We start from the raw sequence: 96,490 nt of genomic DNA, 5'->3' as shown, positions 1-96,490 counted from the left end.
TTTTACATCGGTAGCGACACAACAGCGTACGCGGTGGCCGCGCCTGGTTGTTGCCTTGTACCGCGCCAGTATGGCAAAGCCAAAATAAGCCGCCGTTAAACCAGAATTCTATTTTCCAAGAGCGTAAAGCCTTCTCTGCCATGGCGAGAGACGCGGTATGGCAGTTGAAGCAGTACCTGCGCAGTCTTAACCCACAAGATCGAAATACCGAGATCCGCCAGCAAAGAGCGGCCTTCGTTGATGAAATTATCGATACTTTATTCAGCTATGTGGCTGGCGTACAAAATCGGGAAGATTGGCAAGGCTGGAGCATGAAAGAAGAGTGCCAACTCTCGCGTGCTCAGCAGTTGTGGCTTGACCCATGGCGGATGAAAGATGACAAAGACTTCCAGTTTGAGCGTGAAGGCGGCGATTGGAAAAAGGAAATCGCTCTGGATTTTGGCGTATGGCTCAATCACCAGCTAAAAACCGAAGAGATGAAGTTTAGCGAAGTTGAGCGACGTGAATGGTCGACCGCGTCTTTGTTCAAGCGACGCCTGCGTGAGTTTGAGCAAGAGTTTAAGGAGGACTTCGCATGAGTACGTTGATCGTATTACGTCATGTTCGGGTGGAGAACGCTAATGCCATTGCAGGGCTGACCTATGGTTTCCCCGCTATGACTCATTTTCTTGGTTACACTCATGCGCTGTCCCGCAAACTGCAGCAGACTCACGGCTTAACCCTGCAAAACTGTGGTGTCGTCTGCCATCAGCAGCAACTCCATGCTTACTCTTCTGGGCGCGATTATGCTTTTGCCTTAACGCGCAATCCATTGACCAAAGAGGCCAAAACAGCGGCGTTCAATGAAGAAGGGCGAATGCATCTCACTGTTTCGCTACTGATTGAATGCCACGGCACCTTAGTTAATGGCGATCAGGGTGCCAAAGAGCTGGAGATGCACCTTGCCGAACTATGCCCAACTCAGCGTTTGGCTGGTGGTGTGATCACCGATATTGGCGCGGTCAAGGTAATGGGGACTCCTGAAAAGCCAGAGGATCTGCGCAAACTGATGCGCCGCTTGCTACCTGGTTTTGCGTTGCTCGATCGCTCCGAATTGCTGACCAGCCATTATCAAACGTTGTGTGAAAGTAACCCACAGGCAGAGCTGATAGATGCTTGGTTGGACTTTGCCGCGCTCAAATATCAAGCGCTGAGTGAACAAAATCCGCAGTGGGGTTACCGACCAAAGCCAGCGGCAGGTTACTTGGTTCCTATCCAGACCGGCTATCGTGCGATTTCCCCGTTATACGCGCCGGGGGAAGTCGAGAAATCCCGTGATCCAACAACGCCTTTCCGATTTGCCGAACCCGTTTATGGCATTGGCGAGTGGCGTAGCTTGCACCGCGTCACCGACCTGAATCAGTTGTTATGGCAATACCATCATCAAAGTGATGATTACCTCTGCCGCAGCGCGGTACCCGTTATTACTGAAGACTATCAATATAACGAAGAAGATTAACTTAAAGGACTATTCATATGGCTACTGTAAAAACTGCATCCGTATTGGCTTTCGAGCGTAAATTGGCAAACTCCGATGCCATTATGTTTGCTGGTAACTGGCAACAACCTGAATGGACGCCGATTGCGATCCAGGAAAAAGCGGTACGCGGTACGATTTCCAATCGTTTGAAAAATGCGATTGCCAGCGATCCGGCAAAGCTGGATGCCGAGATCCAAAAACCTAACTTACAGCGTGTAGATGTCGCGGCATTGCCATTTGACGCTGATACTTTAAAGGTCAGCTTTACTCTACGTGTGTTGGGTAACCTGGCACAGCCCTCAGTATGCAACGATCAGGATTATCAGGCTGAACTGGCGAAAGTGATCCAAGGCTATATCAAAGAGCATGGCTTCAAAGAACTGGCTGGGCGTTATGCTGAGAACCTGGCGAATGGGCGTTTCTTGTGGCGCAATCGCGTAGGTGCAGATGAGATCGCCGTTACCGTAAAAGGTAAAGAAAAAACCTGGCAGTTTAATGCCTGTGATCACAGCTTGCGTATGTTTAGCCAACCAAAAGGTGATTTAGCTGAACTGGCTAAGGAAATAGAACAAGGGTTGGCCGGGGATAGTTTTGCTTTCTTTAGCGTTGAAGCCTGTGTGCGATTGGGCAAAGGACAAGAGATTTTCCCGTCACAGGAGTTGGTGTTGGATAGCAACAGCAAGAAAAGTAAGGTGCTGTATCAGGTGGACGATATTGCTGCCATGCACTCGCAGAAAATCGGCAATGCGTTACGTACCGTCGATAGTTGGTATCCAGAGGCCGATGAATTGGGGTTGGGGCCCATTGCGGTGGAACCCTATGGCTCAGTGACTAGCCGTGGGCAAGCCTATCGCCAACCGAAACAAAAAATGGATTTTTACACTCTGCTGGATAACTGGGTGACCAAAGGGAAGGTGCCAGAAGTGGAGCAACAACATTACGTCATGGCCATTCTGATCCGTGGCGGCGTATTTGGTGAGAAAGGTGAATAAAGGGGCAGCGTATGGATCATTACCTTGATATTCGAGTGCTGCCAGATCCCGAGTTCACTACGACGATGTTATTGGAAGCGCTGTTTGCCAAGCTGCATCGGGCATTGGGTGGTGTCGGACAGGGAAGAATAGGCGTCAGCTTTCCCTCTGCCGGTAAAACACTGGGTGATAGGTTACGGCTACATGGTCCTCTGGCAGAGCTTACCGCATTTGAGACCTTACCATGGCGTAAAGGGCTGCGGGATTACACAGAATGCAGCGAGATTCAGCCAGTACCCTCTCATGTGAAATATCGTACTGTGCGGCGTGTGCAGTTTAAAAGCAGTGCTGAGAGATTACGCCGTCGCTCTGTTAGCAAGGGTTGGCTCACAGAGGAGGAGGCCAGAATGCGTATTCCTGATTCTGTTGAGGAACGTTCGGCGCTGCCATTTATCCGTTTGAAAAGCCTATCCAGCGCGCAGACCTTTTTGTTGTTTATCGAACAGGGCAAGATTTGCGATAACGCGACAGAGGGGGTATTTAGTGCTTATGGCCTAAGTGCAACGGCAACCATCCCGTGGTTTTAACCCTAATTTAGTGGCTGATTCTAACCTATTGATTTTAAAGGTTGGGATCAGTATTCTTTAGAAAAGGGTTTTTGAGTGGGATGGCCGGATTCTATTTTATTAATAGTAGGTTGCTGTTGGTTTGTAACAGTTCACTGCCGTGCAGGCAGCTTAGAAATATCACTTTAAAAGCGACCTGGCCAGACTGCTGTTCACTGCCGTGCAGGCAGCTTAGAAAAGTAGCAATCAGAATGCGCGGTTGATAGCCGGGTGCACTGCCGTATAGGCAGCTTAGAAAAATCTGGACCCTGCTGTAGTGTTTGGGGCATTGTTAACTGTCGTATCGGCAGCTTAGAAAGGTCTAGCTTTCTCAGGGGTAAACCGGCTAGAGTTCACTGCCGTACAGGCAGCTTAGAAAGTCGAGCTGCGGGAGGGCCGGGTATGAGCGGAGTTCACTGCCGTGCAGGCAGCTCAAAAGCCGAGGGGGGTATAGATAACCCATTGATCATCCTGACGGGCGCAGCATGCAGCGCCCCTACGTTTGAGTCTGGTGGTTTTTTATATGGTTTCGTAATTCAAATCCTTTGGTTTCTACCAATGCTCATAGCAATACCGGCAGCACAGAAATCAACTTCAAATGTTTCCGCGAGGGCCTCTTCTGTTACATTCAACGAACAACGCCAAAAGGGAATTTAGACATGAAAAAACTCACCTCTGTGTGTCTGGGCTGCCTGCTGTTTGTCTCTGCCTGTAGCCCCCATAAAAGCACCCGCACCCAGCCTATCGAGCTACAGCCACAAGAAATGGCACCATTTGTAGATAAAACAACCTATTACCTTCGTGCAATTCAGACCGCCATCCAGCGAAAGTTTTTTATTGGAGATAACTATCGGGGTAAGACTTGCGATGTTACGATCAAGATGTCCAAAGATGGGCTGATATATGACGCGCAAGGCAGCGGTTACCCGCCGCTATGTGAAGCTGCGCTGAAAGCCATCAAAAATGCTGACATACCCGCGCCTCCTGACGATGAAACCTACCAAAGAATCAAAAAAACAATCATTACCTTCCAACCGGATTGAGTGTCAGATACCAAGAGTTGTTGGGCTGATGGGAGTAAAGAGGAAGAATTCCGGGGTAAAATCCTAAATCAAAGCTCTGAGTATTAACCATTGTAATCGCATGGGTATAATGAACGCGTCTACCATATCCATTAGAAGTCCCGAGTGGTCTTTGCCGCTATCAAGCCCATTGATATTGATAGCGGTTTTTTCCCTGGGATCCTCGCTCTATCTCAACCAGTCTGGCACGCTCAATCTTCGCGTTTACGGAAATAATGTCCACAGTGGGGGCAGATAAGCGTGACGTTTTTCTTTACCTTACTGCGATTTTGCGGCGAACTTTTTCCACATTCAGGGCAGGTGACGTCCACTGGGGCATCACCAAAGAGCTTAAAGGCATCAAAGAAAGACATCTTTATCACCGGGTAGAGGTAGGAGGAGTTCAGTGTACCTTTATCGCTCGGTGATAGCTCCACATAGATTGGTAAACCACTGCCAAGTGTGCGGAAGGTGGTTAAGCGTCAGGGATGGAAGGGGGAGGAAAAAAGCCCCGCAAAAGAGAGGGGCAAACACAACAACACCAGGGAAATCGTTGATTACTAGTCTGTCATTACTATATGTTTTTTGAGACGAGAGTTCATCAATAAATTGCTGCGCCATTGCAACAATATAGTTAATTAATTTGTATGTATTTTACTTAATTCATATCCCTTGTGAATTTATCGGTGATTTGTGGTTAATAAGTAATCATGGTGGTTATTTTTTGTTGAATTGATGGCGGGAAGGATGATTTCTTGCTCCATCACCGCCTCCAGACAGAATGTGACTTGTATCACATCGGGCAGATCCCCTATATTCCCCCCCATAAAGATGTTGTCGTATTGCGATGCAGTGAGTTTTACATTTATCCGGAGTTGTTGATGGAGTTAACTACGCTTTTGCTTTATGTGATCGCCGTTAGTGCGGTGATGGTGACGCCTGGCCCTTCGATGCTGTTGGCGCTAAACAATGGTGCAATCCACGGTATGCGCATTGCCAGTTACGGTTTTCTGGGCGCGGTATTGGCCGATCTGCTGTTGATCGGTGCCGTAGGCTGCGGGTTGGGGGCGTTGTTACAGGCCTCTGAGCAGCTGTTTGCCGTGGTGAAGTGGGGCGGTGCGTTATATCTGGTGTATCTGGCATGGGTGCTGTGGCGGGCGCCGGTGAAGGCTCTAGCGGTAAACGCCAGCGCTGCCGCAGCGACCGGAAAAACGGCATTCCTGCGTTCCCTGATGGTTGGGTTGTCCAATCCCAAGGGGCTGTTGTTTTTCTCCGCTTTTCTGCCGCAGTTCATTCAGCCCGAAAAGCCGATTGCCATGCAGTACCTGATCCTGGCACTGGTCAGCGCGATCATCGACTGCGTGATGATGACTATCTATGCCTACGGCGGCCGTCATGCGATGCGTAAGTTCTCGGCGAACGTGATGCGCTGGGTAAACCGTAGCTGTGCTGGCATGCTCGGTGTGCTGGCCATCGGGGTGGCGCTCTATCGTCGCAGTGATGTGAGCTAGCGGTGATTTAAGCGGGGGCAGCATATAGCGCCCCATGGCAACAATATCTACAGTTTTAGGGGAGCTATTAAGCTCCCTTTTTAATACGCGGCAGCCGGTGTTAACAACGAGGCAAACTTAGGAATATTACCTACCGAAGGCGTTGCCGCTACCTCACAGACGGCTTCATTCGCTAGCATTGCGGTAAAGTTTGCATCTGATTTATAGAAGTGCTGATAGATATGAAATATATGCACACCAGTAGTTACCGCCAAGATAATCACCAGTGCAATTAAAACGTAGGTGATATTAACCTTTTTAAAATAATTCTTTTTCGCATTCTGCGATAATTCAGGTTCATCCTGCTTAATTGAGATCTCTTCAATCGTCACATCACTGGCAATTATTAACCCTACTTTTGGTATGGTTTCTATGATGTTTTTATCAATGCCCATACTCTTGATGATGCGCCGCAGCGTACTCAGACATTGGTTGAGATTATTGTTGCTGGCCTGTAGACCATAATCATCCCACACTCTTTGCAGAAGTATCTCTCTCTCAACAGTTTCTCCTTTATTTTTAATAAGAAAGGAGAAAAGTCAAGCCGCAGAAGAGGAGATAGTGACGATTTCTTCCTGGAGGTCCTGATGATAAAAACCGACGCTATTGGGGCAAAAAAGGACATCTCCTTCGATGCGATATTGGGGCTTAGTCATGTTGATTCACTCCATGTAAGTCAATTTACTCTACTTAAATAACGTTAATCCTAAGCCTTATAATATTATTTTTTTGGCGGTAGGGCAACAAAGAAGCAGTATAAAATAGAGCGTAATCAACAAACTTCGGATTAAAATCTGCCATGAATAGCGTTGGCAGTTATTAATATTAGGTAAATGGGCTGTAAATTATTAAAGGGCGATTAATAAAAATTAATGTCGCTAAATGGTTGATAGTTTTGCCAAACCCGGATTTTAACAAGATAGATAACTGAGAATCATCTTAGTTAGAGAAATGTATCAATTTAAGGGGCAAGTTGGTGTCTTGCCCCGAGAAATTTATACGCCAATACGGTCTCGTAAGGTGTAATAAGCGGCGCCGATGGCAGTGAAGGGGATTTGCAGGTTTCGGCCACCAAAGAACGGCAGGTGTGGCAGTTTAGCGAAGGCATCAAAGCGCTCTGCATCGCCGCGCATCAGTTCTGCGATCAACTTACCCGCCAGATGGGTACAGGTCACTCCGTGGCCGCTGTAACCTTGCATGTAGTAGACATTGTTTTCCAAGCGGCCAAATTGCGGCATGCGCGACAGCGTCAGCAAGAAGTTTCCGGTCCAGCGGTAATCAATACGTACGCCTTTCAGCTGTGGGAAGGTTTTCAGCAGCTTGGGACGGATCAGGTTATCGATATCATCAGGATCGCGGGCGCCATAGACCACGCCACCGCCGTACAGCAGCCGGTTATCACCGGTTAAGCGGTAATAATCCAGCAGGTAATTACAATCCTCCACGCAATAGTTTTGCGGGATCAATGAGGCTGCCACTTCAGGGGCTAACGGTTCGGTGGTGACTACTTGAGTCCCGCACGGCATGCTGCGTTTGGCCAGCCTGGGTTCCAGTTTATCGCCCAAATAAGCATTCCCGGCCACGATCACGTAGCGAGCGGTGACCTGGCCGTTGGCGGTGCTGACCAGCGCCGGTTCACCGTGGCGGATATGGGTGACTGCGGATTGTTCAAAGATCCGTCCACCCTGCAAGCGAATGGCCTCTGCCTCGCCCAATGCCAGATTGAGCGGGTGGATATGGCCGCCACTGTGGTCCAGCAGTGCGCCAACATAGCGATCGCTACTCACTTCCTGGCGGATACGTTCGCTATCAAGCAGTTCCAATTGGGTATTGCCGTAACGCTCCCAGTGCTGCTTTTGTTCGATTAGCGCGTGGTACTGTTTATTGTTAAGCGCAGCGAAGATCCCGCCGGGGCGATAGTCGCAGTCAATGGCGTAACGCTTGATACGGCTGCGGATAATCTCAGCGCCTTCAAACATCATGCTGCCAAGTACCTTGGCGCTTTCGGCACCGTAACGGCTTTCAATCACATCGATATCGCGGCTGTAAGAGTTGACCAGTTGGCCACCGTTGCGGCCGCTGGCACCAAAGCCGATGCGGGCAGACTCCAAAACCACCACGTTGTAACCGGCTTCAACCAGAAACAGCGCCGATGACAGTCCGGTGTAGCCGCCGCCAACGATACACACGTCACAATCGATCGATTCATTCAACTGCGGATAAGGCTGATGGTCATTGGCCGTTGCCGCATAGTAGCTTTTTACGTGTTCAGTCATCATCAATTCCTTATTCCAGAGAAATCCAGGTGGTTTTCAGTTCGGTAAATTTATCCAGCGCATGCAGGGATTTATCTCGCCCGTTACCACTCTGTTTGTAGCCACCGAAGGGCACGGTCATATCGCCGTCGTTGTAGTTATTGACGAACACGGTGCCTGCTTTTAGCTGGCGAGCCATGCGGTGTGCCCGTGATAGATCTCGCGTCCAAACAGCGGCACCTAGCCCATATTCGCTGTCATTGGCCAACGCCAGTGCCTGTTGTTCACCGTTAAAGGTTGTGACGGCTAGGACCGGGCCGAAAATCTCATCCCGTGCGAGGCTCATCGCATTGTCTACCTGGGTGAGGATGGTGGGGCCGAGATAGCCGTGATGACCGCCTTGCGGATGGGTTCGTCCATCAAGGAACAGCGAAGCTCCCTGGCTCAACCCCTGTTCGATATAGCTGGTGACTTTTTCGCAGTGCTGTTGGTCGATCAGCGTGCCCATCAGCGTTTGTGGGTCGAGTGGGTTGCCCGGCACGAAATCCGCAGCGTGTTTGCGCAACGCCTGTAAAAACGCTTGCTGAATACTTTCCTCTACCAGCAGGCGAGTACCGGCAATGCACACCTGGCCCTGGTTATAGAAGATCCCCGCCGCCGCGCCCTGTGCCGCCTTATCCAAATCCGGGCAGTCGGCAAAGATAATGTTGGCACTTTTGCCGCCGGCCTCCAGCCACACGCGTTTCATGTTGGATTCGCCGGCATACATCATCAATTGCTTGGCGACTTGCGTGGAGCCGGTAAAGGCGAGGGCGTCAACATCGTCATGCAGAGCCAGCGCCTTACCCGCATCGTGGCCGAAGCCAGGGATAATGTTCAGGACGCCATCGGGGAGTCCTGCCTGCTGTGCCAAAGCACCAAGATAGACCGCCGTGAGCGGTGACTTTTCGGAAGGTTTCAGCACCACGCTATTGCCAGCCGCCAACGCCGGGCCTAATTTCCAGCAGGCCAGCAGCAGAGGGAAATTCCAGGGTACGATGGCACCAACCACGCCGATCGGTTCCCGTTGGATCAGGGCGAGCGCATCATGGCCGGTTGGGGCAATTTCGCCATAGATCTTGTCGATGGCTTCGGCGTACCAGCGGATACAGCGGATCGCCCCGGGAATATCATCACGCAGGCTGTGGCGGATGGGTTTGCCGGTATCTAGCGTTTCCAGCAGCGCTAACTGCTCGCTGTGCTCTTCCATCAGGCTGGCAAGTTTGAACAGCGTCGCCTTGCGTTTACTGGGGGAGGCTTGTGACCAGTTGCCGCGTTCAAACACCTCGCGCGCCGCTTTGACGGCCAGATCGATGTCGATGTGACTGCCTCGGGCCATGGGTACCAGTTCCTCAACCGTGGCCGGGTTCTGTACGCTAAAGGTTTCGCCTTCGGCCGCTGGCAGGTAGCGGCCATTGATAAACAGCCGGTTCTCAATCTTCAGGGCCTGTGCCCGTTGTTGCCAATATTCTAGCTGGTGGAAGTCCATACCTTGCTCCGTTAATCAGAATGTCGTCGGCGTATGTGCGCTGATAATTCGGCAAATGCGCGCCGAGGTGTTACTGAAACTGTGGGGAATTGCGGTGTTGATGGCGTAGCTCTGGCCTGCCTGTAAGTGATAGCTTTGCCCGTTGACCTGCAACATCACTTCACCTTCCAGCAGGGTGCCGATCTCTTCCCCCTGATGTTTGAGCCGTTCACCGGTGGTGGTGCCCGGATCGTAGGTTTCGATCATCATTGCCAGGGTGCGCTCGGGGTTGCCGTTGTGGATCAGCTTCATCGAAACCCCCTGGCTGCCGATTTCGATCAGATCGTCGTGGTTGATGACGATCTGCGGTTCATGCGGCTGTTCCGGCTCGGTAAAGAAAGCCGATAGCGACAGCCCATACACCGTCAGCAGTTTTTGCAGCGTGCTGATGGCCGGGCTGACCTTGTCCTGTTCAATGGTGCTGATGGCGCTGTGCGTCAAGCCAGACAGTTCGGCGACCCGGCGCTGTGATAACCCCAACTGCTGGCGGATCTGCGACAAGCGTTTTCCCGGTGCCAAGCTGACGTCGCTCATAGGCGTTTTTCCTTTTGATAGTGCTGGCAGGCGTTGATAAAGCCTTCGAACAACAGGCGGGACAGGGCATATTCATCGCTGTTCCACTCAGGATGCCACTGCACTCCTAAAGCAAAAGGCTGATCGCGAATGCTGAGGGCTTCCACCAGGCCGTCGGCGGCATAGGCTTCAACCCGTACGCTGGGGCCGAGGGTTTTAGCGCCCTGGCCGTGCAGCGAGTTCACCCAGAATCGGTTGCAATCCGGCAGCAACTGCGTCAGCAATCCTCCGTCCTGCACGGTGACTTCGTGGGCAGGGGCATATTGTTGTTCCAGCGGCAGTTCGTGATCTTCCCGGTGCTCAAGCAGCTCGGGTTGTTCATATAAACGGCGGTGCAGCGTGCCTTGGGTTGCCACCACCAGCTCCTGCATACCGCGGCAAATGGCGAAAAGGGGGATGCGCCTGCTCAGTGCCTGGCCGATCAGCGCCAGGCTCAATTCATCGCGCCCAGGATCGGCGTCAGGCTCATCGCCGTTTTCACCATAAAGGTGCGGCTGCACATTACTGGGGCTACCCGGCAGCAAGATGCCGTCGAGGTGGGGCAGCAGTTCTGCCAGTAATTCCGACTCTGCCAGCGCGTGTGGCAGGGCGATGGGTAATCCTCCGGCGGTTAACACCGCATTCAGGTACTTTTCTTGCAAGGTCTGGGTGAGGTGCTGGTTTAACCTATACCTGCACATCACGACGCCGACGAGTGGTCTGTTAAATATATTGCCCATGCTATCCCCTCAGGTTGTTCGAAATTATGACCGATAAGCCGCTGAATCGCCTTTTTTGTTCAATATTCACTAAATCTAGCAGCGGGATGGCCATTATTCAAACCAAAATTAACACTTGCAAAACATTTTTGTTGCAACTATGTTTCATTGGTGGGCATTATATTGAGCAAGATGGTCAATAAACATCGAAGCCAGTAAGTGTGAGAACCACAGACCAAACACAACGGCGGGTGAATCATGCAAACCAACATCGTAGAAGTTGAAAACTTTGTGCAACATAATGAAGAAAGGCGAAGTAGCACGTTCCAGCGCGAAGTGAAGAAGTATCTGGAACGTTATCCGTTAACCCAGCATATCGACGTGCTGCTGACCGATCTCAACGGCAGCTTCCGCGGCAAGCGCATCCCGGTGAGCGGGTTGGGTAAACTGGAGAAAGGCTGTTACTTCCCGGCCTCAGTGTTCGCGATGGATATTCTTGGCAACGTGGTGGAAGAGGCGGGGTTGGGGCAGGAACTGGGTGAGCCTGATCATATCTGCGTGCCGGTAGCCGGCACCCTGACGCCATCGGCGGCCGATCCGCAATATCTGGGCCAGGTACTGCTCACCATGCTGGATGAAGATGGTACTCCCTTTGACGTTGAACCGCGCAATGTGCTGAACCGAGTGTGGCAGCGTTTGCGTCAGCGCGGGTTATTCCCCGTAGTAGCGGTAGAGTTGGAGTTCTATCTCATCGATCGCCAGCGCGATGCGGAAGGTTATCTGCAACCGCCTTGCGCTCCCGGCACCCAGGAACGCAACACCCAGAGCCAGGTTTATTCGGTGGATAACCTCAATCACTTTGCTGATGTGTTGAGCGAGATTGACGAACTGGCCAACCTGCAAGGGATCCCGGCCGACGGTGCGGTAGCGGAAGCGTCCCCGGGCCAGTTTGAAGTTAACCTGCATCACACCAACGATGTGTTGCAGGCCTGCGATCATGCTCTGGCGTTAAAACGGCTGATACGCATGGTAGCTGAAAAGCACCATATGCATGCCACCTTTATGGCCAAGCCTTATGAGGAACATGCGGGCAGCGGCATGCATGTGCACATCAGTATGCTGGATAAGCAAGGCAACAACGTGTTTGCCGATGCGGATGGGGAAGACTCCGCGCTGTTGAAGCAGGTGCTGGCTGGCATGATCGCGTTGATGCCTTCCTCTATGGCCCTGTTGGCACCCAACGTCAATGCTTACCGCCGTTTCCAGGCGGGAATGTATGTACCTACCCAAGCCTCCTGGGGCCATAACAACCGCACCGTAGCGCTGCGTATTCCCTGTGGCGATCGCGACAGCCACCGCGTGGAGTATCGCGTAGCGGGGGCCGATGCCAACCCTTATCTGGTGATGGCGACCATTCTGGCCGGGATTGTCTATGGCCTCGATACTCAATTACCGCTGCTGGAACCCGTGACCGGCAACGGGTTGGAGCAGGAGGGGCTGCCGTTCCCAATTCGCCAGAGCGATGCGCTGTATGAGTTCGAACACCAGCCAGTGCTGAATGCGCTGCTGGGCGAACGCTTCAGCCATGTCTACCTGGCCTGTAAAACCGATGAGTTGCAGCAGTTTGAAAAGCTGATCACCGAAACCGAAATCGAGTGGATGCTGAAAAACGCCTGACGACCTCAGACCGATCCTACCGCGCGCCGGCGCATTCCCGCGGGTTCCCTGTGGCCTGGCGAAGCCGTGCGCGACGGTGATGACTTCTTCCAACTTGGCGTACAGGACGCCGGTGAGGAATAACCCATGACGATAAGTGCCATCGACGATAATGGCGCGGGCAAACCGCAACTGCGCAAGACATTGAAACTGTGGCAAGTGGTGATGATGGGCCTGGCCTATCTGACACCCATGACGGTGTTTGACACCTTCGGTATCGTTTCTGGCGTGACGGACGGTCACGTTCCGGCGTCTTACCTGTTGGCGTTGGCAGGGGTGTTGTTTACCGCCATCAGCTACGGCAAGCTGGTGCGCCAGTTCCCGACGTCGGGGTCGGCTTACACCTATGCGCAAAAGGCCATCAACCCGCACGTGGGTTTCCTGGTTGGCTGGTCATCGTTGCTGGATTATCTGTTTTTGCCGATGATCAATACGCTATTGGCGAAAATTTATCTCACGGCGCTGTTCCCTGAGGTTCCACCCTGGATTTGGGTGGTAGGGTTTGTGATCCTGATCACCGCTATCAATCTGAAAAGCGTCAGCCTGGTGGCGAACTTCAATACCCTGTTTGTAGTGGCACAGATAGCAATTATCGTGGTGTTTATCTTCCTGGTGGTACGTGGACTGCACAATGGCGAAGGCATTGGCCACGTGTGGAGCCTGCAACCCTTTATCAGTGAAAACGCTCATCTCTTACCGATTATTACCGGCGCCACCATTCTGTGCTTTTCGTTTCTGGGTTTTGACGCCGTCACTACGCTGTGCGAAGAAACGCCGGATGCCGCCCGTGTGATACCGCGTGCTATTTTCCTTACCGCGCTCTATGGTGGAGTGATCTTCATCAGCGTGTCGTTCTTTATTCAACTGTTCTTCCCGACGTTGGAGCGTTTCAAACAGCCGGATGCGGTCTTGCCAGAAATTGCCCTGTACGTCGGAGGCAAATTGTTCCAGTCGATCTTCCTGTGTATCACTTTTATCAACACCCTCGCGTCGGGTCTGGCTTCCCATGCCAGTGTTTCCAGACTGCTGTATGTGATGGGGCGCGACAATGTGTTCCCGGAAAAATTCTTTGGCTATGTGCATCCCAAGTGGCGTACGCCAGCGCTTAACGTACTGTTGGTCGGTTTGGTGGCGTTATCGGCATTGTCTTTCGATCTGGTGACGGCGACTGCGCTGATCAACTTTGGCGCGCTGGTAGCCTTTACCTTCGTTAATCTTTCGGTGATCAGTCATTTCTATATTCGCCAAGGACGTAACAAGAGCTGGAAAGATCGCTTCCACTACCTGATTTTGCCGATGGTCGGGGCGTTGACAGTTGGGATCTTGTGGCTGAATCTGGAGAAAAGTTCCCTGACCATGGGGTTGCTGTGGGCGGCGCTTGGATTTGGTTATCTGGCTTATCTCACCCGTCGTTTCCGCCAGCCTCCGCCGCAGTTGGAGCGCCAACCTCAACAGTGATCGGTATAGGCAAGGGCGCAGCGATGCGCCCTTTCTTTTTCCTGCGCTGGGCAGTAGAGTAAAAAATCGTATAAAAATAACCGATTGGATCTCACGCCGATGTCACCGTTGTCCGTTTCTCATAAAGCTACCTTGCTCGGCCTGCTGGCCATTGTGTTATGGAGCAGCGTGGTTGGTCTGATCCGTAGCGTTAGCGAAGGCCTTGGGCCGGTAGGCGGAGCGGCGATGATCTACAGTGTGGGCACGCTGTTTCTGCTGGGGGTGATGGGTGTCCCCAAGCTGCGTGAGTTCCGCCGTTCTTATCTGATCCTCGGTAGCCTGCTGTTTGTGCTGTATGAGATCTGCCTTTCACTGTCGCTTGGCTATGCCAGTAACCGCATGCAGGCCATTGAGCTGGGGATGATCAACTATCTGTGGCCCTGTTTTACCGTGCTGATGGCTATTCTGTTTAACGGCCAGAAGGCCAAATGGTGGGTGCTGCCTGGCTTGCTGCTCTCCCTGTTCGGCATTGGCTGGATCATGAGTGGCAGCGGTGGCTGGGCCCCGGCGCAAATGTTGGCCAACGTGCGCAGCAATCCGTTGAGTTATACGCTGGCGTTTAGCGGCGCGGTGATTTGGGCCGTTTATTGCAACGTGACCAAGAGGATCGCCCAGGGCAAAAACGCGGTGGTGCTGTTTATCAGCCTGACCGCTCTGGCGCTGTGGCTAATCTATCCCTTCAGCAATGAAAGCGGCATGCATTTTAGCCTGCCGGTTGTGGTGGCGTTGCTATGCGTGGGAACGGCGATGGGAGCGGGTTATGCCGCCTGGAACGTCGGGATCCTGCATGGCAATATGACTCTGCTGGCGACCGTCTCTTACTTTACCCCGGTGTTGTCATCGATCTTTGCCGCCGTGGTGCTCAGCACCGCACTGACTCTCAACTTCTGGCAAGGGGTGATGATGGTGACGCTAGGATCGCTGATTTGCTGGCGGGCCACCCGCGCAAGCTGAGCCAAATTTTACCGGTGCAGGCGGCAGAAAACTGAATTTCGAGCTAATCTCAAGGTAAGTATTCCGCCAGAAGGAACGGGAAAATGAAAAAAGATATTCAATTTATTCAGCAGCCAGCGTTGAATGGCCACAGTTTCAGCACCGGCGATATCGTTCGCCTGACTACCGCTAACCTGCCGCACGAGTACCAGTTGGATGTGATGATCCTGCGCCGCGACGACAAGCTGATCCACGGCTCAGTGGTTGTGGCTTCACCGAAAACCGATATCCCGGTCAGCCAATGGGAGATAGCCACTGGTGATGAAGTGGTGTTCCGGCAAGAGAATATCGCCAAGGCGGTACCTGGAGCCCGCTGACAAAACCACCTGACCGCGCCCCTCTCCCAAAGGGAGAGGGGACTGAATGTGCCACGCATTACTCCCACATCTGACCTTAGCATTGGCGCAGCATGCAGCGCCCATCATCAGCCTTAGCCGACATTTTGTCGGTTTTTTTACGCGCTTTGTTACCGTTGGTTAAAATTTTGTGTCGCACAAAAAGACACCAAAGGTCGTGGTTTGACATCCCTTGACATGATGAAAATCACATCAAAAATGTTTTGCCGTGCAATTTGTTTTAAAAAATGAGAACGCAATCGATTACTCAATGGTAAAATGCCCAACTGGATCACAGATTATTACAGTGAGAGCTTTCTATAATGCGCACGGCAACCCGCAATAGGTAACCATTCGTTTACAGCAGGCATCGCCAGACTCATCATCATTCTAACGGGCAGGGAATGGCCCACTCAGCATGTGGTAATAAAATGAAGAAAATAGTTCTCGCAGCAGGTGTGCTTCTCTCCGCGTCTTTCAGCCCCGTTTCCATGGCGGCAGAAAGCAAAGACAGCCAGTTTGTTTCAGACTGGTGGCATCAGAGTGTCAACGTAGTAGGCAGCTACCACACCCGCTTCGGGCCGCAGCTGAATAATGATCTGTATCTGGAATACGAGGCCTTTGCCAAGAAAGACTGGTTTGATTTCTATGGTTACGTAGACGTGCCGAAGTTCTTCGGCGTTGGTAACACCCCGGACCGTGGTATCTGGGACAAAGGCTCACCGCTGTTTATGGAGATCGAACCGCGCTTCTCCATCGACAAACTGACCGGCACCAACCTGGGCTTCGGGCCGTTCAAAGAGTGGTATTTTGCCAACAACTATATTTACGACATGGGGCGTAACGATGCCTCCCGTCAAAGCACCTGGTATATGGGTCTAGGTACCGATATCGAAACCGGCCTGCCGATGAGTCTGTCGATGAACATTTATGCCAAATACCAGTGGCAGAACTATGGTGCCTCCAACGAGAACAGCTGGGACGGCTATCGCTTCAAGGTGAAATACTTTGTGCCATTGACCGAAATGTGGGGCGGCAATGTGAGCTACATCGGCTTCACCAACTTTGACTTTGACTCCGATCTGGGCAGCGACGACTTTGTGGTGAATGGCCGTCAGGCGCGTACCAGCAACTCCATCGCCTCCAGCCACATTTTGGCGCTGAACTACACTCACTGGCATTACTCCTTCGTCGCACGTTATTTCCATAACGGTGGTCAATGGAATGATGGGGTGGATATCGGTACGCCGCAGGGGCCAATCAAGTCTACTGGCTGGGGTTACTACCTGGTTGCCGGTTATAACTTCTGATTTTCCGTGGTATCAGAAACAGGAAACCCCGCACTGGCGGGGTTTTTTTATCATCATTTCAGGTAGCTTTCCGCCGGTAAATGTTTAACAGGCATAACCAGTTTACCCTTGATAACGTAGTACTCATTGTCGATCCACTTGAGGATTTGCTCACGGCTGACACCTTCAAATTGCGCATAACGATAAATATCGCCATCAAAGTGCAGCTGGATGTACTCCATCAGCGTCATATGCATGGGTATAGCTCCTAAACGCCCAGCGGTAGCTAGTTTGCCAGGTTGAGCGGTCGAGGTTTGCAAGGCCTAAATGTAAATTATTAGTAACGAAATCGCAACAAAAAGCACTGATAAGCGTCGTATTGATCGTGAAAAGTAGCAAAATAGTGCCCGCACAGGACGGCGGAAAATTGGCTATCATCACTTGACGATGACATAAGATGGTATTTGAGGTGCAACGAAAATCAGTAGATTTACTCATTTTTGTGGCCCATTCAAATTATTGGATGGCGTATTTTGCTGCAAGAGAAATTTACGAAGTTTGTTCGAGTATTACGAATAGTTTTTCACGTGAATAATTTCTGGCCTTATAGCGATGAGCGAGTATTGAATAATTGATGTGAGTGATGTATTAAGCAGCAAAGCGGGCGCAGCATACGGCGCCCCACAACGATAACAGTTAGCAATGAGCGCGGATGTTGCGTTTGAACGTGAGCACCCGGCTGCGGCTGGCGATCAGATCAACCTGGTAACCGCGGAAATACAGGCAAAATCGATTCTGGTTGGGGCCATCGTTGCTCTCAACCAACATCCGCCCGTCCCCCAGTGAACTCAGCGTGCCGGTTTGCACCGCCGGACCAACCCCGATGTGGATCTGATTACCGCAAATTTCGAATGAGGTGCGGTACTGTGGATGATACCAGTGGCCCTGAACCTGCTTCAGACAAACCGTTTCTCTAGCTACCGGCAAAAAGCGACGTGCAACGTGTCCCACTTCACCTTCTACGGCTTCACCTGTCCACTTAAGGCGCATTGGCTGATGGGCCGAAAGGGATACGGCGTAGCCGTCTTCACTTTGGTACAGCGGTTCGTTGCTGCCCAGATAAGCCACGTTGCCCCCTGTCACTTCCAACCAGTAAGGTTCCGCCCGGGTGGCATAGAGCCCGTCCGGGATCGCCGTACTGCGCTGGGGCAGAGGCTCACTGAGCAGTGCCGCCATGACCTGTAAAATGATGGCAAAGCTGTCGCAGTCCTCACGGTTGGCGACCAGCAGGGCACCAGCTTGCCGATCGGGTGCCAGGAGGAAATAGGTCTTATAGCCCGCATGAGAGCCGCCGTGGCCCAACAATGTCTGAGTGCCTAGAGGCGTCTGCGCCAATCCCAGTCCGTAACGGCTTATTTGGCCCTCACTGAGCCGACGCGGGGAGCTTAGCTGCGTCAAAACCCCTTTGCCAGGACCAGTATTGGCCAACAGGCACTGCAACCAGCGGGTGAGGGCGTTGGCACTCCCTGTCAGGCTGCCGGAGGCGGAGAGGTGTAAACCGGCACTGGTTTGCTGCCAACCGTTGGCCGCATGCCAATAACCTGGCACCAACCCTGGCACCACATCAAACCAGCTTTCGGGGGCCTGTAACTGCACGGCAAGCGGGCGGGCCAGATGCTGCTGTATCAGCGTGTCAAAAGCATATCCTTTTGCCTTTAACGCCGCCTCTACCAGCCGGTATCCGGTGTTGGTGTAAGCGATCTCCTGGCCCGCCGGGTAGTTGAGCTGGGTGAGGCTCTGGATAAAGGCCATCACCGGTTGGGCTTCACTCACTGTGCTGACCGAGACGCCAAGCAATCCCAGCGTTTGCCGAATATCGGGCAGCCCACTGGTCATGTCTAAAGCCTGGCCAACCGTCACCTCCGCCAGCTGTCCGTGTAGTTCGGGTAGTAAATTGCCCAGGCATTCGCCCAGCCGCAGGCTGTTGTCGGTGGCATTGAGCGCCAGTGCGGCAAAGATATGTTTGGTGATTGAGGCATAGCGCACCACGCTATCGGCGGTGAAGGGATCGTTGCGTGCCAGATCGGCCAGCCCAGCGCAGACCACCGCCTGGGTAATATCCGTGTCAAACAGGGTGATAGCCCCACCGGGTTGGCCTTCAGTGTGCCAGCCTGCCAGCAGTTGAGTGGCGGCTGCCTGTGCGGCGCGCCAGTTTAGCGGGGTTTCAGACATAGTTTCCTCCTGGGATAACGAACGCCACTTATCACGTGGCCTGGTATACACGAATGTCTACCACAGCCACGGTGCAGAAGTGGTTGGCGGGTATGGCAAGGGTGGATTTTCAAGCCCTGGTTTGTGTCGTAAGGCACGGGGGAACATGGGCTGAAAGTGGTTCGATTGTGGCGCATGGTAAACGTCACGGGCCGCTGTTTTGTGCGCTGTTCAGACCAGTGACAAACCTTTCCATCAAAATTGCGATGCAGAGCTCAAATCGTCATGGAAGGATAAGCAAGACATGAGGGGGATATCGCAAAAGTCAGGTCCACTCCGGTGCAACAACTGCACCGGAGTGGAGGAACGGGCTAGCGCTGCTGCTCGCCCCAGGCCAGCATACTTTCGATCATCTGCTGCAATAGGCGTTGTAACGGCGCAGCCCGCTCGGCATCAAATTCGAATGTCTGCTCGGACATATAATTCACCTGGGCCAACTCCAACTGCACCGCATGCTGTTGTTCCTGCGGTTGCCCATAGGCGCGGGTAATATAGCCCCCTTTGAAACGCCCATTGAGTACATGGCTGAACTGCTGTTGTTGCTGACAGCAGTTGACCAGCCTATCGCTCAGTGAAGCTGGGCAGCTTTCGCCCCCGTTGGTGCCCAGGTTAAGATCGGGCAGCTTACCGTCGAACAGGCGTGGTATCACGGAGGCGATCGAGTGGGCGTCAAACAGTAGGGCATAACCGTGCTGGGCTTTCAGCCGCGTCAGCTCGTTTTGTAATTGCTGATGGTAGGGCTGCCAGATATTTTGCAGATACCCGGCCCGCTCCTGATCCGAAGGGGCGGCGTCCGGCCGAAAACTGGGGCGGCCATCGAACAGGACATCCGGGAACAGGCCGGTGGTGGCCGTGGTGTAGAGCGGTTTGTCATCGGCCGGGCGGTTCAGGTCGATCACCAGGCGCGAATAGTTACCCACCAGAATACTGGCCCCCATGGCACGGGCAAAATCGTACAGCCGTGGGATATGCCAATCGGTATCCTGCAGGGGACGGGCCTCATCGGTTAGCCCTTGCTCAACCGCAGGCGTCAACCGGGTACCGGCATGGGGGATACTGATCAACAGCGGCAAATGACCGTTGTGGAAATCGAAAGGATCGCGGATTGACATTAACGGAGTTCTCCTCGGAAAATCACCTTGCAGGGCAGTTGTCCGCCCAGCCAGTAAGCCAGCTCTGCCGGATGTTCCAACTGCTGCCAGTAAACGAAATCGGCCATTTTGCCCACCTCCAGAGAACCATGAGTTTCCTGCAGGCCCAATGCCTTGGCGGCATGCAACGTGACGCCTGCCAGTGCTTCTTCCGGCGTCAGGCGGAACAGGGTGCAGGCCATATTAATCATCAGACGCAGCGATAATACGGGGGAGGTGCCAGGGTTGGCATCGCTGGCAATGGCCATCTTGACGCCGTGTTTGCGAAACAGTTCAACCGGTGGGCACTGCGTTTCGCGTAACATGTAGTAGGCACCCGGTAACAGTACCGCCACGGTTCCGGCCGCAGCCATCGCCATTGCATCTTGTTCGGTGGCATATTCCAGGTGATCGGCGGAAAGGGCATGATGCCGTGCCGCCAAAGTGCTGCCACCAAGTGCCGAAAGTTGCTCTGCGTGCAGTTTAACGGGCAATCCAGCCTTTTCTGCGGCGGCAAAGACCCTCTCGACCTGCTCAGGTGAGAATGCCAGATGTTCGCAAAACGCATCCACTGCATCGGCCAATCCTGCCGCAGCGGCTTCAGGGATGATGGTGTTGCACACCAGGTCGATATAGTCGTCGCTGCGCCCGGCGTATTCCGGTGGCAGGGCATGAGCGGCCAGGCAGGTGGTTTTCACCTCGAGCGGTAATGTTGCGCCTAACTCACGTGCCACGCGCAACATTTTCAGCTCGCTGTCCAGCGTTAATCCGTAACCGGATTTGATTTCTATGCAAGTGACGCCTTCGGCCAGCAGCGGTAGCAGGCGGGGCAACGCCTGTCCCAGTAAATCGAGTTCTTCTGCGTCGCGCGTGGCTTTGACCGTGGAGATAATGCCTCCGCCCTGAGCGGCAATCTCTGCGTAGCTTACCCCGTTCAGACGTTGTTCAAACTCACCACTGCGGTCGCCGCCAAACACCAGATGCGTATGGCAATCCACCAGACCGGGGGTGATGATGCCACCGTCAAGCTGCACATTCCTTGTCGCCGTTATGGCAGGCATCGATGCCTGTTCACCCAGCCAGATAATCTTGCCTGCGTGCATAGCGATCGCGCCGTTGCTGATGATGTGATATCTGCCGTCACGCATGGTGACGATATCGGCCCCGCGCCACAGGCTGTCGCAGTGGATCTCAGACGTCATGGTGTTTCCGCTCCCACATGGTTGTATATACAATTAAAAACAACCTAGCGCATTCATCGGGCTGGGACAAGAGAGGGGATAAAAATTTGTTATCAAGATGTGATGAAACGCGAAAAAGGTAGCATTTAGCTGCGGTGAATTTCCCCTCACCCCAACCCTCTCCCACAGGGCGAGGGAGCTGCTACAGTGCACGGGTCAGGTATCTGCGTAGGGGCGCTGCATGCTGCGCCCGTGCTAAGGTCAAATTCGGGATTCAATGGGTGGCACATTCGGTCCCCTCTCCGTGGGGAGAGGGCTAGGGTGAGGGGGCTGTCACCAGGGTTAAACCTGATTGGTAAAGCGGCCAAACAGCTGATAGCGGCTGCCTGGATAGAGCAAACGTGCAGAGGTCACCACCATTTTACCCGACCAGGTGCGGCGATGGATCAGCAGGCCCGGCTCGTGGTCTTCCAATTGCAGCAGTTCAAGCTCATGCTTGGTAGGCACTACGGCTTCGACAATATGTTCACCTGCAGTCAGCGGAGCCGACTGGGTCAGGTAAATATAAGGCGTAACCCGATCGAAATCCTGCTTCATATAATCGGGAGCCGCCAGCGGGTTGACGCAGCGATCTTCTACCTGCACCGGCACGTCATTCTCGTAATGCACAATCTGTGAGTAGAACAGCTGCTGGCCCGGCAGGATCCCCAGCGCAGTAGCTTCTTCGGCGCTGGCCGGTCTGGCGTCAAGCTGCAGGATCTTGCTGCTGTGGCGGTGGCCACGGGCGGCGATCTCATCGGCAATATTGTGTACTTCCAGCAACGCGGTATGCGCCTTGGCCTCGGCGACAAAGGTGCCAACGCCCTGCATGCGGATCAAAAAGCCTTCGCTGGTCAACTCACGCAAGGCCCGGTTGATGGTCATGCGGCTGACGCCCAGTTCGCTGACCAGTTCACTTTCTGAGGGAACGCGCTGATGTGGTTGCCAATGGCCTGCACGGATTTGGCTTACGATGGCCTGTTTGACCCGTTGATAGATCGGGGCGGGGGTTTCGCTCATTGCTGCAGCCAACTGCAACACGGTCTGTTGATCTACCACGACGTTAACCTCGTCAAATAAAAAAATAATAACACCAGTTTACTGTTGATGTTGGAGATACGTATATGTATATACAAGTAAGCGTCCGTTCACCAGATGATTGAAACTGGTTTACAAATTTTTTACCTGCGCGGCGTGATTGTCGTGCGTTCTTAGCCGTTACACCTACTTTGGAATACTGCTATGCCTGCTTATTTTGCCTCTCGCGCACTGCTTCCGACCGGTTGGGCTCACAACGTGCGGCTCGACGTTGATGCGCACGGCCAATTGGCCCAAGTGACCCCCCATGCCGACCCTGACGGTTGCCTGCGCCTGCACGGTGATGTGGTGCCGGGCATGCCGAATCTGCACTCTCATGCTTTCCAGCGCGCGATGGCCGGGCTGGCAGAGGTGGCGGGCGATCCACAAGACAGCTTCTGGACCTGGCGCGATCTGATGTATCGCTTGGTCCAGCGCTTAACCCCGGAGCAGGTTGAGGTTATTGCCCGCCAACTGTATATCGAAATGCTCAAGGGCGGCTATACCCAGGTTGCCGAGTTCCATTATCTACATCACACGCCGGAAGGAAAACCCTATGCCGACCGCGGTGAAATGACCGGGCGTCTCAGCGAAGCGGCGCATCAGGCGGGTATTGGCATGACGCTATTGCCCGTGCTATACAGCTATGCCGGGTTCGGTGCCCAGCCTGCGCAACCGGGGCAAAAGCGCTTTATTCAGAATGTAGATAGCTACCTCGAACAGCAACAGGTGATCGCTCGCCAACTGGCTGACCAGCCATTGCAGAATCAGGGGCTGTGCTTCCATTCGCTGCGGGCAGTGGAATTGGGGCAGATGCAGCAGATCCTGGCGGCGTCTGACCAGACCTTGCCGGTGCATATTCATATCGCCGAGCAGCAAAAAGAGGTCAACGACTGCCTCGCCTGGAGCGGTCAACGCCCGGTAGCTTGGCTGTATGAGCATTTACCGGTTGATAGCCGCTGGTGTCTGGTACATGCCACGCATCTGGATCGTGAAGAACTCGAGCAGTTGGCCCGCAGCAAAGCGGTGGCCGGATTGTGCCCAACCACCGAGGCCAATCTGGGTGACGGTATTTTCCCTGGCGACAGTTACCTGCATCATCAGGGCAGCTGGGGCATCGGTTCGGACAGCCACGTTTCCTTAAACGTGGTGGAAGAGTTACGCTGGTTTGAATACGGGCAGCGGCTGCGCGACCAACGCCGCAACCGCCTGACTACGCCAGAACAACCCGCAGTGGCTGATGTGTTGTATCAACAGGCGCTACGAGGAGGCGCTCAGGCCTGCGGTACGGCAATTGGCAAGCTGGCAGTCGGCTACCGTGCGGACTGGCTGGTGCTGGATGGCGACGACCCTTATCTGGCGTCTGCGCCGGATGCTTCTATCCTCAACCGCTGGCTGTTTGCCGGGGGCAAAGAACAGATCCGTGACGTGTTTGTTGCCGGTCGGCAGGTGATTGAGCAAGGGCGCCATGCGTTGCAGCAACAAAGCAGCGTCGAGTTCCTACAGGTACTGAAAACGTTCCAACAGGAGGCGTAATGAAACTGACTCGCTTCGACTTTGCCGCACTGCCGGTCAGTCCTTGGCGTAACGGCGGCGGTGAAACGCGTGAAATTACCTGCCAACCGGTGGGGAGTGCCGATTTCGGCTGGCGTGCCAGCATTGCCACCATCGCTCAGGATGGGCCATTCTCGGCTTTTAACGGCATTGACCGTTCAATCACCTTGTTGGAAGGCGATGGTGTGCATTTGTACAGCGCCGGCCAGGTCGATCACCGTTTGCAGCATATCGGCGAGCCGTTTGCCTTTTCTGGGGATGTGGCACTTGAGGCCAGCTTATTAGGTGGCAGCAGCCAGGATTTCAACATCATGACGCGCCGGGGCCACTACCAGGCGCAGGTGCAACGCATTGTCGAAACCATTGGCCTGTCGTTGCAACATGCTGGCGTGTTGTATGTGCTGCGCGGGGAATGGCAGTTGCCAGACGGCAGTTTGCTGGCTGCTCGACAAGGCTGCTGGTGGCTGCCTGGAGAGGGGCCGCTGCGATTGGTGGCGCAGGGGAATGATGCGCAGGCCCTATGGGCGGATATCGTACCCACTACGCTGCTGTAGGGGGGCATAGCCGCCTATTGTTGTGACATTCTGGACTATTCTGATTACTCCCCTGCGGCTGGCGTGAGAATATACCATCAAGAGAGGCCGGGCTTGCATACCTTGGGCTCTCGCCGGATCGCCAACCATTTCGGTTGGCGATTCACTTGCCATCTTTCAGCATGTTGATCGCGGCAGCGATCAGGATGCGCTGTTCAATATCGTGGCTTTCTGCCTGACGCTGTGCCAACTGCCTGGACAGGCTCTCCACCGACAACTCCTCACCGCGATGGCGCAAGTGCATCACGCAGTCGCCAATCAAGCGGGCAACCTCATCCCATACTGGTTTGATCTCCTGTTCCGAGAACTTCATCGCTCACCTCGGCTGGTTGATTTTTGCTCAATGTAGCAGTTGCCAACCGGTGACGCCACCCGTCAGACCACAGAGAAAATAAAACCGGAAGTATAAAGATTATCCCATCAGTGTTTCTTCTGGTTTTTATATTGAATACTGGTCTGGTCAAATCACAGAGGGGGCGAAAAGATGAAACTGGTCGAACAATTAGCGGCTTATTATCAACTTAGCCGACATGCAGAAGTGAAAAATCGCTGGTGCCGTTGGTGGCTGCCGCAGGGTGAGGCGCGGATTGCCTATTTACGCGAACTGCTGGAGCCGACGGCCAAAACGCCAGCCGCCCGAGCGCGAGAGGTGGCTGACAAAGCGCAGAATTAACTGAAGACGATAGCCGCCCAGCGCAGCAACAGCAGGGCCAGACAGATCAGCACCAGGATCACAAACATTTTCCAGTGTTTGGTACGCATACGCTTGGTTGGCAATTGGGGTTCCTTACTTTCCGTTAGACACAGAGATACCAAATACCCACAGCGAGCAGGGAGATGGCCATAAATGTGATGATTTTCAGTAAATCACTGAAGGTGTCATCGGGATCTTGCTCCGCCTTGTTCATATTACTGCCTTGGCAGTCTGACTGCCAATGAGTACATCTTGATCCACAGTATGAATGCTGCACCGGGTTACGCACAGATCTTTAACCGTAAAGTCAGGTAAAAATCAGCGGTTAGCAGCCTGTGCGGCAACTCGATGGGTGCAGAGGTTGGGGAATACGGTGTAATATTGTTTGAGCGTCCGTGAATCAATCAATAAAGGTAAAGTAATGGCCATTCCTGAAAAGTATGAAAATCTAGAGCGTTGGGCGTTTGGTGACACCGAACAGCAGGCGGATGAGTTGGTGAAGCTGGTGCTGGATGGCGTCAAGACCGCAACTTGCTCCAATCTGGATGGCGAAGGTATCCCGCAGCCCGGCGATGTCTTTGTGGTGGTTGACGGCAAGAATGAGCCGGTGTGTGCCATTGAACTGACGGCGGTAGATATTAGCACCTATGAGCAGGTGGATGCGGCTCATGCCCTGGCGGAAGGCGAAGGTGATCGTACGTTGGATTACTGGCGCAAAGAGCACAAACGCTTCTTTGAAGAGTACGAATTGTTCTCACCGGATATGACGCTGGTGCTAATGCACTTCAAGGTCATCGAAAAGTTTTAAGTGCAGTTGCCGTCTGAAGTTCCCTATGTGTGCCAATGGGCGACGCCAGAGCTGGCCGCCGATCTGTTGGCCGGGCGTATCTCGTTGGCGGACGATGCTAACTGGGCACTGAGCGGTGCAGGCAGCCGGGCGGAATATGTCGAGTGGGCCAACCACGTATGCGGCATGGCCTGCCTGAAGATGGTGTTGACCCACCGGCACGGCACGGCACCGCCGCTGCTGGAACTGGCACGCCGTAGCTTGCCGTATGGGGCTTATGTTCGTGACGGTGAGCGGATCAAGGGGCTGATTTATGCGCCCTTTGTCGTGTTTGTTCGCGAGCAGTTTGCGCTAACGGCAGCAGTACATGTTGATATCGATGAACACCAACTGCCGCTGCTGCTAAAGCAACACCGTTATTTTATCGCTTCGGTGCATCCGAGTATCCGGCAATCGACGGCTCAACCACCAACGCGGGGCGGGCATCTGGTGTTGGTGTTTGCGGCAGATCGGCACTGTGTCACCTTTCATAATCCCTCCGGCGATAGCTGCGCCAGCCGTCAGCAGGTGACGATTTCACTGGCAGATTTCGGCCGTTTCTTCGCCGGGCGCGGGATCGCCATCGCATAAAGTCACGCGCTGTGCCCAGTGGGAACACGGCGCGTCCTTTCACCAAGCATTATTTACTCCAGCCGCATCACCCAGGCATCGGCATGCCGATCATAATGTTGTTTGAACAGCAGCGAGTGCTGGCCATTCAGCATGGCCGGGATACTGGTGTGCTCGTCCCAACCGTCCAACTGCATGCACAGATCGGGGTCCGATTTGCAGGGAATTGCCAGGGTGACTTTCCCTTCGGCGTGTTCGGCTGCTGGCGTTAAATGCGCGTCATCAACCTCGAAGCTGCCTATTTTCACGACGGTTTTGCCCATTGGAACTCCTTGCTGAAACTAGTGGTATGAGGTGTGACCAGTTATTGTCACCCAATAAGCATAGACAATGGGACGAAAAAGTCACAAAAAAACTACCATGAGCCCTTATTCATTGCGCCAATGGAGCGAAATTCAGCCGTTGTCGATCAATTAATTGCCGGTGTAAATATTAGCATTTTTCACTATCGCGTTTTTTAACCATTTTTAAGGTGATACTTGGCCTCGTTTGCTGGAGTAATATTTGCTAAAAATTTCAAAAACGGTTTTTTATCCTTATTTTATTGAAAGTCATGAAATTGCGCTTAAGCTAAATTTATTAATCTATATTTAACCACGATAGCCTGAGTCACAGGTTGTTGCCGCCAGGGTTCCCTTGCAAAAAAACAGAACCCGGCTCGAACGTCGTTCTTGGCAGTTTTTGGCAGTGAGTGGATCCACCAGAGAATTTCCATACGCAACCTGGTTGCATGAATACACATCGGTGTAAGTTGTTATTGGGAGTTATCATGGGCGAAAAAAAAAGTGTATTACTGGCTTTGCTGGCTGCTGCAACCTTGACGTTGGCCCCAGGTGTGCAGGCTGCGGGGCTTTTGACAGGGCAAGTAGGCATTCAACTGACGATTGGTAGCGGCTGTACCGTGGGTAACGGCGGCACGACCGGCGGCACCAACCAATGGGGTACCTTGAACTTTGGTAGTTACTCCGATCTGACCAGCGTCATCAACGGTACGGTGTTTGGTGCCAATGGCTCCAGTGCTGTCACCATCACCTGTAGCACAGGCCTGAGCCCGACGCTATCGCTCAATGGCGGTCTGGCGGCAACGGGAGCGCTGCGTGCCATGAGCTCCGGTGGCACCACCATTCCTTATCGCCTCTATTCCGATACCGCGCGTACCACGGAAATCGCCATTAATACGCCGATTGCCTTGACGACGGGCACTACCGCACAAAACATCCCGATTTATGGCCGCGTATTACCTGGCGACCAAGCCAGCACCACCCCGACCGCAGGGACCTACAACGATACCGTAGTCGCTACGCTTTCCTGGTAAGGCTGTTATTCCGTCGGGGGTCAATCTGCCCCCGGCTGGTTTTCTATTCGGGAAGGAAAGAGCATGGGGATCAAGGTACTGCTGTTATTGCCAGCGATCCTGTCGCTGTCGATGTTGCTCAGCATTCCCTTAAGTCAGGCAGCGACGATCGGCATTGCCGCTACGTTACTGCCCGCCTGTGAAGCGGGAACGACAACGTCTGGCAACACCAGCTTTGGCACGATGAATTTCGGTAATTATGCCTCTCTGAGCAGCTTGATCAACAAGGCTAGCGCCCAGTTGGCGGGCTCCATTCGCGTCAAATGCGTCAGCGGGTTGAGTTATAAAATCTTGCTGGATGGAGGCAGTAGCGGTGTCGTGACCAATCGCAAAATGGTGAATACCACCAATAGTGCGATCAGCGTACTTTACAACCTTTATACCAATCAACCCGGTGGTACGATTTGGGATAACACTACCGGGTTGAGTGATACGGGCAACGGTGCCGATCAATGGCATACCGTGTATGGCCGTGTCCCGGCGCAAACCACACCGGCTGCTGGTGTTTATCTGGATACGGTGAATGTCACCGTGTCCTGGTAGTAGGAGGCGAGGATGCGCTACGTCTCCTTAATCCTGTTGCCGCTGATCATGTGTGCAGCGGTACGTGCCGCCACGCCAATCACCAAGACCTTTACCGTGACGGCGACCCTGACTAACGGCTGCGCTTTTGGCAGTTCGCTTTCCAGCCCAACGTCCAACCTCGGTACTATCAACTTCGGCACCATGACGACCATTGCCAGCAACGTCGATACCGTGAGCAGCGCCGGTGCCGGCTCGGTGGTGGTGACCTGTACTCCGGGAGCCACGGTCACTATTGCTATGGATTACGGTATTCACGGCGGCAATGCCACCCGGCGTTTCATGCAGAACACCGCCAATAGCGACACGCTGGGTTATCAGCTGTTTATGGATGCCAACCGCAGCCAGGTCTGGGGCAATGGCTCCTTGGTCATGTCTATCCCCAGCTTTCCCAGTACCACCCAAACCTACCCGGTTTATGCCCGTTTATACGCCGTGACCACACTGCCTTCGGCAGGTAACTATACCGATACGGTCACCGTAACATTAACTTATTGAATCATCAGGATATGAGCCATGTCGATCTTGCTTAAACGCCTTACCCTAGCCGCATTACTGAGTTATACCCTGTGTACTTCAATCACCGCTCAGGCCGCCAGCTCGGTGCTGGTCTGGCCGGTGTATCAAATCATTGAATCCGATCAGAACGGCTCCGCCTTATGGCTGGAAAATCGCGGGGCAGAACCCGTTTCGTTACAGGTACGGGTGCTGGCGTGGAAACAGGAAAATTTTAACGAGCGCTATGCCGATCAAAATAATGTGGTTGCCAGCCCACCGTTCGCCACCGTACCGCCAGGGCAACGGCAATTAATCAGGCTGATCCGCAACACGCCGGTACCGGCCAATACCGAGCAGGCCTACCGCATTATCGTTGATGAAATCCCGTCGCCGATCAACGGCGCAGCCGGGGGGCAAAGCAAGGCGGTGGTTGGGCTGCAATTGCAGATGCGCTATCTGCTGCCGCTGTTTATGGATGGCAGCGGTTTGTGGACCAACGAACGTAGCGATATCAAACGCGATGCCTCCACGGCGACGCGCCCTGTTTTGCAATGGCATACGGTCAATGACGGCGGTAAAACCTTTTTGCAGGTCCGTAATACCGGCATCGTACACGCACGGCTGAGCAATGTGTTCTGGTCACAGCCTGGCAATCAGCAGCAGGGCGTGAAAACCATGAATGCGGGCTTTATGGGCTACGTACTGCCGGGGCAGTCGATGCGCTGGCCGGTGCCAGCCGGGGTTAGCCCTGGCGCGCAGCTCAATGCGCAAATTGCCGACAATACCAAGCCTATAGTCATTCCACGCGGCGAATAGCGTCAGGAAGCGCGACGAAAGTCGAACCGAGCCATTACCCGCCGCGGTCATCAGTATCCGCTGTATTGCCGGGGTGGCCTGTGCCTGCTTTGCCTGAGTGCCTTTGGCGCGCAGGCGCAGGAATACTCATCTTTGCCCGATGCCCCACGAGCGGCGCCGGTGATCACCAATGCGATGTTCTATCTGACCCTGGTAGTCAACGGCCAGAGCGATGGGCAGGTGGTGCCGGTGACCTATCGGGAAAATGCGTATTACGTCGAGGCGGGAGTGCTGGCTAAAAATCACGTACATACCAATGGTCAGCAAGGGTTGATCAAGGTCGAGGCGTTGCCTGAGGTGAAGGTGAAATATGACTCCGCCGCTCAGCAGCTGATTTTGCAGGTGCCGGATACCTGGCTGCCAAAACAGGACGTGGGCGGCGGCGAACTGATGAACTACACCCCGGCACAAAGTAGCACCGGCCTGTTGCTGAACTATGACTCCTACTATACCGATCCTCATGGTGGAGCCCGGTCGGTGGCAACCTGGATGGAGCAGCGCCTGTTCAGCAATATGGGCATTATCAGTAATACCGGCACCTACCGTTACAATATCGATACGGTATCGGCTGAGGGGGGCAGTGCCGTACAAGACAGGTTTCTGCGTTACGATACGTTCTGGCGCTACAGTGACGAAAAAGATCTGATCAGCTATCAGATTGGGGATTTTATCAGCAACTCGCTCACCTGGAGTAATTCGGCCCGTATGGCAGGATTACGCATCAGTCGCAATTTTTCCCTGCGCCCGGACCTGGTGACCTATCCTTTGCTGCAATACAGCGGTACTGCGGCGGTACCCAGCACCGTCGATTTATTTCTCAACGGTTTCAAAGCCAGTAGTAATAATCTCAACTCCGGGCCATTTACGCTCACTAACGTGCCTTATATCAATGGGGCCGGTGAGGCGACGATCGTGACCACCGATGCGGTTGGGCGTCAGGTCTCTACCACGGTGCCGTTTTATGTTTCCAACACCCTGTTGCGTAAAAACCTCAGCGACTTTGATGTCTCGTTAGGTGCGGTGCGCCAGAACTATGGCGTCTCCAACGGTGACTATTCCGACGCCGCGTTTAGCGGGATTTACCGCTACGGCTTGAGCAACTACCTGACACTTTCCGGACATAGCGAGGCCACACAGGGCTTGGCACTTGGTGGGTTAGGGGCGGATATCGCGGTAGGAACATGGGGAACGCTAAGCTTGTCTGGCAGCCAGAGTAAAGCTAATCATCCGCCAGTGGCAACCAGCGTTGTGGTGAACGACCAGATCGATGCGCCGAACACGCCGGGAATGCCCGACCCCAACGGTGAGGTCGACAATCCTCCAGGTACCAACGTGACGGATAAAAAAGATGGTAGCCAGTACACACTGGGCTACACCTACAGTTCCACGCTGTTTAGCTTTTCTGCTCAGCGGGCGTCGCGCACCGTGGGCTATCAGGATCTCACGTCTTACACCAGCGACACCCGGCTGAGCCGTAAATCCGATCAGGCCACGTTTAGCGCTTCGCCGTTTGGCTCGCACAATGGCACCCTGGGGCTGGGCTACTACGATGTGCAGGCTTATGACAACTCGCATACCCGCCTGGTGAACTTCTCCTACAGTCGTGCCTTGTGGGGCCAGAGCAGCATGTTTGTCTCGCTCAACAAAACGCTGGGGGATAACGGCTACAGTGCGCAACTGCAATTTATTATTCCGCTGAGCAGTGATGTCAGCCTTAATGCCGGGCTGGCACGCAACAATACCGGGAATTATCAGCAACAGATGGGGGCCAGCAAAGCGGCCCCTACCGACGGCGGTATGGGGTGGAATCTGGCCTACAGCGGCGGCAACGGTGACTACCAGCAGGCCGATGCCACCTGGAAAACCCGCTATGCCACCCTGCAAGGCGGTATTTTTGGCCCGCAAGGTGAATATACCAATTGGGCAGATCTGAGTGGCTCGGTGGTATTTATGGCCAATTCCTGGTTCCTGTCGGACAAGATCAATGACGCGTTTATCGTGGTTGATACCGATAATTATGCCGGTGTCTCGGTGCTGTACGAAAACCAGAAAATGGGCACCACTGACAGCAACGGGCACCTGCTGATCCCGTCGATCAGTTCGTACTATCCAGCCAAGGTGGAGATCGACACACTGCCATTACCGGCGGACGTGGTGGCCAACCAGGTCAACAATCGCATTGCCGTCAAACAGGGCAGCGGGATGGTGGTGAAATTCCCGGTACAAAAAGTCCTTTCAGCCAATATCACGTTACATGATACCGCCGGGGAGCCAGTGAAACTGGGCACGTTGGTCACTGAACAAACCACCCAGCAAACGACCGTTGTCGGCTATGACGGGCTGGTGTATTTCTCCCATTTACAACCCCACGGCCAGTTAAGTATCCAGCAGGAAGATCGCTCAATATGCCGTGTGGGTTTCGATCTGGATCCCAATTATCACAGCATTGAACAGGTCGGGCCGTTGGTCTGCCAAGACAGTGCCGAAGAGAAAAAATCATGATCATGTATTTACGATGGATGCGAGCGGGATTGGCATTGTTGCTGTTGGTCGGCTGTATGCCATCAGGGTGGGCGGGCTGTACCGCCACGGTAAGCGCGGGTAACCTGGGCACGCAAAACTCTTATGATGTCAGCAGCACCCCGTTGACGACTTCTGTGAGTAGCGGGCTGAAATGTACCGGCTCGCTGCTTAATCTTGGTGGCACCAATACCATTACTGCCGTCATCGGGGCGACGTTACATCCCGATGTCAACCAGCCGCGATTATACAGTGCGGCAACGGGTCAATACCTGCCTTACAATCTGTGCAAGGATAGCGGTTGTGGCGCCGTCTATGTTCAGGGCAGCAGTATTATCTGGAGCAGCACCACCGCACTGGACTTATTGGGTTTATTCACCTCGCCGGGCGGTACGCTGCCGATTTTTATCCGGCCACAAATGAGCTCTAATCTGGCTGCTGGCACCTATACGGACACCATTCCGATCAATTGGAGCTGGAACATCTGCACGGTAGCGATTGGTGGCATTTGTGTTCCTGACACAGGGAGTATTACGAGCGGTTCCGCTATCAGCCTGTCGCTGGTTGTCACTAACTTTTGCTATATCGACAGTGCGCCGAACGTCGGGTTCGGTACTGCGGCGTTACCGTCGGGCCTGACTACGGTAGTATCTAATACCATCAGCGTGCGCTGCACCCTCAACGCCAGTTATTCGGTTAACCTGACCAGCAGCGTGGCCAGTTCGGGGCAATATCGCCAAATGGCGTCTACGGTAAACGGGACTACCAGCTATATTCAGTATCAGTTGTTCAAAGGGGATGGCACTGTTTGGACCGCCGCCACCAATAGCAATGCGATGGGCGCTGGTACCTCGCAATCTTTCCCCTATACCGCTTCGGTTAACCTGTCGCAAAACAATCAGCCGGCAGGGGGGGTATAGTGACACTGTCACGGTCACGGTGGCTTATTAAATTCCCCCCACACTCTGAACCTGACAGCAGCTCAGAACTAGCTCCCTCTCCTTTTTGGGGAGAGGGTTGGGGTGAGGGGAAGATGGCTATCACTGGATCGCGTTATTGATGGAAGTCCAGCACCCCGTCGCGCACCAGTTCGCGGGGCAGGCTGTTCTTGATCCGGCTGCCGATCAGTTTGGCTAAACCTAGCGGCTGCTGCTGATAGCTGACGATACACTCATTGTTCTGCGGGGGCTGCGATGGGTAGATATCGCGGCCGTGAAACCATTCTTTTGCCAGGGCGGCATCGAGCTCAAAAGCGTGTGGGTTATTGCTGCCAGCCAAGGCGATCACCGCCTCATGCTGCCAGCGAAAGCCTTTTGGGAAGCGTTCCGCCAACTTTAGGCCAATGCGTGAAAAACGCACTTTGTGGATCAACGGTTCCAGCTCAGCCGGAAATAACCAGATTTCTTTATCCCGCGCCCATAACTTGCTGGTTTCATCCCAGGCTAAGCCCGAGACTGCGGCAGCCTGTGCCACCAATGCGGACTCTTGAGCCGAAAGGGGGGCAAATGGGAATTTACCCAGCTTATAGTTCGGTTTGGCCAGGGCCGGAACGCTGTGATTTTTACGTAACCGGGCGACGAAGAAACCTTCGCTGTCATAAATCTGCGGGAAGACGTGCAGAAACCCTTCGGCAGTCAAGGCAAGCTCCGCCTGTGGGAACAGATCGCCCAGCGGCTCAACGCTGACGGCATCACCATAGGTTGCCAACAGTTGGTTGACTACCTGCTGATTTTCCTGAGCATTCAACGTACAGGTTGAGTAAACCATCACACCGCCAGGTGCCAGGGCGTGAAAGGCGCTGTCGATCAGTTCCCGCTGGGTTTGCGCGATGCTGGTGACGCTTTCCAGTGACCAGTTGCTCATCGCATCCGGATCTTTACGCACCACGCCTTCGCCCGAGCAGGGCGCATCCAGCAAGATGGCATCAAAGCTTTCCGGTAAGGCAGCACCAAATACCCGCCCGTCGAAATGGGTCAGCGCCGTATTTTTGACGCCGCAGCGGCTGATGTTGGCGTGTAGCACCTTGACCCTGCTGGCCGAATATTCATTGGCGACAATGCCGCCCTGATTGCCCATCAACGCGGCGATCTGGGTCGTTTTGGATCCCGGCGCGGCGGCCACATCCAGCACGCGGTGCGGAGTTTCACGCCCGGCAAACAGGGCACTCACTGGCAGCATGGAGCTGGCTTCCTGAATGTAGAACAGGCCGCTTAAATGCTCCGCCGCGCTGCCCAGCCGCAATGCGTCGTCCTCGCGCTCGATCCAGAAGCCTTCGGGGCACCAGGGGATAGGCTCCAGCCGCCAGTCGTAGTCTTTGACCAATACCAGAAAGTCCACCACGCTGATTTTCAGCGTATTGACCCGCAGGCTGCGCCGCAAAGGGCGTTGGCAAATAGCGATGAAATCATCCATGGATAGATGGTCAGGCATGATGGCGCGCGTAGCGTCGAGAAATGCAAGGGGCAAAAAAGCAGGGGCAGGTTTAGCCACAGGGGGACTCTCAGGGCGGAAAAAAATCGAAGGGGCTAGTCTATCATAAACTGCCACCCTGAGAAAATCGGCAAGACTCGATCAATGAGATTGAGGGTGATGCGGGGGATCGGCAGGGGCGTTAAATTGCCCCCTGCCGATGATTATTGCTTAATCTCTCGGGATGGCGGTGCCCCATTCGCGCCAGTCTTTTGGCTCTTCCGCGTTCAGCATGAAGTGCTTGTTCGGCGTGGCTTTAGGGGCCAGCGGAATGCTCGGTGGGGTGGCAAAGGCAATACCGCCGCGAATAAACTGCTGGAAGGTACCGCTCTTGATCACGCCACCTGTCAGGCCAAATTGCAGGTTATAGCCAGAGGCCAGCCAGAACACGCTGTTGTTACGCACCAGATGCTGGAACTTCTTACTGACACGCAGCGAGACGTGCACGCGATCGGACATTGCCCCCAGATAGAAACCGGTCACGGTACCTACTTCAATGCCACGGAACAGGACTGGCGTACCAATTTGCAGAGAGCCGGTTTCGGTGGCATCGAGGATGATGCTCAGGCCATCGAGGTAGCGGGAGTCGGTAATGCTGGCCTCTTGGAGTTCAAAGCTCCGCATCGAGCCGCCGTGACCTGGTTCCACGTTGATATAAGGCTGCAACAAGGAGTCCAGATTATTAACCCCTGCGGCGGAGATCTCCGGTGAAACGATAGCGAAACGGCTGCCGAGACGGGCAAAGGTTTTCACATACTCTGGATACAGTACCGCTTTCGCCAACACCTCGTTACGCTCCGGTGCCAGCTTCAGTGATTCGAGCTGGCCGATATCGATGCCCAGATAACGCAGCGGCATGCCAGGCGACAGCTTGCTGGCATCATAGGTACGCAGCGTAATCTGGCTACCTACGGCGCGAGCGGCGGTTTCGGAGGCGTACAGCACACGCTTGGCCCCTTTATCCAACGTCACGCCTTGCAGGTTATCAAAGCTAATGGCACCTTTCAGCGCGCGGTTAAGCGGTGAAGCCTGTACCGTCAGGCCGCTGCCGTTCAATTGTACCTTGGCACCGCCTTCGGCCCAGAAAATGCTCTCGCTGGTTAACAGCTTGCGGTATTCCGGGCTGATATAGACCTCAACGTCAAACTCGTTGGCCTTGGGCCGTACGTTGACAATCTCACCCACCTGGAACTTGCGGTACAGCACCACGGAACCGGCTTGCACGTCTGGCAGGCTGGTGGCGGTGAGCGTCAAGGTTGGCAGTGGGCTGTTACCGACGATGCCTTCGGCGGCTTTCTCCGCGTTGCTGTAGAGCGGATACTGTGCTTCCGGTTCGCCTTTACCACCAGGGATCAGGCGTACGCCTCCGTCCAGCCACTCCTGAGCACTGGCACCCAGCACCTGCACGCCATCCAGCCCGAACTTGACATCCATCCGGCTGTTGACCACGAATTTGCTGTCTTTGTGCAGCAGGCTGCGATGTTGCGCTTCGATCGCCGCCGTAAAGGTCACGCCGCCGTCGGTCAGAGTACGCGTCAGGATCTGGCCAATCTTGATACCGTGCACGATTAACGGCTGCCCGACATCAATGCCGTAACTTTGTGGGGCATTGAGGGTGACCGTCATCACGCCAGGCTGTTGCAGCAGTGTTTTACTGCTGTCCAGCACGGTGAAATGCTGCTGTGGTTCGCCTTCACCCGGCACCAGTTCCAGAGTATTGCCAGTTAACAACTGACTTAGTTTGGCATCGTTAAGGCTGATTTTCGGACTGCGCATCTCAATACGCGTGCCGCTGCGCATCAGATCGACCACCGAAGGATCGATGGTGAGTTCGCCGGTCACTTTGCTGTCCGGTTGCAGAGCCAGGCGAGTCAGCGTACCGACCTGCAATCCTTGATACATCAGCGGTGTGTGGCCTTCGCTCAGACTGTTGCCATCAGGGAGATCCAACGAGATATTCACTCCACGCTGGCTGCGGGCCAGATCGGGATACAAGGCATAGTTTTGGTCAGCCTTGGCCTGCTTGCCGTCGAGCGGGGAGTCAAAGGCTATCGCGCCATTCACCAGCGCCGCCAGGCTTTCCATTTGCACGCTGGCACCGGACAGGCTGAAATCACCTTTAAAACCGGAAACGTTCCAGAAGCGGGTGTTATCTTTCACCAGATTGGCAAAGCGGCGGTCGATCAGCACGTCGATAATCACCCCTTTGTTGCCCGGTGAAATGGTGTAGTCATAGACTTTACCGACGGGGATCTTACGGTAATAGACCAGTGAACCGGTATTCAGGGAACCGAGGTCGTCTGCTTGCAGGTGGATCATCAGCTCGCCGGTATTGAGGCGGTATTTCGGCTGCGTATCCAGCGCGGTGAAGTGGGTTTGTGGCTTGCCACGGCCCGGCATCATGCCGATATAGTTACCCCCAACCAGCGCATCCAGGCCAGAAACCCCGGCCAAGGAGGCTTTGGGCGTTACCAGCCAGAATTGCGTGCCTTCACGCAGCGAATCTTCCAAATCGCTTTTGATGCTGGCTTCAACCACGATGCTCCGCAGATCCTTGCTCAGCGAAATGCTTTGCACGGTCCCCACGTCCACGCCCTGGTAGCGCACCGGCGTTCGGCCAGCGACAATACCTGCCGCCGACTGGAAGTCGATGGTGACGCTGTTGCCGCTCTCCTGATAATTGGTATAGACCAGCCACCCGGCAATCAGCAGGGCGATAAACGGCAGTAACCAGAATGGCGAGATACGGCGCTTGTTTTTGACCCGCGCCTCAGTCGGCGTATTCGGCGTTTCCTGTTGCATGTGCATCCCAAATCAATCGGCTGTCCAGCCACTGTACGGCAAGGATAGTTAAAATGACCGCAGACCCAAAGTAAAAAGCTGCTGGCCCCATGGTAAACGAAAACAGTTGGTCGCGATTAATCAGCGACATCATCAATGAGATCACGAACAGATCGAGCATTGACCAGCGGCCAACCCAGGTGATCAGGCGCAGCAGTCGAATACGGGTTTTCAGGCTGTGCGACGTTTTGAAATGAATGCTGCACAACAGTACCAGCAGTACGATCACCTTGGTAAAGGGCACCAGCACGCTGGCGATAAACACGATGGCGGCGATCGGCATGTTGCCCGAAGTCGCCAACGCAACGACGCCGGAGAAAATGGTATCTTCCATGCGCGCGCCGTTGGCGTAAACCACCGAGATTGGCAACAGGTTGGCGGGGATCAGCAGCACCATGGCGGCAATCAGCGCGGCCCAGGTTTTTTGCAGGCTATAAGGCTGGCGATGGCACATCGGCACATGGCAGCGTGGGCAGCGACCTCGTTCATCCTGAAAGCCGGTAAAATGGCAGGCCAGGCAGACGTGCAACGCTTCCGGTTTGCCCTCCGGTTGTTCCTGCGGATAGTAGCGTTCCCACAACTGTTCCAGATTCATGTGGATCAGCGCCAGCAGGCTGAGCAGGGTCAGTGCCAGATAGGCAATCAGGGCGCTGCCGGCGTGAATATCGGCATATTCCTTGACCTTGATCGCCGCAACCACCATGCCGATCAGGTAAATATCGAGCATGACCCACTCTTTCAGGCGTTCCAACATCAATAGCACCGGCCGCAGATTCATGCCAAGCGCATGGCCGAACCACAGATAGAGCAATGACAGCGCCAGCGTCAGCGGCGCACCGATGGCGCAGAAGGCGACCATGCTGGCGGTAAAGGGATCGCCTTGGCTACTCATTTGCCAGATGCCTTCCAGCAGACTAGCGTTAATCCGTGTGCCGAGCAGACGAATGCTGATCAGCGGTTCGGTAAAGGCAAACGGCATCAGCAACAGCATGGTGACGGCTATCGCGGTCAGGCGGGTCATTGACCAGTCGCGGCCATGCACCACCTTGGCGTTGCAGCGTGGGCAGTAGGCGGCCTGATAGCGGGTCAAAGGCGGCAACGTGAACAGCAAGTCGCATTCACAACAGCGTTGGTGGCGAGCCTTGGAGAGCGGGCCGGTAATGGCGAGTATCTTCATCGTGAGTGCTGTTTGGCAACCTGAGGTCTACTTAGCGTAGTTGGAAAACAAACCGGCAATGTCATCAGCCGGTAAAAAGGGCTGGCATCGCAGGTTACAAATGATTTTAGACGGCAAACATACCCTGTTGTACCGTGTTTTGTGAAGTAACAGATGATTAACCTTGTGGCTATACGCATTTAATGCTTATTTTATACGGGTTAAGTCTGGGCTATTGAAGCATTTTGAACGGTTAATCATGACTAAAGAATCATTCTACGCGGAATTAAAACGCGATTTGAGCGCATTGCTTGATGGGGAAGAGAATTTTATCGCCGCATTGTCTAACGCCAGTGCGCTGCTCAATGAACGCCTCGATGACGTAAACTGGGTGGGTTTTTACCTGATGGAGGGCCATCAACTGGCGCTCGGTCCGTTCCAGGGCAAGATTGCCTGCGTGCGGATCCCGTTGGGTAAGGGCGTGTGTGGCACGGCAGCGGCGGAAAACCGGGTACAACGTGTTGGCGATGTTCATGCTTTTCCTGGACATATCGCCTGCGATGCCGCCAGTAACGCCGAAATTGTGCTGCCATTGGAGGTCTGTGGTCAGGTCATCGGCGTTCTGGATATCGACAGCACAGTTTATCAACGCTTCGACGAACAGGACGAAATCGGTCTGAAAGCAGTGGTGGCGGGGCTTTGCGCACGACTGGCACAGGGCAATTTTGCGAAATATGTCACTGTAGCTGCAAGTTGATCTACGGATAACGTGGCATTTAGCGATGGCGTCATTATAATGACGCCTGTTCATGCCTGCGGCTTGTTGGCAACCCGTTGTAATCAGGAAATTTCATGGAAAATCAACACAAGTTGAACTCAGTTAAAGAAGTCATTGCTTTTCTTGCCGAGCGTTTCCCGCTCTGCTTTAGCGCCGAAGGCGAAGCACGCCCGCTGAAAATCGGTATTTTTCAGGATCTGGTAGAACGTGTACAAGGGGAAGAGAACCTCAGCAAAACGCAGCTGCGTTCCGCTTTGCGTCTGTACACCTCAAGCTGGCGTTACCTGTACGGCGTCAAAGTGGGTGCCCAGCGTGTAGACCTGGACGGTAACCCGTGCGGTGAGCTGGAACAGCAGCATGTCGATCATGCTCGCCAACAGCTTGAAGAAGCCAAAGCACGCGTTCAGGCACAGCGTGCCGAACAAAATGCCAAAAAACGTGAAGCTGCTGGTGAGTCTGCCACTGCCGAGCCTCGTCGTCCGCGTCCTGCCGGTAAAAAGCCAGCCGCACGTCGTGAAGGCGGAGCCGCACCAGAGAACCGCAAGCCGCGCCCACAAACACGCCCACAGCAAGCTCGTGAACCTCGTGTAGCCAAAGAGGAAAGCCAGCAGCGCCATGTGCCAGTCACAGACATCTCAAAACTGCAAATTGGCCAGGAAATCAAAGTCAGAGCAGGTCAGAGCGCGATGGACGCAACCGTACTCGAAATCGCTAAAGATGGCGTACGTGTGCAGCTCTCCTCCGGTCTGGCGATGATTGTGCGCGCAGAACACTTGCAGTTCTGATACGGAGGCCAACCAAGGCATGAACAAATTTGTCAGATTGACCGCAGTTGCGGCTTTGCTGTGGGCGGGTGTCAGTTACGGAGCGGATACAGCCAACATTCGCATCGATCAACTGCCCAAGCTAGAGCAAGAAGCCCAACATGCAACCGTGAGTGAGCGCGTAACTTCGCGCTTCACTCGCTCTCATTATCGCCAGTTTGCTCTGGATGCGGACTTTTCAGGCAAGATCTTCGATCGCTACCTGAATATGTTGGACTACAGCCACAATGTGCTGCTGGCCTCCGACGTCGCACAATTTGCCGACAAACGCAGCACGCTGGGTGAAGAGCTTAAATCCGGCAAACTGGTTACGCCTTATGCGTTGTTCAATCTCGCGCAGAAACGTCGCTTTGAGCGCTATCAATATGCGCTGTCGCTGCTCGACAAGCCGATGAACTTCACCGGCAACGACACCATTGACGTAGACCGCAGCAAGGCGCCATGGCCGAAAGACAAGGCCGAGCTGGACCGCCTGTGGGATGCCAAGGTCAAATACGATCAGTTGAACCTGAAACTGACCGGCAAGACGGATAAAGAGATCCGTGACACGCTGACCAAGCGCTATCAGTTTGCCATCAAACGCCTGACGCAAAGCAACAGCGAAGACGTGTTCTCACTGATCATGACTGCATTTGCTCACGAGATCGATCCGCACACCAACTATCTGTCGCCACGCAATACCGAACAGTTCAACACCGAGATGAGTCTCTCGCTGGAAGGGATTGGAGCCGTGTTGCAGATGGATGACGATTACACCGTGATCAATTCCATGGTACCAGGTGGCCCGGCAACCAAGAGCAAAGCGATTGCCGTAGGCGACCGTATTGTTGGCGTTGGTCAGGCAGGCAAACCGATGGTGGACGTGATCGGTTGGCGTCTTGACGACGTCGTTTCCCTGATCAAAGGGCCAAAGGGCAGCAAAGTGCGCCTGGAGATCCTGCCAGCGGGTAAAGGCACCAAAACCCGCGTGGTCACGCTGACTCGTGAGCGTATTCGCCTGGAAGATCGCGCAGTTAAAATGACCATCAAGACCGTCGGCAACCAGAAAGTGGCGGTGATGGACATCCCTGGCTTCTACGTCGGTCTGACCGATGATGTGAAAGTCCAGCTGCAAAAGATGGCCAAGCAGAACGTCAACAGCCTGATTATCGATCTGCGTGCCAACGGCGGTGGGGCATTGACGGAGGCGGTATCGCTTTCCGGTCTGTTTATCCCGAGTGGCCCGGTTGTGCAGGTGCGCGATAACAACGGCAAGATCCGCGAAGATGCGGATACCGATGGCGTCGTCTACTACAAAGGCCCGCTGGTGGTGCTGGTTGACCGCTTCAGCGCCTCTGCTTCCGAAATCTTTGCGGCGGCAATGCAGGACTATGGCCGTGCGCTGATCGTCGGTGAACCTACCTTCGGTAAAGGCACCGTGCAGCAATACCGCTCACTGAACCGGATTTACGATCAGATGCTGCGCCCTGAATGGCCTGCGCTGGGCTCTGTCCAGTACACCATCCAGAAGTTCTACCGCGTAGACGGTGGCAGCACCCAACGTAAAGGTGTGACGCCAGATATTCTGATGCCAACCGGTATCGATCCGGCAGAAACCGGTGAAAGCTTCGAAGATAACGCCATGCCTTGGGATAGCGTCAATGCGGCTGCCTACACCAAAACTGGTGATTTGAAGCCGTTTGAACCGCAATTGCTGAAAGATCATGCGCAGCGTATCGCCAAGGATCCGGAATTCCAGTACATCGCGCAGGATATTGCCCATTACAAGGCGCTGAAAGACAAACGCAACATCGTTTCCCTCAATCTCGCTACCCGTGAGAAAGAGAACCATGACGATGATGCGACGCGCCTGGGCCGTATCAATGACCGTCTGGAGCGTGAAGGCAAGAAACCGCTGAAGTCCCTGGACGAAGTGCCAAAGGACTACAAAGAACCGGATCCGTATCTGGATGAAACGGTCAAGATCGCGTTGGATCTGGCCGCAAGTGAAAAGCAGCAGCCTTCGCAACAAACGGCCGCCGCCAAGTAAGTTCTTCGCGGATTTAACATTATCGGGCGCACCTTCGGGTGCGCTTTTTTTTGCCCTGTCCGCAGTAAAATTTCTGCCAGGCTCTCCACTTTTGAGGCAGGGATCGTTTACACTTTGTAAAACCCTTGTTTCGTTGTGATATTGTAAAGTTACGTATTTTTAGTGAGTTAATGGCGGCTAAATCTTGAAATTGTGACCAATGCCCATAAGATCGGGGTATCTGAGATCGCTTTTTGTTAATACTTACGAGGAAGTAAACATACTATGATGCGTATAGCTTTGTTCCTGCTCACCAACCTGGCGGTGATGTTGGTTTTCGGGCTGGTACTTAGCCTGACAGGGATCCAATCCAGTAGCGTTCAGGGCCTGATGATCATGGCTGGCCTGTTTGGTTTTGGTGGTGCCTTTGTCTCACTGCTGATGTCCAAATGGATGGCGCTGCGCTCCGTCGGTGGGGAAGTGATTGAACAACCACGTAACGAAACCGAGCGCTGGTTGCTGGACACGGTACGTCGCCAATCGCAGCAGGCGGGTATCGCCATGCCGCAGGTGGCTATCTACCACGCGCCAGATATTAACGCCTTTGCGACCGGTGCACGCCGCGATGCGTCGCTGGTAGCTGTCAGCACCGGCCTGCTGCAAAGCATGAGCCGCGATGAGGCGGAAGCGGTGATCGCCCATGAAATCAGCCACGTTGCTAACGGCGACATGGTGACCATGACCTTGATCCAGGGGGTGGTAAACACCTTCGTGATCTTTGTGTCACGCCTGATTGCCCAGGTGGCCGCCGGTTTCCTCGGTAACCGCGATGGGGAAGGTGAAGGTAACGGCAACCCGATGATTTACTTCGGTGTGTCTATGGTGCTGGAATTGGTGTTTGGCATCCTGGCCAGCATCATCACCATGTGGTTCTCACGCCACCGTGAATTCCACGCCGATGCGGGCTCTGCCAAGCTGGTAGGGCGCGAGAAGATGATCGCCGCGCTGCAACGTTTGAAAACCAGCTATGAGCCGCAGGAAGCGGGCACGCTGATGGCGTTCTGCATCAACGGCAAATCCAAGTCGTTCAGCGAGCTGTTTATGTCGCACCCGCCGTTGGACAAGCGCATCGAAGCGCTGCGTACCGGCCAGTATCTGAAATAATCCTGCATCACATGACAAACCCCGGCTTGCCGGGGTTTGTCATTTAAGGCCAACCATCGCCCTGCACCCATGTTACGGCCAGTTGCAGAAGCTGAGTTGTGACTGCGTAGGGGCGCCGCATGTTGCGCCCGTGTTAAGGTCAGTTGCGGATATCCATATGTAGCACGTTCAGTCCCCTCGCCCTCTGGGAGAGGGGTAGGGAGAGGAGTCATTACGGCTTGCCGGGTTCAGTGAGGCTGGCACGGGGCTGGGTGATGCGTAAACAGCTCACCACGGCAGCGACGCTGGCAAAGGTACCGGCCAGCACCAATGAGGCGTGTGTTCCGCTGGTGGGGAACAGGTTGAACATCAAGGCCACCAAGGCTGCGCCAGAGGTTTGTCCCAACAGCCGAGCGGTACCCAACATACCGCTGGCTCCGCCACTGCGGTGGCGTGGGGCGGCAGAAATAATGGTGTGGTTGTTGGGCGACTGGAATAAGCCAAAGCCCGCGCCACACAGCACCATGCGCCAGATAATATCCAGATCCGTCGGGTTATGCGGCAAAAGCGCCAGCAGGAATAAGCCGAGTGCAAAGGTCGCCAACCCAATCCCGCCCAGTAACCCCGCATGAACATGCTCCACCAGTCGCCCTGCAATCGGTGCCATCACGATAATCGCTAGCGGCCAGGGCGTTAGCAGCAAACCAGTTGCTACCTCGTCACGGCCCAATGAGGCCTGTAGGAAGAAGGGTAACGACACCATGGCGAGCATCTGTGCGGCAAAAGAGCAGATCGAGGTGCCCATCGACAGCGCAAAAATAGGGATACGCAGCAGATCCACCGGCAGCAAGGGGGATGTCTGCCGCAGCTGACGGCGCACGAAGAAGTAACCTATCACCAGCAGAGCGGCTATTTCTGCGGCAATCAGCAGCAGGCTCTGTCCCTGAGCAAAACCGCTGATGGCGGTGATCAGCAGGCCAAACGTCAGAGCATTCATCACCGCACTGGTAGGATCAAAGCGCTGGTTACTGCTTTTCTGGCTGTTGGCGGGCAGGTATTTCATCCCCAGGATCAGTGCAACGATGCCGATGGGCAGGTTGATGGCAAACAGCCACTGCCATGAGGCTACCGATAGAATGGCAGCGGCGACCGTAGGCCCGGCGGCGGAAGAGAAGGCTACTATCAGCGAGTTGATCCCGATACCGCGGCCAAGAAAGCGTTGCGGATAGATGATGCGGATTAGGGCGGTATTGACGCTCATAATTGCCGCGGCACCGAAGCCTTGCAGCACGCGGGCAATCGTCAGGGTTAACAGCGAATCTGAGAGCGCGCAGAACAGCGAAGTAATGCTGAACACCAGCAGACCCACCTGATAAATCCGCCGGTAACCGATCAGATCGCCCAGGGACGCCAGAGAAAGCAACGAGATGGTGATCGCCAACTGATAAGCGTTGACCACCCAGATCGAGCTGGCTGGGCTGGCGTTCAGATCGCGGGCAATGGTTGGCAAGGCGACGTTGGCGATCGCTCCGTCAAGCACCGAAACGGTGATACCCAGCGCAATCGCCAGGATCGCCCCGTAGCGCTGCGGGATCGGTAAGCCATCGGAATTGGAAAGCGTTGTCATGAGGACGTTTACTAAACAGGGGGAATATTAATATGCTAATCATATTTGCCGCTGATTGCACCCGTCGTTTCTATGCTAAATGTAAAAAGGATGCACAGTCTGCCGCTAATTATCTAAAAAACGGCCATAATTGCGCAACTTTCATTGCGTGGGGCGAAATGTTCCGATTATACTGAAACTCTTGTTCAAATTTCCTAAAACAAAAATAGTCAAGTTAAGGTACCCTCCATGGCTAACGCAGACCTAGATAAACAACCGGATTCGGTTTCATCAGTGCTGAAAGTGTTTGGCATCTTGCAGGCGCTGGGTGATGAACGCGAGATCGGCATTACCGAGCTTTCTCAGCGGGTAATGATGTCCAAAAGTACCGTTTACCGTTTCCTGCAAACCATGAAGTCGCTGGGTTATGTCTCGCAGGAAGGAGAGTCGGAGAAATATTCGCTGACGCTCAAGCTGTTTGAACTGGGTGCCAAATCGTTGCAAAACGTCGATTTGATCCGCAGCGCGGACATCCAGATGCGCGAACTGTCCAACCAGACGCGCGAGACCATCCACCTGGGGGCACTGGATGAAGACAGCATCGTCTATATCCACAAAATTGACTCCATGTATAACCTGCGTATGTACTCACGCATTGGTCGCCGTAACCCGTTGCACAGCACCGCGATTGGTAAGGTGCTGTTAGCCTGGCGCGATCGTGGTGAAGTGGAAGAAATTCTGTCTGGCGTTGAGTTTACCCGCAGCACTCCGCACACCATTGTCAGCGCCGCAGCGTTACTGCCGGTATTGGATAAGGTGCGTGAGCAGGGATTCGGCGAAGATATCGAAGAACAGGAAGAAGGTTTGCGTTGTATCGCGGTGCCGGTGTTTGACCGTTTTGGCGTGGTGATCGCGGGCCTGAGCATCTCCTTCCCGACCATCCGCTTCTCTGAAGAAGGCAAAGATGGCTATGTCGCGCAATTGCACACCGCCGCTCGTCTGATTTCTGAGCAGATGGGTTATCACGATTACCCGTTTTAAGCTTGCCGAATTTGCAGGGGCGAACACGCTTTCGCCCTTATCTTTCCTGTTTCCGCATCGATAAAGTCCCACGCACCCAGTTGCAAGAATAAAAAAACCTGCGCCAAGGCACCGGTTCAGTTTGCGAATGGTTCTGCGTTACTGGTGTGCCAGTTCCGCTTCGTCTTCGCTGTCCATGATGGTCTTGTCGGTCTGCTTCATCAGTTGGCTGGTGACGGTACCTGCGGTCATCGAGCCGCTGACGTTCAGCGCAGTACGACCCATATCGATCAACGGTTCTACCGAAATCAGCAGGGCAACCAGGGTTACTGGCAGGCCCATCGCTGGCAGCACAATCAGCGCAGCGAAGGTCGCGCCGCCGCCCACACCGGCAACACCGGCTGAGCTGACGGTAACGATGCCGACCAGCGTTGCGATCCACAGTGGATCCAGCGGGTTGATACCCACGGTTGGCGCAACCATCACCGCCAGCATTGCTGGGTAGAGACCCGCACAACCGTTCTGACCAATGGTGGCACCAAACGAAGCCGAGAAGCTGGCGATGGACTCAGGCACGCCCAGGCGGCGGGTCTGTGCTTCGACGTTCAACGGGATACTGGCAGCGCTGGAGCGGCTGGTAAAGGCAAAGGTCAGCACCGGCCACGCCTTGCGGAAGAATTTCAGCGGATTAACGCCGGTGAAGCTCAGCAGCAGGCCGTGAACCACGAACATGATCGCCAGACCAAGGTAAGAGGCCACCACAAAGCTGCCCAGTTTAATAATGTCCTGCACGTTGGAACCGGCAACGACCTTGGTCATCAATGCCAGAACGCCATACGGAGTCAGCTTCATCACCAGACGCACCAGCTTCATTACCCAGGCTTGCAGGGTATCGATAGCTACCAGTACGCGTTGCCCTTTTGGCTGGTCATCTTTGAGCAGTTGCAGCGAAGCGACACCCAGGAAGGCAGCGAAAATAACCACGCTGATAATCGACGTTGGGTTGGCCCCGGTCAGATCGGCAAACGGGTTTTTCGGCACAAATGACAGGATCAGTTGCGGTACGCTGAGGTCGGCGACCTTACCTGCATAGTTGGTTTCGATTGCGGACAGACGCGCGGTTTCCTGCGTGCCCTGGACCAGACCTTCTGCGGTCAGCCCAAACAGGTTAGTGACCAATACGCCCACCAGCGCAGCAATCAGCGTAGTAAACAGTAGGGTACCAATGGTCAGGAAACTGATTTTGCCCAGTGAAGAGGCGTTGTGCAGCTTGGCCACCGCGCTCAGGATAGAGGCGAAGACCAGCGGCATCACGATCATTTGCAGCAGTTGGACATAGCCGTTACCGACGATGTTAAACCAACTGATGGACTCTTTCAGCACTGGGTTGTCCGAGCCGTAAATCAGTTGCAGTGCCAAACCGAACACCACACCGAGTGCCAGACCGACCAGCACTTTTTTAGCCAGGCTCCATTGCTTATGGCGGGTTTGCGCCAACAGCAACAGGAGGGCGGCAAAAACCAGCACGTTTAATACGAGCGGTAGATTCATCCCCATTTCTCCAATCTTGTTTTCTTATAATAAGTAAAGGTGCGACGCACCAATGTAATGCGATGTAAATATCGTATCAGTTTGCGGTGCGGCGCACTTATATCCAAAAAGAATTTAATATAACTTTTGACTTGAAATCGTCGACTTAATGAGCGAAAAGGCGGATAAATCAGCGATTTTTTGTGATCACAGTCGGATATTTTTTATTTGCTCAAAATAGGACTGCACGGGAAAGGTGTAATCCCCTTGCCAGTAGATGGCGAAAGCGACCAGACATAAGCACAGCACCCGCTCCAGCTGGTTGCCTTTTTGTGAGTTCAATATCGGCAGGCAGAATCGCCAGCGGCAGGGCCAGAGCAAAGGCACGCCAGCGGGAGTAAGCATATCGGCCAGCAGGTGGCTGAAATAACCGATAATCATGGCGTGCAGCACGTCGGCGGGAATGGGCCAACCGCGCGGCACTTCCAGCTGAAATAGCCACATGCCGCCGACAATAGCCAGCAGGCTATGGGTGAAACCACGATGGCCAAAGGCGCGTGAGATGGGGACCGCGATCCAGCGCAGTCGCTGACCGAGGATGGATTTAGGGTGATCGATATCGGGTAACAGTGACGTCAGCAGCGCGGCAGGGATGATGTGCCACCAGTCGCCAGTGGCGAGCACGGGCGTGACCTCCGCTTTCTTGGCAAAGATCGCGCAGGCAACAGAGAAAATAAGATGTCCTTCCGCGGTCATGTTGCGATATTCCGGCCACTAAACTGTTAATTTATCCAGTGTATGGGAATTTGCACAGTAACGGAAGCGGTTACCCTGTAACTATTTGTTAATTTTACGCCGTTTTACAAAGGGTTGAAACCTCATTGCGGGTAGGTATCTGCGTGTCTCATTATGTTGTCGGGGCGCTGCATGCTGCCCCGTTCAAATTTGCTCAATCTTTCAGGATCAGCGAGCCAGCCAGCCGCCGTCGACCGCGAGGGTGTAGCCATTAACATAGTCAGACGCTGCCGAGGCGAGGAAGACGACCGGCCCCATTAAATCTTCCGGTGTACCCCAGCGTCCGGCGGGAATACGCTCCAGGATCTGCTGGTTACGGTCCTCATCGCTACGCAGTTGTTGGGTATTGTTGGTGGCCATATAACCCGGCGCAATGGCGTTGACGTTAATCTGGTATGGCGCCCATTCATTGGCCAGCAGCCGTGTGATGCCCAGTACCGCGCTTTTCGACGCGGTGTAAGACGGCACGCGGATGCCGCCCTGGAAAGAGAGCATCGAAGCAATATTGATAATTTTCCCGCCGCTGCCCTGGCTGATGAACTGTTTGGCCACCGCCTGTGCCATAAAGAACAGGGTCTTGATATTGACGTCCATCACCTCATCCCAGTCTTGTTCACTGAAATTCAGGGCATCTTCACGGCGGATAATCCCTGCGTTATTCACCAGGATATCGATCCTGCCAAACGCCTCTACGGCGCTGGCTAGCAGTGAAGGGATGACGTCAATGCTGCCGAGATCGGCATTCAGGTTCAGGAATCTGCGCCCGGTCTGGGTGACTTTGCTCATAGTCTCAAGCGGTTGACTGCGGTTAACACCGATAATGTCGCAACCGGCTTGCACCAGTCCAACGGCAATGCCTTGCCCCAGGCCGGTATTACAACCGGTGATCAACGCCACTTTACCCGTTAAGTCGAAGGAATTCAGGATCATAACTTGGTTCTCTTGCCGTGAGGGAAGAAAGCACCGGGTTTTCGGTGGCAGCCGCGTGGTAGTGACAGTGTCACCTAATCGCCCGGTGTTTTCTTTATCCGGCCAGCATAAAGGGAATGGCAGCGTAATTCAATTAAAATGAAACGATGTTTTATTTATTTTATGAGGAGGATGGGGGAAAGGCATCAGCGTAGCCGATGCCGTCAAAATCAGCTCAGGTGGGCGGCAGTCAACTGCTCGAGACTTTGCAACTTAAGGTCGGCCAAGGACCAGCGGGGATCCTGGCAGTATTCGTGCGCAGGGATCACGATCGACTTCATGCGTGCCGCTTTGGTGGCAATCATGCCGTTGAAAGAGTCTTCCAGAGTGATGCATTGCTGCGGTTCGCTGCCAAGCCGTTCGGCCGCGATCAGATAGACTTCCGGGTGCGGTTTGCTATGCGGCAGATATTCGGCCGAAACCAACTGGTCGAAATAGCTCTCCAGATCGAACATCTTCAGCACCTGTTGCTGCATATGCAGTGGGGAGGCGGAAGCCAAACCGATGTTCAAATCCAGGCTACGGCACAGTTCCAGCGCATGCTGCACCCCAGGTAGCAGCGGGCGTTTTTCCCGTACCAACTCGATGGCGCGCTCGATAATACGGCCAGCCACCTCCTCCTGAGAAGGCCCTTGCCACGGCATGGCCTGGAACCACATCCGTACCACCAGATCGATGCGTAAGCCCAGCGTATCCGGCAGTTTGTGACGATCGGACAGATCCAGACCCAATGAACTGAAGATATCCATTTCCGCTTGTAACCACAGCGGTTCAGAGTCGATCAGCAGACCGTCCATGTCAAAAATTGCGGTTGCTATGCGTTGCGAATAAGCCATTAACAATTAACTCCTGCAGCACCAGTAAAAGAAAATGTTTTCGTCACTCTATCATCTTTGCTCAGGCTCCTGCACCCCTCCGACCCCGGGCTGTTTGCTCAAAGTGCAGGATCTCTCTGGATTAGACGCCAAGACGAAGAAAACGGTGGGCGAGTTTCATTAACTACAGGTAGACTTAGCCCAACAACGGTTACGTCGCTTACAAGGGGAACACATGACGTATCAACAGGCTGGGCGCGTTGCCATACTGAAACGCATTTTCGGATGGGTTGTTTTCATCCCGGCGTTACTTTCAACGCTGGTTTCGCTGCTGGGTTTTGTTTATCAACACAGTGAGAAGAGCAAAGGGATCAACGCCGTGATGCTGGATTTTGTCCACGTCATGGTCGACATGGTGCGCTTCAATACATCATTCCTGAATATTTTCTGGTACAACTCGCCGGTACCGGACGTCGATAAGAGCCTGTTTAGCGGCGCTAATCTGATGTTTATCATTATCTATTTCCTGATTTTTGTCGGCTTGGCATTGCAGACTTCCGGCGCGCGCATGTCGCGTCAGGTGAAGTTTATCCGCGAGGGCCTGGAAGATCAGATGATCCTGGAACAGGCCAAAGGCAGCGAAGGGCATACGCGTGCGCAATTGGAGGAGCGGGTAACGCTGCCGCACCACACCATTTTGCTGCAATATTTCCCGCTGTATATCTTGCCGGTAGTGATTGCCGTGGTCGCTTATTTTGTCCTCAAGCTGCTTGGGCAAATGGCCGGTGTGGCCTGACCAGGCGTTGAGATTGGGTCAATGATTTCAGGGCGCTGCTTGCAGCGCCCTGATTGTTTAAAGCACATCAGGATGCAACAGGTTGTCGACAGCCCGTTGTGCCATGACCAGATGTTGACCGCCAAACAGGTTGCTGCGGTTGAGCAGGTAATAAAGCTGATACAGCGGCTGACGTTCGATAAACCCGGCCTCCAGCGGCCATACGCTCTGATAGCCGTCATAAATCTGGGCTGGCAAATCAGGATACAGTGGCAGCATCGCCAAATCACACTCCCTGTCGCCCCAATAGCAGGCCGGATCGAACAGTAAAGGCCCATCGGCGGCTTGAGCACAGTTGGCAGGCCACAGATCGCCATGCAGCAGGGAAGGCTGCGGCTGATGGTTTTGCAACCTCAGATACACCACGTCGATAATCTCGTCGATATCACCGAAGGTCATGCCCTTTTCCGCCGCCAGTTGGAGCTGCCAGCCGATACGTTGCTCGGCAAAAAATTCCGCCCAACGGCGCTGCCAGGCATTGGGTTGTGGGGTGGTGGAAAGATGGTTATCGAAGTCGAGCCCGAACTGCGGCTGTTCGCTCCATTGGTGCAGACGGGCCAACTGTTGCCCGAGGCAGTGCGCCCCGTGAGCATCCAGCGGTTTGAGCGGCTGATACTCCAGCAGCAGGAAACTGTAATCGCGATCGCTGCCAACCCCATACACCTCGGGGACTCGTACGGTCTTGCTGCGTGCCAGCAGGGCCAGTTGATCGGCCTCTGCGCTGAATATCGGCAGCAATTCGCGGGTATCGCATTTAACAAACACCTCGCTGTCACCGTAACTCACGCGCCACGCTGGGTGGATTTCTCCCCCGGGTAGTTCAGTCCTTTCGCGGATTTCTGCGCTGCCAAGATGCTCACTCAACAGACGGCTAACGGCTTGCCACATAGTAATCCCCTTGTGTTGCCTGCGATTTCATTAGGTTAGCGTCTTTCCTGCTGCGAAAACACGATATGGCGCACAGCTGCGCCATCTATTGACGAAAAAATCATCGCCGCGTGTCTGGTCAAAGTATATACGCTATTGATTAATTTAAGTACGCCCCCGCTTGCAACTTGGTAAAAGCTCGGCGATGTTTAGCTGTTACCTTGATATTAATCAGTTTCAGCGGGAGTAGGGAATGGAGCCGAGCCAGCAGTGGCAGCGCGGAGAGTTTCGCATCAACAGTGATAAAAGTGAGTTGGATCTGGCATTTACCCACGCTTTTTTGGCGACCACCCGTTGGGCGCAGGGGATCTCGTTGGCAACGGTACAGCAGTCGATTGATAACAGCCTGTGCTTCGGCCTTTATCATCAACACCGGCAAATCGGCTTTGCCCGGCTGGTGACGGACTACGCCACGTTTGGCTATTTGTGTGATGTGTTCGTCATGCCCAAGTTTGCGCGACAAGGGCTGGCCAAATGGCTGATGGTCTGTATGTTGGAGCATCCTGTATTGCAGCGCCTGCGACGCATCATGCTGGTGACCAGCAGCGCCCCAGGGCTGTATCAACAGGTGGGATATCAGCCGGTCAACAAGCAGGATTTTGTCTGGCAAATCGCCCGGCCTGATATTTATCAGCAGCAATAATGCCGCTTAGCCGAGCGCTATTGGCCTTTCGCCAAGCGGGCTTCGTGGCGTTGCACCGGCTTGAAGTGGCTGTAGAGCAGGGCGATAACAAACAGCAGCGCCTGTACGATCACGATGCACGGCCCGGTGGCACCATCGATATGAAAACTGATCAACGTCCCCAGCACGCAGGAAAACACCGATGCGACGGTGGCGACGGTCAGCATCCGGTTGAAGCTGCGGCACAGGGTAAACGCAATGATGCCCGGAGCAATCAGCATCGCAATCACCAGGATCACTCCCACCGCCTGTAGCGAGGCCACAATGGTTAACGCCAGCAGGCACAGCAAGCCGTAATGCAGCAGCTTCACCGGCAGACCGATTACGCGTGCATGGTTGGGATCGAAACAGTAAAGCATAAAGTCCTGGCGCTTGAGCAGCACGATCGCCAGCGTGATCCCGGCGATCCACAAGGTTTGCCGCAGCTCGCTGTCGGTGATCCCCAGCATATTGCCGAACAGGATATGGCCAAGGTGCTGATCGGTATCGATGCGGGCAAACAGCACCAACCCAAAGGCAAACATACCGGAGAACACGATCCCCATCACCGTGTCTTCTTTCACGCGACTGTTCTCTTTCAGATAGCCCGTTGCTACCGCACAAAAAATGCCGGAAAGAAAGGCACCAATCGCCAGCGGGATGCCAAACACAAAGGCCAGCACGATGCCGGGCAGCACCGCGTGTGAGATGGCATCCCCCATCAGTGACCAGCCTTTCAACACCAGATAGCAGGACAGCACGGCACAGACCACGCCGGTAACGATGGCCGCGATGATGGCGCGCTGCATAAAGGGATAGGCGAACGGTTCCGAGAGCCATTGCATCAGGTATTCCATCAGTTGCCCTCCGGGGGATTGCTACGGGTGACGCGGCGTTTTGAGGCTAATAGTCCATGCTTCGGTGCGAACAGGAAGGCAGCCAGGAACACTAACGTTTGCAGCGTGACGATCACGCCACCGGTTGCCCCGTCAACGAAGAAGCTCAGGTAAGCGCCCAGGCCGCTGGTTATGGCACCAATCGCAATGGCAATAATCACCAGGCGACCAAACCGGTCGGTCAGCAGATAGGCAGTGGCACCCGGTGTGATCACCATAGCGATCACCAGAATGGCGCCAACGGTTTGCAATGCCGCTACGGTACAGGCGCTGAGCAGAGTGAAGAACAGGATCTTCAACTTCAATGGCGAAAGCCCGATCGAGACCGCATGATTTTCGTCGAAAAATACCGCCAGCAGGTCTTTCCACACCAGGCATAAGATTAGCAGTGAGACGCCGATGATAATCTCCACCTGCAACACGTCTTCGTCGGCGATGCCGAGAATGTTGCCGAAGATGATCGACTGCACGTTCACCGAAGTAGGGTTGAGCGAAATGATCAACAGGCCGACGGCGAAGAAAGTAGAGAAAATAAAGCCGATAATCGCATCTTCACGCAGGCGGGTAACGTGGCGTACCAGCGTCATCGCCAGCGCGGCCAACATGCCGGTGAAAAACGCACCGGCCGCATAGGGCAGGCCAAGGGCGTAGGCACCGGCTACGCCGGGTACCACGGAGTGGGAAAGCGCATCACCCATCAACGACCAGCCTTTCAGCATCAGATACGCTGACAGAAAAGCACAGGCCGCGCCGACGATGGCACTCACCCACATCGCTTTGACCATGTAGTTATAGTTGAACGGTTGCAGCAGGATCTCAAGCATCAGGGGTTATTCTCCTTTTGCTGGCTTTGTGCCGGAGGATCGCTTTTGGTATGGCCATAAAACACCGCAGGGCGCTCGTCATCGGTTAATACCGTTACGGTGCGGGGATCGTTGTCATCGTGCAGGTCAGGCCCGGAGAGGTTGATATGACGCAATACGCCACCAAATGCCTGTTCCAGATTGCTTTGCGTGAAGGTGGTTTCGAGCGGCCCTGCGGCCAGCACGGTACGGTTAATCAGGATCACCCGATCGCAAAACTCCGGTACGCTGCCAAGGTTATGAGTCGACACCAGGATCAGGTGGCCCTCATCGCGCAACGCACGTAACAGCTCGATAATGGCGTTCTCGGTTTTGACATCCACACCGGTAAACGGCTCATCAAGCAACAGCACCGTACCCTGTTGGGCCAAGGCACGGGCCAGGAAGACCCGCTTCTTCTGCCCACCGGAAAGCTCGCCAATCTGCCGGCTGCGCAACTCACTCAGGCCTACACGTTCCAGTGCCTTATCGACCCACAGCCGATCCTCTTTTTTAGGGATACGCAGGAAATTCATTTTGCCGTAGCGGCCCATCATCACCGCGTCTTCCACCAGCACCGGGAAGTTCCAGTCAACCTCTTCGGTCTGCGGCACGTAGGCGATGATATTTTTCTTCAGCGCGGCAACAACCGGTTGTCCGCTCAGCATGACCTGGCCGGACGTGGGCTTTACCAGGCCCATGATGCTTTTGAACAAAGTGGATTTACCGCTGCCGTTCACCCCTACGAGGGCACAGATTGAACCGCCGCTAAGGGTAAAGCTGGCGTTCTGGATCGCCGTATGGCCGTTGTTATAGGTGACCGATACGTCATCCACGCTAAGTTCGGGGCGGATAAAGGTCTCTGTGCTCATTGATTAAATCCTTTGGCGATGGTCTGCACGGTGACATTGAGCAGGTCGATGTAGGTCGGCACCGGACCGTCTGCGGTAGACAGGGAATCGACATACAGCACGCCACCGTATTGCGCGCCGGTTTCTTTGGCTACCTGCTTGGCAGGCTTATCCGAAATGGTGCTTTCACTGAATACCACCGGAATGTGGTTGGCCCGCACGGTATCGATCACCCGGCGTACCTGCTGTGGCGAACCCTGTTCGTCGGCATTGATCGGCCACAGATAGACTTCTTGCAGTTGGTAATCTTTGGCCAGATAGCTGAATGCGCCTTCGCTGGTTACCAGCCAGCGCTGAGCCGCCGGAATACGTGACAGACGCTCACGCAGCGGAGCATCCAGCGCCGCGATTTTTTCGGCATAGGCTTTGGCATTACGGTTATAGATTTCCGCATTGTCGGGATCGTGCTCTACCAACGCTTTGCGGATGTTCTCAACGTAGATCAGCGCATTGCTTGGCGACATCCAGGCATGAGGATTGGGATTACCGTTATACGGGCCTTCGTGGATCGGCAGCGGAGTGATCCCTTCGGTCACTACCGCGGCGGGCACCTGTTTGATATTTTCAAAGAAGCGCTGGAACCAGCGTTCCAGGTTCATGCCGTTCCATAAAATCAGATCGGCGTGTTGTGCCTTGACGATATCCCGCGGTGTGGGCTGATAATCGTGGATTTCTGCCCCAGGTTTGGTGATGGATTCGACTACGGCGGCGTCGCCAGCCACGTTCTGGGCGATATCCTGGATAATGGTGAACGTTGTCACCACGCGCAGCTTTTCCTTCGCCAAAGCCGGTTGGATCAAGGCAATAACGCTGAGCCATACGCAGAGCAGGGCTAGGGGGCGCAAGCGGGACAGGCTAAAACGACGATAAGTAAATACGTTGTTTTTCATTGGCATGATGACGTCTCCAGATTCAAATGAAAATGATTATCAATATCAATTGAGCGGAAGTCAAGCATCACCAAGCGCGGCCGAGGGGTTATTTTGTTGTTAATGAAATAATACCGCCTTGTGAGTTATAGCATTTTATGTATCCGGATGTAACTGTTTAAAGTAGTCACTACGGGTAACTACTGTCACATCCGGCTTTTCTCCTAATGCCACTTCGCCCAACCCTTGCGCCAGATTATGTACATCCTCTTGATTTAATGGCGTAATTATCGAATAACTGTTAATGCCCAATTCACGTGGAACGCCGTTTTCGTCGTTGATGGTGGTGGAAAAACCGGCCAGCGTCATTTGTCCGGTTAAATTAGCTAAATCGGTTAAGCTACGTTCCGGATAGTGGAAAGACACCACAAAAGCTGTGGAGGAAGATTGACTCATAAATCACCTCTTGGTATATGGATAGCCAGAGAATAGACCATAAAAGTCAGGCAGGTATCCTTACCCGTTGTATATGCTTCGCAACTCATTGAAAGGAGTGAGGGATTCTGTGAAAACAAAAATAGGTTGCCTGATGGCAATCGTACTATTAGCCGGTTGTGCGAAAGATCCGCAAACAACGGGCAACCAGGCAGGCAGTGGCACTTCGGGCGGTTGGCTAAAAACCCCACCGCAAACACCAAGCAACCGCACCGGGACACCGGTCGCTTATAACGATTATATCCGTCAGGCTGCCAGCAACTATGGCGTCGACGAAACACTGATTAAAGCGATCATTCAGGTGGAGTCCGGGTTTAATCCGAACGTGGTCAGCACCTCGAATGCCGTGGGATTGATGCAGCTGAAGGCTTCAACCGCAGGACGCGATGCTTACCGTATGAAGGGAAAGAACGGGCAGCCAAGCTCACGTGAGTTGAAGGATCCGGCGGTCAATATTGATCTGGGAACAGCCTATATCAATATTCTTCAAAGCCAGCAGCTAGCCGGGATCACTAACCCACAGACGTTACGCTATGCCACCATCGTTTCCTATGTGAACGGGGCAGGCGCGATGTTACGGACGTTCTCATCGGATAAACGTGTGGCGGTCAACCGCATTAATCAGATGAGCCCGGACGAGTTTTATCAGCATATCCAGAAGAAACACCCGGCACCGCAAGCGCCACGTTACTTATGGAAGGTTACCACCGCTTATCAAGCGATGGCGGACTAGCTCTAGATTGCTCATCACCGGTCTCAACAAGAGGCCGGTTTTGTGATTTATTCCCATCAAAAGCGTGCGCCACATCCCATTTCTGCTTATCTCCTCCCTGATGATCTAAAAAACCGCACAAATAGTTACCGGTAACATTTTTGCTAAAGCTCACATTCTGACCTTCAATAAATAGACAATAACGTTACAAATTATTTTGAAATCCCATATCGACCGCAAGGTTGAGGTTAAATAGTTGTGATTACTTTTGGATGGAATGTGATATGTCGAACAATAAAACTAACAACTCCCGGCGCGATTTCTTGCTGAAATCGATGACGTTGATCCCCGCCGCCGTTATCGGAGGCAGTGGTGTGAGTGCCTTGACGGCTCCCACACCGGTGCTTGCCGCTAGCGATACTCCCAAACAAGCTGACTATCAACCGACCTTCTTTACTCCCGAAGAGTGGGCCTTTGTGCAGGCAGTAGTCGCACGGTTAATCCCTGCGGACGACCGCGGTCCTGGCGCTTTGGAAGCGGGCGTGCCGGAGTTTATCGATCGACAGATGAATACGCCTTATGCCACCGGTTCCATCTGGTACATGCAAGGGCCGTTCAATCCCGATGTTGCCCCGGAAATGGGTTATCAACTGCCGCTGGTGCCCAAACAGATTTATAACCTGGGTATTGCTGAGGCGGATGCCTATAGCAAGAAAACGACCGGTAAGGTATTCGCCGAGCTGGATAGTGCACAACAGGATGCACTGTTGCATAAATTTGAATCTGGCGAGGCCGAGTTTGCGCAATTGCCTGCCAAGCTGTTCTTCTCTTATCTGTTGCAAAACACCCGTGAAGGCTTTTTCAGCGATCCGATCCATGGCGGTAACAAAGAGATGGTGGGATGGAAGCTGATTAATTTTCCGGGCGCACGCGCCGACTTTATGGACTGGGTTGAGCGAGGGGAACGTTATCCCTTCCCGCCGGTATCTATTCGTGGGGAGAGAGGATAATTATGGCAACGGTAATGAAGAAGCAGGATGTAGTGATCGTCGGGTTTGGCTGGGTTGGTGCTATTATGGCGAAGGAGTTGACCGAAGCCGGGCTGAACGTGGTTGCGCTCGAGCGTGGCCCAATGCGCGATACCTACCCGGACGGCTCCTACCCGCAGGTGATCGACGAACTCACCTATAATATCCGCCGTAAACTGTTCCAGGATCTCTCCAAAAGTACCGTGACCATCCGTCACGATACCAGTCAAACCGCAGTCCCGTATCGCCAGTTGGCGGCTTTCCTGCCGGGTACCGGCGTAGGTGGTGCAGGTCTGCACTGGTCTGGCGTGCATTTCCGTATCGATCCGATGGAACTGCGTATGCGCAGCCATTATGAAGAGCGCTATGGCAAAAGCTTTATCCCAAAAGATATGACGATCCAGGATTTTGGCGTGAGCTATGACGAACTGGAACCGTTCTTCGATAAGGCCGAGAAAGTGTTTGGCACCTCCGGCACCGCCTGGACGGTGAAAGGGCAGTTGGTAGGTAAAGACAAGGGCGGTAACCCGTTTGCGCCAGATCGTTCCGACCATTTCCCGCTGCCAGCGCAGAAGAACACCTTCTCTGCACAGCTGTTTGAAAAGGCGGCACGCGATGTTGGCTATCATCCTTACAACCTGCCTTCGGCCAATACCTCAGATTCGTACACCAACACCTATGGCGCGCAGATGGGGCCTTGCAACTTCTGCGGTTACTGTAGCGGTTATGCCTGCTATATGTATTCCAAGGCTTCACCGAACGTCAATATCCTGCCCGCACTGCGGATGGAAAAGCGCTTTGAGCTGCGTACCAACGCCAATGTGCTGAAGGTTAACCTGACCGCCGATAAAAGCCGGGCGACCGGGGTTAACTATATCGATGCCCAGGGCCGTGAGATCGAACAGCCTGCCGATTTGGTGATCCTTGGTGCCTTCCAGTTCCACAATGTGCACCTGATGTTGCTCTCCGGCATTGGCAAACCTTACGATCCGCAGACCGGCGAAGGAGTGGTGGGGCGCAACTTTGCCTACCAGAACCTGACCACCATCAAGGCGTTCTTCGATAAGGACGTTCACACCAATCCATTTATTGGCGCGGGCGGCAACGGCGTTGGTCTGGATGATTTCAATGCGGATAACTTTGACCACGGTAAGGAAGGGTTTGTCGGTGGTTCACCGTTCTGGGTTAACCAGGCCGGTACCAAGCCGATCTCCGGGCTGCCAACGCCTCCTGGCACACCTGCCTGGGGCAGCAAATGGAAAGCCGCAGTGGCGGATGCCTATACGCACCATGTCTCCATGGATGCGCATGGTGCACACCAGTCTTATCGTAGCAACTACCTCGATCTCGATCCGAACTACAAGAATGTGTTTGGCCAACCGCTGTTGCGCATGACCTTCGACTGGCAGGAAAACGACATCAAGATGGCGCAGTTTATGTTTAACAAAATGGCTCCGATCGCCAAGGCGATGAACCCGAAACTGATTTCCGGCAGCCCGAAAAACGCCAACAGCCACTTTGACACCACCAGCTATCAAACCACCCATATGAACGGCGGTGCGGTGATGGGGGAAGATCCCAAGACCAGCGCGGTAAACCGCTACCTGCAAAGCTGGGACGTGCATAACGTGTTCTCTATCGGTGCTTCGGCCTTCCCGCAAGGGCTGGGTTACAACCCGACCGGCACCGTTGCCGCGTTGACTTACTGGTCTGCCCGCGCCATTCGCGAGCAGTATCTGAAAAATCCAGGCCCATTGGTGCAGGCATGAGGACGCGAGCGATGAAAGTATTGATCCCCGCACTGGTTCTCAGTGCGCTGAGTTTTTCCGTATTGGCCCAGGAGGCCACCGTCAGCAGTGAACTGATCAAACGGGGGGAGTATCTGGCCCGTGCCGGCGACTGCGTGGCCTGCCATACCAATGGTAAAAGTGGCGTGCCCTTTGCGGGCGGCCTGGCGATGGAGACGCCGATTGGCACCATCTACTCCACCAATATTACCCCGGACAAAAAAACCGGTATTGGCGACTACAGTTTCGAAGACTTCGACAATGCGGTACGTAAAGGCGTTGCGAAGAACGGCAGCACCCTGTATCCGGCGATGCCGTATCCTTCGTTTGCACTGGTGAAAGAGGATGACATGCGGGCCATGTACGCCTATTTCATGCACGGCGTGCAGCCGGTAGAACAGGCTAACCAGGACTCCGATATTCCGTGGCCGCTTTCCATGCGCTGGCCACTCAGCCTCTGGCGTGGGATGTTTGCACCGACACCGGCCGATTTCACGGCGAACGCCAACGCCGATCCGGTCGTTGAACGTGGCCGCTATCTGGTCGAAGGGCTGGGGCACTGTGGGGCCTGCCATACGCCGCGCAGCCTGACCATGCAAGAGAAGGTGCTGAGCAACACGGAAGGGGATGAATACCTGTCCGGCAGCAACGCGCCGATCGACGGTTGGGTAGCTTCCAGCCTGCGTGGCGAGAATAAAGAAGGTTTGGGCACCTGGAGCGAAGCCGAGCTGACCGAGTTCCTGAAAACCGGCCGTAACGATAAATCTATGGTCTTCGGTGGTATGAGTGACGTGGTTGAACATAGTCTGCAATATCTCAGCGATGAGGATTTGACGGCTATCGCCCGCTATCTGAAAACCTTACCGCCGAAAGACGGGAAGCAACAGACAGCACCGGTTGAAGACAGCGTCGCCAAAGATTTGTGGCGCGGTAACGACAGCAAGCCTGGAGCGGCGCTATACGTCGATAACTGTGCTGCCTGTCACCGTACCGATGGCGTTGGCTACAAACGTGCCTTCCCGGCGTTGAAGGGCAATCCGGTGGTGCAGACGGAGGACGCGACCTCGCTCATCCATATTGTGCTGGTTGGCAATATTACGCCAGCGGTGAAGGGCGCGGTTTCCAACCTCACCATGCCGCCGTTTGGCTGGCGTTTGAACGACCAGCAGGTCGCGGATGTGGTTAACTTCATCCGTTCAAGCTGGGGTAACGATGCCAAGGCAATCAGTGCCTCCGATGTGGCCGATGTACGCAAAGATCGCTCAATAATCCGTAATGAGCAGGCGATGGGCAGTGCTGCTATCCCAGAGTCAGCGCCGGTGGGTGCCAAGTAATTCTCCCAAGGGCCTCATTCGAGGCCCTTTAATCGTCTAATAGCCAACCCAAATAGATTAGATATCTTAATGGCCATCTTAATCGATTGATTTTCGATCTCTTTTATTGGCATCTTTCTAGAGGATTCACCTATCAAAACAAGATATATCCGTGTTATTTAGATGGTTATATGGTTTGTTAATGTCATGTGTTTGTTTTTAGATGAATTTTCATGCACTGTTTTTGCGGGTGAATACTACGTTCTTTAATGATATTACTGTCTATTGCAAGGAGAGGTGCTTGCTAGGGAGGTGGTAATGGTAATACTGTTATTAGTGGTGGTTTATGTTTCCGTCGCTTTTGAGGTAGATCGGCGTAAGCGTCTTTGCATTGGCGCAGGCCGCAGATATGGCTACAAAAAGCGTATTAATTGGCAGAGGAAATGTGTGAGGTTAATTGACACCTTGCTCTTTAGAACATGACCCTGTTGGGTCTATCACCCGACAAGATTATCAAGATATTGTCGTCTTGCTGTTTTTTAAAAGGGGATTGCCTCAATTGTGGGGCATTCTCCATACTCTCCCAGCTAGAAAAAATCTGATATTTACCTCGGAAAAGCTATTTCTCCTATGCTCAGTCAAAGTTCGTCATGGCGCATAAAAAATTCAAATCTGTTATCGATTTAGCCAGGGTTTAGTGAGACATGACTGGATGTAAATATATGTTATTCCGATGTAATTGGTGGCAGGAGAACCTAGCTGCCATTGATTGGTGTTATATTATTTTGCTTATATATTCTTTGGTTGATTAATTCTTAATCATTTTGTTGCTTTATTTTTTAGAATATTAACCTGTTTATTAAGTTATTGACTGGTCCAACCAGATTATCCTGTTGTGAGTGTTGCTTAATGTGATGTTTTTTATTGCATTTTTTATGGTGTAAATTACATGTGATCCAAAAGTCTATCAGTGTTACTACTATTAATGACCAAGGAGAACCAAGAGGGAGGGAGACTATGACAATATTGATCGTAGTTCTATTGGTCATCGTTTATGTCTGTATCGCTTTCGAAGTTGCCAGAAGAAAGCGGCTTACGATGCGGACAGGTCGAAGCTACACGGATAAAAAACGCAGCGGCTTTAAAAAGAAATGCGCCAGATTAATCAAATTACTGTTTTTCCGGACATAGCGACAACACCAGGGAATTCGATATTTTAAGGCGGCAGCGATCGTCGGGGGATATCGACAAGCCGGAACTATTCCATTGCCAACCTGTCGATATTATGCTGATTAATTCAAATCTGGCCGAACCGCGTTGAGATCGGACTCGGAAAATACGCCTTGCAGGGTGCAGAGCAAAGACGCCGTGCCGTCACGGTTTTTCTCAATAAAGAACAGTTTCTCGGCCGTTTGTTTACCAGGGGTGGAACCGGCATTTGGTTGTTTGTTGATCGCCCAGTTGCTGTGGTTACTGTCTTTGATCATGGGGCCATGTATATAGGGGCCGTTATTATTTAGCAATGCGATCTGTTTGCCGACTTTTTTTACCACCACGTCAAAGGCTTCGTCGGTTTCAAAGCCCCAAAAATAGTACTCCCCCGCACCGGGATGGTTTTTATCTATGTTGCTATACCTGCTGATATATCTGTTCAGCGTCAGATCGCCATCCCGGTAGCCTTTGGCATCCAGGGTGACATTGCCTTTTTCTTTGATCGGTTGGGCATTGGCGAGCCGGATCAGAGTATCGATCTGCTTATTGCCTTTCATTTGCTTGAAGAACGCAGCATCGCAGGCGGCAAGGCTGTTAACCACCGTATCTGCAACGGATGAAAAACTGACTAACACTGTTAGTGCTACCGCGCCTACCACCTTTTTGCTAACCATACCTGTCACCTTTACCAAGAGATTGCACGGGATGCGGCCAAGCGCTTAGCCAGTGCGGAAATGTTCGGAATTAACCTAAGTCATTATAGCCAGAGCTGTGCTATCGGGGGGAATGCGTTCATACCGTTTAGTGCCAGGCATGGCAGAATTCGGACTATCCTGACGGACTCAGCTACGTCTGTGATGAGAGCGGATTTGTGATCCTGTCGGTAAAACACGGCAAATCCGCTGTAAGCATTCAGCCGCTGCTTTACTATGGTGGCAGACTGAGTATTTGCCGAGGACATGGCCATGGAAAAAATCGACCTGCATATGCATTCCAACTACAGTGATGACGCGGACTTCCCGGTGGCAACCGTGATCGCACGCTGCCAGGCCAATGGCATCAGTACGTTGGCGGTGACCGACCATAATAATGCCAAATCGGTACCGGAGGCCAAGGCATTGGCTTCATCCAGCCTGAATGTGCTGTCCGGTATTGAGATTGACTGTACTTTTGCCGGACGCAACTTCCACCTGTTGGGCTACGGTTTTACCCCCAGCAATGACTTTGTTGAAATCTATGACAATTTCAGCGCCATTCAACGGGAACTGACGCCACAAAAGTTTGACAAACTGCGCGGGTTGAAATTCCATCTGGATGAGCAGCGGCTGGAGCAGGTGTGTGGTGGTGCCATTCCGCAGGAAGAGCAGATGGGTGAGGTGATCCTCGAAGACCCGCGCAACGATGGTCATCCGTTGCTGATGCCTTATCGTCCAGGAGGGGAAAGGGCCGATATGCCACTCATCAACTTTTACTGGGACTTTTTTGGCCCAGGAAAGGTTTGCTATATGCCGGTCACCTATCCTGCCATGAGTCGCATGGTGGAAGTGATCCGCCATAATGGGGGAATACCGATCCTGGCGCATATTGGTGCCAACGTTAAACAGGATCACACTCAGGTCATCGATGAGATGCTGAAGATTGGCGTGATGGGCGTTGAGGTGTTCTCCAGCTACCATTCGCCAGAGTTAGCCAGCCTGTTGTATGAGTTTACCGTTGGCCGCTCGGCGTTCGTTACCTGTGGCAGCGATTTCCATGGGCGTAACAAGCCAAAAATAGAAGTTGGGCAATGCGCTTACGGCCCGCAGCATATTGGCGAAATACGCCGGTTTGTCGCTGCCGCCAGCGCCTGAAACGCTGCTATCCCACCTGACTCGTGAGCGGCCTTGGCTGCTCACGAAGCGTGCAGTTAACCGCCAAAACATAGACCATCCTGCAGATTTTCATTATCCTTTGCCGTCCTTTTATCAGGTAGGTGAATTTATCTCGCCGTTAATATCCTGTTTTACATATGCATTCTACGGAGAAGGGAGTTTCCGTCGGGCGCGTTCGTTGGCGCTGCAGATTAAGGTAAGCTGTCTCATGAGTACGATTTCTCCAGATCATGGTACGTTGGCTATTGCCCAACCGACCAAATGGAACAAGACCGACACCGTCTGGATGTTCGGGTTATACGCTACTGCCGTGGGTGCAGGCACGCTGTTTCTGCCCATCAATGCCGGTTTGAACGGCCCACTGGTGCTGTTATTGATGGCGCTGTTCGCTTTCCCGCTGACCTATTTACCCCATCTGGCGCTAACCCGCTTTGTCCTTTCTGGCTCCAGCCGCGATGGCAATATTCAGGACGTGGTGGTCGAACATTTCGGCGTGCTGGCTGGCAAGATCATTATGGTGCTGTACCTGATGGCATTTTTCCCCATCGTCCTGGTCTACAGCATTTCCATCACCAACGCGTTGGACAGTTTTCTGACCCACCAATTTCATTTCGCCCCGGTGCCCCGGATCTGGTTGAGTCTGGCGGTGGTAGTGGTGCTCAATCTGGTGCTGCTGCGTGGAAAGGATACGATTGTGGCCGCGATGGGCGTCCTGGTATTTCCGCTGTTGGTATTTCTGATGGGGATCTCGCTGTATTTGGTGCCGACCTGGCAGACCGAGAACTTTGTCAGCGGCTTGGCGAACACCCAGTTTGACAGCCCTGATCTTTGGCATTCCCTCTGGCTGGCGGTGCCAGTGATGGTGTTTTCCTTTAGCCATGCGCCGATCATTTCCTCGTTCGCTTCCACTCAGAAAGGCTTATACGGCGACAAGGCCGAGCGCCGCTGTGCGCGGATTATGCGTTACAGCTACCTGCTGATTTGTGTCACCGTATTGTTCTTCGTATTCAGCTGCGTGCTGAGCCTGTCACACCAGGAGATGGAGCAGGCGAAAGCACAGAACATCACGGTGCTGACCACCCTGGCCAACAAGTTTTCCAATCCGCTGATTGCTTATCTGGGGCCGGTAATGGCGATGTTGGCGATGGCAAAGTCCTATCTCGGCACGTCTTTGGGTGTGACTGAAGGGGCTACCAGCCTGATCGATGGGGTGACACGCGCCGTTGGCAAACCGATGGGTTCCAAAACGACCCACCGTATTTCCGGCGTGCTGCTGTTTTTGCTCACCTGGGCGGCTACCGTCTGGAATCCGAGCGCTTTACATATCATTGAAACCATTAGCGGCCCGTTAATTGCGGTGATCCTGTTTATTCTGCCGATGTATGCGGTGCGTGCAGTTCCGGCAATGCGCCGCTATCGTGCCCTGAGTAATGTTTTTGTTTTGGTGATGGGGGTCATTGCGCTTTCCGCTTTGGTCTACGGGCTGGCATAGCGATCAAATTGGCCCCGCAGAGGCGGGGCCGGTTGGGTTAGCTCACAGGCACGTAGGTAGAGATCAGTTCCAATATCCCGTTGATAATAAACTGCACGCCCATACATACCAGCAGGAAGCCCATCAGGCGGGAAATAGCCTCGATACCGCTTTTGCCAACCAGCTTCATGATCCCCGTAGAACTGCGTAAACAGATCCACAAAATGACCGCTATCGACAGAAAAATGGCGACGGGTGCGACCAGGAATACCCAATGGGCAAAGCCCAGGGTATTTTCTTTTACGCTCGATGAGGTGCTGATGATCATGGCTATAGTCCCCGGCCCGGCGGTACTTGGCATAGCCAGCGGCACAAAAGCGATATTCGCCGAGGTCTTCTTGCGCAGCTCTCTGGTTTTGGTCTCGACTTCCGGGGCTTCATCGGCGGCCTGCTGTGGAAATAACATGCGAAACCCGATAAAGGCGACAATTAAACCACCGGCGATCCGCAGACCGGGGATAGAGATCCCAAAGGTGCTCATCACTACCTGGCCGGCATAGAACGCGACGGTCATGATAAAGAACACGTATACCGACGCCATCAGCGACTGATGATTGCGCTCTTCGTTGGTCATATTGCCTGACAGGCCAAGCAGCAACGCCACGGTGGTCAGTGGGTTGGCCAGTGGCAACAGTAAGGCTAACCCGAGCCCGATGGCCTGAAACAATTGCAGAACACTCGACATAAAACAAACCCCAGCAAGAGAAGGAAGTGCAGGCGTAGCTAATACGCCCAAAAGGTATTACCACTGCCAGCGTCAGACCAGACGCTCAATTTTTCTGTGCCTCCATACCAATCTATAAAACGTTGTCTGCAATGCCAGCATTGTCAAATAGGCAATAGGGAACGCCATCCATACGCCCTGTAGGCCAAAGTGCTCGCTGAGCAGATAGGCGGCAGGCAACTGCACGGCGACTATACACAGAATAGAGATCGTCACTGGCACCACCACTACGCCGCTGGCGCGCATGATGCCGCCGACGATCGCCTGGAAGCCAAAGACCAGCATGCTCCACAGCATGATATGCAACAAATGCTCCGCTTCTGCCAATACCGTCGGGCTGGTCAGGAACAGGCCCAGGATCCAGTGTGACAGCAGGTAAACCAGAATGATCAACGAACCGGTCAGCCAGAGGTTGATAAACAGCCCGGTACGCAAGATGGGAGCAATCCGTTCCGTTTTACCCGCGCCGATGGCCTGAGCGCCTAAAATAGAGGCGGTCACGGCGATCGACAGGGCAGGGAACTGGACATAGTTCACGATCTGCGTCACTGCGCCATAGGCTGCTGTGGCATCCGAGCCGTGGCGGTTGACCAGCGTCAGGATGATCAGTTCAGACATCGAAATTACCACCATTTGCAGACCCGTGGGCAAGCCAATACGTAACACTTTGCGTAATACCACCATGTCCAGCTTCATCGCGGCAAGCATGGCCCGATCGGGGGCCAACACATGCTTTTTGCGGCGCAGGCGTAATGTGAGGTACAACATAGCCAGTGCGTTACCCACCATGCCCGCCAGGGCGGCGCTCTGAATGCCCATAGGGGCAAAGCCCAACCAGCCACGGATCAATGCCGGAGTGAGCAGCAAGCCGACGATGGTAGACAGCAGCAGGGCTAAAAGTGGCGAAACCGTGTCACTGACGCCGCGCAGTAGCTGAGTGAATAGGACAAACACCAGCAGCAGCGGCATGATCAGCATTATCACACGGGCGTAGGAAACCGCCTCTTCAAGCACGTCTGCGGGCGTGCCTAGCGCTTGCAACGCCTGGCGGGCAAACAGACTGCCAAATACCGCCGCCAGCAAGCCAAGCAACACGCCCAGCATCAAGGCGGTACCGGCAATGGTTTTAACTTTTTCCGGTTCATTCGCGCCCCATGCCTGCCCAATCAGTACCGAGGCACCCGCCCCGACGCCAATCACCAACGAGATGAAGAAGAACACGACCGGGAACATGCCGGAGATGGCGGCCAAGGCATGGGTACCGAGCATCTGGCCAATATAGATGCCGTTGAGCGTGCCGGAAAATCCTTGCAGGAAGTTGGCCAGCACCATGGGCACCAAAAAGACTAGATAGATGCGCCAAAGCGGTGGCTGCTTATGCTGTGGACGGGTTTGCATTCAATGTTTTCCTGCGGCTGAAAAGGCCAGTAAAGAGTATCAAGGATACAGAGGATCATGCGTAGGGGCGCTTCATGCTGCGCCCGCCAGGATATCAGATGTCACCGCGGGAACGCATCGCGGGTCATCCAGGCCAGGTGAGCCTGGATATCGGCTGGCCAATGCGCGGTACGCTCGGCAAACAGTTTGCCATCGTGGCCAAACAGCGCGCGGGTGGCTTCCTCATAGCCCGGTAAAGCACCGGCGATAGCCGTCATAAAGCGATAGACGTTCTCTTTGCTACGGCGCTCATTCTCCTGATCGACCGTAGCGCGTCTGGCTTCATCAACCAGACGACGTAGCGCCGCAGAAGCCCCGCCACGCTGTTGTGCCAACCATTCCCAATGACGGGGCAGGAGGGTGACTTCCCGGGCAACCACGCCGAGCTTGGGCCGACCAACCGAGGGTTGAGTTGCTGGCTCGCCGTCTTGTTCTGCGACATCGCCATCGGGCTGAGGCCAAACATAGCCTGCTGGCCAAGGGTAATCCACCTGGGAGCCGGTGGCATCATCAAACACCAACAGGCCGCCGGCAGTCAGGTCTAGCGCTGCCAGCGCCTGTGCGACTTCGGCATAAGGCCCCGCAGCCACTCGTCGATGCTGCAAGAATGCGGTACAGCTTGGTGTATTGAGGGTTTTCATATTCTTTATATCCGGGTTTAATTATTTTACCCGGGTAATTTGACCAAGACGTGTCAGGAAGTCAAGTGTTATCAATTATGCTGCAGGGTAAACTGCGCTTTATTTATCCTCCACAGATTTAATGTTACTATTCGCGAGGCTGTGAGCAGCCACTGGAGGTTCGCGTGTTACTAACGGACCAAGTTGTGCGTCAATCTGGCAATTGTGGGCGAGATATGGCGCATAACTGACTCAACACTAACCAAAATATCTGTACTACATGTGATCTGTCGTGTGGGTCACCACTGTAGATAAGGAATTATTAATGCCTGTTATTACTCTTCCTGACGGTAGTCAGCGTCAATACGACCATGCCGTTTCCCCGCTGGATGTTGCCCGTGATATCGGTCCTGGCCTTGCCAAAGCCTGTATCGCCGGCCGCGTTAACGGTGAACTGGTCGATGCCAACGATGCGATCGAATCCGACGCGCAATTGGCCATCATCACCATCAAAGATGCCGAAGGCCTGGAAATCATGCGCCACTCTTGTGCGCACCTGCTGGGTCATGCGATCAAACAACTGTGGCCGGATACCAAAATGGCCATTGGTCCAGTGATCGATAACGGTTTCTACTACGACGTTGACCTCGACCATACCCTGACGCAGGAAGATCTGGATCTGCTGGAGAAGCGGATGCATGAATTGGCCGACAAAGATTATGACGTCATCAAGAAAAAAGTGAGCTGGCAGGAAGCCCGCGACACCTTCGCAGCCCGTGGCGAAAGCTACAAGGTGGCGATTCTGGATGAGAATATCAGCCGTGACGACCAGCCTGGCCTGTATCATCACGAAGAATACGTGGATATGTGCCGTGGCCCGCACGTGCCGAACATGCGTTTCTGCCACCATTTCAAACTGCAGAAAACCTCCGGTGCCTACTGGCGTGGCGACAGCAAAAACAAAATGCTGCAACGTGTCTACGGCACTGCCTGGGCAGACAAGAAGCAGTTGAACGCCTACCTGCAACGCCTGGAAGAAGCGGCCAAGCGTGACCACCGCAAGATCGGCAAGCAGCTCGACCTGTATCATATGCAGGAAGAGGCACCTGGCATGGTGTTCTGGCATAACGACGGCTGGACTATCTTCCGCGAACTGGAAGCCTTTGTGCGCATGAAGCTCAAAGAGCACCAGTATCAGGAAGTGAAAGGGCCGTTCATGATGGACCGTGTGCTGTGGGAAAAAACCGGCCACTGGGAAAACTACAAAGACGCGATGTTCACCACCTCTTCCGAGAACCGTGAATATTGCATCAAGCCGATGAACTGCCCGGGCCACGTGCAGATCTTCAACCAGGGTCTGAAATCCTACCGTGATCTGCCGCTGCGTATGGGCGAGTTCGGTAGCTGCCATCGTAACGAGCCATCCGGTTCGCTGCATGGTCTGATGCGTGTGCGTGGCTTTACTCAGGATGATGCCCACATCTTCTGTACCGAAGACCAGGTTCGTTCCGAAGTGAACGACTGCATCAAAATGGTCTACGATATGTACGGTGTGTTTGGCTTTGAAAAGATCGTGGTGAAACTCTCCACCCGTCCGGAAAAGCGCATCGGTACTGATGAAATGTGGACTCGAGCCGAAAACGATCTGGCCGCTGCGCTGACTGAAAACGGGATTCCGTTTGAATATCAGCCGGGTGAGGGCGCTTTCTACGGACCAAAAATTGAATTTACCTTGCATGATTGTTTGGATCGCGCATGGCAATGTGGTACCGTGCAACTCGATTTCTTCTTACCGGGCCGTTTAGGCGCGTCGTATGTTGGCGAAAACAACGAACGCGTGGTCCCGGTAATGATCCACCGTGCTATTCTTGGCTCCATGGAGCGCTTCATCGGTATCCTTACCGAGGAATATGCCGGTTTCTACCCAACCTGGATTGCTCCAGTGCAGGTAGTGGTGATGAATATCACCGACAGCCAGTCTGATTATGTCCAGCAATTGACCAAAAAACTGCAAGATGCAGGGATTCGGGCAAAAGCGGACTTGAGAAACGAGAAGATTGGCTTTAAAATTCGCGAACATACTTTACGACGGGTTCCATACATGTTGGTGTGCGGTGATAAAGAGGTCGAATCAGGCAAAGTTGCCGTTCGTACCCGCCGTGGCAAAGACCTGGGGAGCCTGGACGTACAAGAAGTCGTAGACAAGCTGCTACATGAGATCCGCAGCCGAAGTCTTCATCAACTGGAGGAATAAAGTATTAAAGGCGGAAAACGAGTTCAACCGGCGCGTCCAAATCGCATTAACAAAGAAATTCGCGCGCAAGAAGTTCGCCTAACCGGCGTCGATGGCGAGCAGATTGGTATTGTCAGTCTGAATGAAGCTCTTGAAAAAGCTGAGGAAGCGGGTGTTGATTTAGTAGAAATCAGCCCAAATGCCGAACCGCCAGTTTGCCGGATCATGGATTACGGCAAATTCCTCTACGAGAAGAGCAAGTCGACCAAAGAACAGAAGAAGAAGCAAAAAGTTATCCAGGTCAAGGAAATCAAATTCCGTCCTGGCACCGATGATGGCGACTATCAGGTCAAACTACGCAACCTGATTCGCTTTCTGGAAGATGGCGATAAAGCCAAGATCACCCTGCGGTTCCGTGGGCGTGAAATGGCGCACCAGCAGATCGGTATGGAAGTGCTTAACCGCGTCCGTAAAGACCTGTGTGAAGATATTGATCTGGCAGTTGTCGAATCCTTCCCTACTCGGATCGAAGGCCGTCAGATGATTATGGTGCTCGCACCCAAGAAGAAACAGTAAGGCTTCCAAGTAATCGAACCCACGCCGTGCAAGCGTGCGTGGGTTTTGTTCGCCTCACTGATTCGTTGTTTAACAATGCGAAGTGGATTTAATTAACATGCCAAAGATTAAAACTGTACGTGGTGCAGCCAAGCGCTTCAAAAAGACCGGCAGCGGTGGTTTTAAGCGCAAACATGCTAACCTGCGTCATATTCTGACCAAAAAAGCAACCAAGCGTAAACGTCATCTGCGTCCGAAAGGCATGGTGTCTAAAAACGATCTGGTCCTGGTTATCGCGTGCCTGCCGTACGCATAAGCCACATTTTTTGAATCTAGAATAAGACTTTAGGAGAGAGCATATGGCTCGCGTAAAACGTGGTGTAATTGCACGCGCACGTCACAAGAAAATACTGAAACAAGCGAAAGGTTACTACGGTGCCCGTTCGCGCGTTTATCGTGTTGCCTTCCAGGCAGTAATCAAAGCAGGTCAGTATGCTTACCGTGACCGTCGTCAACGTAAGCGTCAGTTCCGTCAGCTGTGGATTGCACGTATCAACGCAGCTGCTCGTCAGAACGGCTTGTCTTACAGCAAATTCATTAACGGCTTGAAAAAAGCTTCTATTGAAATTGACCGTAAGATCCTGGCTGACATCGCAGTATTCGACAAAGTGGCCTTCGGCGCACTGGTTGAAAAAGCGAAAGCAGCACTGGCGTAAGCTAGTTGAAAAGAGGGAGCTTGCTCCCTCTTTTACTATTTGTTCTCACTACAGATATTGACTTTTACTGGCTGGCGCTATAACACTGATAGCCAAGCTAACGACGAAGGTACGACAACCATGCACGCTGTTATTTTCCGCTTCTTTTTTTACTTTAGCGCCTGACTTCAGGAGGCTTTGCGCGTAAGAAAAGAAACGGAAAGTAGCGCCTAAGCCTCCCAAGTGGAGGCTTTTTTGTTTCCGCTCATCGCCAATGAGGGCTGTGGGGATGAGCGCCAGGTGTGTTCGAATAATTCACAATAATTACTTAGCGGGCCATAGGGCCAGAGGAAGAGGAAAGCAATGTCACATCTCGCAGAGCTGGTTGCCAACGCCAAGGCAGCCGTAGACGATGCCCAAGATGTTGCCGCGTTGGATTTGGTACGCGTCGAATATTTTGGCAAGAAAGGTCATTTCACCTTACAGATGCAGTCCCTGCGTGAAGTGCCAGCGGAAGATCGCCCGGCAGCCGGGGCGGTGATCAACCAGGCAAAACAGGAAGTTCAGGATGCGCTGAACGCGCGCAAGAACGCGTTGGAGTCTGCGGTACTGAACGCCCGCCTGGCGGCAGAGACCATCGATGTCTCGCTGCCGGGGCGTCGCCTGGAGAACGGTGGCCTGCACCCGGTCACCCGCACCATCGATCGTATTGAAACCTTCTTTGGTGAGTTGGGCTTCTCGGTAGAAACCGGCCCGGAAATCGAAGACGACTATCATAACTTCGATGCGCTGAATATCCCTGGGCACCACCCGGCGCGCGCCGATCATGACACCTTCTGGTTTGATGCGACGCGTCTGCTGCGTACCCAGACCTCGGGCGTGCAGATCCGTACCATGAAGAACCAGCAGCCACCGATCCGCATCATCGCGCCGGGCCGCGTGTATCGTAACGACTACGATCAGACGCACACCCCGATGTTCCACCAGATGGAAGGGCTGATTGTCGATAAAGACATCAGTTTCACCAATCTGAAAGGGACGCTGCACGATTTCCTGAACAACTTCTTTGAAGAAGACCTGCAGGTGCGTTTCCGTCCTTCCTATTTCCCGTTCACTGAACCTTCTGCCGAAGTAGACGTGATGGGCAAGAACGGCAAGTGGCTGGAAGTGTTGGGTTGCGGCATGGTGCACCCGAACGTACTGCGCAACGTGGGCATCGATCCGGAAATCTATTCCGGTTTTGCCTTCGGTATGGGTATGGAGCGTCTGACGATGTTGCGTTATGGCGTCACCGACCTGCGTGCGTTCTTCGAAAACGATCTGCGTTTCCTCAAACAGTTTAAGTAAGGCGGGAATATCACATGAAATTCAGTGAACTCTGGTTGCGCGAGTGGGTAAACCCGGCCATCAGCAGCGAAGCATTATCCGATCAAATCACCATGGCTGGCCTGGAAGTCGATGGCGTTGAGCCGGTGGCTGGCGTGTTCAACGGCGTGGTCGTGGGCCACGTGGTGGAGTGCGGTCAGCACCCGAACGCCGACAAACTGCGCGTTACCAAAGTGGACGTGGGCGGTGAACGCCTGTTAGACATCGTCTGCGGTGCGCCAAACTGTCGTGCTGGCCTGAAAGTGGCCGTCGCTACCGTTGGTGCGGTGCTGCCGGGTGATTTCAAAATCAAAGCCGCCAAGCTGCGTGGCGAGCCTTCCGAAGGCATGCTGTGTTCGTTCTCCGAACTGGCGATTTCCGACGATCATGACGGCATCATCGAGCTGCCGCAAGATGCGCCGATCGGCACCGATATCCGCGACTATCTGCAACTGAACGATAGCGCGATCGAAATCAGCGTCACGCCGAACCGTGCCGACTGCCTGGGTATCATTGGCGTAGCACGCGACGTTGCCGTGCTGAACCAACTGCCGCTCACCGAGCCGGATATGAGCCCGGTAGCTGCCACCATTACCGATACGCTGCCAATCCGCGTAGAGGCTCCACAAGCCTGTCCACGTTACCTTGGCCGCGTAGTGAAAGGCATCAACGTGAAGGCACCTTCACCGCTGTGGATGCGTGAGAAACTGCGCCGCGCCGGTATTCGCTCGATTGATGCCGTAGTCGATGTGACCAACTACGTGCTGATGGAGCTGGGCCAGCCAATGCACGCCTTTGACCTCAATCGCATTGAGGGCGGCATCGTGGTGCGTATGGCTCATCAAGGTGAAACCCTGCGCCTGCTGGATGGCAACGAAGCCAAATTGCAGGCGGATACCCTGGTGATCGCCGATGAGCAAAAAGCGCTGGCAATGGGCGGTATCTTTGGTGGTGAGCATTCCGGTGTGAATGACGAAACCCAGGATGTGCTGCTGGAGTGCGCCTTCTTCAGCCCGCTGTCGATTACTGGCCGCGCTCGCCGTCATGGCCTGCACACCGACGCCTCACATCGTTACGAGCGTGGCGTAGACCCGGCACTGCAACATAAAGCGATGGAGCGTGCCACACGCCTGCTGATCGAGATCTGCGGTGGTCAGGCTGGCCCAATCATTGACGTGAGCGATGAAAGCACCTTACCGAAGCGTGCCACTATTGCGCTGCGCCGTGAAAAGCTGGACCGTCTGATTGGTCATGTGGTCCCAAGTGAGCAGGTGAGCGATATTCTGCGCCGTCTGGGTTGCCAGGTCACCGAGCAGGGCGATAACTGGCTGGCGATCGCGCCGAGCTGGCGTTTCGATATGGAGATCGAAGAAGATCTGGTGGAAGAAGTGGCCCGCGTTTATGGCTACAACAACATCCCGGATGTGCCAGTGCGCGCCGATCTGGTGATGACCAAACACCGCGAAGCCGACCTGACGCTGAAGCGTGTGAAGACCATGTTGGTCGATCATGGCTATCAGGAAGCAATTACTTACAGTTTTGTCGATCCGAAAGTACAGGCATTGTTGCACCCAGGTGAAGAAGCGCTGATCCTGCCAAGCCCTATTTCGGTAGAGATGTCTGCCATGCGTCTGTCACTGTGGACTGGCCTGCTGTCGGCGGTGGTTTATAACCAGAATCGCCAACAAACGCGTGTGCGCCTGTTTGAGAGCGGACTGCGCTTTGTGCCTGATACTGCGGCGAATCTGGGGATCCGTCAGGATGTCATGCTGGCTGGCGTGATTGCCGGGCATACCCATGATGAGCATTGGGATCTGGCAAGAAAGCCGGTGGACTTCTATGATTTGAAAGGGGATCTGGAGTCGGTTCTGGAGCTGACCGGTAAATTATCCGAAATTCAGTTCAAGGCAGAATCCAATCCAGCCCTGCATCCAGGGCAGAGTGCGGCCATTTATTTACACGGCGAACGTGTCGGTTTCATCGGTGTTGTGCACCCAGAACTTGAACGTAAACTGGATCTTAACGGCCGAACTGTGGTATTTGAATTGGAGTGGAACAAGGTCGCAAGCCGCGCCGTGCCTCAGGCCCGTGAGGTTTCTCGCTTCCCTGCAAACCGCCGCGATATCGCCGTTGTAGTGGCTGAAAACGTCGCCGCAGAAGATATTTTGGCAGAGTGTAAGAAAGTTGGCGCAAATCAGGTAGTTGGCGTAAACTTGTTTGATGTGTACCGTGGCAAGGGCGTAGCTGAGGGTTATAAGAGCCTGGCTATCAGTCTGGTATTGCAGGATACCGCCCGTACACTGGAAGAAGAGGAGATTGCCGCTACCGTTGCAAAATGTGTAGAGGCTCTAAAACAGCGATTCCAAGCATCCTTGAGGGATTGAACCTATGGCGCTTACTAAAGCTGAAATGTCAGAACACCTGTTTGAGAAGCTAGGGCTTAGCAAACGGGATGCCAAAGACCTGGTAGAACTGTTCTTTGAAGAGGTCCGTCGGGCTCTGGAGAATGGGGAACAGGTCAAGCTGTCTGGTTTTGGCAATTTTGATTTGCGAGACAAGAACCAACGTCCGGGACGCAACCCGAAAACCGGTGAGGACATTCCGATTACGGCGCGCCGCGTGGTCACTTTCCGTCCGGGACAGAAACTGAAAAGCCGGGTGGAGAACGCCAGCCCGAAAGAGTAAGTTACACAACGCCAAAAAGGCCGCGCAAGCGGCCTTTTTCTTACCCCTTATATCAAGGTTTTCGATATAGAACAGTGAGATATGCAGTTCTTAAGGCCATTGTAGCCACCGGTAAACCACCCAAGTGTGGTCGCTGTGTGGACGTTAGGCATGGGTTTTTCCTCGCAGTGGATTATAGGAAATTGCGTCCTGTAGGAAGTCGGGCGAAAAGTGTGCGTAAGTCATTGTCTGTTCTATTCGTGAGTGTCCAAGTATCCGCTGGAGCGTGATGATGTTCCCCCCATTCATCATAAAATGAGTAGCAAAAGTATGGCGTAATGAATGGGATGCTTGGCCGTGTGGCAAGTTGGGTTTCGTCATTTTTAGCACCTCCCGAAAGTTGGTGTATGAAGCTCCAGGGAAAAGTAATCCGGATTCTTTCGAAAGGATTTCGTCAGAGACTTCCTGAGAGATTGGAACGCTGCGACGTTTGCCATTTTTTGTCTGCACAAATGTCACCCTGTTATGAATGACATGTTCTGCTTTAAGCTTTATCGCCTCTCCCCAGCGCGCGCCTGTGTTCAGGCATAGGATGGCAACGCTGCGGTTATCTCCTTCCAAGGACAGAAGTAGCGTGCTTATCTCATCGCGCGAAAGGTAGGTCATCTCTGTGTTGGCTTCCTTGAGTTTTCCACTGCCTCGAATAGGGTGCTCACCGCAATATAGGCCTGAGTCAATAAGGTCGGTAAACATGCCGCTTATCGCTGTCATCTCGCGGTTAATGCTGGATGCCTTAACATTTTCCGCCAGCCGCTCTGAGCGATAAGCTGTGATGCGAGCTTTGTTTATCTGAAATGTAGCAGGGTCGCCCATCATTCTCGCAATGCGCTCAAGTTTCCTTAAGCAAGACTGCCCGTGCTCGCCGTTTTTGCCGTGAAAATTCCACCATAATTTAATCAGCTCAGATAAGGGTCTTTTATCTGAAGGTTTGGCCAGCCACTCCTTATCGTGATGATTGACCATTGTGTACTTCTCAAAAGATAGCGCTTCGTGCTTCTTATCAAATTTCCGGCGGATACGCTTTCCGTTGCGCCCGTTCGGCCTAATGTCCACTTCATATCGACCATCTTCGAGCTTCTTAATCGCCATCGCGAAGCCCTCCGTGGAAGATTTTACCTTCATGTATGTAACAAGTTTCTACACGAAATTTATTGAATAAATAAGTTAAGTGAATGTTTAACCAGTCTTTTGGTCTGAGTGCTGCGAGTTTGTTGCGTCTTGCCCAAAGTGTGCGAGTGCCGGAGCAATCTGTCCGGATTCGGGGGAGATTCGGTCACTCATAAACCACAATGTGTATTTTTCGAACCGGGGATGGCTCAGGATTTTCATCGCGGCATCTAAACCCATCCCTTTAGACCTCGTTTCATAACTGGATAGCGAACTATAAGGAACACCTGTTAACTCACTGAATTCCTTTCTGTTCAACCTTTCTGACTCTCTCATCAGCTTTAACTTCTCTGCTATGTCTATTGACATGGGACTCCCTTTGCAAGATTATTTGCAAATCGTAGTAATTAATTGTCATTGGTAGTATAAAAAGCACTATAGGTGACTGTAGACCCCTATAAGCAACTGATTACTACAATCGGAGAGGTTACCAGATGGAAAAGCAAGTAGTAAGGCTTTCTGACGTACTGCCCTATCAAGAGTTTGCAAAGGTCATCGGCAAAACTCCCGAGGCAGTGAAGGGCATGATTGATAAAAACAAGCTGCCAGTTGTGGAGATGCGCACACCTGAGACGCCAACAGCGCGAGCTGAATACTGGGTTTATCTTCCTGCATGGAATGAGGGGATGAAATTGGCTTTCGAGAGTCGCCCGAAAGAAATCCGCGACGGTTGGTTGCAGTGGCTCGGACTAGGTGAACCCTCTTCACCAGTTCGCTAAGCGAGGTAATGACTATGCAACAGCCTATCTCTATTGCGCCGCTGCTCTGGAACCATCAGGCGGCACGCTCACTTGATACCACTATCACCCACGGCAAAGGACGCAAGGGCATTATCATCCGCCCCCGTCGCGCTGGCCGCTGGCTTCCTGCAATCAAATCCGTTTTACGGAGGGAGTTCAAATGACAGTCATAACTACTGAAATCGTTCGAAATCAGCCCGTCGGGTTGCGCGGTCTTATCGGTAAGCACTTGGCCGAGCCGCGTTGGCGCGAGACCTGTGATTACTATCGTGGAATGATGGAGCGTGAGCGCCTGACCATCTGTTTCCATGCACAACTTAAACAGCGTCATGCTGTGTTGAGCTTGGGAGAAATGAATGAAGGCGACCGCCAGCGCGTTGTATGCGCCATTGGTGAATTGCGTAGCGCTTTCGCTAAATATCGTAAGCAAGGTGTTAGTCCATCCCGCTTTATTGGTCGCTTGACGATTAGCACTCGACGTACATTATTTTTCCATGCCGGATTAACCGAGGCTGAATTTAATGAGCCACACTGGCGTATGGATGATAAAGGTTGTGCGTGGCGCGAGGCATTGCTAAAGGCGCTCCGTGAATTATTCAGCCTCTTCGAACGTACACCAATGATATTAACGGCAGTCAAGCCCGAGCAATATTTACATTAATTAATTCCAGCTCTTTTAAAAGGCGCTTAACTGCGTCGGGCATTCTATTATCTGGAGGTTTATATGCACATGTATAAAACCGTTGGCCAAGAAATGCGTAATAAGGCTGACAATGAGTCACGCGAATGGATGTTGAAAAACGCCCGCAACGAGGCCAGGGCCGACGCTGCAACAAGTTTCTCGTCACACCTAGACCGCATGGCAACCCACGCGGCAGTTAATGGCCTGTCTAGCGTTGAGATTATCGAACTGCTCCGCATAGAGTCCGAGAAGTTCGACCACGAAGCACGCGCGCAAAAATATGCAGGGAATTCATGACAGGGCTGTCTATTTTATTCGGCCTACTGGTGTTGCTAGTAGGTCATTTTATTGCGGCTGATTTGAGTGATTCAGAATTTGCGCGCAGACCAGAAGCCCAGAATTACGACTAAGGAAATAACATGGAAATTAGAATAGATAAAAACTGGGTGATTACCAGTGATACATTCCAATTCATACTTAACCGCAGAAAGACGGTTAAAAGCGGCAAGGACGTGGGTAAAGAATGGCTCGACGCTATTGGCTATTACCCGACTATCCCTCAATTAGTTTCGGGCCTGATTCATCAGGGCATCCGTGATTCAGATGTCGCCAATTTTGCTGAGCTGGCCGCCGAGGTTGAGCGCATTGGCCTGCTGTGCCAGGAAGATTTCAAGGCGCAGGGAGGGGGCAGGTAATGAAAGTTATCTGTTATCCAGCGGGAACGGCGTTCATTGATTCGCGCGTGCTCGACCAAGATGCGATTAGCGTGCTTTCCGTTTCTGGCGGTAAGGACAGCTTAGCCCAATGGTTGCTGGCTCGCGATGCGGGGGTTGAAGTTCTGCCAGTGTTTGCGGACACCGGCAATGAGCACCCGGTGACGATGGAATACCTGGATTACCTGGAGAGTAAGCTGGGGGCAATTCGACGTGTAAAAGCGGACTTCACTAAGCGCATTGAGGGTAAGCGTAAGTTCATCGCAGAGCGCTGGCCTATCACATTGGTTTCGGAGTGCGGTTATACGGATGAGCAAGCTGCCGATATTATCAAAATGGCACTGGATACCCTTAAGCCTACAGGAGTTCCCTTCCTTGATTTGTGTATGTGGAAGGGGCGTTTTCCATCAACAAAAGTTCGTTTTTGTACTTTTGAGCTAAAACATATTCCAATTCGCGACCAGGTGGTCAGCCCTTTATTGGAGGAGTATGACGAGGTTATAAGCTGGCAGGGGGTTCGGGCCGAAGAGTCCAGGGAACGCGCAGCGCTGTCAATGTGGGTAACTGATGCTGATGAAACGCCAGGGCTTAATGTGTATCGCCCAATCTTGGATTGGAAGCATGCTGATGTTTTTGCGCTGGCTAAATCTCACGGGATTAAGCCTAACCCTTTATACCTGCAAGGGTGTGGCAGGGTTGGCTGCATGCCCTGCATCAATGTTAATAAGGCTGAACTCTCAGAAATCTTTTTGCGGTGGCCGGAAGAAATAGAGCGTATCGCACGCTGGGAGCGCATTGTTGCTGCTTGTTCGCGTCGTCAAAATTCTACCTTCTTCCCTTCGACGCAAGACCCGAAGAAATCAGAGCGACGTATAGAGTGCATCACTGTTGATTCTCACGGTATTAACACCTATCGCGACTGGGCTTTAACAACTCGCGGAGGTCGCCAGTTTGACCTGATAGCGGGAATGCATGACAAGGCGGTATGCAGTAGCGTTTACGCTGGTGTGTGCGAGTGAGTAATAGCAATCGGGGCCGCATCGCCCCGACCCCACCATTACCGTTTCCAGGCAACACCGGCGAGCCGTTTGTCGGTGTTTACCCATGGAATGCACCCAAACAAGCCATTGGCAAAGAGAAACCGCTTACCCGTGAGCAGCACGCTCAGGGGCAAGCTGTTTTACGCAATATCCACTCTCTGCCGCATTTCCTCGGTGCGATTTTCCTGTCGCGCCATGCTTACCTGCTGAAAGAGAAGGGGATACACGATGCCAATAAATGGCTAGTGCTCCAATTTGAGCGCCGCATCTGGCCACGCATTGAAATCGTTAACGCTAAAAACGCCATGAATACCAACGCGTCGCCATGTTTTATGGCTGAGGTGGACAATTATGCGCGCCTGCCGGGTATGGATGATAAAGAGTTACGGCGCTTTGCTGACCGCATCTCCGGGCAGTTAATGCAGAACTATGAGCGTTATTGCGAGGAGTTTATCGAAGCCAATGGCGGCGATAACACCGGGTTAATCAGCGACAGCGTGCAGGCTGATTTTTATGGCCATGTCGGCAATATGGCCCGCGCTTTTAATGTTACCCCGATGCACTGGCGCAAATATCGCAAAGGTGCGCTTGATGCCGCCTCAGCGATTGACAGCTTGTCACGGCTGGTTAACTCCGAGTGGTGGGAACGTCAGTTGAAAGCACTGCGCACGCGCTGGCGCGAGGCGTTGCTGATAGCTGCCGGTGAGGTCAACCGCAACAAATACCCATACGCCAGCAAGCAGGCCATCAGGGATGTGCAGGCGCGGCGACTGGCCAATATGGAATACCTGAAAGGGTGCGACTTAGAGAACGTCGAAACCGGTGAGCGCCTAGACCTGATTGATAAAGTGATGGCGAGCATTTCTAACCCGGAAATCCGTCGCATGGAACTGATGAACACCATTGCGGGGATAGAAAAGTATGCTGCCGGCCAGAAACATGCAGGCATGTTTATCACCCTTACCACGCCTTCCAAATACCACCCGACGCGCGTTGTCGGTAAGAAAGATAACCCCCAGGTTCAGTTTAACCACAATTGGGATTTAGAGGCTTTCTCACCAAAGGATGGCCAGCGCTATCTTGTCGGCATCTGGAGCAAGATGCGCACCGCGTTTAAGGACTACGGCTTGAGTGTTTACGGTATGCGCGTTGTTGAGCCACATCACGACGGTACGCCGCACTGGCATATGATGCTGTTTTGCGAGCGCCAGCAGCGTCAGGATGTTATCGACATCATGCGTCGGTACGCCATGAAAGAGGATGCTGGCGAGCGTGGTGCTGCCAAAAACCGCTTTGACTGCAAGCACCTGAATAAAGGCGGCGCTGCGGGTTACATCGCTAAATACATTGCCAAGAATATCGACGGCTATGCGCTGGATGGCGAGATTGACCATGACACTGGCAAACCTTTGCGAGACATGGCTGCTGCGGTGACCTCCTGGGCGTCTACGTGGCGTATCCCTCAATTCAAATCCATCGGCGTTCCTACCATGGGCGCATATCGTGAGTGCCGTGCCAACTGCCTCCGCTGGATTAGTTTGGCCGAGAGCTTTGACGAGCGCGTTGAGGCTGTTCGCGCTGCGGCGTCTGCGGGTGACTTTGCGGCCTACATCGCTGGGCAGGGTGGGGCAAACGTGCCGCGTGACGTTCAGACCGTGCGTGTAGCACGCAAAGTGGCAGATGAGCCGAATGCCTACGATGAGGAGGTGCAAAAGGTGGTCGGCATCTTCGCGCCGCACCTTGGCCGTGGTCATGTATTTGAAACCCGTACAACAGAATGGCGTATTGTTCGCAAGGCCGTTGACGTTGATGGTTTGGATCTCTTGACCTTAAAAAGCGCCTCTGGCGCGCCTCGGAGTCCTGTCAATAACTGTGGGGAGGATGAGCGAGAACCGGAGCCAGTATTGACTGTTACGCCGCCTGAGTACGTCACAGCGGTGATGAATTTGATTGAGGGCGGGGATGTTAGTTGGAATGACCCGGACGTCGCCAAGGTGCTCAAGGACGCCGTGAGGAGGCAATCACCAAAGGCCAGCGGCCAGCAGCACGTAAAAAACCGCAATAAATCGCGAGTTGATGCCCCATCAGCCCGCCTGACGTCAGCGGAACGTGACCGGATTCCTAAAATCCGGTTTGAGTTGGCACAGGATGGTATCACCGCCGAACTGTGGGAGCTGAGGGCGCTGGCTCGAGGCGCAACTGTCACTTACAGCACGAAAAAATTCGTTTATCCGTCTTTAAATGACTGGGTAAGCTTTAATAGTTTCACTTGAATTATATCTCAACTATGATACTGTATGTGTATACAGTATTTCTAGCTTGAAAAGCTGTAACGGCTTGCAAAAGCTGGAGTTTTGGAATTCGAATATTTTAGTATAGAATGTAGTAAATACTTGGTTCGTTATTTCAACAACTTACGTTTCCCCGAACTGTGTTTTGGGTGGAGGATAAAATGAACAACATAATGCTTGACATAGAAACCTTAGGAGTGTCTACAGAAGCTCCTTTGATTTCAATTGGAGCCGTGTTCTTTGAACCTCTTACTGGCGAGTGCGGAGATGAGTTTTATAGGGTTATAACGATATCATCCGCATTGGAAAATTCGCTCGTAGAACCAAGAACTTTACAATGGTGGATGGCACAAAGTGATTCAGCAAGGGCTGTTTTTAATGATCCATCTGCTGTTGACTTGCATGAGGCCATACAGGATTTCTCTCTGTTTGTACAAGGTTGTAGTAACGATGATGTGCAGGTGTGGGGGAATGGGGCCAGCTTTGATAACGCTATCTTAGCAGCAGTTTACCGTAAACATGCCCAAAAACTTCCGTGGCGATTTCGTAATGACCGGGATGTACGGACCATCGTTGAACTGGCTAAGTGCCTCAAGAATGTTGATGTTAGGGCAAATTTTTCCCTTAACGCTACTGATGCTCATCACGCTCTTAGAGATGCGAAATTCCAAGTGGCTTACGTGAGTGCTGCTTTTCGCGCATTAGCCGGGTAATCGGAAAGATATGGATATCAAATTAATAGATGTAACAAGCTGGCGCAAAGACGACGAGCATGGCATTTTTCCTAGAGGGGCGAGGGATAAAAAAATGCTATGGTCACCGAGAGATGCACCTGAAGGGATAAAGCCTGAGTGGCCTTACCTTTTTAAGCTCTCGAGGGAAGCTTTTCCTGACCAATACTGGATGGAAACTGTTGCTTATATCGTCGGTAATGCTATGGGGGTACATGTTCCTAAAGCGTTACCAGCCCGAAGAGAGATAGGAAGCGGTGTATATGAGTACGGGGCTTTACTTGAGTGGTTTTACGATCAAAACAGCCAGCTCTTTGTTCATGCTTCTGATTTTTTTCATGTGCTCATAAAGGATTTTGATGATACTTCAGGAAGACACCATAACCTTGATGATCTACGCTTAATTTGTAGAGCTTTTAGTATTCGTAGCGTGATATCTACAGATTGGGCGATATGGCTTTACGATATGCTGCTTTTTGATGCATTCATTGGCAATAGCGATCGACATCAGGAGAACTGGGGGTTTGTCTTTATACCTGAAGCTGCATTGGGAGACTCCCCCCCTAAGGTTAAAGGGTATCTTGCTCCGTTTTTCGATAATGGGACCAGTCTTGGGCATGAGAGATACATCGAGAAAATCAGAGGATGGACACATCAAAAGCTTGATGACTACATACAGCGTGGCTGCCATCATTTACGGAAGAATCGGAGTGACACACGCGAACGATTAGGTCATATATTTTCTATACAAGATTTGGCTCTTGATGAACAGTCAAAAGCGCACTTAGCCCAGAAATTTACATTCGATTTTCAGGAACTAGTTAACAAGATAGATTCACTTTGCGAGATTAGGACCGATGTGCCGTTCACACGTGAACGAGCGGATTGGACGATTCGTTTATTGAGGCGTAGATACTTAAGGTTATCACTGATTCTAAATATGCGTACTATAAGCAGAATAATGGAACCTACACGGTTGCTTCTGACATGGCAGCCAACTACAGGCGGCACTCGTTATGTTGTTGGTCAGATTGATCGACAACAAGATGGTGCTTACGTCTTTACATACCATTTTCATTCAGATGATTATGTTAAAGCACAAGAGAAAGGCTTTGCAGGACATCCAGCATTTAGCCTGAAAAGTGAAGAGCATACGAACAACGTGCTTGACCCGTTTGTTCGTCGTTTACCTCCACGCAAAAGAAAAGATTTTGCTGAGTATTTGGCCCAACATTTACTTCCATATCCTTTCGAAGGGTCTGATTTTGCACTGCTTGGATATACAGGGGCTAAGTCACCAGGCGATGGTTTTTGTTTAGTACCCGATCCAGTGATTTTTAATGGCGAAGGGGAACTACTTTTTGAAGTGGCCGGAACTCGTTATCAGGAAGGGCTTGATTTATCTAAAGTAATGGTTGGGGACTTGGTTGAACTTGTACCAGAAACAGATAACCCGTTTGATCCTCATGCAATAGCAGTCATACATGATAGTGGGAAGCTAGGCTATATAAACAAAGTGTTATGTATGGAACTGAAGCGAAAAATTGCAAAACATAAGGTCTCTGCCTTTGTTGCTAAGAAAAACGGAACAGCAGAACGCCCATTAGTTTACCTTTTGGTTGAATGTAGAGCTTAGTTAAAGCTGCTAAAGCCGCCTCTTGAAGGCGGTTTTTTTTTGCATTCACGTGCATGATTTTGAAAGCAATGAAGTTCGCAGCTGATCTATCACAACGCCAGCATTGGCGTAACTTGGGCGAGCTAATGCAACTGCATTAAAAGCGACCCATGAAGCGGGCAGGCGTGGTGGGGATAGCATTGCGCGCAGATTGAATTTTATTTTCAAAAAACAATTGATTTCCCGCGCTGTGGTGGCGTTGAATTTTTGAGGTTAAATCTGGGGCAGGGTGAGGGTCTACGCGCCGTGGCGGGCGTCTGAGAGCGTTACAGCGTGGGTTTAAAAAAGCCGCCTGGATTGGCGGCTGTGGTGTTACTCGTTGTTGTCGTCGAGGGTGTATTTTTTAAACCGGATGACTTCAACGCCAAGCCAGTCATTAACTTCCTTGATGCGCTCTTGGAGCGGCGTCAGCTCGTTGCGTACAAACACCTTGGCCGCCTTCTCGACGTCGCCAACGGACCCCACGTTTTCCGGCTTGCCCCCCATCAGTTGATAGGGGATGCGGTGGGCGTCCATCAGGTCAGCCGCGCTGACTTTCTTGATGTTAAAGAAATCATCTTTGGTGGCCACCTCACTGAGCGGCACGATTTTAATGCCGTCAGGCTTTCCGTTCGGCGCATAGAAAAACAGGTTCTTGAAATTACCCAATCCCTTTGAATTACTCATCGCCTCGCGCAGCGCATCCACGTCGGTAGTGCTTTGGGCTGCGTCGGTCACATACATGATGTAACCGGCGTGCGCCCCGTTCTGATAATACTTGCGGCGGAACAGGGTGGCGGACTCATTCAGCCATGCCGAGTTAAGCGCGCTCAGGTATTCCGGCATCCCGTAAAGCTCCTGGTTAATGTCCGGCTCCAGCAGGTGAAAAACACTGTCTGGGGCAAAGCTGTGCGGCTCGGTAAAGGATTGCACAAACCAGTAAACGCCATGCTCTACGCCGCGCCGGGTGTATTTGGCCGGGGAGGTGACGAGCTTTAGCAGTTTGCCGCTGACACTTAATCGCTGTTCCAAAAAGGCGTTACCGAACACCAAGTGATCCAGTGCAAAGCGACTAAAATCCTGCTGAGATAACAGCGGGTGTGGGATGTAGGTGCTGACCAAAATGTTACGCTTTACGTAAATCGGTGAGCTGTGATGCACGGCAGCGCGAAAGGTTTTCGCCAGCCCGGAAAAGCTGATTGGTGGCTCTATCCACTTGCCGTTCCCGACGCACTCGGTGTAATCCAGAATGTCGCGGCGATCCAGTACCGGTGACGGCTCGCCAAAAGTAAACGCCTGCGTAGCTTGGGCGGGCTGCGTGGTGGTTGCGGTGACCTTTTTGTTGCGGCGGCTGCGCTTGCTCATCGGTTGAACTCCAGGATAGACCGGGATGGTTGGCCATTGGCGGCGGTGAGTGGTTCGTTTAACAGGGCGTGCATGGCTGCCCACGCGACGTCGGCGTGGCTGGCTTCTTTGCTGCGGCTGGCGTCGTAAGTGATGCTGCGCCCGCTGGCGGTCATGGTCTTGCGAATGGACATAAATGACCTTGTAATATCGGTGTGCGCGATGTCGTATTCCAGGCGGCCACTGCCAATGGTGTCCTTGGCTTTCAGCACCATGGCGGTCTTTATTTCGGGGCTGTAGCGAATTTCCCTCGCTGCAGGGTAGAACACCCTGACAAGCTGGAAAACGCCCTGGCCAATACCGGTGGCATCAATGCCGATATATTCCACGTGGTATTTTTTGGTCAGCGCTTCAATGGATGCCGCCTGGGTGGCAAAGTCCATGCCTTTCCATTGGTGGTGCTCCAGGATGCGAAATTTACCACCTGCGGCCATTGGCGGAGCCAGTACCACACACCCGGCACTGTCACCGGTGTGCGCGGGGTCGTAACCGACCCACACCGGGCGGTCACCGAAGGGGTGCGCCGCATAAGGGTTAACATCAGTCCACTCCTCCAGGCTGTCGACCATGCAGCCCTGCAGTTCCTCAAACGGGAACACCGAGGCTTTATCGTCCACGAATTCGCACATAAACAGGTTGCGGAAATCGTCAGCGCTGTTTTCCTGTTTCAGCATGTCCAGGTCGAATAAATCACAGCCCCCGGCGAGCGCATCCTCAATAGTCACAATCTGCCGCCATTGGCCGTCACCACAGAGTTTTCCCGCCGCTAGCGCGCTGTGGCTGATATCGATCTCTACATGCTCTTTAGTGCTTTTTCGGCCTTTGTTGAACAGTTCGCCCGACCAGAATGGGAAAGCTCCATGCCCTAGGGTGGACGGGGTAGAAAAGTAGGTTGACCGTAGGTGCTTTTGCGAGGCCATACCGGAGGCGACTTTGCGCAGCTTTTGGAAATTTGGTATCCAGAAAATCTCATCGACCAGTAGGTCGCCGTTATGGCTCTGCGCGGTGTTGGAATTGGTGCCCAAGAAAATCAGCTTTGCGCCGTTATTACCGAGCACAATCGGGTCGCCGCTCAGTTCAATATCAACCATCTGGGCAAACTGAATAATGTACTCACGAAACACATACGCCTGTGTCTTGCTTGCCGAGAGGAACACCTGATTGTGGCCGGTTTTCAGGGCGCGCAGCAGTGACTCGCGGGCGAAATAAAACGTTGCGCCAATCTGGCGCGATTTCAGGATGTTGCGGATACGGTGCGTTAGCCCGGCCTTGTGCCAGCCGAGCTGATAGTCGAACGAATCATCAAAGAATACCTGTTCCAGCTTGGCAATCGCCTCCTCGCTGAAAAGGTTCTTTTTCGGCTTCTTGCGTTCCCCTTTGTTGCGGTTGGCCACGTTGGGGTTGAGGTCGGCCTCACTGCCGGTGGCCATGTAGCGATTAACCCGCGCAAGGCGCTCAATCTGGCGGCCTAACAGGTCAATCTCTTTGTAGTCACTGCCTTCCTTTTTGCCCTTCAAAATGAGCTGAATAATCCGCGCTTCCAGGCTGGTTTCCACGCGGGAAATCGGCGCAATCGCGTCCCATTTTTCACGCTGCTTCCAGCTCTGCACTGTAGGTGCCTTTTGGTTGAGCATTTCCGCGATCTGCTTAACGGAAAACCCTTGCCAGTAAAGCAAGGAGGCTTGTCGGCGTGGGTCGCTCAGGAGTGTGGTGTCGGTCTGAATGTGCATGCTTTGCCCTCGTGGTGGTAACGAGGGCAAGGCTACGCAACCGGCAGCGGCGGCGCGCTAAGGTGCTGTTGTGTCAGGGGTAGTCCGTCGGCCATCGCTGGTCGCGTGAGTGTTTGACCGGGAAACTAGCCCCGACAACAACCCCCTATACAGGACTGTGACCCATGGCAAAAAAAGTATCTAAATGGTTTCGCGTTGGCGTTGAAGGCGACACCTGCGATGGCCGCGACATTGACGGCAATGACATCCAGGATATGGCCGAGACGTTCGACACCCGCGTCTACGGTTGCCGCATCAATCTGGAGCACTTCAAAGGACTGTTTCCTAACGGCGACTTCAAACGCCTGGGCGATGTGGTCGAGCTTAAATACGAACAGATTGACGACGACACCATGCTCAACGGTAAGCGGGCGCTGTTCGCCAAACTGACCCCCACCGCCGAGCTGGTCGCGATGGTGAAGGCGGGCCAGAAGGTTTATACCTCCATGGAAATCCGCCCGAACTTCGCCAATACCGGTAAATCCTACCTCGTCGGTCTGGCGGTCACCGATGACCCGGCCAGCCTGGGCACCGAATACCTTGAATTCTGTTCCCGCGCTAAAACCAACCCCCTCGCGGGCCGCAAGGCCGAAGCGGGCGACCTGTTCTCGGTGGCCACGCCGGTTGAGCTGGAGTTTGAAGAAGTGCCCGACACCCTCTTATCTAGCCTGAGCGAAAAGGTAAAAGGCATGTTCAGCCGCAAGCAGGAGAGCGATGACGCGCGTTTCGGTGATGTGCATGAGGCCGTCACGGCGGTGGTGGAGCAGGTGCAAGCCAATGGCGAAAGCACCGCGCAGCGCTTCACTGCACTGGAGCAGGAAATTACCGAGCTAAAAGCCGCAGCAAAAGAGGGCCAGCAGCAGTTTGCTGAGCTAAGAACTACCCTCGACAACACCGAGAGTTTTAGCCAGACGAGCCGCCCGGCGGCCACCGGTGGTGATGGCGGGGATAGCCTGCTGACCAACTGCTAACCGTCTGACCGGGGCGCAGTGCGCCTCCTGTAGTTACCCCCGTTTATTGACTTAGGAAACACCAATGAAAAAACAGACTCGCTTTAAATTTAACGCCTATTTGCTGCAAGTGGCCAAGCTCAATGGCATCGATGTCGGTGATGTCTCCAACAAGTTCAGCGTAGAGCCGTCGGTCACGCAAACGCTGATGAACACTACGCAGGAAACTTCCGATTTCCTGACCCGCATTAACTTTGTACCGGTTGATGAGTCGAAGGGGGAAAAGGTTGGTGTGGGGGTGGGCAGTTCGGTTGCCAGTACCACGGATACTGACGGCGGAGAGGAGCGTCAGACGGCTGATTTCACCGCGCTGGAGTCGAAAGGTTACGAGTGCCATCAGGTCAACTTCGATTTCCATCTGCGCTACAAGCAGCTTGACCTCTGGGCGCGCTATCAGGATTTCCAATTGCGTATTCGTGATGCCATCGTGAAGCGTCAGGCGCTGGATTTCATCATGGCAGGGTTCAATGGCGTTAAGCGTGCGCCAACGTCTAACCGCGTTAAATATCCACTGCTGCAAGATTTGGCCGTGGGTTGGTTGCAAAAGTACCGCGACGAAGCGCCAGCGCGCGTGATGAGCAAAGTGACCGCCGAAGATGGCACGGTGTCCAATGTCATCCGCATCGGTAAGGGCGGCGACTATGCCAACCTGGATGCGCTGGTGATGGATGCGACCAATAACTTAATCGCGCCGTGGCATCAGGAGTCGCCTGACCTTGTTGTCATTTGTGGCCGTCAACTGCTGGCGGATAAGTATTTCCCGATTGTTAACCAGGAGCAGACAAACACCGAAGCCATGGCCGCCGACGTGATTGTCAGCCAGAAGCGCATCGGTAACTTACCTGCGGTACGCGTGCCATTCTTCCCTGCCAATGCCGTTTTTGTCACCAGCCTGGAAAACCTCTCTATCTACTTCATGGATGAGAGCCATCGCCGTCACATTGAAGAGAACGCCAAGCGTGACCGCGTGGAAAACTACGAGTCGATGAATATCGACTATGTGGTTGAGGATTACGCCTTCGGTTGCCTGATTGAAAATATCGAACTGCTGGCCCCGGTTGCGCCAAAAGCGGCTGCATTTAGCGCAATGGAAACGTCCCCTGGTACTGATATTGGTGCGCTGGCTGACGCCATCGTGTCAGCGGTAAAAGGGGCTGCACAGCCCGCAGCAACCAGCGATAAACCCGCAGACGATAAGGCATAAACCATGACGAGTCCCGCACAGCGTCACATGATGCGGGTCTCGGCCATGGAGGCTGCGCAGCGGGTAGATAGCCCGCTGCGCCATGCCAACGCCTACGAGCAAATGCTCGTTAAGCTGGCCGCAGACCGCGCAAAGTTAAAACAAATCTACTCCGTCGAAAGGAAAGCCGAGCACAAGCGGGCCATGCTGCCTGCCTATGCGCCCTGGGTGGCTGGCGTGCTGGCCGAAGGGCGTGGCGCACAGGATGACATCCTGATGACCGTCATGCAGTGGCGGCTCGATGCCGACGATATCCCCGGCGCGCTGGTGATTGCACCCTATGCGTTGCAACACCGGCTTGCCACCCCAAACAACAAGCGCCCGGCACCCTATTTGCTGGTTGAAGATGTGGCGCTGTCCGCCGAACGCTGCCGCAAGGCGGGGACGCCGGTGGCCATCAGCGACCTGCTGGCCACGCTGGAGTTGGTCGGTGATGCCGATATGCCCGAGGAGGTGCGCGCCAAGTTGCACAAGGTGATTGGCTTGATGCTCAGTGAGGCGGGTGACTTTGCGCAAGCGTTAGAGCACCTCAACACCGCGATGCGCAAGGACAAGGCCGCCGGGGTGAAAAAAGAGATCCAACGGTGCGAGAGTGTGCTCAAGCCTAAACCGGCCCCCGCAGCCAAAAGAACAACTGCGCGCCCGCGAAAGACTGCCGCCACCCCGGCAAAGCGCGGACGCCCACCAACCAAGGCGAAAAAAATCGCCGGTTAACTGAATGCGCCCCGCGCTGGGCGGCACGATGGCCGCGACTGCCTTTGAGCTTATCAATGCCATCGTCCACCGCCCCCTATTTTTGAGGTCGTCATGACAACAGTGATTATGAATAACCCCGTTGCGCCGCCCAACGTGCTGACGGCCATTATCCCTCCACCGGATGTGGCGGAGGCGGTGATAAAAAACACCTTCTTTTTCCCCGACGTAGACCCGAAGCGCGTGCGTGAACTGATGCGCCTGGAGCATACCGTCACGCCACAACGCCTGCGTCGTGCCATTCAAAGCGGCATTGCGGAGACCAATGCCGAGTTGTATCTGTACCGTGAACAGCAGGTGGCCGCCGGATTTAAGCGCCTGGAAGATGTGCCCGGCGAGCGCCTCGACGGAGAAAGTGAGAAGTGTTTTCACTATCTGAGCGCGGTCTGCGCCATGGCCACGGCGGTCCTGTATGAGCGTTACCGCAGTGTGGACGCCAGTGCCAAGGGGGATAAAAAGGCTGATGACGTCGAGGCATCGATTGATGAGCACTGGCGGGATATGCGCTGGGCGGTAGCCCGGTTGCAAGGTAAATCACGCTGTATTATCGGGCAGCTCTGATGGAGGTTATCGCGCAACAGGGTGACACCCTTGACGCCCTTTGCCAGCAGCACTATGGCCGCACCGAGGGTGTGGTTGAGTCGGTGCTGCTGGCCAATCCGGGGTTAGCCGAGGTGGGTGTCATTCTGCCCCACGGCACCGTCGTCACGCTGCCGGTGATGGCCACTGCCCCGGCAACCGAAACCGTTCAGCTATGGGATTAAGCATGGAGAAAATCACCTCGTTTTTTGCCTATGCCGTGGCCGTGATGCTGGCCTGGGTGGGTAAGTATTCCGCGCAGGATATTGCGCTGATTGTGGGTGCCACTGTGGGTGTGGGCACCTTTGCTATCAACTGGTATTACCGTCGCAAAAGCTACCTGTTACTCAAGCGTGCCGGAGTTCAAAAGGAGGTTATCGATGTCCTCAATCGTTAAGCGTTGCAGTGTGGCGGCGGTGTTGCTGCTGGCCGTATTGCTGCCTGACTTTTCGCAGTTGCGTACCTCCTTGGCCGGGCTGGAGCTGATTGCCAACCTGGAAGGGTGTCGCCTAAGCCCCTATCAGTGCAGTGCCGGGGTGTGGACAAGCGGCATTGGCCACACTGCCGGGGTTAAGCCGGGGAACGCCATCAGCGAGCGCGACACCGCTATCAATCTGGTGGCGGATGTTATGCAGGTTGAGCGACGGCTCGCGCGGTGTATGCCGGTGGCCATGCCGCCGCCGGTTTATGACGCGGTGGTCAGTTTTGCCTTTAACGTCGGCACCGGGGCCGCGTGCAAGTCCACATTGGCGCACTTTATCAATCAGCAGCAGTGGCCGCAGGCGTGCAATCAGCTTCCTCGCTGGGTGTATGTCAACGGGGTGAAGTCCCAAGGACTGATAAACCGCCGTGCCAGTGAGCGCACGCTGTGCATGACGGGGGCGCAATGAAAACATTGATTACTTTGCTGGTGTTGGCCGTCGTGGCGGTGTGGTGGGTGGGGCGGGAAAACCGCGAGTTGACTCGCTCACTGTCCGACGCAACCAAGACTATCGGCCAGCAGAAAAAAGACCTGCAAGCCTCACAGCAGGTGCTCACAGAGTTGCAAGGTCGCGCCCGCAGTAACGAGCGTGCGCAAGTGCTTTTACGCGAACAGCGTGACGCCGCCGAAGCACTGGCCAACCGCCGCAGCCAAACCATAACGAGGCTACTCAATGAAAATGAAAACTTGCGCCGCTGGTATTTTTCTCCTCTGCCTGACGATGTTGTCAGGCTGCACCGTCGACCCGCCTTTACCAACCCCGACGATTATCTACGCTGGCTGTCCGAAAATCAGCAGTTGCCCGATACCGGAAAGCAGCCCGACCACTAATGGGGCGCTGAGTGAAGATGTTCGCCAGCTTGAGCGCGCCTTGGTGAGTTGCGCGCAGCAAGTTGAGGTCGTGAAACAGTGTCAGGAGAAATTAGATGTTGAAGCCGAAAAGCTTGCGCAAAGCGCTGAATGATGCGGTGCCAGTATTGAAAGCCAACCCGGAAATGCTGCGTATCTTTATCGACAGTGGGTCAATTGGGGCCACCCTGACGGCGTCGCTGTCGTTCGAAAACCGCTATATCCTCAACGTGGTGGTGACGGATTTCACCGGCGACCTGGATTTGCTGCTGGTGCCGGTGGGGGCGTGGCTACGGGAAAATCAGCCCGATATCATGACCACCGATGAGGGCAAGAAGCAGGGATTTACCTACATCGCCGACATCAACAATAACGAAAGCCTTGACGTGAGTATCAGCCTGCGCCTGACCGAACGCACGATTGTCAAAGAGGTTGACCGGGCGCTGCATGTTTCTCACGCCCCGGAACCACCCCCGCCGGTGCCGGTGGTTCGCCCGATGCAACTCTACATCCAAGGCGAGCTAGTGAGCGAATGGAATGAGTGAGCTTAAACCCTTTGATGACAAGCTGGCTGCGCTGATTGCTAGTCTGTCACCGGCCAGCCGTCGCAAGATGGCCGCCGAGATTGCCAAGCAGCTACGTGCCAGCCAACAGCAGCGCATCAAGCGCCAGCTGGCACCCGACGGCACCCCGTATGCCAGTCGTAAGCGTCAGCCTATACGTGGCAAGAAAGGTCGAGTTAAGCGGGCGATGTTCGCCAAGCTGCGCACCAATCGCTACATGAAAGCCAAAGGCAGTAATGATGATGCGTTGGTCGAGTTTGTCGGGCGCGTGCAGCGCATGGCGCGCGTGCATCAGGATGGCTTACGAGACCGGCCAACGCGTTATAGTAAGGACGTACAATATGAAAGACGTAAGCTATTAGGTTTTAATAGGGTTGAACGTGATAAGGTGGAAAAAGAAATACTTTCGCATATAATTGAATTTTAAATGTAGTCATTCTTGTAACAAGGGGTTCTTAATGCCACTTAAAATTATGGTGGCATTGGCTACTTGATTTTATTTCTTAATTGCTTCTCTGATATGTAAGAAAAACATCTCTGACTCACCTTCAGGGACGTGTGTCATTACTTCCTTGCTAAAGCTTTCTTCGATTTTTCTATCGTCTTTCATGGCAATTACGGCATGCAATAAATATAGAATAACATACTCGCGTGGAATCGGTGATCTTAATGTGTATTCTGCAAATGTATCGGCGAAGGCTTTTGTTCGAGCGACACCTAAAGAATGGTTCTGTGTAATAAAATCGTCTAATTCACTTATTTTTTTAATTTGGAAAAATTGGAGGCCCTTAAGGGTGACGGCCATGTCTCTGCCAGTGATTGTTGGGGTGAAGGAAACTCCTGACTCTTCAATCATAGCTTTTTCTAATGAGTGTAGCTGTTTGCTTTTGTCGAAGTACTTAGATAGTGAGAATTGATCGATGAGAAGGTCCTGTTCGCCTGAATTAAATTTAGAGTTGACTTTGTTTTTATGAAGCTCAATTTGATTCTTTATGCTAATGAACTCATTGTCTGCAATTTCTAGTAATCCGGCTAAATAGCTGCGCCTAATACCGCTACACTTTTGCCTGCCCATGTTTTCTTCCTGGGAATGGGCTGGCGGTTTCCATAAAATGGCGGACCTTTTTCAGTAACTGCCACATTGAGCGGCACTGATGGTTACGGGTTATTGTGTCATGAAGCGCCTGCCATAACCGCTCAACGTGGTTCACCCACGGCGAGTAAACCGGCTGATAAATGATGCTGAACTTCGGGTTGGATTTCAGCCAGAGCAGCGTTTCACGGCTTTTATGGATAATGTAGTTATCCACGATGAGCGTGATGGTTTTTGCCCGTCGGTATGTGGCTTTGAGGTGCTTCAGTAGGCTGATAAACAGCGCTGAACTTTTGCTGTTGCCACCCACGTAACTGACTTTTCCTGTGCCGCTGTGTAAGGCTCCGGCAAGATAGTATTTCTCATTCTGGCCCGGCGTAACCACTCGCTTTTGCTGTCCGCGAAGTTGCCAGTCTGCGCCGATTTTTGGGTTGAGATGGATATCCACTTCATCCTCATAAAATACCGGATGTTCTGCGCTGCATTCGCCCAGTGCTTTATGGATTGCAGCCATTTTTTCATCCTTATGCGGGTCACGGATGCGTAACGTTGGTGCGGCCCTGCGCCATACCAGCCCGGCAGAGGGCAGCCAGCGACGCACAGTACCGGCATGCAACTGGCACCCGGTTATCTCATTGATTTTTATCGTCAGTAATTCGGTGCTCCAGCGTGAGCGTTGATAACCAAAATCACCGGGAGAATGTTTTATCAGTTCACGTAACAAGGTGCAGATATGCTCGAAAGGCCAGCGTCGGGAGCGTCCTGCGGGTAAGGATTTCAGGCCTCTAATACCTGAGTGCGTAAACCAGTTAATCCAGCGCCCAACGGATGAACGGGCACAACAGAGTGTTCTGGCGACATCGCTGACCCGTTCACCCCGATGAAGCATCAGCATGGCCGTGAGTCTGCGGGCATGATTTTTATCGCGCGTTTTATGGATAGCTTTCTGCATCAGACGTCGTTCGTCACGGGGTATTGGTGCTATGATCGGCATCGCTCAGTCCGGTTGGTGATTTGTTTTGATTTGGCGATTGATCAGATCGCACAATCCGGGCTGAGTTCCCTTAAAGTGATCTACTATTCCGCGCAGCTATTTAG

At 53.4% G+C, this 96,490-nt stretch carries 98 protein-coding genes, 3 pseudogenes and 1 other annotated feature; of the genes and pseudogenes, 63 read left to right on the top strand and 38 right to left on the bottom strand.

The window, feature by feature from the left end; genetic code table 11:
- Positions 1–32: 32 nt before the first annotated feature.
- From csy1 to tolA, 5 genes and pseudogenes are all read left to right on the top strand, one after another.
- Positions 33–578 (top strand): annotated as a pseudogene (gene csy1 / locus U869_RS0123515) (type I-F CRISPR-associated protein Csy1); the annotation flags it as partial.
- Complete coding sequence (gene csy2, locus U869_RS0123510) at positions 575–1,498, top strand: type I-F CRISPR-associated protein Csy2 (protein WP_025121166.1); 924 nt, start codon at positions 575–577, stop codon at positions 1,496–1,498. The pseudogene csy1 and the gene csy2, both read left to right, overlap by 4 nt.
- Before the next feature lie 11 nt (positions 1,499–1,509).
- Positions 1,510–2,511 (top strand): type I-F CRISPR-associated protein Csy3, encoded by a 1,002-nt coding sequence (gene csy3 / locus U869_RS0123505; protein ID WP_115650715.1) that lies wholly within the window; start codon positions 1,510–1,512, stop codon positions 2,509–2,511.
- 11 nt (positions 2,512–2,522) lie between these two features.
- The gene (cas6f, locus tag U869_RS0123500; protein ID WP_025124004.1) at positions 2,523–3,077 is read left to right on the top strand and encodes a type I-F CRISPR-associated endoribonuclease Cas6/Csy4; all 555 of its coding nucleotides are present in this window, start codon (positions 2,523–2,525) and stop codon (positions 3,075–3,077) included.
- Positions 3,078–3,754: 677 nt separating this feature from the next.
- Positions 3,755–4,138, top strand: a complete 384-nt coding sequence (tolA, locus tag U869_RS0123495; RefSeq protein ID WP_025121169.1) for a cell envelope integrity protein TolA — start codon at positions 3,755–3,757, stop codon at positions 4,136–4,138.
- Between the two features lie 230 nt (positions 4,139–4,368).
- Here the strand turns inward: tolA and U869_RS32630 are convergent, their stop codons facing one another.
- Positions 4,369–4,530 carry a YnfU family zinc-binding protein gene (locus tag U869_RS32630; protein WP_232785392.1) on the bottom strand — a complete coding sequence of 54 codons (162 nt, stop codon included), beginning with the start codon at positions 4,528–4,530 and terminating at the stop codon, positions 4,369–4,371.
- 507 nt (positions 4,531–5,037) lie between these two features.
- Between U869_RS32630 and U869_RS0123490 the strand changes: the two genes are divergently transcribed.
- Positions 5,038–5,667 carry a LysE family translocator gene (locus U869_RS0123490; RefSeq protein ID WP_025121170.1) on the top strand — a complete coding sequence of 210 codons (630 nt, stop codon included), beginning with the start codon at positions 5,038–5,040 and terminating at the stop codon, positions 5,665–5,667.
- Between the two features lie 80 nt (positions 5,668–5,747).
- Here U869_RS0123490 and U869_RS30190 read toward each other — a convergent pair.
- From U869_RS30190 to puuD, 5 genes and pseudogenes are all read right to left on the bottom strand, one after another.
- Positions 5,748–6,233, bottom strand: a pseudogene (locus tag U869_RS30190) (transcriptional regulator); the annotation flags it as partial.
- 468 nt (positions 6,234–6,701) lie between these two features.
- Positions 6,702–7,982: an FAD-binding oxidoreductase gene (locus tag U869_RS0123475; protein WP_025121172.1), complete on the bottom strand. Its 1,281-nt coding sequence runs from the start codon at positions 7,980–7,982 to the stop codon at positions 6,702–6,704.
- Positions 7,983–7,992: 10 nt separating this feature from the next.
- Positions 7,993–9,489: an aldehyde dehydrogenase PuuC gene (puuC, locus tag U869_RS0123470; protein ID WP_025121173.1), complete on the bottom strand. Its 1,497-nt coding sequence runs from the start codon at positions 9,487–9,489 to the stop codon at positions 7,993–7,995.
- 15 nt (positions 9,490–9,504) lie between these two features.
- On the bottom strand, positions 9,505–10,062 hold the full coding sequence (gene puuR, locus U869_RS0123465) for an HTH-type transcriptional regulator PuuR (protein ID WP_025121174.1): 558 nt from the start codon (positions 10,060–10,062) through the stop codon (positions 9,505–9,507).
- The gene (puuD, locus tag U869_RS0123460; protein ID WP_025121175.1) at positions 10,059–10,820 is read right to left on the bottom strand and encodes a gamma-glutamyl-gamma-aminobutyrate hydrolase; all 762 of its coding nucleotides are present in this window, start codon (positions 10,818–10,820) and stop codon (positions 10,059–10,061) included. Before puuD ends, puuR begins: the two co-directional genes overlap by 4 nt.
- Before the next feature lie 237 nt (positions 10,821–11,057).
- Here puuD and U869_RS0123455 point away from each other — a divergent pair, with 237 nt between their 5' ends.
- The 5 genes from U869_RS0123455 to U869_RS0123435 all read left to right on the top strand — a co-directional run bounded on the left by U869_RS0123455 (position 11,058) and on the right by U869_RS0123435 (position 16,650).
- Positions 11,058–12,476: a glutamine synthetase family protein gene (locus U869_RS0123455; RefSeq protein ID WP_025121176.1), complete on the top strand. Its 1,419-nt coding sequence runs from the start codon at positions 11,058–11,060 to the stop codon at positions 12,474–12,476.
- A gap of 126 nt (positions 12,477–12,602) precedes the next feature.
- Complete coding sequence (locus U869_RS0123450) at positions 12,603–13,973, top strand: APC family permease (RefSeq protein WP_025121177.1); 1,371 nt, start codon at positions 12,603–12,605, stop codon at positions 13,971–13,973.
- Positions 13,974–14,072: 99 nt separating this feature from the next.
- Positions 14,073–14,966, top strand: a complete 894-nt coding sequence (gene yddG / locus U869_RS0123445; protein WP_025121178.1) for an aromatic amino acid DMT transporter YddG — start codon at positions 14,073–14,075, stop codon at positions 14,964–14,966.
- An 83-nt stretch (positions 14,967–15,049) separates the two neighbouring features.
- Positions 15,050–15,322, top strand: a complete 273-nt coding sequence (locus U869_RS0123440) for a hypothetical protein (protein ID WP_025121179.1) — start codon at positions 15,050–15,052, stop codon at positions 15,320–15,322.
- 449 nt (positions 15,323–15,771) lie between these two features.
- Positions 15,772–16,650 (top strand): nucleoside-specific channel-forming protein Tsx, encoded by an 879-nt coding sequence (locus U869_RS0123435; RefSeq protein WP_025121180.1) that lies wholly within the window; start codon positions 15,772–15,774, stop codon positions 16,648–16,650.
- 53 nt (positions 16,651–16,703) lie between these two features.
- Here the strand turns inward: U869_RS0123435 and U869_RS0123430 are convergent, their stop codons facing one another.
- The 5 genes from U869_RS0123430 to hutC all read right to left on the bottom strand — a co-directional run bounded on the left by U869_RS0123430 (position 16,704) and on the right by hutC (position 22,309).
- On the bottom strand, positions 16,704–16,886 hold the full coding sequence (locus U869_RS0123430) for a hypothetical protein (protein ID WP_025121181.1): 183 nt from the start codon (positions 16,884–16,886) through the stop codon (positions 16,704–16,706).
- A gap of 439 nt (positions 16,887–17,325) precedes the next feature.
- Complete coding sequence (locus U869_RS0123425; protein ID WP_025121182.1) at positions 17,326–18,861, bottom strand: serine hydrolase; 1,536 nt, start codon at positions 18,859–18,861, stop codon at positions 17,326–17,328.
- A 350-nt stretch (positions 18,862–19,211) separates the two neighbouring features.
- Positions 19,212–20,012 (bottom strand): N-formylglutamate deformylase, encoded by an 801-nt coding sequence (gene hutG, locus U869_RS0123420; RefSeq protein WP_025121183.1) that lies wholly within the window; start codon positions 20,010–20,012, stop codon positions 19,212–19,214.
- Entirely contained in the window at positions 20,012–21,232 is a 1,221-nt protein-coding gene (gene hutI, locus U869_RS0123415) for an imidazolonepropionase (protein WP_025121184.1), read from the bottom strand. The genes hutG and hutI overlap by 1 nt, the downstream gene beginning before the upstream one ends.
- A gap of 321 nt (positions 21,233–21,553) precedes the next feature.
- Complete coding sequence (hutC, locus tag U869_RS0123410; protein ID WP_025121185.1) at positions 21,554–22,309, bottom strand: histidine utilization repressor; 756 nt, start codon at positions 22,307–22,309, stop codon at positions 21,554–21,556.
- 183 nt (positions 22,310–22,492) lie between these two features.
- Here hutC and U869_RS0123405 point away from each other — a divergent pair, with 183 nt between their 5' ends.
- Together U869_RS0123405 and U869_RS0123400 are read left to right on the top strand one after the other, a co-directional pair.
- Complete coding sequence (locus tag U869_RS0123405) at positions 22,493–23,863, top strand: formimidoylglutamate deiminase (RefSeq protein WP_025121186.1); 1,371 nt, start codon at positions 22,493–22,495, stop codon at positions 23,861–23,863.
- A complete protein-coding gene (locus U869_RS0123400) occupies positions 23,863–24,435 on the top strand; it encodes a HutD family protein (protein WP_025121187.1) in 573 nt (190 codons plus the stop codon). The genes U869_RS0123405 and U869_RS0123400 overlap by 1 nt, the downstream gene beginning before the upstream one ends.
- Before the next feature lie 142 nt (positions 24,436–24,577).
- Here the strand turns inward: U869_RS0123400 and U869_RS0123395 are convergent, their stop codons facing one another.
- Positions 24,578–24,787 carry a DUF2767 family protein gene (locus U869_RS0123395; protein ID WP_025121188.1) on the bottom strand — a complete coding sequence of 70 codons (210 nt, stop codon included), beginning with the start codon at positions 24,785–24,787 and terminating at the stop codon, positions 24,578–24,580.
- Positions 24,788–24,958: 171 nt separating this feature from the next.
- Between U869_RS0123395 and U869_RS0123390 the strand changes: the two genes are divergently transcribed.
- The gene (locus U869_RS0123390) at positions 24,959–25,147 is read left to right on the top strand and encodes a hypothetical protein (RefSeq protein ID WP_025121189.1); all 189 of its coding nucleotides are present in this window, start codon (positions 24,959–24,961) and stop codon (positions 25,145–25,147) included.
- On the opposite strand, the gene yniD is transcribed toward U869_RS0123390, so the two are convergent.
- Positions 25,144–25,251: a small membrane protein YniD gene (gene yniD, locus U869_RS32625; protein ID WP_232785391.1), complete on the bottom strand. Its 108-nt coding sequence runs from the start codon at positions 25,249–25,251 to the stop codon at positions 25,144–25,146. The two genes, U869_RS0123390 and yniD, sit on opposite strands and share 4 nt — an antisense overlap.
- A 338-nt stretch (positions 25,252–25,589) precedes the next feature.
- Here yniD and U869_RS0123375 point away from each other — a divergent pair, with 338 nt between their 5' ends.
- Together U869_RS0123375 and U869_RS0123370 are read left to right on the top strand one after the other, a co-directional pair.
- Entirely contained in the window at positions 25,590–25,976 is a 387-nt protein-coding gene (locus tag U869_RS0123375) for an ASCH domain-containing protein (RefSeq protein ID WP_025121190.1), read from the top strand.
- A gap of 6 nt (positions 25,977–25,982) precedes the next feature.
- Positions 25,983–26,585, top strand: coding sequence for a hypothetical protein (locus U869_RS0123370; RefSeq protein WP_025121191.1), 603 nt, complete (start codon positions 25,983–25,985; stop codon positions 26,583–26,585).
- Between the two features lie 53 nt (positions 26,586–26,638).
- Here U869_RS0123370 and U869_RS0123365 read toward each other — a convergent pair whose 3' ends face one another.
- Positions 26,639–26,887, bottom strand: a complete 249-nt coding sequence (locus U869_RS0123365) for a DUF1480 family protein (RefSeq protein WP_025121192.1) — start codon at positions 26,885–26,887, stop codon at positions 26,639–26,641.
- Between the two features lie 506 nt (positions 26,888–27,393).
- Here U869_RS0123365 and U869_RS0123360 point away from each other — a divergent pair.
- The 6 genes from U869_RS0123360 to U869_RS29645 all read left to right on the top strand — a co-directional run bounded on the left by U869_RS0123360 (position 27,394) and on the right by U869_RS29645 (position 33,353).
- On the top strand, positions 27,394–27,939 hold the full coding sequence (locus tag U869_RS0123360) for a spore coat U domain-containing protein (protein ID WP_025121193.1): 546 nt from the start codon (positions 27,394–27,396) through the stop codon (positions 27,937–27,939).
- A gap of 63 nt (positions 27,940–28,002) precedes the next feature.
- Positions 28,003–28,521 (top strand): spore coat U domain-containing protein, encoded by a 519-nt coding sequence (locus U869_RS0123355; protein WP_037408605.1) that lies wholly within the window; start codon positions 28,003–28,005, stop codon positions 28,519–28,521.
- 12 nt (positions 28,522–28,533) lie between these two features.
- Positions 28,534–29,058 (top strand): spore coat U domain-containing protein, encoded by a 525-nt coding sequence (locus U869_RS0123350; RefSeq protein ID WP_025121195.1) that lies wholly within the window; start codon positions 28,534–28,536, stop codon positions 29,056–29,058.
- Between the two features lie 18 nt (positions 29,059–29,076).
- Positions 29,077–29,874 carry a molecular chaperone gene (locus U869_RS0123345; protein WP_025121196.1) on the top strand — a complete coding sequence of 266 codons (798 nt, stop codon included), beginning with the start codon at positions 29,077–29,079 and terminating at the stop codon, positions 29,872–29,874.
- A 132-nt stretch (positions 29,875–30,006) separates the two neighbouring features.
- Positions 30,007–32,415, top strand: a complete 2,409-nt coding sequence (locus U869_RS0123340) for a fimbria/pilus outer membrane usher protein (RefSeq protein ID WP_025121197.1) — start codon at positions 30,007–30,009, stop codon at positions 32,413–32,415.
- A complete protein-coding gene (locus U869_RS29645) occupies positions 32,412–33,353 on the top strand; it encodes a spore coat protein U domain-containing protein (RefSeq protein WP_232785390.1) in 942 nt (313 codons plus the stop codon). The genes U869_RS0123340 and U869_RS29645 overlap by 4 nt, the downstream gene beginning before the upstream one ends.
- Before the next feature lie 133 nt (positions 33,354–33,486).
- Here the strand turns inward: U869_RS29645 and rsmF are convergent, their stop codons facing one another.
- The 3 genes from rsmF to yebS all read right to left on the bottom strand — a co-directional run bounded on the left by rsmF (position 33,487) and on the right by yebS (position 38,920).
- Positions 33,487–34,923, bottom strand: coding sequence for a 16S rRNA (cytosine(1407)-C(5))-methyltransferase RsmF (gene rsmF, locus U869_RS0123330; RefSeq protein ID WP_025121198.1), 1,437 nt, complete (start codon positions 34,921–34,923; stop codon positions 33,487–33,489).
- Between the two features lie 150 nt (positions 34,924–35,073).
- On the bottom strand, positions 35,074–37,704 hold the full coding sequence (locus tag U869_RS0123325) for a PqiB family protein (RefSeq protein ID WP_025121199.1): 2,631 nt from the start codon (positions 37,702–37,704) through the stop codon (positions 35,074–35,076).
- Positions 37,673–38,920 carry a membrane integrity lipid transport subunit YebS gene (gene yebS, locus U869_RS0123320; RefSeq protein ID WP_025121200.1) on the bottom strand — a complete coding sequence of 416 codons (1,248 nt, stop codon included), beginning with the start codon at positions 38,918–38,920 and terminating at the stop codon, positions 37,673–37,675. The genes U869_RS0123325 and yebS overlap by 32 nt, the downstream gene beginning before the upstream one ends.
- Positions 38,921–39,158: 238 nt before the next feature.
- On the opposite strand from yebS, the gene U869_RS0123315 reads away from it, so the two are divergent.
- The 4 genes from U869_RS0123315 (at position 39,159) to htpX (ending at position 43,673) form a co-directional block, all read left to right on the top strand.
- The gene (locus U869_RS0123315) at positions 39,159–39,656 is read left to right on the top strand and encodes a GAF domain-containing protein (RefSeq protein WP_025121201.1); all 498 of its coding nucleotides are present in this window, start codon (positions 39,159–39,161) and stop codon (positions 39,654–39,656) included.
- A gap of 95 nt (positions 39,657–39,751) precedes the next feature.
- Complete coding sequence (gene proQ, locus U869_RS0123310) at positions 39,752–40,462, top strand: RNA chaperone ProQ (protein WP_025121202.1); 711 nt, start codon at positions 39,752–39,754, stop codon at positions 40,460–40,462.
- A gap of 19 nt (positions 40,463–40,481) precedes the next feature.
- Positions 40,482–42,530, top strand: a complete 2,049-nt coding sequence (gene prc, locus U869_RS0123305) for a carboxy terminal-processing peptidase (protein ID WP_025121203.1) — start codon at positions 40,482–40,484, stop codon at positions 42,528–42,530.
- Between the two features lie 264 nt (positions 42,531–42,794).
- Complete coding sequence (gene htpX, locus U869_RS0123300) at positions 42,795–43,673, top strand: protease HtpX (RefSeq protein WP_025121204.1); 879 nt, start codon at positions 42,795–42,797, stop codon at positions 43,671–43,673.
- A 211-nt stretch (positions 43,674–43,884) separates the two neighbouring features.
- Here htpX and U869_RS0123295 read toward each other — a convergent pair whose 3' ends face one another.
- Complete coding sequence (locus U869_RS0123295; protein WP_025121205.1) at positions 43,885–45,279, bottom strand: MFS transporter; 1,395 nt, start codon at positions 45,277–45,279, stop codon at positions 43,885–43,887.
- Between the two features lie 228 nt (positions 45,280–45,507).
- Here U869_RS0123295 and kdgR point away from each other — a divergent pair, with 228 nt between their 5' ends.
- Entirely contained in the window at positions 45,508–46,299 is a 792-nt protein-coding gene (kdgR, locus tag U869_RS0123290) for a DNA-binding transcriptional regulator KdgR (protein ID WP_025121206.1), read from the top strand.
- Between the two features lie 138 nt (positions 46,300–46,437).
- Here the strand turns inward: kdgR and U869_RS0123285 are convergent, their stop codons facing one another.
- From U869_RS0123285 to hxpB, 4 genes are all read right to left on the bottom strand, one after another.
- Positions 46,438–47,829 carry an L-cystine transporter gene (locus U869_RS0123285; RefSeq protein ID WP_025121207.1) on the bottom strand — a complete coding sequence of 464 codons (1,392 nt, stop codon included), beginning with the start codon at positions 47,827–47,829 and terminating at the stop codon, positions 46,438–46,440.
- Between the two features lie 186 nt (positions 47,830–48,015).
- Positions 48,016–48,564 carry a metal-dependent hydrolase gene (locus U869_RS0123280; protein ID WP_025121208.1) on the bottom strand — a complete coding sequence of 183 codons (549 nt, stop codon included), beginning with the start codon at positions 48,562–48,564 and terminating at the stop codon, positions 48,016–48,018.
- 207 nt (positions 48,565–48,771) lie between these two features.
- Entirely contained in the window at positions 48,772–49,533 is a 762-nt protein-coding gene (kduD, locus tag U869_RS0123275) for a 2-dehydro-3-deoxy-D-gluconate 5-dehydrogenase KduD (protein WP_025121209.1), read from the bottom strand.
- A 209-nt stretch (positions 49,534–49,742) separates the two neighbouring features.
- Entirely contained in the window at positions 49,743–50,408 is a 666-nt protein-coding gene (hxpB, locus tag U869_RS0123270; RefSeq protein WP_025121210.1) for a hexitol phosphatase HxpB, read from the bottom strand.
- A gap of 214 nt (positions 50,409–50,622) precedes the next feature.
- Here hxpB and U869_RS0123265 point away from each other — a divergent pair, with 214 nt between their 5' ends.
- Positions 50,623–51,183, top strand: coding sequence for a YniB family protein (locus U869_RS0123265; protein ID WP_025121211.1), 561 nt, complete (start codon positions 50,623–50,625; stop codon positions 51,181–51,183).
- Positions 51,184–51,240: 57 nt separating this feature from the next.
- Here the strand turns inward: U869_RS0123265 and U869_RS0123260 are convergent, their stop codons facing one another.
- Positions 51,241–52,110: a fructosamine kinase family protein gene (locus tag U869_RS0123260; RefSeq protein WP_025121212.1), complete on the bottom strand. Its 870-nt coding sequence runs from the start codon at positions 52,108–52,110 to the stop codon at positions 51,241–51,243.
- A gap of 232 nt (positions 52,111–52,342) precedes the next feature.
- On the opposite strand from U869_RS0123260, the gene U869_RS0123255 reads away from it, so the two are divergent.
- The gene (locus U869_RS0123255) at positions 52,343–52,792 is read left to right on the top strand and encodes a GNAT family N-acetyltransferase (RefSeq protein WP_025121213.1); all 450 of its coding nucleotides are present in this window, start codon (positions 52,343–52,345) and stop codon (positions 52,790–52,792) included.
- A 17-nt stretch (positions 52,793–52,809) separates the two neighbouring features.
- Here U869_RS0123255 and U869_RS0123250 read toward each other — a convergent pair whose 3' ends face one another.
- The 5 genes from U869_RS0123250 to ghoS all read right to left on the bottom strand — a co-directional run bounded on the left by U869_RS0123250 (position 52,810) and on the right by ghoS (position 56,784).
- Positions 52,810–53,667 (bottom strand): metal ABC transporter permease, encoded by an 858-nt coding sequence (locus tag U869_RS0123250; RefSeq protein ID WP_025121214.1) that lies wholly within the window; start codon positions 53,665–53,667, stop codon positions 52,810–52,812.
- Positions 53,667–54,530: a metal ABC transporter permease gene (locus U869_RS0123245; protein WP_025121215.1), complete on the bottom strand. Its 864-nt coding sequence runs from the start codon at positions 54,528–54,530 to the stop codon at positions 53,667–53,669. Before U869_RS0123245 ends, U869_RS0123250 begins: the two co-directional genes overlap by 1 nt.
- On the bottom strand, positions 54,530–55,420 hold the full coding sequence (locus U869_RS0123240; protein WP_025121216.1) for a manganese/iron ABC transporter ATP-binding protein: 891 nt from the start codon (positions 55,418–55,420) through the stop codon (positions 54,530–54,532). Before U869_RS0123240 ends, U869_RS0123245 begins: the two co-directional genes overlap by 1 nt.
- Positions 55,417–56,355 carry a metal ABC transporter substrate-binding protein gene (locus U869_RS0123235; RefSeq protein ID WP_025121217.1) on the bottom strand — a complete coding sequence of 313 codons (939 nt, stop codon included), beginning with the start codon at positions 56,353–56,355 and terminating at the stop codon, positions 55,417–55,419. Before U869_RS0123235 ends, U869_RS0123240 begins: the two co-directional genes overlap by 4 nt.
- Positions 56,356–56,484: 129 nt before the next feature.
- Positions 56,485–56,784, bottom strand: coding sequence for a type V toxin-antitoxin system endoribonuclease antitoxin GhoS (ghoS, locus tag U869_RS0123230; RefSeq protein WP_025121218.1), 300 nt, complete (start codon positions 56,782–56,784; stop codon positions 56,485–56,487).
- 109 nt (positions 56,785–56,893) lie between these two features.
- Between ghoS and U869_RS0123225 the strand changes: the two genes are divergently transcribed.
- The 4 genes from U869_RS0123225 to U869_RS0123210 all read left to right on the top strand — a co-directional run bounded on the left by U869_RS0123225 (position 56,894) and on the right by U869_RS0123210 (position 61,684).
- On the top strand, positions 56,894–57,556 hold the full coding sequence (locus tag U869_RS0123225) for a transglycosylase SLT domain-containing protein (protein WP_021178197.1): 663 nt from the start codon (positions 56,894–56,896) through the stop codon (positions 57,554–57,556).
- A 263-nt stretch (positions 57,557–57,819) separates the two neighbouring features.
- Positions 57,820–58,545, top strand: coding sequence for a gluconate 2-dehydrogenase subunit 3 family protein (locus U869_RS0123220; protein WP_025121220.1), 726 nt, complete (start codon positions 57,820–57,822; stop codon positions 58,543–58,545).
- Between the two features lie 2 nt (positions 58,546–58,547).
- Complete coding sequence (locus U869_RS0123215; RefSeq protein ID WP_025121221.1) at positions 58,548–60,332, top strand: GMC family oxidoreductase; 1,785 nt, start codon at positions 58,548–58,550, stop codon at positions 60,330–60,332.
- An 11-nt stretch (positions 60,333–60,343) separates the two neighbouring features.
- Positions 60,344–61,684: a cytochrome c gene (locus U869_RS0123210; protein ID WP_025121222.1), complete on the top strand. Its 1,341-nt coding sequence runs from the start codon at positions 60,344–60,346 to the stop codon at positions 61,682–61,684.
- A gap of 1,271 nt (positions 61,685–62,955) precedes the next feature.
- Here the strand turns inward: U869_RS0123210 and U869_RS0123205 are convergent.
- The gene (locus U869_RS0123205; RefSeq protein WP_025121223.1) at positions 62,956–63,549 is read right to left on the bottom strand and encodes a hypothetical protein; all 594 of its coding nucleotides are present in this window, start codon (positions 63,547–63,549) and stop codon (positions 62,956–62,958) included.
- A gap of 291 nt (positions 63,550–63,840) precedes the next feature.
- Between U869_RS0123205 and U869_RS0123195 the strand changes: the two genes are divergently transcribed.
- Entirely contained in the window at positions 63,841–64,725 is an 885-nt protein-coding gene (locus U869_RS0123195) for a PHP domain-containing protein (RefSeq protein ID WP_025121225.1), read from the top strand.
- Between the two features lie 229 nt (positions 64,726–64,954).
- Positions 64,955–66,238 (top strand): serine/threonine protein kinase, encoded by a 1,284-nt coding sequence (locus tag U869_RS0123190; protein WP_025121226.1) that lies wholly within the window; start codon positions 64,955–64,957, stop codon positions 66,236–66,238.
- Positions 66,239–66,275: 37 nt separating this feature from the next.
- Here U869_RS0123190 and U869_RS0123185 read toward each other — a convergent pair whose 3' ends face one another.
- The 3 genes from U869_RS0123185 to U869_RS0123175 form a co-directional block, all read right to left on the bottom strand.
- On the bottom strand, positions 66,276–66,962 hold the full coding sequence (locus U869_RS0123185) for a MarC family NAAT transporter (RefSeq protein WP_025121227.1): 687 nt from the start codon (positions 66,960–66,962) through the stop codon (positions 66,276–66,278).
- Between the two features lie 72 nt (positions 66,963–67,034).
- Positions 67,035–68,399: an MATE family efflux transporter gene (locus U869_RS0123180; protein ID WP_025121228.1), complete on the bottom strand. Its 1,365-nt coding sequence runs from the start codon at positions 68,397–68,399 to the stop codon at positions 67,035–67,037.
- Positions 68,400–68,500: 101 nt separating this feature from the next.
- The gene (locus tag U869_RS0123175; RefSeq protein ID WP_029987647.1) at positions 68,501–69,079 is read right to left on the bottom strand and encodes a DUF2239 family protein; all 579 of its coding nucleotides are present in this window, start codon (positions 69,077–69,079) and stop codon (positions 68,501–68,503) included.
- Between the two features lie 304 nt (positions 69,080–69,383).
- Between U869_RS0123175 and thrS the strand changes: the two genes are divergently transcribed.
- The 8 genes from thrS (at position 69,384) to ihfA (ending at position 76,591) form a co-directional block, all read left to right on the top strand.
- Positions 69,384–71,312, top strand: coding sequence for a threonine--tRNA ligase (gene thrS, locus U869_RS0123170; RefSeq protein ID WP_025121230.1), 1,929 nt, complete (start codon positions 69,384–69,386; stop codon positions 71,310–71,312).
- Between the two features lie 3 nt (positions 71,313–71,315).
- Positions 71,316–71,867, top strand: coding sequence for a translation initiation factor IF-3 (gene infC / locus U869_RS31065; RefSeq protein ID WP_071683678.1), 552 nt, complete (start codon positions 71,316–71,318; stop codon positions 71,865–71,867).
- 97 nt (positions 71,868–71,964) lie between these two features.
- On the top strand, positions 71,965–72,162 hold the full coding sequence (gene rpmI, locus U869_RS0123160) for a 50S ribosomal protein L35 (protein WP_024485856.1): 198 nt from the start codon (positions 71,965–71,967) through the stop codon (positions 72,160–72,162).
- A 43-nt stretch (positions 72,163–72,205) separates the two neighbouring features.
- Positions 72,206–72,562 (top strand): 50S ribosomal protein L20, encoded by a 357-nt coding sequence (rplT, locus tag U869_RS0123155; RefSeq protein ID WP_004963673.1) that lies wholly within the window; start codon positions 72,206–72,208, stop codon positions 72,560–72,562.
- A 114-nt stretch (positions 72,563–72,676) separates the two neighbouring features.
- Positions 72,677–72,801, top strand: a sequence feature (Phe leader region).
- Positions 72,683–72,727 carry a pheST operon leader peptide PheM gene (pheM, locus tag U869_RS32435; RefSeq protein WP_121608962.1) on the top strand — a complete coding sequence of 15 codons (45 nt, stop codon included), beginning with the start codon at positions 72,683–72,685 and terminating at the stop codon, positions 72,725–72,727. Its footprint overlaps the feature before it by 45 nt.
- Positions 72,802–72,904: 103 nt before the next feature.
- Entirely contained in the window at positions 72,905–73,888 is a 984-nt protein-coding gene (gene pheS / locus U869_RS0123150) for a phenylalanine--tRNA ligase subunit alpha (protein WP_025121231.1), read from the top strand.
- Positions 73,889–73,902: 14 nt separating this feature from the next.
- Entirely contained in the window at positions 73,903–76,290 is a 2,388-nt protein-coding gene (gene pheT, locus U869_RS0123145; RefSeq protein WP_025121232.1) for a phenylalanine--tRNA ligase subunit beta, read from the top strand.
- Positions 76,291–76,294: 4 nt separating this feature from the next.
- On the top strand, positions 76,295–76,591 hold the full coding sequence (gene ihfA, locus U869_RS0123140; RefSeq protein WP_004943604.1) for an integration host factor subunit alpha: 297 nt from the start codon (positions 76,295–76,297) through the stop codon (positions 76,589–76,591).
- Between the two features lie 47 nt (positions 76,592–76,638).
- On the opposite strand, the pseudogene U869_RS0123135 reads toward ihfA, so the two are convergent.
- Positions 76,639–77,719: pseudogene (locus U869_RS0123135) on the bottom strand (tyrosine-type recombinase/integrase).
- An 87-nt stretch (positions 77,720–77,806) separates the two neighbouring features.
- Positions 77,807–78,106 carry a helix-turn-helix transcriptional regulator gene (locus U869_RS0123130; RefSeq protein ID WP_025121234.1) on the bottom strand — a complete coding sequence of 100 codons (300 nt, stop codon included), beginning with the start codon at positions 78,104–78,106 and terminating at the stop codon, positions 77,807–77,809.
- Positions 78,107–78,231: 125 nt separating this feature from the next.
- Between U869_RS0123130 and U869_RS0123125 the strand changes: the two genes are divergently transcribed.
- The 9 genes from U869_RS0123125 (at position 78,232) to U869_RS0123085 (ending at position 85,630) form a co-directional block, all read left to right on the top strand.
- Positions 78,232–78,516 carry a Cox family DNA-binding protein gene (locus U869_RS0123125; RefSeq protein ID WP_025121235.1) on the top strand — a complete coding sequence of 95 codons (285 nt, stop codon included), beginning with the start codon at positions 78,232–78,234 and terminating at the stop codon, positions 78,514–78,516.
- A gap of 14 nt (positions 78,517–78,530) precedes the next feature.
- Positions 78,531–78,701, top strand: coding sequence for a hypothetical protein (locus U869_RS32430; RefSeq protein WP_198530687.1), 171 nt, complete (start codon positions 78,531–78,533; stop codon positions 78,699–78,701).
- A complete protein-coding gene (locus tag U869_RS0123115; protein WP_025121236.1) occupies positions 78,698–79,198 on the top strand; it encodes a hypothetical protein in 501 nt (166 codons plus the stop codon). The genes U869_RS32430 and U869_RS0123115 overlap by 4 nt, the downstream gene beginning before the upstream one ends.
- A 63-nt stretch (positions 79,199–79,261) precedes the next feature.
- The gene (locus U869_RS0123110) at positions 79,262–79,516 is read left to right on the top strand and encodes a DUF2732 family protein (RefSeq protein WP_029987652.1); all 255 of its coding nucleotides are present in this window, start codon (positions 79,262–79,264) and stop codon (positions 79,514–79,516) included.
- Between the two features lie 122 nt (positions 79,517–79,638).
- Complete coding sequence (locus U869_RS0123105) at positions 79,639–79,914, top strand: DUF5405 family protein (protein WP_025121238.1); 276 nt, start codon at positions 79,639–79,641, stop codon at positions 79,912–79,914.
- Positions 79,914–80,951 (top strand): phosphoadenosine phosphosulfate reductase family protein, encoded by a 1,038-nt coding sequence (locus tag U869_RS0123100; protein ID WP_051588664.1) that lies wholly within the window; start codon positions 79,914–79,916, stop codon positions 80,949–80,951. The genes U869_RS0123105 and U869_RS0123100 overlap by 1 nt, the downstream gene beginning before the upstream one ends.
- Positions 80,948–83,245: a replication endonuclease gene (locus tag U869_RS0123095; RefSeq protein WP_025121240.1), complete on the top strand. Its 2,298-nt coding sequence runs from the start codon at positions 80,948–80,950 to the stop codon at positions 83,243–83,245. Before U869_RS0123100 ends, U869_RS0123095 begins: the two co-directional genes overlap by 4 nt.
- A gap of 179 nt (positions 83,246–83,424) precedes the next feature.
- Positions 83,425–83,976, top strand: coding sequence for a 3'-5' exonuclease (locus U869_RS0123090; protein WP_025121241.1), 552 nt, complete (start codon positions 83,425–83,427; stop codon positions 83,974–83,976).
- A 10-nt stretch (positions 83,977–83,986) separates the two neighbouring features.
- The gene (locus U869_RS0123085) at positions 83,987–85,630 is read left to right on the top strand and encodes an HIRAN domain-containing protein (protein ID WP_232785389.1); all 1,644 of its coding nucleotides are present in this window, start codon (positions 83,987–83,989) and stop codon (positions 85,628–85,630) included.
- A 351-nt stretch (positions 85,631–85,981) separates the two neighbouring features.
- On the opposite strand, the gene U869_RS0123080 is transcribed toward U869_RS0123085, so the two are convergent.
- Positions 85,982–87,013 (bottom strand): phage portal protein, encoded by a 1,032-nt coding sequence (locus tag U869_RS0123080; RefSeq protein ID WP_025121243.1) that lies wholly within the window; start codon positions 87,011–87,013, stop codon positions 85,982–85,984.
- Entirely contained in the window at positions 87,010–88,782 is a 1,773-nt protein-coding gene (locus tag U869_RS0123075; protein ID WP_029987654.1) for a terminase ATPase subunit family protein, read from the bottom strand. The genes U869_RS0123080 and U869_RS0123075 overlap by 4 nt, the downstream gene beginning before the upstream one ends.
- Before the next feature lie 164 nt (positions 88,783–88,946).
- On the opposite strand from U869_RS0123075, the gene U869_RS0123070 reads away from it, so the two are divergent.
- From U869_RS0123070 to U869_RS0123025, 11 genes are all read left to right on the top strand, one after another.
- Positions 88,947–89,792, top strand: a complete 846-nt coding sequence (locus U869_RS0123070; protein WP_025121248.1) for a GPO family capsid scaffolding protein — start codon at positions 88,947–88,949, stop codon at positions 89,790–89,792.
- 64 nt (positions 89,793–89,856) lie between these two features.
- The gene (locus U869_RS0123065) at positions 89,857–91,035 is read left to right on the top strand and encodes a phage major capsid protein, P2 family (RefSeq protein ID WP_025121249.1); all 1,179 of its coding nucleotides are present in this window, start codon (positions 89,857–89,859) and stop codon (positions 91,033–91,035) included.
- Between the two features lie 3 nt (positions 91,036–91,038).
- Complete coding sequence (gpM, locus tag U869_RS0123060; protein ID WP_025121250.1) at positions 91,039–91,788, top strand: phage terminase small subunit; 750 nt, start codon at positions 91,039–91,041, stop codon at positions 91,786–91,788.
- 93 nt (positions 91,789–91,881) lie between these two features.
- Positions 91,882–92,388 carry a head completion/stabilization protein gene (locus tag U869_RS0123055; protein ID WP_025121251.1) on the top strand — a complete coding sequence of 169 codons (507 nt, stop codon included), beginning with the start codon at positions 91,882–91,884 and terminating at the stop codon, positions 92,386–92,388.
- Positions 92,388–92,591, top strand: coding sequence for a tail protein X (locus U869_RS0123050; protein WP_025121252.1), 204 nt, complete (start codon positions 92,388–92,390; stop codon positions 92,589–92,591). Before U869_RS0123055 ends, U869_RS0123050 begins: the two co-directional genes overlap by 1 nt.
- 2 nt (positions 92,592–92,593) lie before the next feature.
- Positions 92,594–92,803, top strand: a complete 210-nt coding sequence (locus U869_RS0123045; RefSeq protein WP_021178175.1) for an HP1 family phage holin — start codon at positions 92,594–92,596, stop codon at positions 92,801–92,803.
- Complete coding sequence (locus U869_RS0123040) at positions 92,787–93,296, top strand: lysozyme (protein ID WP_025121253.1); 510 nt, start codon at positions 92,787–92,789, stop codon at positions 93,294–93,296. The genes U869_RS0123045 and U869_RS0123040 overlap by 17 nt, the downstream gene beginning before the upstream one ends.
- On the top strand, positions 93,293–93,718 hold the full coding sequence (gene lysB, locus U869_RS0123035) for an Rz-like lysis system protein LysB (RefSeq protein ID WP_025121254.1): 426 nt from the start codon (positions 93,293–93,295) through the stop codon (positions 93,716–93,718). The genes U869_RS0123040 and lysB overlap by 4 nt, the downstream gene beginning before the upstream one ends.
- Entirely contained in the window at positions 93,609–93,851 is a 243-nt protein-coding gene (lysC, locus tag U869_RS32620; RefSeq protein WP_232785388.1) for an Rz1-like lysis system protein LysC, read from the top strand. Before lysB ends, lysC begins: the two co-directional genes overlap by 110 nt.
- Entirely contained in the window at positions 93,814–94,281 is a 468-nt protein-coding gene (locus U869_RS0123030; RefSeq protein WP_025121255.1) for a phage tail protein, read from the top strand. The genes lysC and U869_RS0123030 overlap by 38 nt, the downstream gene beginning before the upstream one ends.
- Complete coding sequence (locus U869_RS0123025; protein WP_025121256.1) at positions 94,274–94,726, top strand: phage virion morphogenesis protein; 453 nt, start codon at positions 94,274–94,276, stop codon at positions 94,724–94,726. The genes U869_RS0123030 and U869_RS0123025 overlap by 8 nt, the downstream gene beginning before the upstream one ends.
- 69 nt (positions 94,727–94,795) lie before the next feature.
- Here the strand turns inward: U869_RS0123025 and U869_RS0123020 are convergent, their stop codons facing one another.
- Complete coding sequence (locus U869_RS0123020; protein ID WP_025124003.1) at positions 94,796–95,374, bottom strand: hypothetical protein; 579 nt, start codon at positions 95,372–95,374, stop codon at positions 94,796–94,798.
- On the bottom strand, positions 95,355–96,386 hold the full coding sequence (locus U869_RS0123015) for an IS630 family transposase (protein ID WP_029987593.1): 1,032 nt from the start codon (positions 96,384–96,386) through the stop codon (positions 95,355–95,357). The genes U869_RS0123020 and U869_RS0123015 overlap by 20 nt, the downstream gene beginning before the upstream one ends.
- Positions 96,387–96,490 lie beyond the last annotated feature (104 nt).

Origin of the sequence: Serratia sp. H1w (assembly GCF_000633355.1) — a bacterium.
Classification (GTDB): Bacteria; Pseudomonadota; Gammaproteobacteria; order Enterobacterales; family Enterobacteriaceae; genus Chania.
This window is presented reverse-complemented; position numbering and strand designations above follow the sequence as displayed.

Bases quoted from the DNA above. Each gene is read 5' to 3' on its own strand.
- csy2 (WP_025121166.1), top strand. From the start codon at position 575: ATGAGTACGTTGATCGTATTACGTCATGTTCGGGTGGAGAACGCTAAT.
- cas6f (WP_025124004.1), top strand. From the start codon at position 2,523: ATGGATCATTACCTTGATATTCGAGTGCTGCCAGATCCCGAGTTCACT.
- tolA (WP_025121169.1), top strand. From the start codon at position 3,755: ATGAAAAAACTCACCTCTGTGTGTCTGGGCTGCCTGCTGTTTGTCTCT.
- U869_RS32630 (WP_232785392.1), bottom strand. From the start codon at position 4,530: ATGTCTTTCTTTGATGCCTTTAAGCTCTTTGGTGATGCCCCAGTGGAC.
- U869_RS0123490 (WP_025121170.1), top strand. From the start codon at position 5,038: ATGGAGTTAACTACGCTTTTGCTTTATGTGATCGCCGTTAGTGCGGTG.
- U869_RS0123475 (WP_025121172.1), bottom strand. From the start codon at position 7,982: ATGACTGAACACGTAAAAAGCTACTATGCGGCAACGGCCAATGACCAT.
- puuC (WP_025121173.1), bottom strand. From the start codon at position 9,489: ATGGACTTCCACCAGCTAGAATATTGGCAACAACGGGCACAGGCCCTG.
- puuR (WP_025121174.1), bottom strand. From the start codon at position 10,062: ATGAGCGACGTCAGCTTGGCACCGGGAAAACGCTTGTCGCAGATCCGC.
- puuD (WP_025121175.1), bottom strand. From the start codon at position 10,820: ATGGGCAATATATTTAACAGACCACTCGTCGGCGTCGTGATGTGCAGG.
- U869_RS0123455 (WP_025121176.1), top strand. From the start codon at position 11,058: ATGCAAACCAACATCGTAGAAGTTGAAAACTTTGTGCAACATAATGAA.
- U869_RS0123450 (WP_025121177.1), top strand. From the start codon at position 12,603: ATGACGATAAGTGCCATCGACGATAATGGCGCGGGCAAACCGCAACTG.
- yddG (WP_025121178.1), top strand. From the start codon at position 14,073: ATGTCACCGTTGTCCGTTTCTCATAAAGCTACCTTGCTCGGCCTGCTG.
- U869_RS0123440 (WP_025121179.1), top strand. From the start codon at position 15,050: ATGAAAAAAGATATTCAATTTATTCAGCAGCCAGCGTTGAATGGCCAC.
- U869_RS0123435 (WP_025121180.1), top strand. From the start codon at position 15,772: ATGAAGAAAATAGTTCTCGCAGCAGGTGTGCTTCTCTCCGCGTCTTTC.
- U869_RS0123430 (WP_025121181.1), bottom strand. From the start codon at position 16,886: ATGCATATGACGCTGATGGAGTACATCCAGCTGCACTTTGATGGCGAT.
- U869_RS0123425 (WP_025121182.1), bottom strand. From the start codon at position 18,861: ATGTCTGAAACCCCGCTAAACTGGCGCGCCGCACAGGCAGCCGCCACT.
- hutG (WP_025121183.1), bottom strand. From the start codon at position 20,012: ATGTCAATCCGCGATCCTTTCGATTTCCACAACGGTCATTTGCCGCTG.
- hutI (WP_025121184.1), bottom strand. From the start codon at position 21,232: ATGACGTCTGAGATCCACTGCGACAGCCTGTGGCGCGGGGCCGATATC.
- U869_RS0123405 (WP_025121186.1), top strand. From the start codon at position 22,493: ATGCCTGCTTATTTTGCCTCTCGCGCACTGCTTCCGACCGGTTGGGCT.
- U869_RS0123400 (WP_025121187.1), top strand. From the start codon at position 23,863: ATGAAACTGACTCGCTTCGACTTTGCCGCACTGCCGGTCAGTCCTTGG.
- U869_RS0123395 (WP_025121188.1), bottom strand. From the start codon at position 24,787: ATGAAGTTCTCGGAACAGGAGATCAAACCAGTATGGGATGAGGTTGCC.
- U869_RS0123390 (WP_025121189.1), top strand. From the start codon at position 24,959: ATGAAACTGGTCGAACAATTAGCGGCTTATTATCAACTTAGCCGACAT.
- U869_RS0123375 (WP_025121190.1), top strand. From the start codon at position 25,590: ATGGCCATTCCTGAAAAGTATGAAAATCTAGAGCGTTGGGCGTTTGGT.
- U869_RS0123365 (WP_025121192.1), bottom strand. From the start codon at position 26,887: ATGGGCAAAACCGTCGTGAAAATAGGCAGCTTCGAGGTTGATGACGCG.
- U869_RS0123360 (WP_025121193.1), top strand. From the start codon at position 27,394: ATGGGCGAAAAAAAAAGTGTATTACTGGCTTTGCTGGCTGCTGCAACC.
- U869_RS0123355 (WP_037408605.1), top strand. From the start codon at position 28,003: ATGGGGATCAAGGTACTGCTGTTATTGCCAGCGATCCTGTCGCTGTCG.
- U869_RS0123350 (WP_025121195.1), top strand. From the start codon at position 28,534: ATGCGCTACGTCTCCTTAATCCTGTTGCCGCTGATCATGTGTGCAGCG.
- U869_RS0123345 (WP_025121196.1), top strand. From the start codon at position 29,077: ATGTCGATCTTGCTTAAACGCCTTACCCTAGCCGCATTACTGAGTTAT.
- U869_RS29645 (WP_232785390.1), top strand. From the start codon at position 32,412: ATGATCATGTATTTACGATGGATGCGAGCGGGATTGGCATTGTTGCTG.
- U869_RS0123325 (WP_025121199.1), bottom strand. From the start codon at position 37,704: ATGCAACAGGAAACGCCGAATACGCCGACTGAGGCGCGGGTCAAAAAC.
- yebS (WP_025121200.1), bottom strand. From the start codon at position 38,920: ATGAAGATACTCGCCATTACCGGCCCGCTCTCCAAGGCTCGCCACCAA.
- U869_RS0123315 (WP_025121201.1), top strand. From the start codon at position 39,159: ATGACTAAAGAATCATTCTACGCGGAATTAAAACGCGATTTGAGCGCA.
- proQ (WP_025121202.1), top strand. From the start codon at position 39,752: ATGGAAAATCAACACAAGTTGAACTCAGTTAAAGAAGTCATTGCTTTT.
- prc (WP_025121203.1), top strand. From the start codon at position 40,482: ATGAACAAATTTGTCAGATTGACCGCAGTTGCGGCTTTGCTGTGGGCG.
- htpX (WP_025121204.1), top strand. From the start codon at position 42,795: ATGATGCGTATAGCTTTGTTCCTGCTCACCAACCTGGCGGTGATGTTG.
- U869_RS0123295 (WP_025121205.1), bottom strand. From the start codon at position 45,279: ATGACAACGCTTTCCAATTCCGATGGCTTACCGATCCCGCAGCGCTAC.
- kdgR (WP_025121206.1), top strand. From the start codon at position 45,508: ATGGCTAACGCAGACCTAGATAAACAACCGGATTCGGTTTCATCAGTG.
- U869_RS0123285 (WP_025121207.1), bottom strand. From the start codon at position 47,829: ATGAATCTACCGCTCGTATTAAACGTGCTGGTTTTTGCCGCCCTCCTG.
- U869_RS0123280 (WP_025121208.1), bottom strand. From the start codon at position 48,564: ATGACCGCGGAAGGACATCTTATTTTCTCTGTTGCCTGCGCGATCTTT.
- kduD (WP_025121209.1), bottom strand. From the start codon at position 49,533: ATGATCCTGAATTCCTTCGACTTAACGGGTAAAGTGGCGTTGATCACC.
- hxpB (WP_025121210.1), bottom strand. From the start codon at position 50,408: ATGGCTTATTCGCAACGCATAGCAACCGCAATTTTTGACATGGACGGT.
- U869_RS0123265 (WP_025121211.1), top strand. From the start codon at position 50,623: ATGACGTATCAACAGGCTGGGCGCGTTGCCATACTGAAACGCATTTTC.
- U869_RS0123260 (WP_025121212.1), bottom strand. From the start codon at position 52,110: ATGTGGCAAGCCGTTAGCCGTCTGTTGAGTGAGCATCTTGGCAGCGCA.
- U869_RS0123255 (WP_025121213.1), top strand. From the start codon at position 52,343: ATGGAGCCGAGCCAGCAGTGGCAGCGCGGAGAGTTTCGCATCAACAGT.
- U869_RS0123250 (WP_025121214.1), bottom strand. From the start codon at position 53,667: ATGGAATACCTGATGCAATGGCTCTCGGAACCGTTCGCCTATCCCTTT.
- U869_RS0123245 (WP_025121215.1), bottom strand. From the start codon at position 54,530: ATGCTTGAGATCCTGCTGCAACCGTTCAACTATAACTACATGGTCAAA.
- U869_RS0123240 (WP_025121216.1), bottom strand. From the start codon at position 55,420: ATGAGCACAGAGACCTTTATCCGCCCCGAACTTAGCGTGGATGACGTA.
- U869_RS0123235 (WP_025121217.1), bottom strand. From the start codon at position 56,355: ATGCCAATGAAAAACAACGTATTTACTTATCGTCGTTTTAGCCTGTCC.
- ghoS (WP_025121218.1), bottom strand. From the start codon at position 56,784: ATGAGTCAATCTTCCTCCACAGCTTTTGTGGTGTCTTTCCACTATCCG.
- U869_RS0123220 (WP_025121220.1), top strand. From the start codon at position 57,820: ATGTCGAACAATAAAACTAACAACTCCCGGCGCGATTTCTTGCTGAAA.
- U869_RS0123215 (WP_025121221.1), top strand. From the start codon at position 58,548: ATGGCAACGGTAATGAAGAAGCAGGATGTAGTGATCGTCGGGTTTGGC.
- U869_RS0123210 (WP_025121222.1), top strand. From the start codon at position 60,344: ATGAAAGTATTGATCCCCGCACTGGTTCTCAGTGCGCTGAGTTTTTCC.
- U869_RS0123205 (WP_025121223.1), bottom strand. From the start codon at position 63,549: ATGGTTAGCAAAAAGGTGGTAGGCGCGGTAGCACTAACAGTGTTAGTC.
- U869_RS0123195 (WP_025121225.1), top strand. From the start codon at position 63,841: ATGGAAAAAATCGACCTGCATATGCATTCCAACTACAGTGATGACGCG.
- U869_RS0123190 (WP_025121226.1), top strand. From the start codon at position 64,955: ATGAGTACGATTTCTCCAGATCATGGTACGTTGGCTATTGCCCAACCG.
- U869_RS0123185 (WP_025121227.1), bottom strand. From the start codon at position 66,962: ATGTCGAGTGTTCTGCAATTGTTTCAGGCCATCGGGCTCGGGTTAGCC.
- U869_RS0123180 (WP_025121228.1), bottom strand. From the start codon at position 68,399: ATGCAAACCCGTCCACAGCATAAGCAGCCACCGCTTTGGCGCATCTAT.
- U869_RS0123175 (WP_029987647.1), bottom strand. From the start codon at position 69,079: ATGAAAACCCTCAATACACCAAGCTGTACCGCATTCTTGCAGCATCGA.
- thrS (WP_025121230.1), top strand. From the start codon at position 69,384: ATGCCTGTTATTACTCTTCCTGACGGTAGTCAGCGTCAATACGACCAT.
- rpmI (WP_024485856.1), top strand. From the start codon at position 71,965: ATGCCAAAGATTAAAACTGTACGTGGTGCAGCCAAGCGCTTCAAAAAG.
- rplT (WP_004963673.1), top strand. From the start codon at position 72,206: ATGGCTCGCGTAAAACGTGGTGTAATTGCACGCGCACGTCACAAGAAA.
- pheS (WP_025121231.1), top strand. From the start codon at position 72,905: ATGTCACATCTCGCAGAGCTGGTTGCCAACGCCAAGGCAGCCGTAGAC.
- pheT (WP_025121232.1), top strand. From the start codon at position 73,903: ATGAAATTCAGTGAACTCTGGTTGCGCGAGTGGGTAAACCCGGCCATC.
- ihfA (WP_004943604.1), top strand. From the start codon at position 76,295: ATGGCGCTTACTAAAGCTGAAATGTCAGAACACCTGTTTGAGAAGCTA.
- U869_RS0123130 (WP_025121234.1), bottom strand. From the start codon at position 78,106: ATGTCAATAGACATAGCAGAGAAGTTAAAGCTGATGAGAGAGTCAGAA.
- U869_RS0123125 (WP_025121235.1), top strand. From the start codon at position 78,232: ATGGAAAAGCAAGTAGTAAGGCTTTCTGACGTACTGCCCTATCAAGAG.
- U869_RS32430 (WP_198530687.1), top strand. From the start codon at position 78,531: ATGCAACAGCCTATCTCTATTGCGCCGCTGCTCTGGAACCATCAGGCG.
- U869_RS0123115 (WP_025121236.1), top strand. From the start codon at position 78,698: ATGACAGTCATAACTACTGAAATCGTTCGAAATCAGCCCGTCGGGTTG.
- U869_RS0123110 (WP_029987652.1), top strand. From the start codon at position 79,262: ATGCACATGTATAAAACCGTTGGCCAAGAAATGCGTAATAAGGCTGAC.
- U869_RS0123105 (WP_025121238.1), top strand. From the start codon at position 79,639: ATGGAAATTAGAATAGATAAAAACTGGGTGATTACCAGTGATACATTC.
- U869_RS0123100 (WP_051588664.1), top strand. From the start codon at position 79,914: ATGAAAGTTATCTGTTATCCAGCGGGAACGGCGTTCATTGATTCGCGC.
- U869_RS0123090 (WP_025121241.1), top strand. From the start codon at position 83,425: ATGAACAACATAATGCTTGACATAGAAACCTTAGGAGTGTCTACAGAA.
- U869_RS0123085 (WP_232785389.1), top strand. From the start codon at position 83,987: ATGGATATCAAATTAATAGATGTAACAAGCTGGCGCAAAGACGACGAG.
- U869_RS0123080 (WP_025121243.1), bottom strand. From the start codon at position 87,013: ATGAGCAAGCGCAGCCGCCGCAACAAAAAGGTCACCGCAACCACCACG.
- U869_RS0123075 (WP_029987654.1), bottom strand. From the start codon at position 88,782: ATGCACATTCAGACCGACACCACACTCCTGAGCGACCCACGCCGACAA.
- U869_RS0123070 (WP_025121248.1), top strand. From the start codon at position 88,947: ATGGCAAAAAAAGTATCTAAATGGTTTCGCGTTGGCGTTGAAGGCGAC.
- U869_RS0123065 (WP_025121249.1), top strand. From the start codon at position 89,857: ATGAAAAAACAGACTCGCTTTAAATTTAACGCCTATTTGCTGCAAGTG.
- gpM (WP_025121250.1), top strand. From the start codon at position 91,039: ATGACGAGTCCCGCACAGCGTCACATGATGCGGGTCTCGGCCATGGAG.
- U869_RS0123055 (WP_025121251.1), top strand. From the start codon at position 91,882: ATGACAACAGTGATTATGAATAACCCCGTTGCGCCGCCCAACGTGCTG.
- U869_RS0123050 (WP_025121252.1), top strand. From the start codon at position 92,388: ATGGAGGTTATCGCGCAACAGGGTGACACCCTTGACGCCCTTTGCCAG.
- U869_RS0123045 (WP_021178175.1), top strand. From the start codon at position 92,594: ATGGAGAAAATCACCTCGTTTTTTGCCTATGCCGTGGCCGTGATGCTG.
- U869_RS0123040 (WP_025121253.1), top strand. From the start codon at position 92,787: ATGTCCTCAATCGTTAAGCGTTGCAGTGTGGCGGCGGTGTTGCTGCTG.
- lysB (WP_025121254.1), top strand. From the start codon at position 93,293: ATGAAAACATTGATTACTTTGCTGGTGTTGGCCGTCGTGGCGGTGTGG.
- lysC (WP_232785388.1), top strand. From the start codon at position 93,609: ATGTTGTCAGGCTGCACCGTCGACCCGCCTTTACCAACCCCGACGATT.
- U869_RS0123030 (WP_025121255.1), top strand. From the start codon at position 93,814: ATGTTGAAGCCGAAAAGCTTGCGCAAAGCGCTGAATGATGCGGTGCCA.
- U869_RS0123025 (WP_025121256.1), top strand. From the start codon at position 94,274: ATGAGTGAGCTTAAACCCTTTGATGACAAGCTGGCTGCGCTGATTGCT.
- U869_RS0123020 (WP_025124003.1), bottom strand. From the start codon at position 95,374: ATGGGCAGGCAAAAGTGTAGCGGTATTAGGCGCAGCTATTTAGCCGGA.
- U869_RS0123015 (WP_029987593.1), bottom strand. From the start codon at position 96,386: ATGCCGATCATAGCACCAATACCCCGTGACGAACGACGTCTGATGCAG.